The 115343-nt window shown below is 38.6% G+C and carries 113 protein-coding genes, 1 pseudogene and 7 riboswitches (1 of these 121 running past the window's edge); of the genes and pseudogenes, 80 read left to right on the forward strand and 34 right to left on the reverse strand.

Annotated features, from left to right (window positions below):
* Nucleotides 1-40 precede the first annotated feature (40 nt).
* Both gloA2 and LJC66_RS05660 read left to right on the forward strand, forming a co-directional pair.
* A complete protein-coding gene (gene gloA2 / locus LJC66_RS05655; protein ID WP_195695072.1) occupies nucleotides 41-439 on the forward strand; it encodes an SMU1112c/YaeR family gloxylase I-like metalloprotein in 399 nt (132 codons plus the stop codon).
* Nucleotides 440-444: 5 nt separating this feature from the next.
* Nucleotides 445-1311, forward strand: coding sequence for a gamma-glutamylcyclotransferase family protein (locus LJC66_RS05660; RefSeq protein WP_230932018.1), 867 nt, complete (start codon nucleotides 445-447; stop codon nucleotides 1309-1311).
* 267 nt (nucleotides 1312-1578) lie between these two features.
* On the opposite strand, the gene LJC66_RS05665 is transcribed toward LJC66_RS05660, so the two are convergent.
* Nucleotides 1579-2454 (reverse strand): aldose 1-epimerase family protein, encoded by an 876-nt coding sequence (locus tag LJC66_RS05665; RefSeq protein ID WP_230932019.1) that lies wholly within the window; start codon nucleotides 2452-2454, stop codon nucleotides 1579-1581.
* 141 nt (nucleotides 2455-2595) lie between these two features.
* Between LJC66_RS05665 and LJC66_RS05670 the strand changes: the two genes are divergently transcribed.
* On the forward strand, nucleotides 2596-3042 hold the full coding sequence (locus LJC66_RS05670) for a YndM family protein (protein ID WP_016763336.1): 447 nt from the start codon (nucleotides 2596-2598) through the stop codon (nucleotides 3040-3042).
* 36 nt (nucleotides 3043-3078) lie between these two features.
* On the opposite strand, the gene lepB is transcribed toward LJC66_RS05670, so the two are convergent.
* From lepB to LJC66_RS05685, 3 genes are all read right to left on the reverse strand, one after another.
* A complete protein-coding gene (lepB, locus tag LJC66_RS05675) occupies nucleotides 3079-3630 on the reverse strand; it encodes a signal peptidase I (protein WP_013055900.1) in 552 nt (183 codons plus the stop codon).
* Nucleotides 3631-3821: 191 nt separating this feature from the next.
* Nucleotides 3822-4157 (reverse strand): LapA family protein, encoded by a 336-nt coding sequence (locus tag LJC66_RS05680; protein ID WP_050688244.1) that lies wholly within the window; start codon nucleotides 4155-4157, stop codon nucleotides 3822-3824.
* A gap of 392 nt (nucleotides 4158-4549) precedes the next feature.
* Nucleotides 4550-4888 carry a YmaF family protein gene (locus tag LJC66_RS05685; protein WP_013055902.1) on the reverse strand — a complete coding sequence of 113 codons (339 nt, stop codon included), beginning with the start codon at nucleotides 4886-4888 and terminating at the stop codon, nucleotides 4550-4552.
* 252 nt (nucleotides 4889-5140) lie between these two features.
* Between LJC66_RS05685 and LJC66_RS05690 the strand changes: the two genes are divergently transcribed.
* A complete protein-coding gene (locus tag LJC66_RS05690) occupies nucleotides 5141-5548 on the forward strand; it encodes a DUF1259 domain-containing protein (protein WP_025749486.1) in 408 nt (135 codons plus the stop codon).
* A gap of 212 nt (nucleotides 5549-5760) precedes the next feature.
* Here the strand turns inward: LJC66_RS05690 and LJC66_RS05695 are convergent, their stop codons facing one another.
* The gene (locus LJC66_RS05695) at nucleotides 5761-6513 is read right to left on the reverse strand and encodes a M48 family metallopeptidase (protein ID WP_153254297.1); all 753 of its coding nucleotides are present in this window, start codon (nucleotides 6511-6513) and stop codon (nucleotides 5761-5763) included.
* A gap of 261 nt (nucleotides 6514-6774) precedes the next feature.
* Here LJC66_RS05695 and LJC66_RS05700 point away from each other — a divergent pair, with 261 nt between their 5' ends.
* The 5 genes and pseudogenes from LJC66_RS05700 (at nucleotide 6775) to LJC66_RS05720 (ending at nucleotide 12490) form a co-directional block, all read left to right on the forward strand.
* Nucleotides 6775-8019, forward strand: coding sequence for a methyl-accepting chemotaxis protein (locus LJC66_RS05700; RefSeq protein WP_230932020.1), 1245 nt, complete (start codon nucleotides 6775-6777; stop codon nucleotides 8017-8019).
* A gap of 206 nt (nucleotides 8020-8225) precedes the next feature.
* A pseudogene (locus LJC66_RS05705) lies at nucleotides 8226-8732 on the forward strand (GNAT family N-acetyltransferase).
* A 47-nt stretch (nucleotides 8733-8779) separates the two neighbouring features.
* Nucleotides 8780-9934, forward strand: a complete 1155-nt coding sequence (locus LJC66_RS05710; RefSeq protein ID WP_230932021.1) for an amidohydrolase — start codon at nucleotides 8780-8782, stop codon at nucleotides 9932-9934.
* 63 nt (nucleotides 9935-9997) lie between these two features.
* Nucleotides 9998-10099: riboswitch (SAM riboswitch) on the forward strand.
* A 68-nt stretch (nucleotides 10100-10167) separates the two neighbouring features.
* Nucleotides 10168-10410: a hypothetical protein gene (locus tag LJC66_RS05715; protein ID WP_045293042.1), complete on the forward strand. Its 243-nt coding sequence runs from the start codon at nucleotides 10168-10170 to the stop codon at nucleotides 10408-10410.
* Between the two features lie 466 nt (nucleotides 10411-10876).
* Nucleotides 10877-12490, forward strand: coding sequence for a M20/M25/M40 family metallo-hydrolase (locus tag LJC66_RS05720; RefSeq protein WP_230932022.1), 1614 nt, complete (start codon nucleotides 10877-10879; stop codon nucleotides 12488-12490).
* 18 nt (nucleotides 12491-12508) lie between these two features.
* Here the strand turns inward: LJC66_RS05720 and LJC66_RS05725 are convergent, their stop codons facing one another.
* A complete protein-coding gene (locus LJC66_RS05725; RefSeq protein WP_230932023.1) occupies nucleotides 12509-13306 on the reverse strand; it encodes a VOC family protein in 798 nt (265 codons plus the stop codon).
* Between the two features lie 147 nt (nucleotides 13307-13453).
* Nucleotides 13454-13861, reverse strand: coding sequence for a CotG/ExsB N-terminal domain-containing protein (locus tag LJC66_RS05730; protein ID WP_230932024.1), 408 nt, complete (start codon nucleotides 13859-13861; stop codon nucleotides 13454-13456).
* A 113-nt stretch (nucleotides 13862-13974) separates the two neighbouring features.
* Here LJC66_RS05730 and LJC66_RS05735 point away from each other — a divergent pair, with 113 nt between their 5' ends.
* Nucleotides 13975-14421 carry a GNAT family N-acetyltransferase gene (locus LJC66_RS05735; RefSeq protein ID WP_230932025.1) on the forward strand — a complete coding sequence of 149 codons (447 nt, stop codon included), beginning with the start codon at nucleotides 13975-13977 and terminating at the stop codon, nucleotides 14419-14421.
* A 273-nt stretch (nucleotides 14422-14694) separates the two neighbouring features.
* Here LJC66_RS05735 and LJC66_RS05740 read toward each other — a convergent pair whose 3' ends face one another.
* A complete protein-coding gene (locus LJC66_RS05740; RefSeq protein ID WP_050688235.1) occupies nucleotides 14695-15864 on the reverse strand; it encodes an MFS transporter in 1170 nt (389 codons plus the stop codon).
* A 174-nt stretch (nucleotides 15865-16038) separates the two neighbouring features.
* Between LJC66_RS05740 and LJC66_RS05745 the strand changes: the two genes are divergently transcribed.
* Complete coding sequence (locus tag LJC66_RS05745; protein WP_269067487.1) at nucleotides 16039-16233, forward strand: hypothetical protein; 195 nt, start codon at nucleotides 16039-16041, stop codon at nucleotides 16231-16233.
* A 31-nt stretch (nucleotides 16234-16264) separates the two neighbouring features.
* Here LJC66_RS05745 and LJC66_RS05750 read toward each other — a convergent pair whose 3' ends face one another.
* The 3 genes from LJC66_RS05750 to LJC66_RS05760 all read right to left on the reverse strand — a co-directional run bounded on the left by LJC66_RS05750 (nucleotide 16265) and on the right by LJC66_RS05760 (nucleotide 19452).
* On the reverse strand, nucleotides 16265-17566 hold the full coding sequence (locus LJC66_RS05750) for an NCS2 family permease (protein ID WP_013055916.1): 1302 nt from the start codon (nucleotides 17564-17566) through the stop codon (nucleotides 16265-16267).
* A 219-nt stretch (nucleotides 17567-17785) separates the two neighbouring features.
* Nucleotides 17786-18736: a sensor histidine kinase gene (locus LJC66_RS05755; protein WP_230932027.1), complete on the reverse strand. Its 951-nt coding sequence runs from the start codon at nucleotides 18734-18736 to the stop codon at nucleotides 17786-17788.
* A 17-nt stretch (nucleotides 18737-18753) separates the two neighbouring features.
* Nucleotides 18754-19452, reverse strand: a complete 699-nt coding sequence (locus LJC66_RS05760) for a LytR/AlgR family response regulator transcription factor (RefSeq protein ID WP_230932028.1) — start codon at nucleotides 19450-19452, stop codon at nucleotides 18754-18756.
* A gap of 175 nt (nucleotides 19453-19627) precedes the next feature.
* Between LJC66_RS05760 and LJC66_RS05765 the strand changes: the two genes are divergently transcribed.
* The 7 genes from LJC66_RS05765 (at nucleotide 19628) to msrA (ending at nucleotide 24735) form a co-directional block, all read left to right on the forward strand.
* Entirely contained in the window at nucleotides 19628-20365 is a 738-nt protein-coding gene (locus tag LJC66_RS05765; protein WP_230932029.1) for an ABC transporter ATP-binding protein, read from the forward strand.
* 1 nt (nucleotide 20366) lies between these two features.
* The gene (locus LJC66_RS05770) at nucleotides 20367-21533 is read left to right on the forward strand and encodes an ABC transporter permease (RefSeq protein WP_230932030.1); all 1167 of its coding nucleotides are present in this window, start codon (nucleotides 20367-20369) and stop codon (nucleotides 21531-21533) included.
* 115 nt (nucleotides 21534-21648) lie between these two features.
* Nucleotides 21649-21786 carry a hypothetical protein gene (locus LJC66_RS05775; protein ID WP_194273332.1) on the forward strand — a complete coding sequence of 46 codons (138 nt, stop codon included), beginning with the start codon at nucleotides 21649-21651 and terminating at the stop codon, nucleotides 21784-21786.
* Nucleotides 21787-21913: 127 nt separating this feature from the next.
* Nucleotides 21914-22357 (forward strand): hypothetical protein, encoded by a 444-nt coding sequence (locus LJC66_RS05780; RefSeq protein ID WP_230932031.1) that lies wholly within the window; start codon nucleotides 21914-21916, stop codon nucleotides 22355-22357.
* A 130-nt stretch (nucleotides 22358-22487) separates the two neighbouring features.
* Nucleotides 22488-22988, forward strand: coding sequence for a MerR family transcriptional regulator (locus tag LJC66_RS05785; protein WP_195780864.1), 501 nt, complete (start codon nucleotides 22488-22490; stop codon nucleotides 22986-22988).
* 202 nt (nucleotides 22989-23190) lie between these two features.
* A complete protein-coding gene (locus LJC66_RS05790) occupies nucleotides 23191-23619 on the forward strand; it encodes a MarR family winged helix-turn-helix transcriptional regulator (RefSeq protein WP_230932032.1) in 429 nt (142 codons plus the stop codon).
* A 153-nt stretch (nucleotides 23620-23772) separates the two neighbouring features.
* Nucleotides 23773-24735 (forward strand): peptide-methionine (S)-S-oxide reductase MsrA, encoded by a 963-nt coding sequence (gene msrA, locus LJC66_RS05795; protein WP_028414192.1) that lies wholly within the window; start codon nucleotides 23773-23775, stop codon nucleotides 24733-24735.
* 25 nt (nucleotides 24736-24760) lie between these two features.
* Here msrA and LJC66_RS05800 read toward each other — a convergent pair whose 3' ends face one another.
* The 3 genes from LJC66_RS05800 to LJC66_RS05810 are packed head-to-tail and all read right to left on the reverse strand — an operon-like array spanning nucleotide 24761 to nucleotide 28518.
* The gene (locus LJC66_RS05800) at nucleotides 24761-25885 is read right to left on the reverse strand and encodes a GerAB/ArcD/ProY family transporter (protein ID WP_230932033.1); all 1125 of its coding nucleotides are present in this window, start codon (nucleotides 25883-25885) and stop codon (nucleotides 24761-24763) included.
* Between the two features lie 12 nt (nucleotides 25886-25897).
* A complete protein-coding gene (locus tag LJC66_RS05805) occupies nucleotides 25898-26983 on the reverse strand; it encodes a Ger(x)C family spore germination protein (RefSeq protein WP_230932034.1) in 1086 nt (361 codons plus the stop codon).
* A gap of 14 nt (nucleotides 26984-26997) precedes the next feature.
* A complete protein-coding gene (locus LJC66_RS05810; RefSeq protein ID WP_230932035.1) occupies nucleotides 26998-28518 on the reverse strand; it encodes a spore germination protein in 1521 nt (506 codons plus the stop codon).
* A gap of 202 nt (nucleotides 28519-28720) precedes the next feature.
* On the opposite strand from LJC66_RS05810, the gene LJC66_RS05815 reads away from it, so the two are divergent.
* From LJC66_RS05815 to sigI, 5 genes are all read left to right on the forward strand, one after another.
* Nucleotides 28721-30376: an alkaline phosphatase gene (locus LJC66_RS05815; RefSeq protein ID WP_230932036.1), complete on the forward strand. Its 1656-nt coding sequence runs from the start codon at nucleotides 28721-28723 to the stop codon at nucleotides 30374-30376.
* 758 nt (nucleotides 30377-31134) lie between these two features.
* Nucleotides 31135-31878, forward strand: coding sequence for a LytR/AlgR family response regulator transcription factor (locus LJC66_RS05820; RefSeq protein ID WP_028407869.1), 744 nt, complete (start codon nucleotides 31135-31137; stop codon nucleotides 31876-31878).
* 159 nt (nucleotides 31879-32037) lie between these two features.
* Complete coding sequence (locus LJC66_RS05825; RefSeq protein WP_230932037.1) at nucleotides 32038-35061, forward strand: PAS domain S-box protein; 3024 nt, start codon at nucleotides 32038-32040, stop codon at nucleotides 35059-35061.
* 76 nt (nucleotides 35062-35137) lie between these two features.
* Nucleotides 35138-35233, forward strand: a riboswitch (yybP-ykoY riboswitch).
* Between the two features lie 95 nt (nucleotides 35234-35328).
* Nucleotides 35329-36144, forward strand: a complete 816-nt coding sequence (locus tag LJC66_RS05830; protein ID WP_230932038.1) for a TerC family protein — start codon at nucleotides 35329-35331, stop codon at nucleotides 36142-36144.
* 372 nt (nucleotides 36145-36516) lie between these two features.
* The gene (gene sigI / locus LJC66_RS05835; RefSeq protein WP_230932039.1) at nucleotides 36517-37227 is read left to right on the forward strand and encodes an RNA polymerase sigma factor SigI; all 711 of its coding nucleotides are present in this window, start codon (nucleotides 36517-36519) and stop codon (nucleotides 37225-37227) included.
* A gap of 51 nt (nucleotides 37228-37278) precedes the next feature.
* Here sigI and LJC66_RS05840 read toward each other — a convergent pair whose 3' ends face one another.
* The 3 genes from LJC66_RS05840 to phaQ all read right to left on the reverse strand — a co-directional run bounded on the left by LJC66_RS05840 (nucleotide 37279) and on the right by phaQ (nucleotide 38780).
* On the reverse strand, nucleotides 37279-37476 hold the full coding sequence (locus LJC66_RS05840) for an alpha/beta-type small acid-soluble spore protein (protein ID WP_013055933.1): 198 nt from the start codon (nucleotides 37474-37476) through the stop codon (nucleotides 37279-37281).
* 143 nt (nucleotides 37477-37619) lie between these two features.
* Nucleotides 37620-38132: a polyhydroxyalkanoic acid inclusion protein PhaP gene (gene phaP, locus LJC66_RS05845; protein ID WP_014461097.1), complete on the reverse strand. Its 513-nt coding sequence runs from the start codon at nucleotides 38130-38132 to the stop codon at nucleotides 37620-37622.
* 168 nt (nucleotides 38133-38300) lie between these two features.
* Nucleotides 38301-38780, reverse strand: a complete 480-nt coding sequence (phaQ, locus tag LJC66_RS05850; RefSeq protein ID WP_013082201.1) for a poly-beta-hydroxybutyrate-responsive repressor — start codon at nucleotides 38778-38780, stop codon at nucleotides 38301-38303.
* Between the two features lie 353 nt (nucleotides 38781-39133).
* Between phaQ and phaR the strand changes: the two genes are divergently transcribed.
* From phaR to LJC66_RS05880, 6 genes are all read left to right on the forward strand, one after another.
* Entirely contained in the window at nucleotides 39134-39733 is a 600-nt protein-coding gene (phaR, locus tag LJC66_RS05855; RefSeq protein ID WP_013055937.1) for a polyhydroxyalkanoic acid synthase subunit PhaR, read from the forward strand.
* Between the two features lie 81 nt (nucleotides 39734-39814).
* A complete protein-coding gene (gene phbB / locus LJC66_RS05860) occupies nucleotides 39815-40558 on the forward strand; it encodes an acetoacetyl-CoA reductase (RefSeq protein WP_014461095.1) in 744 nt (247 codons plus the stop codon).
* 76 nt (nucleotides 40559-40634) lie between these two features.
* Complete coding sequence (locus LJC66_RS05865) at nucleotides 40635-41723, forward strand: class III poly(R)-hydroxyalkanoic acid synthase subunit PhaC (protein ID WP_028407874.1); 1089 nt, start codon at nucleotides 40635-40637, stop codon at nucleotides 41721-41723.
* Nucleotides 41724-41991: 268 nt separating this feature from the next.
* Nucleotides 41992-43371 carry a TrkH family potassium uptake protein gene (locus LJC66_RS05870; protein WP_256656514.1) on the forward strand — a complete coding sequence of 460 codons (1380 nt, stop codon included), beginning with the start codon at nucleotides 41992-41994 and terminating at the stop codon, nucleotides 43369-43371.
* Nucleotides 43372-43656: 285 nt separating this feature from the next.
* Nucleotides 43657-43818: a hypothetical protein gene (locus LJC66_RS05875; RefSeq protein ID WP_013055942.1), complete on the forward strand. Its 162-nt coding sequence runs from the start codon at nucleotides 43657-43659 to the stop codon at nucleotides 43816-43818.
* A 2-nt stretch (nucleotides 43819-43820) separates the two neighbouring features.
* The gene (locus LJC66_RS05880) at nucleotides 43821-43994 is read left to right on the forward strand and encodes a thiamine pyrophosphate-dependent enzyme (RefSeq protein ID WP_013055943.1); all 174 of its coding nucleotides are present in this window, start codon (nucleotides 43821-43823) and stop codon (nucleotides 43992-43994) included.
* 26 nt (nucleotides 43995-44020) lie between these two features.
* Here the strand turns inward: LJC66_RS05880 and LJC66_RS05885 are convergent, their stop codons facing one another.
* Nucleotides 44021-45790 carry a B12-binding domain-containing radical SAM protein gene (locus LJC66_RS05885; RefSeq protein WP_230932040.1) on the reverse strand — a complete coding sequence of 590 codons (1770 nt, stop codon included), beginning with the start codon at nucleotides 45788-45790 and terminating at the stop codon, nucleotides 44021-44023.
* A gap of 193 nt (nucleotides 45791-45983) precedes the next feature.
* Between LJC66_RS05885 and LJC66_RS05890 the strand changes: the two genes are divergently transcribed.
* From LJC66_RS05890 to LJC66_RS05925, 8 genes are all read left to right on the forward strand, one after another.
* Entirely contained in the window at nucleotides 45984-46703 is a 720-nt protein-coding gene (locus LJC66_RS05890; RefSeq protein WP_014461089.1) for a FadR/GntR family transcriptional regulator, read from the forward strand.
* 138 nt (nucleotides 46704-46841) lie between these two features.
* Nucleotides 46842-48362, forward strand: coding sequence for a nicotinate phosphoribosyltransferase (locus tag LJC66_RS05895; RefSeq protein WP_050689440.1), 1521 nt, complete (start codon nucleotides 46842-46844; stop codon nucleotides 48360-48362).
* Nucleotides 48363-48397: 35 nt separating this feature from the next.
* Nucleotides 48398-49228, forward strand: a complete 831-nt coding sequence (nadE, locus tag LJC66_RS05900; RefSeq protein WP_013082209.1) for an ammonia-dependent NAD(+) synthetase — start codon at nucleotides 48398-48400, stop codon at nucleotides 49226-49228.
* A 282-nt stretch (nucleotides 49229-49510) separates the two neighbouring features.
* Nucleotides 49511-50230, forward strand: a complete 720-nt coding sequence (locus LJC66_RS05905; protein WP_195697105.1) for a (Fe-S)-binding protein — start codon at nucleotides 49511-49513, stop codon at nucleotides 50228-50230.
* A gap of 17 nt (nucleotides 50231-50247) precedes the next feature.
* Nucleotides 50248-51687 carry a LutB/LldF family L-lactate oxidation iron-sulfur protein gene (locus LJC66_RS05910; protein ID WP_230932041.1) on the forward strand — a complete coding sequence of 480 codons (1440 nt, stop codon included), beginning with the start codon at nucleotides 50248-50250 and terminating at the stop codon, nucleotides 51685-51687.
* Nucleotides 51665-52378, forward strand: coding sequence for a LutC/YkgG family protein (locus tag LJC66_RS05915; protein WP_195695054.1), 714 nt, complete (start codon nucleotides 51665-51667; stop codon nucleotides 52376-52378). The genes LJC66_RS05910 and LJC66_RS05915 overlap by 23 nt, the downstream gene beginning before the upstream one ends.
* 429 nt (nucleotides 52379-52807) lie before the next feature.
* Complete coding sequence (locus LJC66_RS05920) at nucleotides 52808-54964, forward strand: PAS domain S-box protein (RefSeq protein WP_230932042.1); 2157 nt, start codon at nucleotides 52808-52810, stop codon at nucleotides 54962-54964.
* A gap of 18 nt (nucleotides 54965-54982) precedes the next feature.
* Entirely contained in the window at nucleotides 54983-55486 is a 504-nt protein-coding gene (locus LJC66_RS05925) for a methylated-DNA--[protein]-cysteine S-methyltransferase (protein ID WP_116515939.1), read from the forward strand.
* On the opposite strand, the gene LJC66_RS05930 is transcribed toward LJC66_RS05925, so the two are convergent.
* The 4 genes from LJC66_RS05930 to LJC66_RS05945 form a co-directional block, all read right to left on the reverse strand.
* Nucleotides 55487-55651, reverse strand: a complete 165-nt coding sequence (locus LJC66_RS05930) for a hypothetical protein (RefSeq protein WP_165592283.1) — start codon at nucleotides 55649-55651, stop codon at nucleotides 55487-55489. It lies immediately after the preceding gene.
* 133 nt (nucleotides 55652-55784) lie between these two features.
* On the reverse strand, nucleotides 55785-56843 hold the full coding sequence (gene mtnA, locus LJC66_RS05935) for an S-methyl-5-thioribose-1-phosphate isomerase (protein ID WP_043979675.1): 1059 nt from the start codon (nucleotides 56841-56843) through the stop codon (nucleotides 55785-55787).
* A gap of 35 nt (nucleotides 56844-56878) precedes the next feature.
* A complete protein-coding gene (gene mtnK, locus LJC66_RS05940; RefSeq protein ID WP_195695051.1) occupies nucleotides 56879-58051 on the reverse strand; it encodes an S-methyl-5-thioribose kinase in 1173 nt (390 codons plus the stop codon).
* A gap of 135 nt (nucleotides 58052-58186) precedes the next feature.
* Nucleotides 58187-58337: riboswitch (SAM riboswitch) on the reverse strand.
* Nucleotides 58338-58428: 91 nt separating this feature from the next.
* The gene (locus LJC66_RS05945) at nucleotides 58429-59211 is read right to left on the reverse strand and encodes a carbon-nitrogen family hydrolase (protein WP_013055956.1); all 783 of its coding nucleotides are present in this window, start codon (nucleotides 59209-59211) and stop codon (nucleotides 58429-58431) included.
* 112 nt (nucleotides 59212-59323) lie between these two features.
* Here LJC66_RS05945 and LJC66_RS05950 point away from each other — a divergent pair, with 112 nt between their 5' ends.
* From LJC66_RS05950 to LJC66_RS05990, 9 genes are all read left to right on the forward strand, one after another.
* On the forward strand, nucleotides 59324-60496 hold the full coding sequence (locus LJC66_RS05950) for a pyridoxal phosphate-dependent aminotransferase (protein ID WP_195697104.1): 1173 nt from the start codon (nucleotides 59324-59326) through the stop codon (nucleotides 60494-60496).
* Between the two features lie 130 nt (nucleotides 60497-60626).
* Nucleotides 60627-60733, forward strand: a riboswitch (SAM riboswitch).
* 79 nt (nucleotides 60734-60812) lie between these two features.
* Nucleotides 60813-62057: a 2,3-diketo-5-methylthiopentyl-1-phosphate enolase gene (mtnW, locus tag LJC66_RS05955; RefSeq protein WP_230932043.1), complete on the forward strand. Its 1245-nt coding sequence runs from the start codon at nucleotides 60813-60815 to the stop codon at nucleotides 62055-62057.
* Nucleotides 62054-62719: a 2-hydroxy-3-keto-5-methylthiopentenyl-1-phosphate phosphatase gene (locus LJC66_RS05960; protein ID WP_230932044.1), complete on the forward strand. Its 666-nt coding sequence runs from the start codon at nucleotides 62054-62056 to the stop codon at nucleotides 62717-62719. The genes mtnW and LJC66_RS05960 overlap by 4 nt, the downstream gene beginning before the upstream one ends.
* Entirely contained in the window at nucleotides 62716-63354 is a 639-nt protein-coding gene (locus LJC66_RS05965) for a methylthioribulose 1-phosphate dehydratase (protein ID WP_028407891.1), read from the forward strand. Before LJC66_RS05960 ends, LJC66_RS05965 begins: the two co-directional genes overlap by 4 nt.
* A gap of 15 nt (nucleotides 63355-63369) precedes the next feature.
* Entirely contained in the window at nucleotides 63370-63885 is a 516-nt protein-coding gene (locus LJC66_RS05970) for a 1,2-dihydroxy-3-keto-5-methylthiopentene dioxygenase (protein ID WP_013082223.1), read from the forward strand.
* Between the two features lie 122 nt (nucleotides 63886-64007).
* Nucleotides 64008-65084, forward strand: a complete 1077-nt coding sequence (locus LJC66_RS05975; protein ID WP_230932045.1) for a sugar ABC transporter substrate-binding protein — start codon at nucleotides 64008-64010, stop codon at nucleotides 65082-65084.
* 16 nt (nucleotides 65085-65100) lie between these two features.
* Nucleotides 65101-66606 carry a sugar ABC transporter ATP-binding protein gene (locus LJC66_RS05980; RefSeq protein ID WP_230932046.1) on the forward strand — a complete coding sequence of 502 codons (1506 nt, stop codon included), beginning with the start codon at nucleotides 65101-65103 and terminating at the stop codon, nucleotides 66604-66606.
* The gene (locus LJC66_RS05985; protein WP_230932047.1) at nucleotides 66603-67637 is read left to right on the forward strand and encodes an ABC transporter permease; all 1035 of its coding nucleotides are present in this window, start codon (nucleotides 66603-66605) and stop codon (nucleotides 67635-67637) included. Before LJC66_RS05980 ends, LJC66_RS05985 begins: the two co-directional genes overlap by 4 nt.
* Nucleotides 67638-67723: 86 nt before the next feature.
* Nucleotides 67724-69064, forward strand: a complete 1341-nt coding sequence (locus LJC66_RS05990; protein WP_230932048.1) for a CoA-disulfide reductase — start codon at nucleotides 67724-67726, stop codon at nucleotides 69062-69064.
* A 121-nt stretch (nucleotides 69065-69185) separates the two neighbouring features.
* Here LJC66_RS05990 and LJC66_RS28010 read toward each other — a convergent pair whose 3' ends face one another.
* Nucleotides 69186-69344, reverse strand: coding sequence for a hypothetical protein (locus tag LJC66_RS28010; protein WP_230932049.1), 159 nt, complete (start codon nucleotides 69342-69344; stop codon nucleotides 69186-69188).
* Nucleotides 69345-69607: 263 nt separating this feature from the next.
* On the opposite strand from LJC66_RS28010, the gene LJC66_RS06000 reads away from it, so the two are divergent.
* Nucleotides 69608-69847 carry an aspartyl-phosphate phosphatase Spo0E family protein gene (locus LJC66_RS06000; RefSeq protein ID WP_013082228.1) on the forward strand — a complete coding sequence of 80 codons (240 nt, stop codon included), beginning with the start codon at nucleotides 69608-69610 and terminating at the stop codon, nucleotides 69845-69847.
* Between the two features lie 64 nt (nucleotides 69848-69911).
* Here the strand turns inward: LJC66_RS06000 and LJC66_RS06005 are convergent, their stop codons facing one another.
* The gene (locus tag LJC66_RS06005; protein WP_016763389.1) at nucleotides 69912-70643 is read right to left on the reverse strand and encodes a ZIP family metal transporter; all 732 of its coding nucleotides are present in this window, start codon (nucleotides 70641-70643) and stop codon (nucleotides 69912-69914) included.
* A 156-nt stretch (nucleotides 70644-70799) separates the two neighbouring features.
* Nucleotides 70800-71567: a DUF4931 domain-containing protein gene (locus LJC66_RS06010; protein WP_028414160.1), complete on the reverse strand. Its 768-nt coding sequence runs from the start codon at nucleotides 71565-71567 to the stop codon at nucleotides 70800-70802.
* A gap of 199 nt (nucleotides 71568-71766) precedes the next feature.
* On the opposite strand from LJC66_RS06010, the gene LJC66_RS06015 reads away from it, so the two are divergent.
* Both LJC66_RS06015 and LJC66_RS06020 read left to right on the forward strand, forming a co-directional pair.
* On the forward strand, nucleotides 71767-72237 hold the full coding sequence (locus tag LJC66_RS06015) for a MarR family winged helix-turn-helix transcriptional regulator (RefSeq protein ID WP_028407897.1): 471 nt from the start codon (nucleotides 71767-71769) through the stop codon (nucleotides 72235-72237).
* Nucleotides 72238-72407: 170 nt separating this feature from the next.
* Nucleotides 72408-74102: a M3 family oligoendopeptidase gene (locus LJC66_RS06020; protein ID WP_230932171.1), complete on the forward strand. Its 1695-nt coding sequence runs from the start codon at nucleotides 72408-72410 to the stop codon at nucleotides 74100-74102.
* A gap of 348 nt (nucleotides 74103-74450) precedes the next feature.
* Here the strand turns inward: LJC66_RS06020 and LJC66_RS06025 are convergent, their stop codons facing one another.
* Nucleotides 74451-76034, reverse strand: coding sequence for a PAS domain S-box protein (locus tag LJC66_RS06025; protein ID WP_230932050.1), 1584 nt, complete (start codon nucleotides 76032-76034; stop codon nucleotides 74451-74453).
* A 340-nt stretch (nucleotides 76035-76374) separates the two neighbouring features.
* Between LJC66_RS06025 and LJC66_RS06030 the strand changes: the two genes are divergently transcribed.
* Nucleotides 76375-76641 carry a hypothetical protein gene (locus LJC66_RS06030; protein ID WP_221780614.1) on the forward strand — a complete coding sequence of 89 codons (267 nt, stop codon included), beginning with the start codon at nucleotides 76375-76377 and terminating at the stop codon, nucleotides 76639-76641.
* A gap of 51 nt (nucleotides 76642-76692) precedes the next feature.
* On the opposite strand, the gene LJC66_RS06035 is transcribed toward LJC66_RS06030, so the two are convergent.
* A complete protein-coding gene (locus tag LJC66_RS06035) occupies nucleotides 76693-78807 on the reverse strand; it encodes an ATP-dependent Clp protease ATP-binding subunit (RefSeq protein WP_230932051.1) in 2115 nt (704 codons plus the stop codon).
* A gap of 418 nt (nucleotides 78808-79225) precedes the next feature.
* Here LJC66_RS06035 and nhaC point away from each other — a divergent pair, with 418 nt between their 5' ends.
* From nhaC to LJC66_RS06050, 3 genes are all read left to right on the forward strand, one after another.
* On the forward strand, nucleotides 79226-80608 hold the full coding sequence (gene nhaC / locus LJC66_RS06040) for a Na+/H+ antiporter NhaC (RefSeq protein ID WP_230932052.1): 1383 nt from the start codon (nucleotides 79226-79228) through the stop codon (nucleotides 80606-80608).
* Nucleotides 80609-80899: 291 nt separating this feature from the next.
* Complete coding sequence (locus LJC66_RS06045) at nucleotides 80900-81781, forward strand: alpha/beta hydrolase family protein (RefSeq protein WP_014461062.1); 882 nt, start codon at nucleotides 80900-80902, stop codon at nucleotides 81779-81781.
* 87 nt (nucleotides 81782-81868) lie between these two features.
* Entirely contained in the window at nucleotides 81869-81994 is a 126-nt protein-coding gene (locus LJC66_RS06050; protein WP_013082238.1) for a DUF6254 family protein, read from the forward strand.
* 65 nt (nucleotides 81995-82059) lie between these two features.
* Here LJC66_RS06050 and LJC66_RS06055 read toward each other — a convergent pair whose 3' ends face one another.
* On the reverse strand, nucleotides 82060-82779 hold the full coding sequence (locus tag LJC66_RS06055; RefSeq protein WP_013082239.1) for a 3-ketoacyl-ACP reductase: 720 nt from the start codon (nucleotides 82777-82779) through the stop codon (nucleotides 82060-82062).
* Nucleotides 82780-82986: 207 nt separating this feature from the next.
* Here LJC66_RS06055 and LJC66_RS06060 point away from each other — a divergent pair, with 207 nt between their 5' ends.
* From LJC66_RS06060 to LJC66_RS06100, 9 genes are all read left to right on the forward strand, one after another.
* Nucleotides 82987-84594: a spore germination protein gene (locus LJC66_RS06060; RefSeq protein ID WP_025749428.1), complete on the forward strand. Its 1608-nt coding sequence runs from the start codon at nucleotides 82987-82989 to the stop codon at nucleotides 84592-84594.
* Between the two features lie 24 nt (nucleotides 84595-84618).
* Nucleotides 84619-85818 (forward strand): Ger(x)C family spore germination protein, encoded by a 1200-nt coding sequence (locus LJC66_RS06065; protein WP_050689420.1) that lies wholly within the window; start codon nucleotides 84619-84621, stop codon nucleotides 85816-85818.
* An 11-nt stretch (nucleotides 85819-85829) separates the two neighbouring features.
* On the forward strand, nucleotides 85830-86066 hold the full coding sequence (locus LJC66_RS06070) for a hypothetical protein (RefSeq protein ID WP_230932053.1): 237 nt from the start codon (nucleotides 85830-85832) through the stop codon (nucleotides 86064-86066).
* A 26-nt stretch (nucleotides 86067-86092) separates the two neighbouring features.
* The gene (locus tag LJC66_RS06075; RefSeq protein ID WP_230932054.1) at nucleotides 86093-87214 is read left to right on the forward strand and encodes a GerAB/ArcD/ProY family transporter; all 1122 of its coding nucleotides are present in this window, start codon (nucleotides 86093-86095) and stop codon (nucleotides 87212-87214) included.
* Nucleotides 87215-87284: 70 nt separating this feature from the next.
* A riboswitch (PreQ1 riboswitch) is annotated at nucleotides 87285-87328 on the forward strand.
* A 230-nt stretch (nucleotides 87329-87558) separates the two neighbouring features.
* Nucleotides 87559-88224 carry a 7-cyano-7-deazaguanine synthase QueC gene (gene queC / locus LJC66_RS06080; protein WP_211110573.1) on the forward strand — a complete coding sequence of 222 codons (666 nt, stop codon included), beginning with the start codon at nucleotides 87559-87561 and terminating at the stop codon, nucleotides 88222-88224.
* Nucleotides 88224-88664 (forward strand): 6-carboxytetrahydropterin synthase QueD, encoded by a 441-nt coding sequence (gene queD / locus LJC66_RS06085; protein ID WP_195695037.1) that lies wholly within the window; start codon nucleotides 88224-88226, stop codon nucleotides 88662-88664. The genes queC and queD overlap by 1 nt, the downstream gene beginning before the upstream one ends.
* Nucleotides 88657-89388, forward strand: a complete 732-nt coding sequence (queE, locus tag LJC66_RS06090) for a 7-carboxy-7-deazaguanine synthase QueE (RefSeq protein WP_308201942.1) — start codon at nucleotides 88657-88659, stop codon at nucleotides 89386-89388. The genes queD and queE overlap by 8 nt, the downstream gene beginning before the upstream one ends.
* A 98-nt stretch (nucleotides 89389-89486) precedes the next feature.
* On the forward strand, nucleotides 89487-89984 hold the full coding sequence (gene queF / locus LJC66_RS06095) for a preQ(1) synthase (RefSeq protein ID WP_013055985.1): 498 nt from the start codon (nucleotides 89487-89489) through the stop codon (nucleotides 89982-89984).
* A 68-nt stretch (nucleotides 89985-90052) separates the two neighbouring features.
* The gene (locus LJC66_RS06100) at nucleotides 90053-90754 is read left to right on the forward strand and encodes an NAD(P)H-binding protein (protein WP_013055986.1); all 702 of its coding nucleotides are present in this window, start codon (nucleotides 90053-90055) and stop codon (nucleotides 90752-90754) included.
* Between the two features lie 33 nt (nucleotides 90755-90787).
* On the opposite strand, the gene LJC66_RS06105 is transcribed toward LJC66_RS06100, so the two are convergent.
* Nucleotides 90788-91015: a hypothetical protein gene (locus LJC66_RS06105; protein WP_029325093.1), complete on the reverse strand. Its 228-nt coding sequence runs from the start codon at nucleotides 91013-91015 to the stop codon at nucleotides 90788-90790.
* 316 nt (nucleotides 91016-91331) lie between these two features.
* The gene (locus LJC66_RS06110) at nucleotides 91332-91517 is read right to left on the reverse strand and encodes a YkvS family protein (protein WP_013055988.1); all 186 of its coding nucleotides are present in this window, start codon (nucleotides 91515-91517) and stop codon (nucleotides 91332-91334) included.
* A 320-nt stretch (nucleotides 91518-91837) separates the two neighbouring features.
* Between LJC66_RS06110 and LJC66_RS06115 the strand changes: the two genes are divergently transcribed.
* The 4 genes from LJC66_RS06115 (at nucleotide 91838) to LJC66_RS06130 (ending at nucleotide 94407) form a co-directional block, all read left to right on the forward strand.
* Nucleotides 91838-92683 (forward strand): patatin-like phospholipase family protein, encoded by an 846-nt coding sequence (locus LJC66_RS06115; protein ID WP_013055989.1) that lies wholly within the window; start codon nucleotides 91838-91840, stop codon nucleotides 92681-92683.
* A 17-nt stretch (nucleotides 92684-92700) separates the two neighbouring features.
* Nucleotides 92701-92895: a hypothetical protein gene (locus LJC66_RS06120; RefSeq protein WP_013055990.1), complete on the forward strand. Its 195-nt coding sequence runs from the start codon at nucleotides 92701-92703 to the stop codon at nucleotides 92893-92895.
* A gap of 147 nt (nucleotides 92896-93042) precedes the next feature.
* Nucleotides 93043-93369, forward strand: coding sequence for a hypothetical protein (locus LJC66_RS06125; RefSeq protein WP_013082248.1), 327 nt, complete (start codon nucleotides 93043-93045; stop codon nucleotides 93367-93369).
* A 312-nt stretch (nucleotides 93370-93681) separates the two neighbouring features.
* Nucleotides 93682-94407, forward strand: a complete 726-nt coding sequence (locus tag LJC66_RS06130; RefSeq protein WP_050689417.1) for a cell wall hydrolase — start codon at nucleotides 93682-93684, stop codon at nucleotides 94405-94407.
* Nucleotides 94408-94432: 25 nt separating this feature from the next.
* Here the strand turns inward: LJC66_RS06130 and LJC66_RS06135 are convergent, their stop codons facing one another.
* Nucleotides 94433-94792: a YueI family protein gene (locus LJC66_RS06135; RefSeq protein WP_013082250.1), complete on the reverse strand. Its 360-nt coding sequence runs from the start codon at nucleotides 94790-94792 to the stop codon at nucleotides 94433-94435.
* Nucleotides 94793-95467: 675 nt separating this feature from the next.
* Between LJC66_RS06135 and LJC66_RS06140 the strand changes: the two genes are divergently transcribed.
* From LJC66_RS06140 to LJC66_RS06160, 5 genes are all read left to right on the forward strand, one after another.
* Nucleotides 95468-95755, forward strand: a complete 288-nt coding sequence (locus LJC66_RS06140; RefSeq protein ID WP_230932055.1) for a hypothetical protein — start codon at nucleotides 95468-95470, stop codon at nucleotides 95753-95755.
* Nucleotides 95756-95985: 230 nt separating this feature from the next.
* Nucleotides 95986-97284 (forward strand): NCS2 family permease, encoded by a 1299-nt coding sequence (locus LJC66_RS06145; protein ID WP_230932056.1) that lies wholly within the window; start codon nucleotides 95986-95988, stop codon nucleotides 97282-97284.
* Nucleotides 97285-97458: 174 nt separating this feature from the next.
* Complete coding sequence (locus LJC66_RS06150) at nucleotides 97459-97833, forward strand: cbb3-type cytochrome c oxidase subunit I (RefSeq protein ID WP_230932057.1); 375 nt, start codon at nucleotides 97459-97461, stop codon at nucleotides 97831-97833.
* Between the two features lie 204 nt (nucleotides 97834-98037).
* Nucleotides 98038-98301, forward strand: coding sequence for a hypothetical protein (locus LJC66_RS06155; protein WP_013055998.1), 264 nt, complete (start codon nucleotides 98038-98040; stop codon nucleotides 98299-98301).
* 48 nt (nucleotides 98302-98349) lie between these two features.
* Nucleotides 98350-98556: a hypothetical protein gene (locus LJC66_RS06160; protein ID WP_050689414.1), complete on the forward strand. Its 207-nt coding sequence runs from the start codon at nucleotides 98350-98352 to the stop codon at nucleotides 98554-98556.
* A gap of 70 nt (nucleotides 98557-98626) precedes the next feature.
* Here the strand turns inward: LJC66_RS06160 and LJC66_RS06165 are convergent, their stop codons facing one another.
* The 3 genes from LJC66_RS06165 to LJC66_RS06175 all read right to left on the reverse strand — a co-directional run bounded on the left by LJC66_RS06165 (nucleotide 98627) and on the right by LJC66_RS06175 (nucleotide 105084).
* The gene (locus LJC66_RS06165) at nucleotides 98627-99424 is read right to left on the reverse strand and encodes an HAD family hydrolase (RefSeq protein WP_230932058.1); all 798 of its coding nucleotides are present in this window, start codon (nucleotides 99422-99424) and stop codon (nucleotides 98627-98629) included.
* Between the two features lie 377 nt (nucleotides 99425-99801).
* Nucleotides 99802-103245: a methionine synthase gene (metH, locus tag LJC66_RS06170; protein WP_230932059.1), complete on the reverse strand. Its 3444-nt coding sequence runs from the start codon at nucleotides 103243-103245 to the stop codon at nucleotides 99802-99804.
* Complete coding sequence (locus LJC66_RS06175) at nucleotides 103246-105084, reverse strand: bifunctional homocysteine S-methyltransferase/methylenetetrahydrofolate reductase (RefSeq protein ID WP_230932060.1); 1839 nt, start codon at nucleotides 105082-105084, stop codon at nucleotides 103246-103248.
* Nucleotides 105085-105191: 107 nt separating this feature from the next.
* A riboswitch (SAM riboswitch) is annotated at nucleotides 105192-105298 on the reverse strand.
* Nucleotides 105299-105642: 344 nt separating this feature from the next.
* Here LJC66_RS06175 and LJC66_RS06180 point away from each other — a divergent pair.
* The 9 genes from LJC66_RS06180 to ptsP all read left to right on the forward strand — a co-directional run.
* Complete coding sequence (locus tag LJC66_RS06180; protein WP_230932061.1) at nucleotides 105643-106677, forward strand: YkvI family membrane protein; 1035 nt, start codon at nucleotides 105643-105645, stop codon at nucleotides 106675-106677.
* A gap of 107 nt (nucleotides 106678-106784) precedes the next feature.
* A riboswitch (FMN riboswitch) is annotated at nucleotides 106785-106935 on the forward strand.
* Nucleotides 106936-107212: 277 nt separating this feature from the next.
* Nucleotides 107213-107872: a riboflavin synthase gene (gene ribE, locus LJC66_RS06185; RefSeq protein ID WP_013056005.1), complete on the forward strand. Its 660-nt coding sequence runs from the start codon at nucleotides 107213-107215 to the stop codon at nucleotides 107870-107872.
* Between the two features lie 16 nt (nucleotides 107873-107888).
* Nucleotides 107889-109082: a bifunctional 3,4-dihydroxy-2-butanone-4-phosphate synthase/GTP cyclohydrolase II gene (locus LJC66_RS06190; RefSeq protein WP_097824380.1), complete on the forward strand. Its 1194-nt coding sequence runs from the start codon at nucleotides 107889-107891 to the stop codon at nucleotides 109080-109082.
* A gap of 91 nt (nucleotides 109083-109173) precedes the next feature.
* Entirely contained in the window at nucleotides 109174-109644 is a 471-nt protein-coding gene (gene ribH / locus LJC66_RS06195) for a 6,7-dimethyl-8-ribityllumazine synthase (RefSeq protein ID WP_013056007.1), read from the forward strand.
* A 445-nt stretch (nucleotides 109645-110089) separates the two neighbouring features.
* Complete coding sequence (locus LJC66_RS06200) at nucleotides 110090-110962, forward strand: hypothetical protein (RefSeq protein ID WP_230932062.1); 873 nt, start codon at nucleotides 110090-110092, stop codon at nucleotides 110960-110962.
* Nucleotides 110963-111093: 131 nt separating this feature from the next.
* Complete coding sequence (glcT, locus tag LJC66_RS06205) at nucleotides 111094-111942, forward strand: glucose PTS transporter transcription antiterminator GlcT (RefSeq protein ID WP_013056009.1); 849 nt, start codon at nucleotides 111094-111096, stop codon at nucleotides 111940-111942.
* Between the two features lie 271 nt (nucleotides 111943-112213).
* Nucleotides 112214-114277, forward strand: a complete 2064-nt coding sequence (gene ptsG / locus LJC66_RS06210) for a glucose-specific PTS transporter subunit IIBC (RefSeq protein WP_230932063.1) — start codon at nucleotides 112214-112216, stop codon at nucleotides 114275-114277.
* An 18-nt stretch (nucleotides 114278-114295) separates the two neighbouring features.
* A complete protein-coding gene (locus tag LJC66_RS06215; RefSeq protein WP_013056011.1) occupies nucleotides 114296-114562 on the forward strand; it encodes a phosphocarrier protein HPr in 267 nt (88 codons plus the stop codon).
* Nucleotides 114562-115343, forward strand: partial view of a phosphoenolpyruvate--protein phosphotransferase gene (gene ptsP, locus LJC66_RS06220; RefSeq protein WP_045292764.1) — the start only. 940 nt of this gene lie beyond the right edge of the window; only the first 782 of its 1722 coding nucleotides appear in the window; the start codon lies at nucleotides 114562-114564; the stop codon falls past the right edge of the window. The genes LJC66_RS06215 and ptsP overlap by 1 nt, the downstream gene beginning before the upstream one ends.

The following is a 115343-nucleotide window of genomic DNA, read 5'->3' on the forward strand; positions in this document are numbered from 1 at the left end:
GTGTAGGATGATTAGAAAAGGGTTTTTATGGGAGAATGAAATGAATTTAAAACGAATGCACCACGTAGCCATTATAGGAAGTAATTATGAACGTTCAAAAGCTTTTTATGTAAATGTGTTAGGATGCAAGATTATAGAAGAAACATATAGAAAAGAAAGAGATTCATATAAGCTAGATTTAGAAGTAGCTCCTGGCTATCAAATTGAGTTGTTCTCGTTTCCAAATCCGCCACAGCGTCCTTCAAAACCTGAAGCGTGCGGCTTACGCCATTTAGCTTTTGCGGTTGAAAGCGTAGAGGATTCCAAGCGTGAACTAGAGCAGCAAGGGATTGATGTGGAACCTATTAGGGTAGATGAACTAACGGGAAAAAAATTCACTTTTTTTGCTGATCCGGACGGGTTGCCGCTAGAGCTTTATGAAGAGAAAGAGGGGGAATAAGGAGTATGTGCAATTATTTATTTGTATACGGAACGCTTCTTGAAGGAGAAGGTAATCACGGATTGCTGCATCATGCGCGCTCTATTGCCAAACAGGCAAAAACAAAAGGGAAATTATATGACACAAAGCACGGCTATCCTATGCTCGATATCGACAGTGAACATATTACGTACGGAGAAGTATATGAAGTGACCGATCAGCTTATGTGGAAGGCGCTTGATGAATTAGAAGGATACATTCATGAAGGTCATAAAGACAATGAATATGATAAAGTTGTGCAAACGGTTGAAACGGACCAAGGTGAATTTGAAGCCGTTGTGTATGTAGCAAGAGACCGTTCGCTGCTGCAGGAATTTATCCCGGGCGGAAACTGGCGCGTGTGGAAAGAAGGTCTATTAGAAGGCATGCTGTACTTTGCTTACGGTTCATGTATGGATAACGATCGTTTTATTAAGCACGGGGTGGATCAGCATTTCCAAGACTGTCTCGGCAGAGCTGCTTTTAAAGGCTATACGCTTCGATATAACCACGTTATTCATGACGGAGGACGTGCAGACATGGTTGAAGAAGGCGGAGTCGTTGAAGGCAAATTGTACCGCGTGCCCCCTGAAGCGATTACGTACCTTTACGGCAGAGAAGGCGTAGATAATAACGGCTATCGTCCTGCTATTATTTCTGTCGAGCATGAAGGTAAGATGGTGGATCATGTGCTTACTTTTTTTGTGTTAAATAAAGAAAAAGAAGTCGCACCTCCGGATCACTATTCGACTGAAATTATTCGAGGAGCAACAGGTGTACTCAGCGAAGAATACGTTCAGAAGCTAATAGAGCAAGTCCATGCGCTAAAAAATAGTGATGTTGTAAATAACTAATATAAAAAGAAGCAGGGACAAAAGTAGTTTAGTTGAAGAAAGCTCCGAACGAGTAATCGTTCGGAGCTTTTTATTGTTATGATGAACGCAGGTTTAATCTATTTAGCTGCTTCTAGCTGTTGATTGGAGGGCAAGGGAAAAACTCCAGCCGCCCGCCGAAAGCGAAGCCTTGCACGGAAATCAACAGCGGTGTAACAAGCAGTCCAGATCAGTGATCCCATTTGTTTGTCTTAAGATTGGATTGATTTTGTTATGTTATATGTTGCATCAGCTAAATGAAACAGAGAATTCTGTTTGAAATACACCGTCTTTTGATAAACGGTTGATGCCTAATTTTTCTTTGAAATTTCCGTTGTGATCATGCGTATCTGCAATTCCAAACCAAGGTTCGATGCAAAGAAAAGGAGCGATTGTGTGATTTTCTGCATCATACTTTGACCAAATACCGACATACGGGAAATCATTAAACTGAACGTTAATTTGATTTTCATTAACCGCAGATTTAATTGTAATTCCGTCAATATGGCTAAAAATTAGCGCATCATTTGCAAATAAATCTGCGCTTAGCGGCAGCTGGTGCAAATTTTTTGCAGCACCTTTTTCATGAATAAGAGCGTCTTTTAACACAAATTCCTTCGGTGTAGTTTCAGAAGGCTCTATTTCTAAAAAGTAATCAGAAATCTGCTCGTTTTCACGTAACGGAATACGAAAAGCAGGGTGGGCTCCAATTGAAAAATACATATCGCCTTTATCTTCATTCACTACTTTCCACTGAAACGTTAATCGGTTGTTTTCAAGACGATAGCTGATTTCAACTGCACATTCAAACGGATATACGTCTTTAAAGCGGCCGTTTGTAGCGAATTGCAGCCGTGCCGTTTCGTTTGTTTGTTGGATCACTCTAAAAGCAGAATCACGTAAAAAACCGTGCTGTGGCAAAGAATATATGCGCTGATCAACGGTATACTGATCATTTTTTAATCGGCCCACAATTGGAAACAACACGGGCGATACTCGTCCCCAATAAGCGGGGTCGCCGCTCCACATAAACTGCAGGTCTTTTTCTTTATGAAATACTTCTACAACTTCCGCTCCTTTTTCTTGAATGCTGACTTTCATTTGGTTATTTTCTAGTACAATCATTACAACATCTCCTAAATCATTCTTGTACGCTTGAGCAGTCTCAACCGTACTGGCTTTGCCTATATTATACCCTTCTTGGCAAAAAAGGTATTAATTTCCCTATTTTTGTTCAAATTAATATAGAAAAAGGAGGGTTCAAATATGAATCATGCAACATTATTGCTCATTAAATTTGCAGCGGCACTTATTGCGTTTGGTATAGGCCTTGATTTGTTTTTTGATGCAACCATCGGAGACATTATTTCTTTTAGCTTGCTAACGACAGTTGTGACATATTTAGTAGTGGATCGAATTGTACTGCCTCGAGTGGGCAATCGCGATGCCATTATTGTTGAATTTGTTCTAACCTATATGAGCGTATGGATTTTTGGCACATTGTTATTAGACAGCTACGTTCAAATTGCGTGGGGAAGCATTATTTCTGCAGCTATTATTACATTTGCCGAGGTTTTTGTTCACCGCTACTTATTCAACCATATTGAAACGAAACATACAGCGAGAACGCGTCCGGCTTTTAAGCGAAAACTAGCGTATGACACAGAATTTGCAGAAGAACAGCATGTAGAAAACAAGGAAAATCCAAAATGAAAAGAAAGCTCACTTTTGAGCTTTCTTTTTTATGTGTTAATGCATAAAAGTCATTTCCTTTAAAGGCCAGTATTTCATATTGACTTCTCCCATGATCGAAGAAATCGGAGTGAGGCCAAAATGCCTGCCATCTCGGCTAATGCGTCTGTTGTCACCTAGCACTAATACGTATCCATCCGGTATCGTGCCGTCTGGAGACAGTTCGTACGTGGAAAAATTTTCAGTGAATCGCTCGTAAGCGGGAACTTTGGATAAATATTTATGAAGATGCGGCTCTTTTTTGACTTTGTTATTTATATACAGAACATCATCTTTGTATTCGACCGTTTCTCCTGGTAAGCCCACGATACGCTTTACTAGAAAATCACTGCTGTAGGGAGCTTGCAAAACGACAATGTCAAAGCGCTCTAGCTTGCTGTGTTTGTTAATAATAATTCGATTGCCTTCGTGCAAAATAGGTTTCATAGAATCGCCTTTTACAGTGTAGGGCTGAAACCAATAGTGCTGAACGACAACAGAAAGCAAAACGGTGCCGAGGATGACGCTTGTGTATGTAAGAATTTCACGCTTTATTTTTTTATTGACCATAATGGATGAACACCTTCTTAACGGTAAGACTGTCAATTTAATTTTTTCATAGAGATATAACAGTGTTGATTGTACCATTCAGAACTAAAGTTTTCCATATCTATCTGTTTATGCGTATATGCCAAAAATATGCTGGGCGGAACAAAAAAATGAAAAGAGCCGCTATTCTCTAGAATAACGGCTCTTCTTTATTATAACTGAGCACGCTCAGTTCGAGTAGCTGGTTGATTTGGTTCTTCTTCCACAACAGGCTCAACAGGCTTATGCTGCTTGACTTCTTCTTCCAGCTCAGCAATTCGCTTGTTTTTCTGTTTCACTTGTCCTCTTAGTTGAACAATTTTCACAAAGCTCAATGAAGCAGCAACAACTCCTCCAAACACAGCCGTTGTTAAGATGATTAAAATAAGAGGCCATTTTTGTGAACCAAATACATAGTTAAATTGTACAGGATCGTTGTTAATTACAGCTAAAACAGCAATGATAAGAGCAAATATAAGTCCTAAAATAAAAAAGCTCTGTCCTTTCATAAGCTGCACTTCCTTTCTTTACATGGTCATTACAACTTTTATAGCGTAACCACTCATCTTAAGTGTTTGCTATCTTGCTTATAGGTATACGTATCCACATTTAAACAAAATCAAACATTTTCTTGATTATATATATCTTTCTTTCAAAACACAATATATCGATTGGTGTAGAAACTTTGACATGTCCAAAGACCTGGTATGTCGAACTTTTGGAATAAAGAGCTCGCATATCCTTTTTTGCTTAAGCAGAGGGAGAGACTGGCATTTAACTCATATATGCACAAAGAGACCTTTATCTATTAAAGGTCTCACTTTTAATAAAGGGGTATAAACACAAGATGAAAATCAGTTCAGAAGCTGAGACTTTGGCTTAATTGCATTAAACTATTTCATTATCTATCGCCCGGAGCAGGATGGTCTACACCTTTGACATGATGCCGATGCTGGTTGTCTTCGCTGGTATAAAAGTCATAATAGTGAACATGCATACCGTTGCCAATGGGAATAGCGGGACCAGAGTAGGCTTTGTAATGATGTGTATGTCCGTCTTCAAAAACAACATAGCCTTCTGTATAGTGAATGTGGCTTCCATCCTCGCTTTGAATTGGAGGAGACGTTACATCGAGGCACTGATGGACATGTCCTGACGCAACAGAAGTGTAGTCCACTGAGCCATGATTATGATGAGGAACAAACCCTGAAATAAAATCATCCTTGCCTATTTTTTTCATTTTACTTCCCCCTATAAATTCAATTAAAAAAAACTGCTTAAGTAAATTTTTTAAATGGCATCTAAATTTCTCTGTTTAGTTAAATTCAAAAATACATGCTATTGATATGAACAAAGAAAAATAAATATGACTTTCGATAATCAGGATTTATAAAATGGGTAGTTTTCCTGTGTGTTTGCCGTTTCTACTTGATAACTTTCACATATATTTATTAAGGTAGGACAAGTTATTACAAGAGAGGAAGTCAGCATAATGAGTTGGGAAAATAAAAAGAGTCTATGTCAGGAGTTTGCGAGAATTCTAGGTGGACAAGGCAGTTTAGATGAAAATGGCGTTTGTTTAGTACAAAAATTTCGGACGATTCGTTTTAAAATTTTAGGGCGTCCAACACGCTCTCCGTTAGTTACTCCTCAATTTTTTACTTTTGAAGATTTAGATAGCAAGGGAAGAGCGCTAAATCTAGGTGAAACCGTGCTTTTGCAAGAAGAGGTAAATCCATTATTAACGGAGCTTAGAAAAAGAGATATTAAGGTTACGGCCGTTCACAACCATTGGCTATTTGAAGAGCCGAGAGCAATGTATATGCATTTTGAATCTGTAGAACCACCGTTAGATTTTGCACGAAAAGTAAGAGAAGCGTTTAAAGTATTAAAAGGATAGAAAGCAGTTTTTTATAGAATCAGTTTATTCTTACTTACTGCTCTTAAAATTAGATTAATAAAACTTTAAACATGTATATTATATATTGGTTTATAAACTGCGCTTGAATGAACCTATCAGATTAACTAATTTTTGAGGAGTGAGATTATTCGGGTACTTCTATCCAAATAAAAAAAGCACGCGTTCGCCGCGTGCTTTTTTTATGTATAAACTTAAAATGCGTTTAGGGTGTTATCGCTTAACCACTGTTTGCGTTCAGCTGCATCTTCGAATAACTCATCTGCATTTGTAAATTGAGAAGCAATGACATATTCAATTGTTGCAAGAGGAGCTGTTAGCAAACGCCAGTTTAATACAATTGTATTATCTTGAGTCGTAGCGTATTCTTCACCTAACTCGTCCCACTTAACAGATTCAGGAGCATTGTCTGCTGCTTTTTTAACAGATTTCAAAGCTTCTTGGAATTTTTCACCTGCGCGGCCTTGGTACCATTCTGTTAATAGTTGTCCAATACCTTCATTTGTTTGCTGCTCGTTCCAGCTTTCAGGTACTGTAGCAATAAATTTTGCACGGAATGTCATTTCAGCCTTTGCTACATCTCCACGAACGATGTTTAAGCGGTATTGACGTCCTAGGTAAGGGAATTTGTCTCCTTCTTCAAAAGAACCAGTTTTAGCTGCAGAAGCTGCTGCTTTAGGAGCCTCTTTTTTAGCTGTTTCTTTTTTTACTGCTTCTTTCTTTGGAGCAGCTGGCTTTTCCTCAGCTGTCTGTGAACCGTTTAGTTGTTTTAAAATCCATGTTGCTTTGCGTGCGATGATTGAACGCACATTGTTTTCATTAAGACCTCTCGGGATAATAACTTTTACCCCTTCTTTGTCACAAATTTGCACCGTGATATCGGTTCTATTTGGAACGACTTCAATTTTGTAGTCAATTGTTTGATTGCCTGTTTGATACGTATACATAAAATTTTTCGTACTCCTTTCTACAAATCTTCATTTTATAAGCAAAGGTAGAGTTTGGTCAAATGAAAGAATAATCAGACAGTTATCAACTGCTGTTGCAGCGCCTTGCAGAATGATATGTATTCCAATGTTTAGTGGAAAAGCGCCAATAATAATTGTTTCAATTCTTCTTTAGTTTTTACAAAAAAATATAAAAATATGCCGATACTACTAATATAGATTAGACATTCTATGTCTTTAGATTGTATAGGGGATGAAAAAATGAAAAAAGTTTTTCAAAGTTTACGCATGAAAATGCTATGTATGATTGCAGCCATGGTGGCCATAACATCTACTGTAATTGAAGTAACAAATTATTATCTTATTGTGAAACAAGAGCAAGCAGCTTCGATTACGCTAGTGATTACATTTCTGTTTGTTTCTTTTACAACTACCGTGTTCTATTTTATCATACGTCGCTACATAATTGCGGTTGAAAATTTGTCAAAAACAATGAAAGGGATTTCAAACGGCGATTTATCTGTAGATGTTGTTCCTTTGAAAGGGAAAAATGAGATTAGTACACTCATATCTTCATTTAATGAAATGATGACTCACATGAGAATGCTGCGTCAGAAAATAAGTAAAACAAAAAGCACGGTCAGTCATTCCTCAGAGCAATTGCTTGCAAGCATGGAGGAAACAAAAACAGCTGTAACAGAAGTTACGATGTCTATTCAAGAGATTGCTGCGGGTTCTGATAAGCAGTTGTCAAGTGTGGTTGAAACCGAGCAAGCTATGGTGGATATGGCCAAGCTACTTCAGAAAATGACTGATCATTCTTCAAAGGTACAACAATCGATGAACAGAGCCTCTGAACATGCTTCTACGGGAAATGTTGCGGTGAAAGAGGTGACGAATCAAATGAATAAAATCTATGAAACAGTTAAGATATCCACCAGTGAAGTAAAGGGGCTCGAAGATCGTTCCGCAGAGATTGGCCGCATTATTAATACGATTACAAGAATTGCTGAACAAACAAATCTTCTTGCACTTAATGCTGCTATTGAAGCTGCAAGGGCTGGAGAACATGGAAAAGGTTTTGCTGTAGTAGCGGGGGAAGTACGTAAGCTAGCGGAAGAATCTAAAACGTCCGCTATACAAATCAGTCATCTGTTAAAAGAAATTGAAGCGCAGGCAAAGCAGGCTTATCAAAACATGGAAGTCAATACAGAAGAAGTCACGCTTGGCATTGCCACTGTCGAAGATGTAACGCAACAGTTTTCCACAATTATTGAAGATGTCTTTGCCGCTCAAGGACAAATGAACAAAATGACAAAGGCAACAGGAGAGATTGATGGGTATTCATTTAAGGTAATGGAGTCTGTCATGGCCCTTTCGGAGATCGCTAAACAAGCAGCTGCTTACGCTGAAGAAGTAGCTGCGGCTTCACAGGAGGAGTTAGCATCTATAGAAGAACTTGTGGTGTTGGCCGCTAATTTAAAATCTACGGTAAGTGAGTCCTGAAGTCTATCTTGATATGTACGTAATACGCGCAGTTTTCTGCGTGTATTTGTTTTATTTATACCCTTTATAGAAAACGATAAATAGAATTGACACGTTATAAAAGCAGTTGTATAGTGAGTACGCAAGGCGGCAGTCTGTCTTTTTTAATTCTTAGTAAACTTATAAGTTAAATAAAATATTTAAGCACTACATAAGGAGACGAAGAGATGAAAAATGAATTCCGTTTGGCAACAAATGACGACGCAGATAACTTATTGAACTTAACTCTACAAGCATATAAGCCTATTCGAGAGCTAGGCATTCCTTTCTTAGCAGCTACTGCTGATCTTGCCCTCGTTAAGAAAAATATTTCTCAAAACCTTTGCTATGTATATGAAGAAGATAAAAGAATCGCTGCAACTGTGTCGATACGAATGCCTTGGGGAGAACATCCAGGTCCGTTTGCTGTTCCGCACCTTTGATGGTTTGCAGTAGACCCGTCGTTTGCCAGGAAAGGCGTTGGTTCTAAGCTGCTGTATCTAGTAGAGGAAGAGGTAATAAAAAATACGTTTAAATCACCAGGTGTGTCTTTAGGAACAGCAAAAGAACATCCTTGGTTAGTTGAGATGTATGAACGAAAAGGATATGTTCAAGCTAAAGAAAAGCACCTTGCAGAAGGTTATACGACCGTATTTCTTTATAAAAAATTCAATGAGGTACACTCTTTGTCGTAAAAGATAGAGAAGTGATCTAAATTAAGAAATGTGAAAGAGTGATAAAGATGACAGATCAATTACTACTAAATGAGCTAATAGACATACGCCGTGAGCTGCACCGGTTTCCAGAGCTTTCAATGAAAGAATATGAAACAACTAAACGTATTAAAAAGTGGTTAAAGCACTATGATATTTCTACAGCGGATGCATTCCAATTAGACGTAGGAGCAGTAGCAGAAATTGTGGGAGGAAAGCCGGGACCTACTATCGCTATTCGAGCTGATATTGATGCGCTGCCAATTGAAGAAAAGACCAATCTGCCATTTGCTTCTGAAGTGAACGGTGTTATGCACGCATGCGGCCATGATTTTCACACGGCTTCTATAATCGGAGCAGCTATCCTTCTTAAAGAGCGTCAGCAGGAGCTTTGCGGTACGGTTCGATTTATCTTTCAGCCAGCCGAAGAAACGGCTTCTGGGGCAAAAATGCTAGTGGAAAAAGGTGTGCTTGAAGGAGTGGAAGCGATATTTGGGATGCATAACAAACCGGATCTTCCTGTAGGGACCATAGGTATCAAACCGGGACCTTTAATGGCAAGCGTTGATCGTTTTGAAATTGACGTCAAAGGAGTAGGAGGTCACGCGGGCATCCCTGAAAAAACAGTAGATCCGATTGCTGCTGCTGGTCAAATTGTTACTAGTTTACAAACCATTGTCAGCCGTAATCTCAGCCCCTTTCAAAATGTTGTTGTCAGCATAACTCAAATCCACGGAGGGAGCTCGTGGAACGTCATTCCTGACAAAGTAACGCTTGAAGGAACGGTGCGTACCTTTCAAGAAGAAGCGAGAGAAAAAATACCGGCTCTTATGAAACGAACTGCTGAAGGGATTGGCGCAGCTTTCGGGGCTTCAGTAGACGTTAAATGGTATCCATATCTTCCTGTAGTCAACAATGATGATACGCTGGAAAAAATGGCTATTAAAGCGGCAGAAGATCTTAGTTATCAAGTCGTAGAAGCTGAACAATCGCCTGGAGGAGAAGATTTTGCCGTATATCAGCAGCATGTACCAGGATTTTTTGTATGGATGGGTACAGCTGGAGAATATGAATGGCACCATCCTTCTTTTTCATTAAATGAAGAGGCATTACTTGTAGCAGCTTCTTATTTTGCTAATCTAAGCTTTCATTTTTTGAATTCATTCCATTACCAAAAAAATTAAAATATTTTTATTTTTCTATTTACGCGGATGAAATTGTTTGATAAAATAAATTTTAAATTAAAAAAGTTATCACGAGTGGACGAGAGATCTGGCTCTTTGACTCCACAGCAACCTACGAATGTAAGGTGCTCCTACCAGCAAAGCATGTGCTTTGGGTGATAAAACGGGTGAAAAACTCATTTTGCATCAAAGCAAAATGAGTTTTTTTTATTTTTCTAAAAGGAGAGGGTTTTATGAGTCATACAGCAGTTGCAGCACATACAGGAGAGAAAGCATTAAAGGAAGCCGTGAAATTATTAGGAAAGCATTATGAAGTAGCTTATCGTGAATTAGAAACATTTTACGAAATTGTGGTCGAAAACCAAGTTCGTACATATGCTGTAGGCATAGATATTAAAGATGTACAAAAAGCAAATGAACTAGAAATTTATTCATCATGCTGTTCCAAGCTTGAGCGAGTAGGCTGTCTGTTATAGAAGTCTGCTCGCGCCTCTATTTTTTAAGTATTTTTAAATAGAAAGCATGTTTTTTGACAACCGAAGAATCTGGTGGGTATAATCATTACTCACTAGGTTTCAAAATTAATCATAAATTGTCGAAATTTTTACACAAATTAAAGGTTACATTCGAAATGAATTGTGGTATGTTATAAAACAAGAATATTTTATGAAAGGAGCATTGAAATGGAAATGTCTCTTGAACACGGAAACGATGCAGGAAGCGAACAGCTTATTGATCGTATCCTAGACTTTTTAGAAGATGACCAAAAGTAAAAAAAGAGTGTGCGGTGCTATCCCTAGCCGCGCACTCTTTTTTTATCATGTGCGTAAAGGCAGCGCCATACTATGATACATAGGGATAGAATGAAAGGGTCTCTGTCAAAGGGATTGACGAATGGTTTTGTTTGATAGAAAATTTAGAAAAAGGAAAGAGATGAAGGGTATGTCGAACAAAACATCTTTGTATCAAACAAAAGAACAGTTAAAAAAACTTGTAAGCGAATTGGTTTCTATACCTAGCGTGACAGGAACGATGGCAGAAGTGGAAATGGCTGAATCGATAGCGTCGTATTTATTGAAGCTGCCTTACTTTCAAAAAAACGAGCAGGTCGAGCTTCATTCAACAGGAGACGGGCGATCGATTGTCACAGCTTTTGTTCAAGGGAAAAATACGAATAAAACAGTTGTACTCGTAAGTCATTACGATGTAGTGGATGTACAAGATTATGGACAGTGGAAAAAAGATGCTTTTCACGCTCATACATTAACGAGTACTTTTTATAACCATATGGAACAAGTTCCAGCACACGTACAAAAGGATATGATAAAAGGAGACTGGCTTTTTGGCCGAGGAACGATGGACATGAAAGCAGGCATTGCCCTGCATATCAGTATGGTTGAACGAGCATGCAACGGAGAGTTTGACGGAAACATCCTGCTGCTGTCGGTGCCGGATGAAGAAGTAAATTCGCTTGGGATGAGAAAAGCAGTGCCTGTTCTTTTAGAACTTGCCCGCAAACATCAGCTGGATTTTTCTCTCATGCTAAATGCAGAACCAGTGTTCAGCCGCTATCCCGGAGATCAAACGAACTATGTGTACTCAGGATCGATTGGGAAGATCATGCCAAGCTTTTTGTGTTATGGAAAAGAAACTCATGTAGGGGAACCGCTAGCTGGGTTAAATGCTAATTTACTAGCTTCTTATTTAACAAAAGAAATAGAATTAAACGTTGATTTTTGCGAAAAAGTAAGAGATGAAACGAGTCCACCTCCTACGGTGCTGATACAAAAAGATTTAAAAGAAGAGTATTCAGTTCAAGTTCCGCACTCTGCCGTTGTATTATTTAATTTATTTATGTTAAACCGCTCTCTTAAAGAAGTAACAGATCTGCTGTTGAAATCGGCTGACAAAGCGGCTTTGAATGTGAAAAAACATTATAATAAAGCCGCTAGGCAGTACGCTGCGGGAATGGAGGGTTCATCTCTTGACGTGAACGTATGGACGTATGAAGAACTTTATACTCATGCAGTCAAACAGCACGGTGAAAAATATGTGCAAGAAATGGAAGCGGCACTTTTGGAACAAGAGGATGATGATAGAAATAAAACCATTAACTTAGTAAACTCTTTAGCTGGTTTATGTAAAGAAGCAGCTCCGATGATGGTCTTATTTTTTACGCCGCCTTTTTATCCGGCCGTTTGTTCACATGATGATCCCTTTGTACAAGAGATTTTGTCAAACGTACAGGCAACTGCCAAAGAGCAATTCCAAGTGGAGCTAGTTGAACAAAGTTATTTTGGCGGAATTTCGGATTTAAGCTATGCCAGCCTGCAGCATCCGCTTCATACATTTAACACGTTAGTAGCCAATATGCCGCTATGGAATAAAGGGTATCATATCCCGCTAGAAGAGCTAGAGGAGCTGAAGATGCCGGTGCTGAACATTGGACCGCTGGGAAGAGATGCGCATCAATGGACCGAAAGATTAGACGTTCAGTATTCCTTTGAAATTTTGCCTCATTTCATTTATCAAGCTATAAAAGAAGCGCAGAAATAAACATCCGCCTGCGGATCTTTATTTGTTGAATTTAAACGAAGCTCCTTGTACGGTAATTTGTTGCGATGTTAGAGCGTGATCCAATTCAACCAAAAATGGACGCTCTCCAACTTTTTTTAATGTATCATGGACAACACCTTGTGTTCCGCTGCAAAAAATAAGGTTTCCTCCATTGACATATAGTTTTTGACAACGTGCATCAAGTAAAGAGTCTTTGTAGCTTTCGCCAGACTGAACGCCCAGCAGTTTCGTCCACTTGCTGATGGATTCTTCGAGGTTATGTACAGCACAGTAAATATTTTTTAGCTGCAGCTGACCAGCTTGGTGGGAAGAAAGATCCGCTAGCTTTGGCTTGCGTTTTTCTTCTGGTTCACCCCATTCAATAAAAAAAGGAAGAGGCAGGGAATCGTGGTCAGCTTCAATAAAACACATTTTCCATTGAAGTCTTTCTCCATCATTGGTTTGACGAGAACCCGCTACAGGGCCTTTTACACTGTAGCCCTTGTCTTTCAGATTGGTTATGAGCAAATCTATATCATCTGTACGAAGGGCAAATCGCCCAAAATGACCAAACGGCGTATGTTCGTTAACAAGCTGCTGAATAAGGTCATTATCTGTAACAGTTTGAGCGAACGCGATGTCTCTAAGCCCAAGCCATTCAATATAGCTGAGGTTAAAATAAGCCAATGTGTTAAAAGTGCCCCATTTTTCATGGATGCCGCCTTTAATGACATTTATCCCGTATTCGTTTAGTTCTTTCTGAGCTTTAATAGGATCAGGTGAAAAATGAACAAGATGATCAAAAGATAAGTGCATGGATAGGCCTCCTCTTAAGAGAGATTCTTTCCCATTATTATACGTTGTTTTCTTTTTTAAGAAGAGTAAAACGAATGATTATGTAAAATAAAAATCTTAAAAAAAGCAAGCCGCGTATAGTTTAAACTCGACTTGCTTTAGATTTATTTAGCGGCGACAGCCATGCCCTTTAAAGCAGCAGCCAAATGATTTATTAAACCATGGGTATGAGCAGCAAGGTGAACCGCAGCGACAGCGGCGACGGCTAGAACGGCGAGTAGAACGGCGAGTAGAACGACGAGTAGTGCGGCGAGTAGTGCGGCGAGTAGAACGGCGAGTAGAACGGCGAGTAGAACGGCGAGTAGTGCGACGAGTAGTGCGGCGAGTAGTGCGGCGAGTAGAACGACGAGTAGTGCGGCGAGTAGTGCGGCGAGTAGAACGGCGAGTAGTGCGACGAGTAGAACGACGACGAGAGCGTCTGTGAAGAGCAGTTGGCTCTTGGTACATAAACGTTTCAAGCTCAGTAGAAGCAATCGCTTCTGTTGCTTCTCTAATTCTTTCAGCAGTGATATGCATATAAACACCTCCTGGCTAATTCGGTACATAATACAATATGTACAAGGAAGGCGTTTGGATATAGTGAAAACATGGAATTTGTCTAAATTTGTGAAAGAAATGGAGTGGTTTTCATGCTTCAAATCCTCGAACATCAAAGAGTGGATATCGCTCTTCAAATAGTAGCTGTACAAATAGAAGCTTATCAAGAAGAAGCAAGGCTCATTGGTTTTTCAGATATTCCTCAGCTTACAGAAAGCAAAGAAGATATTATGAACAGCAAGGAAGTGTTTATCGGAGAAATGATTGAAGGTAAGCTAGCTGGCGTGCTGTCGTTTGAAATAGAGAATGAGCGATTAACGATTTGCCGCCTCGTTGTGCGTCCTCGTTACTTTCGAAAAGGAGTCGGAAGCCGTCTTTTAACACATGTACTTCAAATATATTCAAAATGTGAATGCATCGTGTCGACAGCCGAGCGAAATACACCTGCGATTAAGCTGTACAAAGCGCATCAGTTTTTAATTATAAAACGTACTGCAGCTGCTGATAATCTTGTGTTAGTAACGATGAAAAGAGATTGAGACATCGTTAAATTAATCCAAAGACCAACAAATTAGCGACATAAGGTAGGAGTTGGCTGTTGATTTTCGTGCAAGACTTCGCTTTTCGCGTGCGGCCGCTGAGCCTCCTCGTCGCTTCCGCTCCTATTCCGCTTCTCCGCCTCGCTGTCCAATCAACGCATCTAGCATACTCATAATAATAAAAAATCCGAACGCGTTGGATTCTCCGGATTCTCCAGCAAGAATCCAACGCGTTCGGATCTTCTTTCAACTAAAATAATGTTGTCCCAGCCTCTACGATGAGAGTGTTTGCTCAGAATAATCTAGAGCTGTATGGCGCTGAATCAGCAGTAAAGCAGCTAAAGTGACAACTGCCCCAATAATAAAAGGCAGCGTCATATTGAGTTTAAAGGCAAATGCACCAAGCAGAGGGCCAAAAATACGCCCTAAGCTATCCATTGAGGCGGTTAACCCCGAAGCAGAGCCATATCCTACTTTGGTTCTCATCGTAATTAATGAGAGGACACAAGGACGAATAAGGGCATTACCTGCTGTAAATATGCACAAAAATAAGGTAGCATTAACGGCGCTAGAAGATAATAAAATAGACGTAAACCCTATTGCTGAAACCAATAAGCCAATAGCCATCAGCTTTTTTTCATTTCCTTTTTTAAATCGCTGCAGCACACCGCCTTGAATCAGCGCTTGAGTTAAACCGCTCGCCATAAACATCCATCCGATTGTCGTAGGAGTAGCATTGATTTTCGCTATTTGAAAAAATTGAAAAGTAGCTTCTAAACCAGCGAGCGTAAAAGTCGCTAAAAATGAAAGAACATATAAATACTTCATAGCTCCTTGAAAATCTGACGTGAAGTCATGCCACCTCGATGTCTGTACTTTATCAGCAGATTCTTTTCGTAAAGATTCTTTTAACGTAAAGAATGAGAACGCTGTCATAATCAGTGATAAGATACCAGAGATAACGAAGGGAACAAACAAGCCGAAAGATGAAAGGACACCGCCTAATGCCGGTCCAAAAATAAAGCCTAAGCCAATCGACATTCCTAACAGTCCCATTGCTTTCGTGCGGTTTTCTTCATCTGTACTATCAGAAGCATATGCAAAAGCACAAGGAATAACCGCTCCGGCAAACAAACCTCCGATGATGCGTGACGTATACATTAGAGTCAGAGAGTTTTCTGCCACCGAAAAAAGAAAAAAGCTTGCACTAAAGCCAAGTAAGCCCCAAAGTAAGATGGGACGGCGGCCTTTTATATCGGAAAGCTTCCCCCAAAAAGGTGCGGTAATAAAAGATGCGATCGAATAGCTAGCCATTAGTACTCCTAAATTGACCGTGCTTGCACCCGTGGCACGAATAACTTCAGGTACGATGGGGATGATCACTCCGAAGCCGACAAATACCATAAAAATAACAAACATTAATGTTCCAAGCTGTTTGTTCATATGCAATTAAGCCCCTTTCTCTGTAGAACATGCCGTGAGTTTAGTATACCAAATACAAAGAAGTTTTTTACGTATATTTGGTAAAAAACGTTTTATTTACAAATGGATAACTATGTTAATATTTACCTGTTGTGCTGAGGATGATACAATTAAAAGAAAAGGGACGTGAAGCGATTGCCAATATGGATTGTATTTGCTGGGATCATAGGCGGTCTTTTAGGATTTGGGGCGCTAGTGGACTATATAGCTAAAAAGAGAAGTATCGAGCTAGATCCAGAAGAAGGAATAAAGAATGCTTCTGATGCAAAACAAATCTATGTGGAAAATTATCTTTATCAAACAAAAGAAAATAACAATCACTTTCAATAAAAAAAGCTTGGAGATTTCTCTCCAAGCTTTTTTAATGCGGTAAAAAGATGAGCTGATAGAGAAATAAAACAGCAAAGACATACACAAGTGGATGAACTTGTTTGCCTTTTCCTTTTACCAGCTTCATTAACGGATAAGAAATGAAGCCAAGCGCAATTCCTGTTGCAATACTTGATGTAAGAGGCATCGCTAGAACAACTAAAAAGGCAGGGAACGCTTCATCAAAGTCATTCCAATTAATTTTAGCTACAGCACCCATCATCAAGCTTCCGACAATAATTAATGCAGGGGAAGTAATAGCTGCTACGCCAGAAACCGAGCTTACAACCGGACTAAAGAACGCTGCAACAATAAATAGAATGGCTACCGTCACGCCCGTTAGACCTGTGCGTCCGCCTGCTGCTACACCAGATGAAGATTCAACGTAAGCCGTTGTTGGGCTTGTACCAAATAAAGCTCCAATCGTTGTACCAAATGAGTCAGCAAGCAATGCTTGACGCACGCGAGGCATCTTATTACCTTTCATAAGACCGGCCTGTTGAGCTACGCCTACCATTGTACCTGTTGTATCAAAAATCGTCACAAGTAAGAAAGAAAAAACAACTGTGTACAAATCATGATGAATAACATCTCCAAAAGCAGCAAAAGGATTTGAAATCATTAAGCCGTCTGGAAGGTGAGGGGAAGCAAACAAACCTTTATCAAATGAAAGCTGTCCTCTAAAGAAAGCAATTAATCCGGTAATAATCATACCGAAGAATAAAGCGCCGTTTACATTTAGCGTATATAAAATGATTGTAATCGCAAGTCCGATCAGTGTTAAAACTACTTTTTCAGACTGCAAATCACCAAGTCCAATTAAATTTGACTTATTTGCAACAATAATACCGGCTGAACGAAGCCCGATAAAAGCAATAAATAAACCGATACCAGCACTAATCGCGTGCTTTAAATTGTTTGGAATAGCTTCAATTAATTTTTCACGAAACGATGTTAACGATAGGATGATAAAGATAATACCCGCTACGAATACAGCTGAAAAAGCAGTAGCATAGTCGATGCTTCCATTTGAACCAACAACTAAAGCAGCAAAGTACGCGTTCATTCCCATACCGGGAGCAATCGCGATTGGATAGTTAGCTGCAAGAGCCATCCATAGCGTAGCTACGACTGCTGAAATAATAGTAGCTGTAAATACTTGATCAAAAGGAACGCCGGCGCTGGACAAAATAACTGGGTTCACAATGACGATATAAATCATGGTTAAAAACGTTGTAATACCAGCTAAAATCTCCGTTTTAGCATCCGTGTTATATTCTTTTAACTTAAACATAAGTAACCTCCAAAAATAACGAACATTAAAAGCAACATGATATATAATATTCGTTTTTTACTTGAAATGCAATAGATTTGCATATAAAAAATCAAAAACTGAAAAAGTGACGATAAAAGAGCTAAAACAAGTGTGAAATATTTCTTTTTTTCGGTGCTTTTTATAGTGTGTGCGTATAGAAGAGGCTCATACGAAAAAAAGCCGCTTGGGCTGCAGCGGCTATGTTGCTTGTTTTGAGGCAACGACTATTGGAAATTTTATTTTAATGGAAAGAGTTAAATCGTGATACGTATATTCCAAGCGTCCGTGGTAGTTGGAAACAAGTTCAGAAATGATCCACGTGCCAAGGCCTTCGTGGCGTTCTTTCTTTTCTGTAACATGAAAAGAAGTAAACAAGTGATCTTGACGTTCTCGTGATAAAGGAGCAGTAGAATTGCTGACTTCTAAAATGTAAATGCCGCTTCGAATCATACTCGAAACGGTTATCTCTTTTTTCTCAGAAGAATGAGCGGCTTCTAAAGCATTATGCAGTAAATTCATGATGAGATTCATTTGGTCCAGGTGCTTTAAAGGCAGCTGTGATAACGGTGAATCTAATTGAACATTCAGATGTATTCCCCACGTATGTGCTTGATTCTTGCTTTGATGTACAACAGAAGCAACGTGCGAATGTTCACCTTGAATATATGAATGGGTATCATTCAAAGCTTCAACGTAATCTTGAATATACTCTTGTGCCTGCTGTCTTTGGTTTGTTTCTAGAAGATAGGACACGGCACTGACATGTTTAATAAAATCATGTCTTTCAGCTCTTAACGCTTGAAAAAGCTCATTGTTTTTTTGAATTTCACGTGAAGCACTGCTTTCCCGGTTGGTTACAAATATGTATTGTTGATAAGACGAAAACATGTCGGTCATGTAACCAATCATTGCGATAACGGTTAAGCTAACACTAAAAGGTGAAGATAGGCTAAATAAAAGCAGGAAAAAAGACGTCAGTACGATTGCTTTTTTTATAGTTAGTAAAGGAGCCGTTTGGTATTTCTTTCTCCATATAAAAAATGAACCCATTATAAAAGAACTAAGTAGGAGATGTAAACTAACAGGCAGGTCTTTAAAAAAGAGGAGCACGAACACGGTTAGTAAAACTAGTGTGTAAAATAGTTTCATTTTAGATAGTCCCTCCTTTAAAAGTATTCTTTTTGCAAGATGTCTAAATTTGTTTTCGTGATTAAAGCTGTTTTTTCGGTGCCTTGAAACATCACCGAGTAGGAGTGCTTAGTATACAGGGAGAAATTTTGAATATAGGAAATGTTGATAATAAAAGCTCGATGCGACCTTAGAAAATGACTCGCTGTTAATTCTTTTTCAATTTCGTTTAATGATTGATAGGTACTAAATTCTCCATTTGTCGTTATGATTGTGGTAGAGCGACCCGTTCGCTCTGCAAATATAATATCTTGTTTGTTCAGCACTTGCATTTCGGTTTTTTGTTTTAAAATAAGCTTATCTCTTGTGTCAGTTGATTGTTTTTTTTGATGAAAACGCTGAATGCCTTTTAACAGACGCTCTTTAGAATAAGGCTTCATAATATAGTCTAAAACGTTGAGTTCAAATGCATGAACGGCAAAGCCGCTGTGCCCAGTGACAAAGATGACTTGAATATCAAGTGCGTAAGCATTGATAAAGTCTGCAAGCTCATAACCTGATAGCTTTGGCATTTCAATATCTGTAATTAATAAATCAATTTCATTTTTTTTAATTTCGTTATAAGCTTCCTCCGCGCTGCTAGTCGAAAAAAGTATGTCTATATCATCTTCTCTTTCTAAAGAAATCCTCAATTTCTCTAAATCATATGAATGATCGTCCACTAATCCTACCTTCATAAATAAAAACCCTCTTTGTTTCATTCTATTGGATATTACCACACTATTTTACCATGATTTACAAGATAGAAAGGACGTTTCGCGACATAAAAAACCCTCTTTATGACAAGATGGAAGATGCTGTATAAAAAATAAGCTAAGATATAGTCAATCACAGTAAAAGGGGAGAGCGGATATGATTGAAATCAAAGGTGTGACGAAATATTTTAAAGAGAAAAAGCAAATAATTGCAGCTGTTCAAGATATTCATGTAACCATCGCACAAGGAGAAATTATAGGGCTATTAGGTGAAAATGGAGCGGGGAAAACAACTCTTTTACGTATGCTATCGACTGTACTTGAACCATCGGAAGGTAATATGTTCATTCATGGAATTAACATTCATAAACAGCCTGATAAAATCAAACAAAGAATTGGCGTGCTATTTGGCGGTGAAACAGGTTTATACGACCGTTTGACAGCTCGTGAAAACTTAGCTTATTTTGCAAAGTTTTATGGAATGAGCAAACATGAAACGAAAACAAGGATTGAGGAACTGGCCAAACGTTTCGGAATGAAAGACTACTTGGATCGCCGCGTCGGAGGCTTTTCAAAAGGAATGCGTCAAAAAGTAGCCATTGCACGCACTATTCTTCATAACCCGGACGTTATCCTATTTGATGAGCCGACTACAGGATTAGATATTACATCAGCAAACATGTTTCGTGAGCTTATTAAAAGTCTGCAAAGAGAAGGAAAAACGATTATTTTTTCCAGTCACATTATGGAAGAAGTGGAGATGCTGTGTCAGTCTATCATCATGATTCATAAAGGGAAAATGATTTACCAAGGAACAAACGAACAGCTGTATAAAGAAGAAGAAAGCAGAGACTTAAACTACATCTTTATGTCGCGTATCGTGAGGGGGGCTTAATATGATTTGGCACATTTATAAAAAAGAGTTAATTGATTGTTTGCGAGATCGCAAAACGATTATCTTTAGCGTGTTGATTCCGATTTTGTTAAATGTAGGGATGCTGTTTTTTGTAGATAGAATGATGTCTAGTAATCAACCTGATGGTATGTCCATAGCTGTTGAGAAAGGCTCAGATACAAGTGTAGTGCAATGGTTAAAGGAAGATAGAAACCTTCAAGTTGTGGAAAGCGAAGATCCACTTCACACAGTAGAAAAAGGCAAAGCATCAGTAGCTTTAAAAGTTGATAAGAAATTTTCTGATAAAATTCTCCATATGCAATCGCCGGACGTAATGATTTATACAAGTCCAGATAGCGTAGAATCTTCACGTACAACAGAGTACGTTACAGCTATATTAAATAAACAGAGGGACGGTATTATAAAAGAACGTTTAACACAATTAAATATTAATGATCAAACGATTCAGCCCTTCTATGTCAAGGAACAAAGCCTTTCAAATAAAGATAATAGTTCATTAATTATGGTGGCAATTTATGCTCCTATGATTATTGCTATAGGAGTGTTAGGAGGTATTGTACCTTCCGCTAATGATATTTTCGCAGGAGAAAAAGAGCGAAAAACGATGGAAGCTCTACTCATGGCTCCTATTAAAAGACTACATTTACTAATAGGGAAGTGGTTCACTATTTCTACATTCGGGGTCTTAAGCGGAGTGCTTTCTACTATTTCATTTGTGCTTTTTGTACGCTACTTTACCGTGACGTTAAATGAGGCCTTGAACCTAAATAATCATCTCATTGCTTTTAGCGCTTCATTACTAGTGGCTATCACTTTGTTTGCCTTATTAGCAGGGCTGATTCTTTGTATCTTTAGTCTCTTAGCAAGTTCTGTTAAAGAAGCGCAAAGCTATACATCGCAAATTGTTACAGTAGCGATACTGCCATGCTTTTTACTGATGGGAAAATCCGTAAACGAGCTGCAGTCCAATGTCTTTTTAATTCCTATTTATAACGTATTTGCACTCATGAAACAGCTTCTTTACGGCGTCTATGACATGCAGAGTCTTGCCTATACAATAGGCAGCTTGTCGGTTTGCATAATTGTTTTATTTACGATTGGTTATACGCTGTTTACCAAAAGCCGCTGGGTGCTTGGTAAAGGGTAAAAGACTGGGACAAAAGTATTTTAGTTGAAGGAAAATCCGAACGAGTAATCGTTCGGATTTTTTCATTGGAATGGTGAGCGTAGGTTTTATGTATGTAGTTAGCTGCTTCTAGCTGTTGATTGGAGGGAAAGACGGAGCCTCCTGCGGGAAAAGCGGAACAGGTGAGACCCCGCAGGAGCGGAAGCGACGAGGAGGCTCACCGGCCGCCCGCGGAAAGCGAAGTCTTGCACGGAAATCAACAGCGGCGTTATAAGCTCTTCATAATAGCTCATTTACCTCATTTGTTTGTCTTAGATTGAATTAATTTCGCTATGTCTCAACTTTTTTTGTAGGGAAAGAGCAATCGAAAGAGAATGTAGAAAGAAAGGAGAGTGAAACAGTTGCATCCTATTATAGTAGAAGAAATTCCTCATTCGATAAAAAAGTATGTAAAGCAAATCGAAAAAGTGACGTTTCCAAAGCAAGGATGTACATCGGATGTTGGGATCCTTCATACCGCTAAAGGGAGATATGTTTTAAAGCGGGCAAAAAGGGAAAAGTACAGAAAATGGTTATATAAGGAATATTATGTATTAAAAAATATACAGGCACTGGCGGACTTTCAAAGCCCGAGTGCTTACAAATTTGTTCAAACAGCTGTTATTGGCTGGAGCGGAGGAACCTGCGGAGATGCCCGTATGATATGGCCCTTGCTGTTCGCTTTGAAGGCGGAATTTTTACCGGTAAAGAGCGCGCTGCTTTTTTTAAGGGATACGGCAAGCAGATTTCACAGCACGAATTTTGTTATTTTGCAGAAGGATTGTACGAGTTTTTCTAAGCAATAATGACATCATTTTCTTCATTTGTTGAACGTCCACTTTCTTTGACGAATTCATACTAGTTTTGTCACGTATGAAGGGATTTAAAAATTTCTCTCGAAATGGCTAGTAAATGAAAAAAATGGAGGGATGGAACATGACGATGAAAACGGTAGATGTGGCAAAGTCGCTGGGAATACATCCAAGTACGGTATTAAAGTGGGTCAAAATGGCGGATATCGAGCTAGAGAGAAATGAATCGGGACACTGTGAGTTTACAGAAGAAAATATTGAAGCACTTAGAAACTTTCAAAAAAACCGCAATCGTCAAGCCGTCGTCAAAGTGGTAGAAAAAGTAGTAGAAAAAGAGGAAGTCGTTATATCTGATGAACGTGCGCAAGACATGCAAAAGCAGCTTGATCAGCTTTTTTTAAGGCTGATTGAAAATGAAAAGCGTACAGAAGAAAAAGCGGGAGAAGTAGTGACCTTTCAAATTTTAGAGCATCGTTCAGAAATCGATCGATTAAATAAAGTTATTACGAAATTAGAAAATCGAGTAGTGGAACTTGAAAGTCAGTTAAAAAGTGAAGATAGCTTAAAAGCCAAAAAGCCTGTTCCGAGATGGAGAAGCTTTTTAACCGGTATTTTTAGCTACTAGCGGCGATTTACCATAACGGTAAATTGCTTTTTTTATGGAATTTTATGAAAAATACATCAATTCGTACAGGTTTGTGGAAAAAAATCTCAATAATAGTTGACGAAACGCTTAGTAATTTGATAAAACTAATTAAGTTAAGAAAGTGAAATACTTTCGTAAATACATATTCGTTATCATGTGATAGCGATAAGGAGAGTGACAAGTGAAAAAAAGAGAAGAGCTCGTTCAAGAAATGGAGACGCTGTTTCGCTTTGTGTTCAGACAGCTTCGCCAAGAAATTAATGAAGTATACAATTCAGAGCTATCAACAAATGAATTTATGGTGCTTCGTATGCTGGTTGATTCAGGCAGACAGCGATCAACTGATTTATCCAAGTATCTTCAAGTGTCAGCAAGCCACATTACGGCGGTAACCGACTTGCTTTTATCAAAAGGCTATATTGCACGCAAACGGTCTGAAAACGATCGGCGTATTATTGATATCGAACTGACCAAGGAAGGACAGGATATTTTTAATGCTATTCAAGAGAAGAAACAAGCCTATTTCCTTGAGCGTTTTGAGCACTTTACAGATAAAGAAATTGAAACGATGAATCAGCTGTTTCACAAAATTAAAGGTGATCAAAAATAAAGCGCTTTAAATACGGAAGAATAATCAGTGAATATGAGCTTCACTGATTATTTTTTTGTTTTAAAACGCAAAGAGTATAAAAGGCAAGTTAGTTGGTGAGAACATAAAATCAGCGTATAATAATAGAAAGAACACATGAAGGAGGTCATCTTTTTGACAGAACAATATGAAGTAGCAACTTTTGCGGGCGGCTGTTTTTGGTGTATGGTGAAGCCTTTTGATGAACAGCCAGGCATTATAAAAGTTGTATCTGGCTATACAGGCGGTCACAAAGAGAACCCGACGTACAAAGAAGTATGCTCAGAAACAACGGGCCACTATGAAGCGGTCCAAATTACATTTGACCCAGAAGTTTTTCCATATGAAAAGCTTTTGGAACTATACTGGCCGCAAATTGATCCAACGGATGCAGGCGGACAATTTGCGGATCGAGGCGACTCGTATCGAACAGCTATCTTTTACCACAATGAACACCAAAAGGAACTAGCCGAAGAATCGAAGCAGCAATTAGAAGCAAGCGGTCGTTTTTCTGAGCCGATTGCTACCCAAATTCTACCGGCAAAACCGTTTTATGAAGCCGAAGAATACCATCAAGGTTATTATAAGAAAAATAAATTCCGCTATGCTATGTATCGACGCGGATCTGGACGTGATCGTTTTATTAAAGAAAACTGGAAAGACTTTGGACGCGACGAGCAGCTGAAAACGACATTAACGCCCATTCAGTATGAAGTGACTCAAAACGATGCAACGGAACCTCCGTTTCGCAATGAATTTTGGGATCATACAGAAGATGGTATTTATGTAGATATCGTATCAGGAGAGCCGTTGTTTAGTTCAACTGATAAGTATGATGCCGGATGTGGATGGCCGTCTTTCACAAAAGCGATTAATAAAGATGAAGTAAAAGAAAACATGGACGTTAGTCATAATATGGTTCGTACAGAAGTAAGAAGCAAAACGGCTAACTCTCATTTAGGTCATTTATTTGATGATGGTCCGCAAGATGCAGGCGGCTTGCGTTACTGCATCAACTCAGCAGCTCTTCGCTTTGTTCCAAAGGAAGATTTAGAAAAAGAAGGATACGGGGAATACGCTGTTTTATTTAATAAATAAAATAATATGAAAAAAAGAGCGTGATTCAACTTAAAGTTGGCTCACGCTCTTCTTTTTGTGCTTTCTTTTGTTTTATTTTAGCTCGAATGAGGCTATAGAGAAAAAGGAAGGGAATGTAGCCATAAATAAAGTAAAAGCCGGTCATGGATAATCGTGTATTAAGCTGATCGATGGTTTCCCGATCATCAAAGAAAATAGAGAAACCAAGAAGGGCAATAAGAACTAATATGAGAAAAATCGTAGGCGGCTTATTAAATGTTTTACTAAATCCACGAATTGTACACCATACGCTGACAGCAATAGTAGGAAGAACGACTAAAAGCCACAGAGAAATTAAAATATATTCAAAACGCTGTAAAAATGGAATTTCAATAATTTTGGCCATCGTTAAAGTTGGCCATATGGTACGAGCTAACTGTCCTTGACTAAAGTAGGCAAATGAGACTAATGCTGTGCACAAGTATAAAAAAGTGCTGAACAAAATGCCATATTGCCCCCACTTCTGACTAGTAGAGCCATTTTTTATAAAAGGATAGAAAAAAAGCACGGATTCAAATCCTAAATTCTCAAAAGTCATCATTTTAGTTGAAATTAAAAATTCCCATATCGTGTGGTCAAATAAAGGAAATAAATTATTAAGGTGCCCATATTTTAATGGGTAAATCAATGCAAATATGAGCGGCAAGGGGAGCATAACCCCAAAAAAAGCAATCCCAGTGATCACACGAAACCCACCGGAAACTGTATAGTAAATAATGGGCAAGTAAACAAGTGATACAACCCATGTTTCCAGCTGTGGAAACATCCATATTTGTAAAATCTCTACGTACGTTCGATAAATGGTTAACGCAAAAATAAAATAATAAGCCGATGCCGCAAGAGTTAAAGCTCCTCCAAGGTATTTTCCAAAATATAACCGGTGAATATCAATAATATCGCTGTTTTCGCGGGTTAAGATATTAAAGATCATCGCTAATAAAATACAGACGCTGATCGCAGCAAGAAAGATAGATATCCACGCTTCATATCCAGCACCTTTAATAACATAACGCTGAAATCCTAGTATTCCAACGCCAATCTGAGTAGAGTGAACTAAGAAAAAAAGAAAAGAAGGGGAAACTTGATTTTCTTCTTTAATTGTATTGTGCATCTTTTCTTCCTCCTAGTTGCTAATACCGGTTTGAATAAGATGAACGCGAGCTTTTACTTCAATATTCATATCCGGATATTGCGCTTTGAATTTTTCACTGTTAAACCCTCGCGTTTTACTTCGAACATAATCTGTAAAACAAATGGGGTCGATTTTGTGCCGCTGAAGCTTCTTAATAAAGGCATCCCCGTCTTTTTCAATCTCTTTTTGAAGCGTTTTTTCAACCATTTTAATACGAGCCGGGTCTGTTAAATCTATCCATCCAGGAAATTCTTTTACAAGGCCGTCAACAGTTAAGTGCGCGACAATACTTGGATGCTGATGATTTCCTTTAATTTCATACTTTGTTTTGGTGCGCAAGTTTTGCAGTATAATTTCGCCTTTACGGTCACTTTCTTTAATTTTTACTGAGTAGCGGCCGTGCTTTGTTCCGCTCGTTAGCAGCTTGAATAAAAATGTTTCTTTCATTCCGATGGTTGTAACGACTTTTTGTTCTTTAAAAAGCGCCAGTCCCTTTAATTTAATGGCATCTTTTTGCTGTGCTAAAACAGGAAGATAAGGGTCGCGGTCGTCGCTAAAAAAACTGAATAAAAAAATTTGTAAATTGGTGTTAGGCAAGTTTTCTGTTCGGATATTTTGTTCAATCAAATTAGAAATAAACTGATAGTCTTTAATTTTCTTTTTCGTAACGGAGCTCAATAATTCATGTGCGTTGCCATCTGCAATGCTTAATTTAATATTACGTCCAAGGTCTGGATTTCTAGCAATTGTATTTACTAATTCATTCACGCCATGTGTTGCAAATTCTTTTCCCATGACGATGCTCCTCAGCTGCCCAAAAGCCACCGGAAGAGATGATTTATTGTTTAAGCGAAGTGGAATATCAAACGATGAATTAGCAGTAGCCGCAATAATACTTGGTTCTTCCGTTGGTCCATATTTATAGATAGGGTATAAAATCGTTCCTCTGACTTTATTGCTTTGAGGAATATAATCATATCCTATGGAGTTGACTACTTGAATTTCGTCAATCGTTTCACGGTCTGCACAGCTTGTTAAGAAAGTAAGGCAAGTGCATAAAATAAGTATTCTCTTCATGACGTTTCCCCGCTTTACTCGTTATCTAAATTACTTTTTCTTTTAGTCTTATTCGCTTTATTAGGGTTATAGCGGAAGCGTTCTAAAGGACGCAAGTAGCTTGGCCGCTTAGCCGTATGACTATAGGGCAATCGCAGAAAGGTATCCCTATACTCTGTTGGACGAAACGGAAAAAGCGGAACAAGATAAGGCATGCCCAAAGATTTTAAACGAAGCAAATGAACCAGTAAGAAACAAAAACCAAAGGTGATGCCGACTAAACCGAACGCAGTGGCAAACAAAATAAACGGAAAACGTAGCAGTCGGATGGTATTAGACATTTTAAAAATTGGCGTTGTAAAAGAAGCTAAAGCTGTCAGTGAAACAATAATAAGCAAAATATTGCTTGTTAACGCCGCTTCGACTGTTGCTTGCCCAATAACAATCCCGCCTACGATTCCCAGTGTTTGACCTACTTTTGTTGGAAGTCTGGCCCCGGCCTCACGAAGCAGTTCAATGGTGATTTCTAAAAAAAGTACTTCGATGACGGGTGGAAAAGGAACGTTGGTCCTTGAAAAGATAATAGGACCCAGCAGGTCTTTTGGAAGCATCTCATAATGATACGTAACAATGGCTACATAAAGAGGCGTAGCAAAAATAGAGAAAAAGACGCCTAAAATACGAATAACTCGGAAAAACGATCCTAGAACCCATGGTAAATAGTAGTCTTCAGGTGAAATAAAGAAGTCAAGCAGCGTTGACGGCCCTGTAACTGCGTAGGGTGAACCGCTTGAAAAGAAGGCAGCTTGCCCGTTTAACAGACTAAACAAGACTCGATCAATCCGCTCTGTTGTTAAAAAAAGCGGAAACGCTGTAGAAGAATTATCGGAAATTAATTGATCAAGCATTGTACTATCAAAAATGACGTCGAAATCTATATCTTCAAGGCGCTGGGTCATAGTGTCCACGTGCTGAGGGTTCGTTACGCCTTCTAAGTAAACAAGCACCACGCGCGTTTTCGATTTATTTCCTACGGTGAGTTCTTTAAAAATAAGGTTTTCGGAAATGACCGTTTTTCTCATTAAGTAGAGATTGACATCTAAATCCTCTACAAAACCAATTTTAGGACCAACAACGCTGAACTCATTTTCCGTTTCATTTTCTTTTCGAAACCCTGTATCAAAACTTTGAACTTTAATAAGCGCTACTAGCTTATCGTCTTTATGCAATTGAAACATCACATAGCCGCGCAGCAGTTTTTCTAAAATTTCTTTTGTATCTTTTGTAACAGAAATATCTTCAATCGGCAGAACATTTTCGACTTCATATACGCTGCTTAAGGTGAAGTCTAGTTTTTGAAAAGGCTCAAGTATTTTATCTTCAACACTCTGCATATTTACGAGCTGCTTAAAATAAGTGATGATGTATTTGCGATGCTGCGAACCAATGGCTAATGTTGTGAAATCACTTGATTTTTTAAATTGTTTAATCAGTTCGTCCAATGATTTTTTGGGCTGATCGTCTGCATTCTTTTTTTTAAATAAATGTTTAAACATAACCGTGCCCCTCGCATGACTTTCTATTACTGGTAGTTTGTTCATGTACTTCCTTTTTATTCGACTATTTTTTCTCAAGAAGAAAGGAAGAATATAAAGACAAACTTTACACTCTTTTACAATGGATAAACAGTGGGTTTACGTTTAAATGATAACTTTAGAAATGTCAAAGATAATTACATAAAGGAGCGGGTACATTGATATGAAGAAAAAATTAGCAGGTATTACACTGGCAGGAGCAGTAGCATTGGCCTCGTTTGGTGTAGGAAACTCTCTTATTCAAACGGAAGCAAAAGTGGAGCATAAGTCAGCTAAGAAACCTCAAAATGTCATTATGATGGTAATGGACGGCACGAGTTCAAATGCTACTACACTCGCAAGATGGTACAAAGGAAAACCGTTACATATGGATCAGCTGGTGGCCGGGGGAGTACGTGCGTATTCGGCAGAATCTGCTATTACAGATTCCGCTCCGGCAGCTACTGCTTTAGCAACAGGAAATAAATCAAATTCAGGTTATGTAGGTGTGCTTCCTTCAGTAGTGAACACACCTGGGGTTAAATCCGTAGAAAAAGAAAATCAATTTCGTCCCGTAGCAAACGTTCTAGAAGGAGCAAAGCTTTCAGGGCGCGCGACAGGAATTGTGGCTACTTCTGAAATCCAGCACGCCACACCAGCTGGTTTTTCAGCCCACAACTATAGCCGTGATGATTTTCAAACGCTAGCGGAGCAGCAAGTGTATCAAAACATGGATGTAGTACTTGGAGGAGGTAAGCAATCTCTTCTTCCAGGAGCAGAAGAAAAAAGCCGGAAAGACGGTGAAAACTTAGTCAATGTATTGAATAAAAGAGGATATGACTTTGTAGAAAATAAAAAGGAATTAGAGCAGTCACGCGCCAAAAAAATCTGGGGGAGCTTCGCTGACCGAGACTTGGCGTATGATATGGACCGCCCACAGACAAAAGCAGAACAGCCGAAGTTGTCCGAGATGACAAATAAAGCAATAACAACACTATCAAAAGATAAAGACGGGTTTTTCTTATTTGTTGAAGGAAGCAAAACGGATTGGGCAGCTCATGCGAATGATCCAGTAGGAATGATTAGCGATGTACTAGCGTTTGATGAAGCAGTGGGCAAAGCAGTAGAGTTCGCTAAAAAAGATGGAAATACGATGGTTATTGCGATTGCCGATCACGGAAACAGCGGCCTTTCAATTGGTAATGCAAATACAACAAAAGGATATGATACCACACCTGTTTCTGCGTATATTGATCCATTAAAAAAAGCAAAAATGACGTTAGAAGGTGCTACGTCTAAATTAAAAGAAGATTTATCAAACAAAGAAGAAGTAGCTGCTTTGTATGGGTTATCAAATCTAACTTCAGAGGAAAAAGCGCAGCTGACTAAAGCAAGAGATAAAAAAGAAATCAGTGCTACACTATCCAAGTTATTAGCCAACCGAGCAAACCTTGGATTCACAACGGGCGGCCATACGGGTGAGGATGTATTTCTGTATTCGTACGGCGTAAATCGACCAACGGGGCACTTTGATAATACGGATATTGCCAAACATATGGCTAAATCAATGAATATTAACTTAAATGAGTTAACGAATAAATTATTTATTGAAGCAAATAAAGCTTTTAAAGGCTCAAAGGTAGCGGTTGACTCAAAAGACAAAAACAACCCTGTGCTGGTTGTTACAAACGATAAGCGAACGGTGCGTTTTCCAGTAAATAAAAATATTGCTATTGTAAACGGAAAAGAAATTCAAATGGACAGCGTGGTGGTACAAGATAAAAAGAATCGCTTTTTTGTACCGAAACAAGCACAGCAAATCGTCACAAAAAACAAATAAAAATTTTATTAAAAACGGGCTGAAAGTGAATCTTTCAGTCCATTTTTTTACAAGAAGCAAAGGGAGGGTGCATCTATTCTATATTAAGTAAATGAACAGGGTACTTTGCTTTATTGATATAAGGGTCTATAGACTTATAAAAATGGTAATTTTAATAGTCTTAATGCATGTTATTTACTGGGTGTGGTGATATAATAGTCATAGTTCAAAATGTAACTAGTCCAGAATACATATGTAAGTTGGTCGCTTTGTATGCTAAAATTTTTATAGTAAATCCAATAAAATAAATACCTACACTTTTTGGATAAATTTCGTGAATAAATAGACTATACATATTGCGAATGTAATTAATTACCTTTATTGAAAAGTAAAAAAACGAATAAAAGTATGGGTGAAAGAGCGTAGAACATGTTTTAATAGTAAGAGAAAACAAAATGATTGAAAAAAGCGTGTCGCCTTTATTGAAAATGTTAAATAAAGATTTTGGCATGCTGATTTACAGATTATAAAAAGGGTATTAAATCATTGTTAGGAAAATAAATGATAATAGATAAACGGTTTTTATGTCTTCTTCTAGAAAACCTACAATTATTGCAATATTCCCCATGAACAATCGTTGTGCGTTCCATTAACGATTAGCGTCCGTGTAGATCATTCATCTCAACATAAAAACACTATAACTATGTGTAGACATGCATAAAACAGAATGGGCAATAGTTCGTACTATACTTTAACATTGTATCCTAGGGGGAGTCAGGATGAACAAAATTAACTTAATTATTGCCGATGATAACGAAGATTCGGTTGAAATTTTAGATTATTTTATAGAACAGCTTCCGGAATTTGAAGTGATTAGCACCTGCAAAGACGGAGAGCAGCTTGTACAGGAAGTGATGGCTAAGAGTCCAGACCTTTTGCTCGTAGACATTAATATGCCTACGATTAACGGTGTAGATGCCATAAAAAAGTGCCTGCGCATTAAGCCGAATTTAAACTTCATTTTTATCACCGGTTATGATGAATTTGCTGTGAAGGCATTTGAGTTGTCAGCACTGGATTACATTGTAAAACCGATTGAAAAAACCAGACTTTATATGGCGTTAGAGCGCGCAAAAAACTCCATTGGAATTGATAAAAATCAGTCAAAAAAGCCAGGTGAGCAATTAAAAAGACTGCCTGTAAAATTTAATGGTTCTACTTATTACATTCCAATTGATCAAATTATTTTTATCGAGAAATCCGGAAAAAAATGCTTGATTTATACTCAATCACGTGTCTATGAGACATATGAAAATATTAGTGATATCTATATGTATTTGAACCCTTCTGTATTTAGTCAAACACACCGGTCTTATATCGTGAATTTACAGAAAGTTTCGCACATCACACCAAAAAACGAAACATATCTTGTTTATTTCTTAGAAATTGATGAATATGCTCATATCTCAAAATTAAAAATCCAAGACGTTCAAAAACAGCTGCATCAGTTAATGACGAATTAAAAGATGCTGCTGCTTCTAAAATAGCTATGTTGATGAAAGGACGAAGCTTATGTAAGTTTCGTCTATTTCATGTGTCTGCTTTCGGAATAAATGATCGTAATATAGTTCTTATGAGAAGAGTTAGATAGAAGACGTAACGTTGAATTGAAAGGAAAGAAAATGATTTCAATTACTGGTCACTATAATGAATTTACCGTATTTCTTGCTGTCATTGTAGGGATTCTTGCCTCTTATACAGCACTTGATATTATGAGCAAAATGATGAAAAAGAAGCGGAACAATTATTTGTGGCTCACACTGTCAGCAACTTCAATGGGGCTTGGAGTGGGGGCGATGCACTATATTGCGATGCTTGCTTATTATGTTCCTGTTAGCTTTCATTTTGATGCTGTACTTTCTGTCCTTGCTTTACTAATAGCGATTAGCGGATCATTAGTTGCGTTTTGGACATTCTGGAAATGGCACACGTCGGTATGGTCAGGGCTTATTTTAGGAAGCAGCATTCTAGGTACGCATTATATTGCAATGACAGCAATCGAAACAGAAGCACACATTCATTATGCCGTGCTATCTGTTTTGCTTTCCATCATCATCGCTCTGGTCGTTGCATTTTATGCGATGCACTTGTTTTTTCGTTCGAAAAGCGTGAAAGCTAATCCGTTTCTTAAACTTGTTAGCTCTATTTTGCTGGGTATTGGAATTTCAGCTATGCATTTCATCAGTATGTATGGAATGAAGCTGCATATTGCACATTCAGTTGCTAGAAGGTGGGGCCAGTGGCTGCCGTATCAAGCGCCATTTTCCAATATTATTGCAAGCATCACAATTACGCTACTCATTGTCTTCCTGCTCGTTGCTGCTTTTAAGCGTCAGGAAGAAGTGAGGGAAAGTCAATTAAAAGAAGAGTATTATCAATCTCTTTTTAACTACAACCCTAACATTGTGTGTGCAGTTGATTTGTACGGCAATATTCAAACGATTAATCCAAAAGGAATCGAGCTAACAGGATACACGTTGAATAAAATGGAGACAATCCCGTTTCCTTCTATGTTCAGAGAAGCTGAAAAAGCTGAAGAATATATGTGGAAATCCCTGAGCGGAGACTCTGTATATTATGAGGCAACGCTGATTCGAAAAGATAATCAGCCTGTATACGTTGAAGTAACGCAAATGCCCATTATTGTTCATGATCAAATTAAAGGCAGTTACGTCATCGCCAAAGATGTGACAGATCGAAAAATGGCTCAACAGCAGCTTTTGGATTTGCAAAAAGATTTAAAACGCACGCTTTCACAGCAAGATGGTACTATTTTTAAATTTGTGAAGAACAGTAAAGGATATGTCTATACGATGTGCGAAGGCAAAATGATTCGTGAAATGGGATATGAGGAAACAGATGTTGTCGGAAAAACATCTGATGAATTTTTACCTGAATCCTACGCAAGAGATAATAAGAGTTATTATGATAAAGCATGGGCGGGAGAGAAAGTGTCGTATGAAATACTTTTGAACGACTTTGCTTACTATACGAAGTTAACGCCTCATATCTACAAAGGAGAAGTACAAGAAGTTATTGGTTCTATAGTAGATATTACTGATCTTCACGAAGCAAGAGAAAAGCTGGCTAAAAGTGAAAGCATGTATCGATCCGTTCTTTCTACAATGTCAGAAGGGGTGGTGTTTCATGACCTTGAAGGTAACTTAATTGCTGCCAATGCATACGCTGCTAAGATTCTAAACGTGCCTTATGACCAAATGTTATCGGTTAACCCGTTTGGTTTAGACTGGGAAATTATTCATCCTGATGGCACAGCTTTTGCACTCGAAGATATTCCATCTGTCCGCTGTCTTCATACAAAAGAGCCTGTGCGAAATACAGTCATGGGCATTTATTTAAATGAGAAAAAGTTGACTTGGCTTTCGGTGAATGCTGAACCTCTTCAAGAAAGCAAATACTATAAAGGCGTAGTTGTCACATTTTATGATATTACAAAGCAGCAGGAACAAGAACAAGACCTGCTTCATTCCAATCAGCAAATGATTATAGCCAAAGAAGAAGCTGAAAAAGCAAATCAAGCTAAGTCAGAATTTTTATCAAAGGTAAGTCATGAACTTCGAACGCCTTTGAACAGTATTTTAGGTTATGCACAAATATTGGAAGAGCAAGGGGAAAAAGATTTAACAGAAAAACAATTGAATCGTATACGAAAAATTTTAAAAGCAGGTAATCATCTTCTTTATTTAATAAATGAAACGCTTGATTTATCGAAGATTGAATCAGGTCACTTAGCGATTAACCTTGAACCAGTGTCGGTAAAAGAAGCAATTGAAGACGCACTTAAAATTATGAAACCATTAGCAAAAGATAAGCATAGTATATTTTATACTCGCTTTCACGCATACCAAGAAGTCTTTGTTGAAGTAGATGAACTTCGGTTTCAGCAGATCTTATTAAATCTGCTTACAAACGCCATTAAATATTCGCCCGCTTATCGCGATATCACTATCTATACTGAGATCACTCAGCATCACGTCACCATATTGATTAAAGATAGGGGCTTTGGAATTCCAGCTTCAGAATTAAATCGGATTTTTGAACCTTTCTACCGTGTAAATAGACTAGAAAAAGACGGAACAGGAATTGGGTTGGCGCTTGTAAAGCAGCTTGTTGTATTAATGAATGGTACGTGCGGAGTGCGAAGTGAAGAAGGAAAAGGCAGTACATTTTGGGTTCGTTTTCCCTTAGTACATTCACCTGTTCCTAAACAATTATCTGATGAAGGAGAAGCCGAGCCGTTTTTGGGTTTTTCCATGCCGATTTCAATTGTGTATATTGAGGATAACGATACAAATATTGAGCTTATGCAATCGATTCTTTCTCCATATAAAAACGTTGAGCTCCTAGTTGCCAAAACAGGAGAAAACGGCATCGGGCTGATCAGGTCCATTTTACCAGATATGATCTTAATTGATATTGATCTGCCTGATATGAATGGTTTTGAGGTATGCACACAGCTTCAGCTGGAAAAAGAGTTGAAGCATATTCCGCGAGTCGCCTTGAGTGCAAGCGCGATGCAAAGCGATATCGATCAAGCTTTTTTAGTCGGTTTTAGTGAATACGTAACAAAGCCTATTCATATTGTAACGTTTTTGAATGTATTAAAACGCTTAACAAAAGCTTAACAAAAGTTTAGAAGGCTTTTAATTGACTTATTAGTGGACCTTTTGTAAAATAAAAACAACTTAATACATTTACTTCTTAAGGAGTAAAGGGGAGTAGCGTCAGGGAAACCTGAAACAAAGTCGTCATTACATGGAGCATTCCATCGGCTTTGTTGGCATAATGATTATGCTTAGCAAGACCTTTGCCATATTTGGCAAAGGTCTTTTTGTGTTTTATTCCGGTAATGAGAATAAATAAACTTATACAAGAAACGAGAGGGGATTTTTATGGATGCATCGCTTTTGTTAGAGTATGGATGGGTATTGCTAGTGCTGGTTGCATTAGAAGGGATTTTGGCGGCGGATAATGCTCTTGTGATGGCTATTATGGTCAAACATTTACCAGAAGAAAAACGCAAGAAGGCATTATTTTACGGACTAGCCGGTGCCTTTATTTTTAGATTTGGTTCGTTGTTCTTAATTTCATTTTTAGTCGACGTATGGCAGCTTCAAGCTATAGGAGCCATTTACTTATTGTTCATTTCCATTAATCATATTGTGAAGCGATATGTAAAAAAAGATGATCATGAAAAAGTGAAAGAAGCAGACGGGAAAAAGGGCTCAAGTTTCTGGATGACGGTTTTAAAAGTAGAAATAGCAGACATTGCTTTTGCCGTTGATTCAATTTTGGCCGCTGTGGCTCTCGCCGTTACGTTGCCAACAACAAATCTTCCTCAAATTGGCGGACTCGATGGCGGACAATTCTTGGTGATCTTCGCCGGAGGAATTATGGGATTAATTATTATGCGTTTTGCTGCAACTTGGTTCGTCAAACTATTAAATACGCGCCCGGGGCTAGAAACGGCAGCTTTTGCTATCGTAGGCTGGGTAGGGGTTAAGCTAGCAGTTTACACTCTTGCTCATCCGGAGTTAGGTATTATTAGTGAACACTTTCCTGAATCAAAAGTATGGAAAATTACGTTTTGGGTTGTGTTACTTGGCATAGCAGCTTCAGGCTGGTTTCTATCTAAAAACAAAGAACAAACTGATCTTGAAGGCTCAGAGAAAGAAAAAGATTCATTAAAGAAAATTGAAAATCAATAATACAAAAAAACGCGCCTTCAATGTCAATTGAAGGCGCGTTTTCTATATTGAGATAAAATACCTAGTTTAGATTGTTTAGATAAAGGGTAAAAGAACTAACTGCTGTTTAATTATTTTATATCCGAATGTTTTGCTTTTTCGTTCATATTCTGTAGAGAACAGAAGCAGCCATGAGTAATTCAGTTCAATGAAGTTTATTTCAGTTTATAAACATATATTTCAAATGTATGTTAATTGGTAAAATTGAGCTATTATGGGTTATAATAAAGGGAAATTAAAAGGAGCATAGCGCTTCTCAACCCTGTTTGTCATCAAAAGAATGGATATTAACATGGTATAAAGCAACTGAGTATAGTAAAAGAGGTGAAGCCAATGCTCACAAAAGTTCAAACGCCTCCATCGCTTGAAACGCTTGTACTGACGATTCAGCAAGGGGATAAACAATTACATAACGAAATGATTCAACAATATAAACCGTTTATTGCTAAAGTTGTTTCAGCTGTATGTAAACGTTATATAAGTGAAGCTGACGATGAATTTAGCATTGGTCTGATTGCATTTAATGAAGCCATTGAAAACTACACAATCCAAAAAGGACGATCTCTTCTTGCATTTGCGGAACTTATTATTAAAAGAAGAGTCATCGACTATATTCGAAAAGAAAAGAGAAATCAAACGCTGCTCTATAGCCGAATTGAAAATGAAGGTTTTATTCAAGGTAAGGTAGAGAGGGATATATCGCTTTCTAACTATAAAAAGCAAAGTGAAACTTCATGTATTCAAGAGGAAATGACTTATTTTTGTCAAGCGTTAAAATTGTTTAAATTAACTCTTGAAGACATTATCAACACGTCTCCTAAACATAAGGATGCAAGGGGAAATGCAGTCGAAGTTGCATCATTTATCGTCAATGAAAAAGAATTAAAAGATAAGCTGTTTTTAAAGCGGCAGCTTCCTATTCGCTTGATTGAAAAACATGTCAAAGTGAGCCGGAAAACAATTGAAAGAAACCGTAAATATATTATCGCGATGGTTATTATATTAGCGGGGGACTACGTGTATTTAAAAGATTATATTATGTAAGAAAAAGGCACACGCAGGTGCCTTTTTTTAGCCATGTTATGAAGTTATGTTTTATTTTTGTGTGCTGCCGCTTAAGTGAGCTTGAGCTTGTTGCACCAAGCGTTTTGTGATTTCTCCGCCTACTGAACCGTTGCTGCGTGCAGCAGTGTCAGAACCTAGAGTTACCCCAAATTCTTGAGCGATTTCATATTTATATTGATCTAAAAATTGTTCTACGCCTGGTGTTAATAGTTTATTTGTTCTAGCCATGATTAGTCATCTCCTTTTTTAGTGGTACAGCAGTTCACTGCTGTATCTGTATTATTTGTTGTTTCCTATTTTGCATACTGGTAATGGTTTGCAAGAAAGTATAAAAAAGCCCAGCTTTCAAAGAAGCTGGGCTTTTTTATATATTATTTTACAACTGCATATTGCTCAAGAGACTGAGCAAATGACTTTTGAAGAGATTTTACTTGTTCTACGTATGCATCAGATACGTGTTGGAATTCTTGGCGCGTTTTCTTTTGCTCTTCTACTAATTGTGTTACTACTTGATGATATTGTTCTTGAGCTTGCTTTACTAAAGAATAGCTTGATTTGCTTTGGTTAAGAGAAAGCTCTTGTAATTTATTTAATGCTTCATGCGTGCGGTTTGTCCATTCTTCATAAGAATCGGCAACAGCGTTTCCAGCTGTTTTACGTAAGTTTTCAACTGTTTTTTGTTGAAGATCTTCTAATTCAGCTTTCCATTGTTTGTCTGTTGCTTGAAGTTGTTCAACTGCTTTTGTTACAAATTCTTGCTGTTGCTCAAGTGCTTTTAACGTCCATTGCTCAATTTGTTTGTTTCCGTCTGCAATGTTTTGTAACCCCTTTGTCCATTGTTCCCACATTGCATCAATTACTGTATCATACTTTACTGTTGACATAATCAAATTCCTCCTTGAATAATTTGGTCTGGCGAACAGTTATCGTAATGAACAAAACGTTAAAGAAGAAATTCGTAGTTGTGTGATAAACCTAACATTCCGCGCTCGCTGGTTGACCGTGAAATTTAACATTATATTAGGAAACGCAGATGTACTGCGTGAATCCCTTTAATCGTTTTCTTCCTCTTTTGATTCTTTTGACTTTTTAGAAGAAGAAGAGCTAAAAGGGAACAACATGTCGGTATACATGTGAAAAAATGAATCTAACATGTTTTGATACTGTTCAAGTGAATTAGCCCACATGCTTAAATATTGTTCGCCGGCATCTGTTAATGAATAAATCCGGCGTGCAGGTCCTTCAGCTGACGTATCCCATTGCGATGTAATCAAGTTGTCTTTTTCAAGCTGTCTCAGCGTGCGATAGACATTTCCCTGATCAACTGATGTGAATCCAAAGCTCATTAGTTGCTGAATGAGCTTGTAACCATGTAGATTCCAACCTCTCAAACTTAAAAGAAGAAAAGGAACCATCAAGTTTTTTGGTGCACCGCTAATCGATTTTTCTAAGTTGTTTGAATTAGAGGTGTTATCTTTTTCACTTGATCCCAAGGTAATCACCCCTTCGAAAAAAGAGAATTTGTTTTCCATATGTGTAATTTACACCTAGATGAAAAAATTGTCAACACTTTAAAACAGGTCTTTCAAATACAGGAAAAAAGAACGATTTTTTGGATTTCGACAAAAAGCGTCAAAAAAATTCAAAAATAAACAAAGATTTAGAATTGTTTATTTTGGAAAACGTATTTATAATAGTACATGTAGGTAATTTTTATAACATTTATAATTTGTTGGTAAGTGAATTGTGAAAAGATTTACATTATCCAATAAATAAACGCAAAATTGGTTGCGTTTACTTAGAGCTTCTAATATGTCGCTTGTCACATTAAGTGTCCATATTGAAAGCCATCACTTTTAACGTACACAAGAAAGGAGATGGAGTTTTGGAACAGCAAAAAGTATTTGATCCGTTTCAAGCATGGAAAGACGTATATGACAAAACCGAATCTTACTGGGGTAAAGTTATTGGGGACAATATGAATCGTGAAGAATTTTCCCAGCTCATGGGAAATGTGCTAAATATGAACCTTCAATATCAACAAGCAGTAAATGAAGTAACGGGGCGCTATCTGCACCAAGTAAATGTACCCACAAAAGAAGATGTAGCAAACGTTGCGTCATTAGTTATCAATGTGGAAGAAAAAGTAGAATTATTAGAAGAGCAATTTGACGATCGTTTTGATGAACTAGAAGCACAGCAAGAAAGTGCATCTGCTTTGAAAAAAGACGTCACTAAGCTGAAATCTGATGTCAAATCGTTAGACAAAAAACTCGACAAAGTTTTGTCTCTTCTTGAAGGGCAGCAAAAAACACAAGACGAGTTAAAAGAAACTATTCAAAAACAAATTAAAACTCAAGGTGAGCAGCTTCAGGCTCAGCTTTTAGAAAAACAAGAAAAATTAGCTGAAAAGCCAAAGGCAGAAGCTAAATCTGAAGCAAAACCGTCAAACGCTCAAAAAACTGAGCAGCCGGCTCGCAAGTAAGGTATAGGGGATTTTATAACAACATCAACTGCTGTATTTACAGTAAAAATCATCGCTGAAGAAGCAAGGGGGAAATTTTTCATGACAACATTACAAGGTAAAGTAGCAATCGTAACAGGCGGATCTAAAGGTATCGGGGCAGCAATTACACGTGAGCTTGCTTCTAATGGAGTAAAAGTAGCAGTAAACTATAACAGCAGTAAAGAATCTGCAGAAGCAATTGTCAAAGAAATTAAAGACAACGGCGGAGAAGCTATTGCGGTTCAAGCTGACGTGTCTTATGTAGATCAAGCAAAACACCTAATCGAAGAAACAAAAGCTGCGTTTGGTCAATTAGACATTCTAGTAAACAATGCTGGAATTACGCGCGACCGTTCATTCAAGAAGTTAGGTGAAGAAGATTGGAAAAAAGTAATTGATGTAAACTTACATAGCGTATACAACACAACATCAGCTGCGCTAACGCACCTTTTAGAATCTGAAGGCGGTCGTGTTATCAATATTTCATCAATTATTGGTCAAGCGGGCGGATTTGGTCAAACAAACTACTCAGCTGCTAAAGCAGGTATGCTAGGATTCACTAAATCATTAGCTCTTGAATTAGCTAAGTCAGGCGTAACAGTTAATGCAATTTGCCCAGGATTTATTGAAACGGAAATGGTAATGGCAATGCCAGAAGAAGTTCGTGCAAAAGTTGTAGCAAAAATCCCAACTCGTCGCTTAGGCCACGCTGAAGAAATTGCACGCGGAGTGGTTTACTTAGCAAAAGACGGCGCGTACATTACAGGACAACAGTTAAACATTAACGGCGGCTTATACATGTAATAGATGCTGGCCCTGACTTTTGTCGGGGCTGTGCTTGTTAACTAACTACTAATGAAATGAAAGGGTGTGTATATTCGTGGCAATTCCTTACGTGCAAGAGTGGGAAAAATTAATCAAATCAATGCCAAGTGAATATAAAAGTTCTGCAAGACGTTTTAAGCGTGCATATGAAATTATGACAACAGAAGCGGAACCGGAAGTTGGATTAACACCAAAAGAGGTTATTTGGAAAAAGAATAAAGCGAAATTATACCGCTATACGCCAGTAAAAGATAACCTGCATAAAACACCAATTTTACTCGTATATGCACTGATCAATAAACCGTATATTTTAGATTTAACGCCTGGAAACAGCCTTGTTGAATACTTATTAAACCGCGGTTTTGACGTGTATTTACTTGACTGGGGAACTCCTGGGCTTGAAGACAGCAATATGAAGCTAGATGATTATATTGTGGATTATATTCCAAAAGCGGCGAAAAAGGTGCTCCGCACTTCTAAATCTCCTGAGTTGTCTGTTCTTGGTTACTGCATGGGCGGAACCATGACATCTATTTTTGCTGCATTAAATGAAGACTTGCCGATTAAAAACTTAATTTTTATGACAAGTCCATTTGATTTCTCGGATACAGGTTTATACGGGGCATTCCTAGACGATCGCTACTTTAATTTAGATAAAGCAGTAGATACATTTGGAAATATCCCTCCAGAGATGATTGACTTTGGAAACAAGATGTTAAAGCCAATCACGAATTTCTACGGTCCATATGTAACATTGGTGGACCGTTCGGAAAATCAGCGTTTTGTTGAAAGCTGGAAGCTCATGCAAAAGTGGGTGGCTGACGGCATCCCATTTGCTGGTGAAGCTTATCGTCAGTGGATTCGTGACTTCTATCAACAAAACAAATTAATCAATGGTGAACTTGAAGTTCGCGGACGCAAAGTAGATTTGAAAAATATTAAAGCTAATATTTTAAACATTGCTGCTAGCCGTGATCATATTGCGATGCCGCATCAAGTGGCAGCTTTAATGGACGCTGTTTCAAGTGAAGATAAAGAGTATAAATTGTTGCAAACAGGTCACGTATCTGTTGTATTTGGTCCAAAAGCAGTGAAGGAAACATATCCTTCAATCGGCGATTGGCTAGAAAAACGCTCTAAATAAAATAAAGACGAGGCTGGGACAAAAGTATTTTAGCCTAAGTGAAAAACGAACCACTGATATTAGTGGTTCGTTTTTTTGTGTAAGCAGACAATATTGAGTGATGATTCTTTATGCGGGCTGTCGGGATTTATGATATCTAATGACAAGTGAGGTGACTTCTTTTATACTAATGTAGTCACCTTCTTAAACATGGGATTTTTTACATGGATATTGCGATCCGTGTAACAATGAGTATGCTTTGGGAAGAAAGAAGAAAACTATTAGTATTATAACAAAAAAGGAATGTCAGATTATGCCGCAACCATGGAAACGACGAGTAAGGCAGATGTCTTCAGCTCAAATTATTGTTACATTTTACATAGTGGCTGTTACGCTTGGATTTCTATTACTTAGTATTCCAGAAGCTTTAAAGCCGGGAGTGAAGTTAGCATTTATTGATCGCTTATTTATTGCCGTCAGTGCGGTAAGTGTAACAGGGCTGACACCTGTCTCTACTCCGGATACATTTAGTACGACGGGCTATTTTTTGCTCGCTTTTATTTTTCAAATCGGTGGTATTGGTGTAATGACACTCAGTACATTTATTTGGATGATTTTGGGTAAAAAAATCGGTTTAAAGGAACGTCAGCTCATTATGACAGACCATAACCAATCCCGCTTATCAGGATTAGTTGACTTGATGAGAAATATTTTATTTATTATTTTTGCCATTGAACTAGTTGGCGCCATTGTTTTGGGATTACATTTTCTCCGTTATTATTCGAGCTGGACAGATGCGTTTCTGCATGGTTTCTTTGCTTCTGTCAGCGCTACAACAAATGCTGGCTTCGATATTACAGGATCTTCATTTATTCCGTATGCCCATGATTATTTTGTACAAGTGGTAACCGTTATTTTAATTACGCTTGGAGCGATTGGATTCCCTGTATTAATTGAAATTAAGCACTATTTTTTAACATTTAAAGATAAGCGTAAATTTCAGTTTTCGCTATTTACGAAGCTAACGACTATTATGTTTTTTCTGCTGTTAGCAGGGGGGACAATCTTGATTCTTGTGCTAGAGCATTCAGGATTTTTAGCAGATAAGTCTTGGGATGAATCGTTTTTTTATGCGTTTTTCCAATCCGCTGCTACAAGGAGCGGAGGAGTGGCGACCATGAATATTAATGAGTTTTCGCTTCCTACGTTAATTATGATGAGCGCGATGATGTTTATCGGGGCTTCACCGAGCTCAGTAGGGGGAGGAATTCGTACGACGACGTTTGCATTAAATATTCTTTTCCTGTTTTATTACGTAAGAGGAAATAAGACGATTAAAATTTTTCGCCGCGAAATTCATGAAGATGACATTATTAAATCAGTAGCTGTATCGATGTTAGCGGTAATCATTTGCTCGATTTCTCTTCTTATTTTAAGTATTACAGAACATTTTTCTCTCATTGAGCTTATTTTTGAAGTGTGTTCAGCTTTTGGGACAACAGGTTTATCAATGGGAATTACAGGAGGGCTTTCTGATATCGGTAAATGCGTTATTATGATTTTAATGTTTATTGGCCGAATCGGCATGTTTTCATTTATTTTAATGCTTCGCCGTCCAACGTCTGGACCGGATTATCACTATCCGAAAGAACGTATTATTATTGGATAAAAGAGGCTGAGGTAAAAATATGTTAATTGAAGAAGGATCCGAACGAGCTTAATTCTTAATCAAGCTCGTTCGGATCTTTTTATGATGGTAAAACATAGGTCTCATATGTTTAGCTGCTTCCAGCTGTTCAGATGAACTCATTTATCCCATTTGTTTGTCTTTAGATTAAAGTGATTTCGTTATGTTTCAACAGCTTTTTTACAGCTTTTTCTGCTTATATTACGCATCAGAAAGTGCATTCTAAGAAAAGGAAGTTCAATGGACTTCCAAGCATAGGAGGGATATATGATGGCAAAGCGTAAAGTAGGGTACAAATCAGCACTGACTAACAATAATACACCAAAAGAGAGCCTTTCAGATGCAGAATTTGCGGCTGAATATGCTGGCGGCGAGGAGCCGGCTAAAGGCGCGAATCGTAATTCGAAAAAAGGAAAGCAAGGTAAATAACGATGAGCAAACATAAACAAAATAATAAGCATATCGCAAGCACTGAAGCGAAGCAAAAACAGTTACTGCAAGAAGAGTTCGGAGCGGAAATGGGCGATCCTAACGCAGCTAAAATATATGAATCTTTAGGAAAGACAAAGTCTGATAAAGAGCAAAAAAAGAAAAAAGAATGTTAAAGAAAAAACCTCGGATATCCGAGGTTTTAGCTTACAACTGGAAGGCCAAATGCCTCTACAGGTGCTGAATAAAGTTTTGTATCATTTGCTTTTTGATCATAATAAGCAAGAAGAACAGATGGTTGTTCATTTATTTTTCCCGTTTGTTTATAATACATATAGTCAAATGGCAGAATCTCTAAAACAGTGTGCTTGTATAATTCTTTTTCAGCGAGCTGCTCAGCTTCAAAAGCCTGTCCCATAATAGAAGGGTTAGCAAGCATTTGCTGATAGTAATGAGAGCGGATTTGTTTTTCTACTTTATCGTCCCACCAAGGTTTACGAGGCTTATGCTTTTGGTTTTGTAAATAATCAATTTTCATAAACCCTTCAATCATTTCTTCATTTGAAAAATTCTCTGTTTCAATATACTGTCTAAGGCGTCTGAATAAATCTTCAAGCTGATGGCCGATTCGAACCCAGCCCATTTCATCCCAATAAGTCCCGAAGTTTTGGAAGAAATCAAAAGGTGTATCATAGCAGTGCTCTACTAAAAACTCTATTGTTTCATCCATTCGATGGTCATTCCAAAACTTTTCTAAAATATCTTCTACATGTTTAATACGTACGACATCTGAAAATGGCAAGACGTTATTGCTTAAAATTTCATAAGGCGACTGATCCATGTATTGATAATTATAGCGAGGCGCACTTAAGCGTAAGCCGGTGCCGCGAAGCATTTTCAAAAAGCCTAGCTGAAGCTCTTCAGGGCGAAGTGCAAATACATCATTAAACGTATTTTTAAATGAGTTATAATCTTCGTCTGGCAGTCCCGCGATTAAGTCTAAATGCTGGTCGATCTTTCCGCCTTCTTTTACCATTGTTACGGTACGCGTTAACTTTTTAAAGTTTTGTTTGCGTTTGACTAGTTCATTGACAGCATCATTTGTAGATTGAACGCCAATTTCAAAACGGAATAATCCTTTTGGCGCATGATCGTTTAAGAACTGAATAACTTCTGGGCGCATAATATCGGCAGTAATTTCAAATTGAAATACGGTGTCTTCACGGTGTTCATCAATTAAAAATTGGAACATTTCCATGGCGTAGCTGCGGCTGATGTTGAACGTGCGGTCTACGAACTTAATCGTGCGCGCTCCGTTATCCATCAAATAGCGAATATCCTCTTTTACCTTTTCTCTATCGAAATAACGAACGCCTACTTCAATAGAAGAGAGACAGAACTGACAGCTAAACGGACAGCCGCGGCTCGTTTCAATATACACAACGCGTTTTGAAAGTTCTTGGCGGTCTTCTTCAAAACGGAAAGGAGAAGGCATTTCGCGCAGGTCAATTTTATTGCGCTGCGGGTTTACAACTGGTTTTCCTTCTTTTCGGAAAGCCACGCCGCTTACGTTTTCAAATTGACGCTCTCCGTGAAGTTCGTCCAACAGCTGCTTGAATGTTTCTTCTCCTTCACCGATCGCGATAAAGTCAGCTTCAGGAATACGCTCTAGCCAGTGAGTTACATCATAGGTTACTTCTGGTCCACCGAATATAATGATGAGCTCGGGATTGATCTTTTTAAGCATTTGTGCCACTTTAATCGTTTCTTCAATATTCCAAATGTAACAGCTGAAACCAATAATATCTGGGTTGCGTTTATATAAATCCGTGACAATGTTCATAGCAGGATCTTTAATCGTATATTCGGCCATATCCACTTTATAGTCAGGCTCTGCATAGGCTTTTAAACATCGAAGGGCTAAAGAAGTATGGATATACTTCGCATTCAATGTACTGACAACAATGTTCATTCAAAAAGCTCCTTTTAACTCGTAATATGAAATCAATTTACTATTTTAGCACATTTGAGAAATAAAGTATAAATACCTTGGCACTTTTGTTGTGGAGGGGAAAGGATTTCGGTAAAATGTAACAGAAACGTAAAAGAAGAAAGAGTCTCGGTTAATGTAAACCTTGGTGAACGAAAAAAATGAGGTGGAAAACGTGGAATATAAGCGAATTAAGCCAAAAAAAATATACGAAGAAGTAGCTGAAACGCTTCTTGAGAATATAAAAGAAGGTAGCTTAAAGCCTGGTGACCGTTTGGATTCAGTGCAGCAGCTCGCAGAAAACTTTCAGGTAGGGCGCTCAGCTATTCGTGAAGCTCTTAGCGCTTTGCGAGCGATGGGGCTGCTGGAGATGAAGCAAGGAGAAGGCACATTTGTACGCGAATTTAACTCTGATATGCTGTCTTTGCCTGTAACTAGCGCTGTATTAATGAATAAAAATGATATTGAACATTTGCTTGAAGTGAGAAAAGTATTAGAAATTGGGGCTGTTCGTGCTGCAGCTCAAAAGCGGACGGATGCGGACCTCAACCAGCTGTCCGATAGCCTGGAACAAATGAAAGGAGCGTTTGGCAATGAAGAGCTAGGAGAGAAAGCAGATTTTGCTTTTCATTTAGCTATTGCCAAAGCCTCGCAAAACCCTCTTTTAGTGAAGCTTATGAATAACGTATCAGAAATGATGATTGAAACAATGAAAGAGACAAGACGCATCTGGCTTTATGCAGAAGAAAAAACGGCTGAACGGATTTATAAAGAGCATCAGCAAATTTATGAAGCTATTCTTTCTCAGCATGCAGAAGACGCTCAGCATTTTATGATGAGTCATCTTGATAATGTTGAACACGTATTAATGAAATACATACCGGAAGAAAAATAATGCCATTTCAGGTAGAAAAGTGTGCACCAAATAACAGAAAAACTAAAATTCAAGCACCTTCCGATAATTTATGCTTGCTCTATTGTGAAAAGATTTACATAATAGAAACTAGGATTGTCAAATGGAGGGTTACAAAGTATGAAAAAGCAATATAGTGATGATAGTTTAGCTTTGCATACAGATCTATACGAACTGAATATGGCGCATACGTATTTTAAAGACCACATTCATAAACGTCGTTCTGTATTTGAAGCTTACTTTCGTCGTATGCCGTTTGAAAGCGGTTATGCGGTGTTTGCCGGCCTAGAAAGAGTAATTGATTTTATTGCTAATTTCAGATTTAGCGAAACGGATTTAGATTATTTATATGAAGAATTGCATTATGAAGCGGAGTTTATCGACTATTTAAAGCAAGTTCGATTTAGCGGTAATATTCGTTCGGTCGTAGAAGGCGAAATGATTTTTGCTAATGAACCGATGCTACAAATTGACGCTCCTTTAGCAGAAGCGCAGCTTATTGAAACGCCGCTTTTAAATATTTTAAATTTCCATCCGCTGATTGCGACAAAAGCATCGCGTATTCGCTTGGCGGCGGGAGAAGATAATTTATACGAGCATACGGGTACAAATCAACTTATGGAATTTGGCTCAAGAAGAGCACATGAGCTGGACGCTGCTTTTTACGGAGCAAGAGCTGCTTATATCGGAGGCTTTGACGCAACGAGTAATGTCAGAGCGGGAAAAGTATTTGGAATCCCCGTGTCCGGCACTCACGCTCATGCGCTTGTTCAAGTCTATCGTGATGAGTACAGCGCGTTTAAAAAGTATGCGGAATCACACCGTAACTGTATCTTTTTAGTAGACACATATAATACGTTAAAATCAGGTATTCCCAATGCTATTAAAGTAGCAAAAGAAATGGGGGATCGCATTAATTTTATCGGTATTCGGTTAGACAGTGGAAGACTTCCATATCTTTCTCAAGAAGCAAGAAAGATGCTTGATGAAGCTGGCTATCATGATGTGAAAATTTTTGCTTCGAATGACCTTGATGAGTACAGCATTCTAGACTTGAAGGCGCAAGGTGCCAAAATTGATGGATGGGGAGTTGGAACAAAACTCATGACGTCCTTTGATCAGCCTGCGCTAGGAGCGGTGTACAAGCTGGTTTCGATTGAAGATGATCATGGAAACATGGTGGATACAATTAAGCTGTCAGAAAATCCAGAGAAAATTTCAACTCCTGGTCTAAAAGAAGTATACCGAATTGTAAATCAAGTGAACCACAAATGGGAAGGCGATTATATTACGATGCAAGACGAAGTGCCGAACGAAGAGCAGCACTTAAAAATGTTTCATCCGATTCATACACACGTCAGCAAGTTTGTCACGAACTTTAACGCACGTAAAATTCACCAGCCAATCTTTTCACAGGGAAAGCTTGTGTATGAACAGCCTACAATTGAAGAAATGAGAGCCTACTGCTTACAAAACTTAAAGCATCTATGGGATGACTACAAGGTCATTACAAAATCGAACGAAGATGTATTCCGTCCTACAGAGTATCCAGTAGACTTGAGTACAAACTGCTGGGATAACAAAATGCAAAATATTGAAGAGACTAGAAGCAAGTTACTATCTGATACCGTACTTGTGTAGATTCCGTCAGCTAGTAATGAGAGGAGAGTTTTTTTATGAAAGAGCTACAAAAGCAAATTATTGAAGAAATGCACGTCCAAAAAGAAATTAATCCCGTGGAAGAAATTCGCCGCAGCGTTGATTTTCTGAAATCCTACATGAACAAATATCCTTTTTTACGTTCGTTTGTACTAGGTATTTCCGGCGGCCAAGATTCTACGTTAACGGGAAAGCTGGCGCAGCTAGCGGTTAATGAGTTGAACGAAGAAGCGGGAGAAGAGCGCTATCAGTTTATTGCTGTTCGTCTTCCATACGGTGTGCAGGCAGATGAAGCAGACTGTCAAGATGCACTTGCTTTTATTCAACCAACAAAATCTATTTCTATTAACGTAAAACCAGCAGTAGATGCGATGCTTTCTGCTGTTGAAGAAGCGGCAGATGATAAAGTTTCCGACTTCAACAAAGGAAATGTAAAAGCACGTGAACGAATGATTGCGCAATATACGGTAGCGGGCATGTACAGTGGAGTCGTACTCGGAACGGATCACTCTGCTGAAGCTGTTACAGGATTTTATACAAAATTCGGTGACGGAGGAGCTGACTTAGTACCTATCTTCCGTCTGAACAAGCGACAAGGAAAACAAATGCTAAAAGAATTAGGCTGTCCCGAGCATCTATATATGAAAAAACCAACGGCTGATTTGGAAGAAGATCGTCCACAGCTTCCGGATGAAGAAGCGCTTGGCGTAACGTATGAGCAAATCGACGATTATTTAGAAGGCAAAGATGTAGGTGAACATGCAAGTAACGTCATTGAAGGTCACTTTTTAAAGACGCAGCATAAACGCCAATTGCCAATCACAGTATTTGATGATTTTTGGAAATAAATAAGTAAGAAGCTAAGACAAAAGTAGTTTAGTTAAAGGAAGATCCGACCGGTGAAGATTCTTGATAGAGAATCTTCACCGGTCGGATTTTTTAATGTTATGGCAAACGTAGGTTTCACGTATCTCAATTTCTTATTTTTTATGAAAAAAAGATAGCAAACAAAGAAAGGTATTTTTGAAAAACTAGTGAAATTAGAAAAACATAGGAGTATAATAGCATTAAGTCATCTGATGACCTGTTAACTAAAAGAAGTAAAATGATCAGCTTGGAGGGAGCAAATGATGAAAGTATCTTTATTTGCCACATGTTTGATTGATATGTTTCAAACAAATGTAGGAAAAGCGACGGTAGAATTGTTAGAACGATTAGGATGCGAAGTGGATTTTCCAAAGAGTCAAGTTTGCTGCGGCCAGCCTGCATATAACAGCGGTTACGTAAAAGAATCAAAAGAAGCAATGAAAAACATGATAAAAGCGTTTCAGCATGCAGAGTACGTTGTATCTCCGTCTGGATCGTGTGTGACAATGTTCAAAGAGTATCCTCATCTTTTTGAAGGTGATGCTGCATGGCATGAACCTGCCGTGAAGCTTGCTGATAAAACGTATGAGCTAACAGATTTTATTGTAAACGTTTTAAAAGTGGAAGATGTAGGAGCCAGCTTAAATGGGAAAGCCACTTATCATTCTTCCTGTCATATGACGCGTTTGCTAAACGTAAAAAAAGAACCTTTTACACTATTAAACAATGTAAAGGGTCTTGAAATGGAAAACCTTGAAAACAGTCATAACTGCTGCGGATTCGGCGGGACGTTTTCGGTTAAAATGGGGCAAATCTCTGAACAAATGGTAGATGAAAAAGTAGGCTGTATAGCTAAGACAAACGCGGATTATTTAATTGGAGCTGACTGCGGCTGTCTTATGAATATTGGAGGAAGAATTGAACGAAAAGGACAGCCTGTAAAAGTGATGCATATCGCTGAAGTGTTAAATAGCAGAATGTAAAGAAAGGAGAATACCGAATGTCTATGAAAATAGGAAACGAACAGTTTAAAAAACGCGTCGATGATGGAGTCAATAATGCGTTTATGCGCTTTGCGGTTTCAGGTGCTCAAGAGCGCTTAAGAAGCCGTAGACTAGATGCCGCAGAAGAGTTAGGAAACTGGGAAGAATGGAGAGCGCTTGGCGAAGAAATTCGTCAGCATACGCTTGAAAATTTAGATTACTATTTAGAACAGCTGACTGATAATGTAGCAAAACGCGGAGGCCACGTTTTTTTCGCTCAAACAGCTGAAGAAGCGAATGAGTACATGAAAAATGTAGCGAAGCAAAAACAGGCAAAGAAAGTGGTTAAATCCAAGTCAATGGTTACAGAAGAAATTCATATGAACGCTGCTTTAGAAGAACTAGGCTGTGAAGTTATTGAAACGGACTTAGGAGAATATATCCTGCAAGTAGATGATCACGATCCGCCTTCTCATATCGTAGCTCCTGCGCTTCATAAAAATAAAGAACAAATTAGAGATGTATTTCAGGAAAAGCTTTCTTATAAAAAGACAGAAAAACCTGAAGAACTAGCTCTTCATGCCCGGGAAATGCTGAGAAAAGAATTCTTATCAGCAGATATTGGCATCACGGGATGTAATTTTGCGATTGCAGAATCTGGATCTATTTCACTTGTTACGAATGAAGGAAATGCAAGGCTAACAACAGCACTTCCTAAAACGCAAATTACGGTTATGGGAATGGAACGAATTGTGCCAACATTTGAAGAATTTGAAGTGTTGGTAAGCCTGTTAACTAGAAGTGCAGTAGGTCAGCGGCTTACAAGTTACGTAACAGCGCTTACAGGGCCTAGACTTCCAGGGGAAGTAGACGGACCGGAAGAATTTCACCTAGTGATTGTGGATAACGGACGATCTGCGATTTTAGGAACTGAGTTTCAATCTGTTTTACAGTGTATTCGCTGTGCGGCATGTGTGAATGTATGTCCCGTGTATCGCCATATTGGAGGACATTCATATGGATCTATTTATTCAGGTCCTATTGGAGCTGTATTATCTCCTTTGCTTGGAGGCTATGAAGACTACAAAGAGCTTCCATATGCCTCAACGCTATGTGCAGCCTGTACAGATGCCTGTCCGGTCAAAATTCCGCTGCATGAGCTATTGCACAAGCACCGTCAGCGAATTGTCGAGAAAGAAGGAAAAGCACCTATTTCGGAAAAGCTGGCGATGAAAGCATTTGGCTTGGGAGCAGCTTCTTCTTCTCTATATACAGTGGGCGCTAAAGTAGCACCGGCAGCCCTTACTCCTTTTATGTCAGGGAGCAGTATTTCCAAAGGACCTGGTCCATTAAAAGCGTGGACGGAAAGCAGAGAGTTTCCAGCCCCTACAAAAGAGCGCTTACGAGATTGGTTTGATAAAAGGAGTGATGGTGATGAACGGAAGCATTCAAAATAGAGACAGTTTTTTAGACAACATTGCTGCTAATCTTAAGCGAAGCAGGAGAACAGGCGGTGTAGTGAAGCCACAATGGAAGCATGCTCCTCAGCATGAGGTCTACCGCAACTATTCGCCGGATCAATTAAAGAAAGAGCTTGAAAACCATTGCGAACGTATTCATACTCGCTATGTAGAAACCTCATCACAACACTTGCCAGATGCCCTTGAGGAAGCCGTAGCGAACTATGGAAATGGTCTTGTCTGCACGTGGAATGATCCCAGGTTTTCCGAATATGGATTGAATCCGCTGATGGAGAAATGGGAAACAAACCGTAACCTTCACGTATGGAATTCGGTAAAAGGCGATGAGAATGTTAAACTAGCTGAACAAGCAAACGTCGGCATCACGTTCAGTGATTTGACGCTGGCAGAATCTGGAACAGTTGTTTTGTTTAGCAGTGCTGAAAAAGGACGAGCGGTAAGCTTGCTGCCCGCCACTTATATTGCAATCATACCTCAAAGCTCAATTGTTCCTCGCATGACACAAGCCGCTGAAATGATTCATGAAAAAGTAGAGCGAGGAGAAACGATTGCTTCTTGCATTAACTTTATTACGGGACCGAGCAATTCAGCTGATATTGAAATGAATTTAGTCGTTGGCGTGCATGGACCTATTCAAGCAACTTATATTGTAGTGAATGATCGATGAGGCTGGGACAAACGTATTTTAGCCGAAGTGAAAAACGAACCGTGAATCAACATGTTTGATTCACGGTTCGTTTTCTTTGTTATGTTGAGCATAGGTTTTAGCTGTTTCATTCCTTCTAGCAGTGGATTGGAGGGCAAGGCAAAGACTCCTGCGGAAAGCGAAGTCTTGCACGGAAACCAACTGTGGTGTCACAAGCGGTTCAGCTAGCTCATGCATCTCATTTATTCGTCTTTAGATTGGATTCATTTTGTTATGTCTCAGCCTCTTTTATTCATGCTCCATTTCTAAATAGCGGGATAATGTGAAGAAATGTCGCATTTTGAATAAACGTGCCTAATTTTAAAAAGGTAAAAAGCAAATCTTGTAGAATATTAAGTCTATAGATAAAAGGTGGGGAAATGGGAAGTGCAAAAGAAAGGAGCAATGAGCATGTCACCACATAGAGAATTAACATCTGAAGCTGCGCAAAAGCAGCAAGATGAATTACAGCAGCTACGAGCTATTTTTAATGACGTATTAGATGCCATTGTCGTATTTGATGAGTATTTTCAAGTTATAAATGCAAATGAATCAGCCTGCGGGCTGTTTGAAAAAACAAAGGATGAGCTATTAACGTATCAAATGAAAGATTTTCTGATGTATTTTCCGTATGACATGATTGAAGCGTATTATCCAGCACTTTTAGAAGAAAGCTATTTCAAATATGAAGGCGCGATGACGCTTCGAAGCGGCATGATGAAGCATGTTGAATTTACTTCACACAAACATAGTCACATGTCGGGCATTATTGTGTGTACATTTCGAGATATTACGCAGCACAAAATGATGGAAAATGAACGGTTTATTAGCCATCATATGTTTATGGATGTATTTAATGAAGCGGTAGACGGAATTGTCATTTTTGATCGAACGGGTCAGCTTATCGACGCGAACCCTTCATTTTGCGAACGATTAAATTATACAAGAGCACAGCTTCTAACCAAAACATTAGAAGAGCTTGTAGAACCTACTTATCATTATAAGGTGAAAAAATTATGGAGAACTCTGCATCAAGAAGGAAAGACAAGCGGTGAGCTACCGATCAGGCTCGAAAATGGAGACGTTACTTTTTTTGAATTTACCACAACGGCTAATATATACAGTCAATACTATATGTCCATTATGAGAGACGTGACGGAAAAACGGCTGATGGAGCAGCAGCTGTTGAGAAGCGAAAAAAATTTCAGGGCTATTTTTGAAAATGCGATTGAAGCGATCTTGATTTGGAGAGACGATGGTGAAATCTTGAACGCTAATCTTGCTTCTTCGCGTACATTTGAGCTGCCGTTAAACAAATTAATTGGAAGCAATTTGTATACATTTATCGATACAAAAAGCTTTAGTGCGTTAAAGGTGCTCCAAACGTTTCAAACAAAAGGAGAAATTCGCAATCAGCTTCCTTTTTACATGCCAAATGGAGAAATCAAACAGTTGGAATTCACAGGGAAAAAAGGCATTATAGAAGGAGACCATTTAACCATTTTTCGAAACATCAGTGAACGTACAAAAATCGAACAGGAGCTTCGAAATAACGAAGAGAAATTCAGACAGATTTTTAATGGTTCGATCGATGGGTTAGTTTTATGGGACGGCAAGCGAAATATTATTGATGTGAATTCTTCTCTTTGTGATATTCTAGAACTCAGCAAAGAGGAGATTTGTGCACACTCCATGGAGGATTTTATTTCTTCAGCGAATTTAGATGCGGTCATTGAGCATAAAGAAACAATTGAGCAAAAAGGGGAAGCTGAAGGAGAGATTACGTACGTTACGGGGAACGAAAAAGTTAAAAATATTGAATTTTCCACGAAAAAAGATATCTTGCCAGGTCTATATATGACGCTTTTAAGAGACGTAACGGAACGAAATCAAATGCAAGAGCAGATTCGAAAATCGGATACGCTTCAAGTAGTCGGCCAGTTAGCAGCTGGGATTGCGCATGAAATCCGCAACCCAATGACAGCTTTAAAAGGGTTTGTGCAGCTGTTAGAAAGCAGCATTCAAGAAGACCACTCTCTTTATTTTGATATTATTAAATCCGAATTAAAAAGAATTGAAACCATTATTACAGAGTTTCTAGTACTGGCTAAGCCACAGGCCGTAAAGTTTGAAAAGAAAAATCTAGCTGCGGTTGTGAAAGAAACGATTGATTTATTAAATGCTCAAGCGCTTTTAGAAAATATTCAGTTTGAACTAAGTGTGTCCCCTCAGCTGCCAATGGTATACTGCGAGCCGAACCAAATTAAGCAAGTACTAATAAATGTCATTAAAAATGCAATTGAAGTCACGTCAAACGGAGGAAGAATTATTGTTGAAGTTTACTCTACAGAGCCGCACTACGTGACGGTCTCCATTCGAGATCAAGGGGACGGAATGCCCGAAGAGCGCATCAAGCGCTTAGGAGAACCATTTTATACGACAAAAGAAAAAGGAACGGGACTCGGTTTGATGGTCTCATATAAAATTATCGAAGAACATAAAGGGCGAATTGAAGTGGAAAGCAAAATAGGAGAAGGCACAGCTTTTCATGTTATTCTTCCAGCTTAATTAGAAAGGATAAAAAATATGTACTACGGAGAAATGAATTTATTTTCTGATTTGAAAATTTATATTGTAGCCTCGGAAAAAGGGGTTCAACATATTTGGTTTGATAGCGATGATCACAACGAGCAGCTTAAAAAACTTGTCCATGACGAGAATTATCATCATGTGAAAGAAGCAAAGCGACAGCTGCAGGATTATGCTGAAGGGCGCACGTTAACATTTGATTTGCCTTTGGATATAAAAGGAACAGACTTCCAAAAAGAAGTGTGGTTAACGCTTAAAGGTATACCTTATGGACAAACGTGGTCTTATAGTGATGTAGCAGAGTCTGTTAATCGCTCTAAAGCCGTAAGGGCTGTGGGACAAGCGAATCGTCGAAATCCACTGCCTATTATTTTACCTTGTCACCGTGTGATTGGAAAAAATGGAGCTTTAACAGGTTATGCAGGTTCCCAAACTCATATAAAAGAGAAACTATTAATGCTTGAAAGAAATGTAGCAAAAGGCGCTCTGGAGTTAAAATAACTATTCACCGTCCAATTTCCAGCCTTCTCCTTGCACAAAAACACCGTCAATTTGCTGAGGAGAAGGAAGGGAATTTAGTTCTTCATCTTTGGATAAATCGAATAGCTGATAGTGCTGCTTACGATTCAGCGCTTTGTTTTTATCCGTGTTTTGCTCTGAACTCATATTTACTCCCCCTTATTCAAAAAGAATCCCCTATAATATATGTAGAAAAAGAAGAGAGTACTGTTACAATTGTGTTACAAATGCAGGTGAAAACCAGTGCTCAACAAAAAAAGCCGCATAGCAGCGGCTTTTTTTATTGAGCGGATTGCAGCAAAACTTTTTGAATGGATTCCAAAGATGGAGAATGGATAATTCCATGCTCTGTAATAATGGCCGTAATCAGTTCGCTTGGCGTCACATCAAAAGCTGGATTGTATACAGAGATTCCGTCTGGAGCAATTTGCGTATCTCCAATGTGTGTTACTTCTTTAGGTGAACGTTCTTCAATAGGGATGCTGCTGCCGTCTTGAATCGATAAATCAAACGTGGACTGCGGCGCTGCTACGTAAAATGGAATACCGAATGCTTTCGCTAAAAGAGCAAGTCCATATGTTCCAATTTTGTTAGCCGTATCGCCATTTGCTGCAATGCGGTCAGCACCTACAATAATCCCATTAATTCCTTTTGTTTTAATGGTATGAGCGGCCATATTATCCGTAATCAGCGTAACGTCCACTCCCGACTGCTGAAGTTCCCATGCTGTTAAGCGAGAACCTTGAAGAACGGGTCTTGTTTCACAGGCAAATACTTCAAGCGGAATATCGCGCTGCTTAGACAAGTGAAAAGGTGCTAAGGCTGTTCCATAATAAGCTGTAGCAATTGAACCAGCATTACATATTGTCATGATTTTATCTTTCTTTTTAAATAAAGAAAGAGCATGATCTCCAATTCGGTAGCACGTTTCTTCATCTTCTACTTGAATTTGAATAGCTTCATGAACAACTTTTGTTTTAGCTTCATTAACGGACGAAGCGGACTCAGCGCTTTTCGCTACGCGTTCCAATGCCCAAAATAAATTGACGGCAGTAGGGCGTGAACTAGCTAAATACTGTTGATCAAGAGCTAGCTTTTTGTTAAATTCCTTGACTGAATCTGTGTCATAGCTAAGCGCAGAAAGAGCAAGACCAAAAGCCGCCGTAATGCCAATTGCAGGGGCTCCGCGTACTTTCAAGGTAGTGATAGCATCCCATACGTCTTTAATGGTTTGCAGCTTAATATATTCAACTTTGCCAGGAAGCTGCTGCTGATCTAATAAAGTAATATATGATTCATTCCATTCCACTGAGCGCGGAAGTGATAGTGTATTTGTCATGCTGATACCGATCCTTTCATTGTGTACATTATTCGTTATCGAAGTAAATGTTCAAATTCATTTGGTGAAACGTCTTGTTGGTGCAGAAGCAAATAGCGTCCAATTTTTAACGCAGTACGTTTAGTGTTAATTTTTCTTTCCTCTGAAGAAATTTCGTCTAAGTCCGCCACGTGAGCTAAGCCAATTGTACGTCGAATGATTTCACATCCTGCATATCCAACAGCATCTTGCCACGTTTGCGTTAGAATTTCATGTAATAAGCGCTCATCTTTAGCGAAAGGTTCAGTGTTTTCAGAATGCCAAAGCACAGTAAATGTATCTTTAAATACGTTCCATGTGTTCGTAATGTGTGCAAATAACGGTTCGCGATTTGTTTCTCGAGAAAGAGCATTTAAAAACAAATTCGCAACAAATTGTCCTAAATCGAATCCAAACGGACCGTAAAAAGCAAACTCTGGATCAATCACTTTCGTTTCTTGACTGCTAGCAAAGATGCTGCCCGTATGTAAATCACCGTGGATTAGCGTTTGCGCATTTGTTAAAAATTTATATTTTAATTTTGCTGCTTGTAGCTTTACATCACTATCATTCCACAATTCTTCTACATCAGGACGCAACGCTTTTTCGAATTCATTTGTATCAATATCAAAAAAAGGATCTGTAAAAACTAAATCTTCCGTAATATTGCATAAGTCTGGGTTGCTGTACTTAACAACTTCTTCTTTTTTATCCTGAGGCTTTAAGGCGAAATCAGACGTTTTGAACGCAATATGTCCTAAAAAAGAACCGATATGCTGTGAGAGCAGAGGATAACTTTCACCTTGAATAAGTCCGGCGCGAGAAATCGTTAAATGAGACAGGTCTTCCATGACCGTAACAGCAAGCGTTTCATCGTGGTAATAAACAGCGGGCACAAGTTCTGGCGTAAATGCACCAAATTGCTTGAGCGCATTGCTTTCAATTGTGGCACGGTTCAAGGATAGAGGCCAGCTTTCGCCTACAACTTTTGCATAGGGAAGCGCTTGTTTGACGATAATGGATTTATTCGTTTGATCATTTATGATGTGAAAGACGAGATTTAAGTTGCCGTCACCAATTTCACGGGCAGTCAGTGCTTCTGTGGCATCAAAAAGACCTAGCTTTTTCACAAGTTTGATTGCTGAAATTTCTGTTAAAGGCTGATACTTCTCTGTTTTTGTTGTTGACATCGGAATCCCTCCATAGTTTATTAAACTGATTTGTTTACTAAGTTAATAGGTTTAAGAGTATATGGAGGCTTTTATAATTTTAGAAAATATAAAAGCCTCTTTCGTTGGAAAGAGGCTTGATTGTAGTGTTCAAACCTCTTATCTGCCAGAAAGAATTACTTTCTGTTGGAATTAGCACCGTGCCTTTGTAAAACATGTTTTACGGGTGTGATCCATCTTAGGATGGAATGACGGTCGGTTGCTGGGCTTCACAGGGCCAAATCCCTCAGCCAACTCTTGATAAGAGTACGATTACTTATTCAATTTTGATTTGTTTGAATATTTTATGATATCTGGTGAAAATCGTATCATGCAAAAAAACGGCTGTCAATACATAATTAATAAAATTCTGTACGGCGATCTGTAAAGACAGGAATTTGTTTGCGAATTTCTTTTACAAGTTCCAGGTTAACGTCAGCACTTAAAAGTTCTTCGCTATCGCCAGCTTCAGCGATTATTTCTCCCCACGGATCGATGACTAAGGAATGTCCGGCAAATGTGTTATTAGGATCTTGGCCTACACGATTACATGCGATTACGTAGCATTGATTTTCGATTGCACGGCTAATAAGCAGTGCTTTCCAGTGGGCAAGTCTTGGAGCCGGCCACTGAGCGACAACAAACAAGACTTCTGCTCCGCTGCTAGTATGAACCCGAATCCATTCTGGAAAACGAATATCGTAACAAATAACTCCTGCGCATAAAGACTGTTCAAGTGTAAAAAGATTTTTTGCTGTTCCTGCTTCTAAATACAGGTGTTCATCCATTAATTTAAATAAGTGCAGCTTACTGTATTGTGATACTTCACGACCTTTTCGGTCAAAAATATACATCGTATTCGTGACGCCTTGCTCTGTTTTTTTCGCGATCGAACCTGCCACGATATTTACTTCGTTCGTTTTAGCAAACTGAGAGATTAATTGCTTGGCTTGCTGCCCTTCATCATCTGCAATTTCGTCTAGCCGCGTCAAATCATAAGCTGTATCCCATAGCTCAGGAAGCACAAGGATATCAGGGTTTTCTTTCAGGGCTTCCGTCATTTTTTGTTCGATATATTTTCGGTTTTTAGTTGGGTTTCCAAACGCAATATCAAGCTGCAAACACGTAATTTTTACACTCACTTTATCATCCGTCCTTTTTTTAGTAGTTGAAAAAAATGACTTTACAAGTTGAGTATTACAATATATTATTTGTGACTAGAATTTCAAGAATTTTTTGAGAAGGTGTGCGATGATGAAACAATTTGAGCAATCGGAACTATTAAAAAGTTTACCAAAACAATTTTTTGCATCACTTGTAGGCAAGGTAGGAAAAGTAATGGCCCAAGGGCACGACGTTATTAACTTAGGGCAGGGAAATCCTGATCAGCCTACTCCTTCACATATTGTAGAAACACTGCAAAAAGCAAGTGCTAATCCTATGCATCATAAATATTCTCCATTTCGGGGGCACCAGTTTTTAAAAGAGGCCGTTGCGACTTTTTATAAACGAGAATATGGCGTTGATGTGGATCCTGAAAAAGAAGTAGCTATTTTATTTGGCGGAAAGGGTGGACTTGTTGAAATCCCGCAGTGCTTATTAAACCCTGGAGATACGGTGCTGGTTCCGGATCCTGGGTATCCTGATTACTGGTCTGGAGTAGAGCTTGCAAAAGCAAAGATGGAAGTGATGCCGCTCACGGCTGAAAATCATTTTCTACCCGTATACGAAGAGGTAAGTGAACGTGCTAAAGAACAGGCAAAGCTCATGTTTTTAAACTATCCCAATAATCCTACCGGTGCAGTGGCAACGGCAGAATTTTTTGAAGACACCGTGGCGTTTGCTGCCAAGCACGATATTTGTGTGGTACACGACTTTGCCTACGGAGCAATTGGATTTGATGGTAAAAAGCCAATCAGCTTTTTACAGACTCCTGGTGCAAAAGAGACGGGAATTGAAATTTATACTCTTTCTAAAACGTATAACATGGCGGGATGGCGAGTTGGATTTGCTGTAGGAAATGAAAGTGTTGTAGAAGCTATTAATCTTCTTCAAGATCATATGTATGTCAGCCTCTTTGGGGCGGTTCAAGAGGCAGCCGCCGCAGCTCTGTTGGAGTCTCAACAATGTGTAAATGATTTAGTTAAGCGCTATGAATCTAGACGCAATACCTTTATTCAAGGGCTTCGAGAAATTGGTTGGGATGTTACATCTCCAGCGGGCTCCTTTTTTGCATGGCTAAAAGTTCCTGAAGGATATACTTCTGAACAGTTTTCAGATTTACTTCTTGAAAAAGCTCACGTTGTAGTGGCGCCTGGAGTAGGCTTTGGAACATATGGTGAAGGCTATGTGCGCGTAGGACTGCTGACGGATGAAGAGCGCATGAGAGAAGCTGTATCTCGAATAAAAAAATTAGATTTATTTTAAAAACGCATTGACAATCCTTTTTGAGTTGGCTTAATATGTAAGAAGTTAACGAGATTAATAACCGATAAATCCTAGCGGTATTTTTTATTTAGTATATAATCTATGAATTTAATTTAAATAAATAGCAACTTTCTTATTAAGAGTAGGTGGAGGGACTAGCCCGATGAAGCCCGGCAACCGACTTAACGCATGTTAAGCACGGTGCTAATTCTTGCAGCAGCAGCTGAGAGATAAGAAGAGCAACGAAAGCCTCTTCTTAATCACAGAAGAGGTTTTTTTATTAACGATATTAAACAGCAAGGGAGTTTTTAGCATAATGAGTGAAATCGTTGCAAGCTACTTACTACACGATAATAAAGGAAATTTTCATAAAAAAGCGGAAGGAATTGCTTTAGGACTAACCGTCGGCTCATGGACAGATCTGCCGCTTTTAGATCAACAGCAGCTTCAAAAGCATAAAGGGCGCGTCGTTTCCGTAACTGAGCTTCAAGATTGCGAACGTGTAAACGGATATTTAGGCGGAGAAATTAAGCAGGCAATTGTCAAAATTGCGTATCCAACTGCCAACTTTTCAAAAGATTTACCGGCTATTCTAGTTACGGTTTTCGGAAAACTATCACTTGATGGAAAAGTGAAATTATTAGACTTGGATTTTCCTGATGAATTATTAGCTCAATTCCCAGGCCCGCGCTTTGGAATAGAAGGTATCCGAGAGAAACTAAGCGTTTATGACCGTCCGCTTGTGATGAGTATTTTTAAAGGCGTGATTGGAAGAGATATGACGTACTTAACAACTCAGCTGCGTGAGCAAGCGCTTGGCGGAGTGGATTTGGTTAAAGACGACGAGATTTTGTTTGATAGTGAACGAACACCTTTTGAAGCTCGCGTTACAGAAGGGAAAAAAGTACTGAATGAAGTATACGAAAAAACGGGACACCGCACGCTGTATGCTGTTAATTTAACGGGTCGAACGTTTGAATTAAAAGAAAAAGCGAGAAAAGCAGCTGAGCTAGGAGCCGATGCTCTTTTATTCAATGTATTTGCTTACGGGTTAGACGTACTGCAGGCACTTCGAGAAGACGATGAAATTAACTTGCCGATTATGGCACACCCAGCTGTTAGCGGAGCGCTTACGCCATCAGAGTTTTACGGTTTTTCAAATTCATTACTGCTTGGAAAGCTATTGCGTTTAGCCGGAGCGGATTTCTCTCTGTTTCCATCACCATACGGAAGCGTAGCGCTTTCTCTTGAAGATACGACAGGCATTGCCTACGAATTAACGCGTCCTGTATACAAATATAAGCAGTCTTTCCCGGTTCCTTCAGCAGGAATTCATCCTGGAATGGTACCGCAGCTTGTGAAGGACTTTGGAATCGACAGCATTATTAATGCAGGAGGCGGAGTTCACGGTCATCCAGACGGAGCTATCGGAGGAGGAAAAGCATTCCGTACGGCGATAGATGCAGTACTCTCTCATCAAACATTAGCCGAAAAAGCTGAAGAATCAAAAGAGTTGCAAAAAGCTTTGCAACTATGGGGAACAGTAGAGGTGAAAGCATGACATCGTTAAAAATCTTTTGTGACTTTGATGGAACAATTACAAATAGCGATAACATTATTGCTATTATGAAACAATTTGCTCCTCCGGAGTGGGAAAGTATTAAAGACGACGTGTTGGCACAGCGTGTCTCCATTCAAGAAGGAGTAGGGCAAATGTTTGCCTTGCTCCCCGTGGAATTAAAAGAAGATATTATTTCTTATATTTTAGAGACGTCTGCTATTCGAGATGGATTTGATGATTTTATTGCCTATACAAAAGAGCACCATATTCCGCTTTATATTGTAAGCGGAGGAATTGACTTTTTTGTAAAACCACTTTTGGGAAATCGAGTTGCAGAGGAAATGCTCTACTGCAACGGATCTGATTTTTCCGGTGAGCATATTTCCATTACGTGGCCTCATACATGTGATAAACAGTGTACAAATGACTGCGGCTGCTGTAAGCCAACGATTATTCGCCATCTTTCAGATGAAAGAGATCATACGGTTGTTATTGGCGATTCCATTACGGATTTGCAGGCTGCCAAATTAGCTGATACGGTCATTGCACGTGACTTTTTAATCAAAAAATGTGAAGAGCTATCTCTACCGTATCGTCCTTTTTCTACTTTTTATGATGTGATTCGCCATTTACAAGAATTAACAGAAGAGGTGAAAGCATGAGTATTATGGCTCAGCAGCGATTACACGAGCTTGCGGATATAAAAGATGAGCTGGCAGAGCGCGATTGGTTCTTTGGTACAAGCGGAAACTTAGCAATTAAAGTGGACCAAAACCCGACAACTTTCTTTGTATCAGCAAGTGGAAAAGACAAACGAAAACGTACAAATGAAGATTTTTTATTAGTTGATCAATACGGAAAGCCTGCAGAAGACACGCATTTAAAGCCTTCTGCTGAAACGCTTCTGCACGTTAAGATTTACAATTTAACGAATGCTGGGTGCAGCCTTCATGTACATACAATCGACAACAACGTGATCTCTGAACTGTACGGAGATGAAGGCGTTATTTCATTCAAAGGTCAAGAAATTATTAAGGCGCTAGGTATTTGGGAAGAAGATGCGGAAATTACTGTTCCGATTATTCCGAATTACGCAGATATTCCGACACTAGCAGAAGAGTTTTCTCATCATATAAAAGGCGATCAAGGCGCGATTTTGATTCGTAACCACGGGATTACGGTATGGGGGAAAAATGCATTTGAAACAAAAAAAGCGCTAGAAGCCTATGAATTTCTATTTAGCTACCACGTCAAATTACTGTCACTTAAAGGCATTAAGCCAAAGGTGCATTTATAAAAGGAGGAAACAACAATGGCGCACATTCGCTTACATGTAAACAATAAAAGAATTGAAACTCAAGAGGAAGTATCAGCTTTTCTGGCAAACAATGAAGTTATTTATGAAAACTGGGACATTACAAAACTTCCAGAAAATCTTCGTGAAAAATATGATTTAACTGATGAAGAAAAAACAGAAATTTTAAACGCTTTTGGTGAGGATATTAAAGATATTTCTGAACGCCGCGGCTATAAAGCTCAAGATGTTATCTCGTTATCGGAATCTACACCAAATATTGATGAATTGTTAAAAAACTTTCAGCGCAAGCATATTCACACAGATGACGAAGTTCGCTTTATTGTAAGCGGTCATGGAATCTTTGTTATCCAAGGAAAAGACGGCGAATTTTTTGATGTTGAATTAGAGCCGGGCGATTTAATTTCAGTACCAGAAAATATTCTTCATTACTTTACACTAATGGAAGATCGTAAAGTAGTCGCTGTCCGAATTTTCGTGACAACTGAAGGATGGGTACCTATTTACGCATAACAATTACTTGTAAAGCATAGGTCATCATCACCCCGCTTTTACATCTAAAAGCGGGGTATTCTTTGGATTATTATAAAACTAACTATTTTTATATGAATAATAAGTTTAATGGGAGGAACATCATGAAAAAGAGTGAAAAAATGCTGTGGCCACTTACTTTGCTCGTGCTTCTAGTCTTTGCGCTGGCTGCCTGCACGAAAGAACAGCCAAGTCTAAACGAGAAAGCACAGGCAGCTCCAGCGCAGCAAGCGGCTTCTGCTAAACCTGTACAGCAAGAAGGAAAAAAGGTTACGAAAGATACAAAAATTGCGCTTATTTCTGAATTTACGTCAGGCACTCACGCTGCTCAGTACATAACAGGTGTGACAAAAGCGGCTAAAAAAGCAGGGGTACAGCTATCCGTTTCTGATTCAAACAATGATCAATCCAAAATGGCTGCTTATTTAGACACGGCTATTAACCAAAATGTTGACGGTATTATGATTGACCACGGCCGGGCTGAAACTCTTGAACCTGGCGTGAAACGTGCGATTGCAAAAGGAATTCCCGTTATTGCAACAGACGTAGAATTAAAAGTAGAAGGCGTTACAACAATTGACCAAGACGATTATATGCTTGCGCTGCAGGGTCTAAAACAAATGATGCAGGACATTAATGGAAAAGGAAACATTGTATATGCGTTTGTTGGAGGCTTTGCGCCGATGGAAAAGCGCGACAGTATTTATAAAATTATGATGAATCGCTACCCAGATGTAAAACAAATTGCTACGTTTGGAAGCGCAACGGACAACACCTCATTAGACACACAAAATAAGATGGCAGCTGTGTTGAAGCAGTATCCAAATAAAGGAGACATTGCGGCCGTTTGGGCACCTTGGGACGAATTTGCAAAAGGAGTAACAAGAGCGATTAAAGAAGCGGGACGAGACGAGATTAAAGTGTACGGAGTAGACTTATCTGATGAAGATCTGCAAATGATGCAGGCAAAAAACAGTCCGTGGAAAGCGTCAGCTGCTGTAAACCCAGCTTCAGTAGGAGAAAAGCAGGTTGATTTGCTTCTTAAAAAGATTTCTGGTCAAGAGATCCCTCGTTATTATTCCTTTGATCCGGTTTTAGTCAAACAAACAGATTTGCCTAATCAAACGATTAATATGGATCAGCTTAGTCAGTACGTAAAAGAATGGGGCAATAAAGAATAGAAATGGAGGGACAGATATGACGAACGAGCTTTCAATGAAGAACATTACAAAAAACTTTGGTTCTTTTCAAGCGCTGAACAAAGTTGATTTTACTGTTCAAAAAGGGGAAATCCATGCTTTATTGGGAGCCAATGGTGCCGGTAAAAGTACGCTGATGAAAATATTGTGCGGAGCTTACGATGAGTACGAAGGAAAAATATTCAAAAACGGAGAAGAGATCTCCATTTCTTCTCCTAAAGAAGCTAAGCGCCACGGCATCGGTATTGTACATCAAGAAGTAGATGTAGCGCTGATTCCTTCGCTGTCAGTAGCTGAAAACATTGTGTTAGACGTGCAGACTTCTAATAAAAGTAAGACATTTGTAAACTGGAAATCTATTTATAAGAAAGCGGAAGAAGCTCTTTCTTTACTTGGCTCTTCTCTATCCGTTAAAAAAAATGTCGTTGACCTAACTCTATCAGAAAAACAGCAGGTGCTTATTGCACGTGCAATTGTACAGAATGTTGATTATTTAATTTTGGATGAACCAACGGCACCTCTTAGTGTGGAAGAGACGAAACAATTGTTTTCTGTGATGAGAGAGCTGAAGAAAAGCGGAGTAGGCATTATTTACATTTCACATCGCCTTCAAGAAGTGGTGGATATTTGCGACCGTTTAACCGTTTTAAAAGACGGACGCTATGTAGCTACAAAAGAAACTTCACATACATCGATTGAAGACGTGATTACGCTCATGTTAGGAACGTCTTCTGTAAAACAGTGGGTCAAAAAATCAGTAGAAATTGGAAACGAACTTTTACATGTAGAAGCATTATCTCTTCCAGGGCGCCTTTCTACTATCTCTTTTCATGTAAAAGAAGGAGAAGTAGTCGGTATTGCAGGGCTTGTCGGAGCGGGGAAAACGGAGCTTTGCCGCAGTCTATTTGGTTTAGAGCAATATGTGAGCGGCAGCGTTCGGTTAAAAGGCAAGAAATTAAAGTTGAATAAGCAGCCGTATTATTATATTGCACAAGGTCTTTCTCTTGTTCCTGAAGAACGAAGAAAAGAAGGAATTTTTGTTCATGAATCGATTGCCGATAACTTAGTTTTGCCAAGTCTGTCCCGCTTTACAAATTATTCATTTCTAAAGCGAGGAAAGATCAAAGAAAAAGCGCAGAAAACGACTGGGCAAGTTGGCGTAAAGTCTCATTCTATCGAGCAGTCAGTTGGAACGTTAAGCGGTGGAAATCAGCAGAAAGTAGCAATCGGAAAATGGCTTGTTACGGACTCTAGCGTGCTGTTGTTTGATGAACCAACTAAAGGGGTCGATGTGGGCTCCAAACGAGAAATATTCGACTTAATTACAAATCTTGTGTCACAGCAAAAAGGCGTTGTTTATGCAACCTGTGAATTCGAGGAGCTGCTAGGGGTAGCGGATCGAATTTATGTTATGTACAACGGGAAAATCGTGAAAGAATTATCCAAAGAAGAAGCAACTAGTGAAAAATTATTTTATTATACAGCAGGAGGAGTAAAAGGATGAGTGCGGAGTATGTAACAGAACCTGTAGCGAAACCAAAGAGAAAAATAAGCGTTTTCGACTTTTTTTATAAATATGGGACAGTCTTAATGATTTTTGTTATTATGATTATTTTCTCCATTGCCACACCTAACTTTTTAACAGGAGAAAACATTAGTGATATCCTGCGCTCTATTTCCATTGTTACCTTAATAGCGCTTGGTGTAACGATATCGTTAACCGTCAACGGACTCGATTTATCTGTAGGGTCTACGGCTGGGTTAGCCACTATTTTATCAGCCTCTATGCTTGTTTTACACAGACAAGAAATTGCAGTCGCTATCATTGTTCCGATTATTGCATCGCTTCTTATCGGGTTAATAAATGCTTTTTTAGTAGTGAAAGTAAAGATTCCTGATATTTTAGCCACTCTTTCCATGATGTTCATCGTACAGGGGATTTTATTAACGTATACAAAAGGCTCAGCTATTTATACCAATATGCCTTTACCAAGCGGAGACAGAGCTCCGGGAATTTTTATTCCATCTTTCCTTGCACTGGGGCAAGGTCACTTACTAGGTATTCCTGTTCCTGTTATCATTATGCTGCTGACTGTGCTGCTTGTTCATATCATTTTTTCCTATACGAAGTTTGGGCGTTTTTTCTACGTAACAGGAGGGAACATAGAAGCAGCAAGACTTTCGGGCGTACCGGTTAATCGTTACCGTATGTATGCCTATATGTTTTCAGGTTTGCTTGCTGGAATTGGAGGAGTCGTTTTAGCTGCCCGTATTGGAGTAGGAGAAGTAAACGCGGGTTCACCATTTTTAATGGATGCCGTAGCTGCTACATACATTGGCTTTTCCGTATTTGGAGCAGGGAAACCGAATGTATTCGGGACGCTGATTGGCTCTATTTTAATTGGTGTGCTGTTAAATGGGTTAACGATGCTAAATGTTCCGTATTATATGCAAGACATTATTAAAGGAGCTGTATTAGCAGGAGCCTTGGCTTTAACATATTACCGCTCGAAACAAACATCTACGGCTGTGTAAACAGCCGTTTTTTTTCGTTTGAAATCGGGAAGAATAAGGAAAAACAATAGTATAGCTTATTATTTATGTAGAAAGAGGGAGTATAGATGAAACGTGTCGTCATTATAGGAGGAGTAGCCGCCGGAATGAGCGCAGCTTCACAGCTTCGCCGGATGAAAGAAAAAGAAGAAGTGGAAATCCTTGTGTTTGAAAAAGGTGGAGATATCTCTTACAGCGCATGTGGCATGCCTTATTATCTGTCAGGAGTTGTAAAAGAAAAAGACGATTTGATTGCTCGGACGAAACAAGAATTTGAAGAGCGAAACATCTCCGTCCATCTTTTCCAAGAAGTTAAAGAAGTAAATCATACAAAAAAATACATAGTAGTGCAAGATGTAAAGACGTCAACGGAAAAAGAGATAACATATGATGAACTCATCATTGCAACTGGAACAACGGCTGTTAAACCCAATTTTATGAGGGATCACATGCCGAATGTATGCACATTAAAGTCATTAGAAGACAGCGAAAGAATCTATACATATCTACAGGCTCACTCCGTAGAGAAAGTCACCATTATCGGCGGAGGATATGTCGGAATGGAAGTAGCTGAAGCAATGAAGGCTTTGGGAAAAGAAGTACGGGTTATTGAACAGGGAAAGCAGATTCTATCTATTTTAGATCAAGAAATGGCAGAGCATTTACAAAAGCAGCTAGATGACGATATTTTATTTCATTTCGAAGAAGAAGTGGAAGCATTGCTGCATTCAGATGGTTCCGTCACTCACGTTCAAACAAACCGTCAAACGTATCAAACAGATTTAGTGATTGTAAATGTAGGAGTTCATCCGAATACGCAATTCTTAGAAAGAAACGGACTAAGGATGCTTGAAAATGGAGCTATTTTAGTAAATGAGAAGTTGGAAACCAACGTGCCACATATCTACGCAGCAGGAGATTGTGCAACGAGCCATCACCGCGTATTAAAAAAAGATGTTCATATTGCTCTTGGAACCATTGCCAATAAGCAGGGAAGGGTTCTTGGTTACCGATTAGGGGGAGAAAGTCGAGAATTTCCCGGTGTTATAGGTACAAGTATTGTCAAAGTGATGGACTATGAAATCGGAAAAACCGGCATTTCAGAAAGAGAAGCAAGAGAAAATTCTCTTTTATATAAAGCCATCACGGCCGAGGCTCCGAGTCATGCTTCTTACTATCCAGGAGCTGAAAAGATTGTGATAAAACTTGTTTATCATCCTGAAACAAAAGAGATTTTGGGGGTTCAAATGATTGGGAAAGAAGGAGTATCAAAACGAATCGATGTATTTGCGACAGCTATTACTTGCCGCCTCACAACAGATGAAATAACCATGCTAGATCTTTCGTACGCTCCTCCTTTTGCTACGGTATGGGATGCTGTACAAATTGCTGCTCAGAAAGCTGAATAAAAAAGAGGCTGGGACAAAAGTAGTTGAGTCCAAGTAAAAAACGAACCATTCATCAACCTGTTTGATGAGTGGTTCGTTTTTTTTTGTGATGGTGCACATCGTTTTATTTGTTTCGTTCCTTCTAGCAGTTGATTGGAGGGCAAGGCGAAGGCTCCTGAGGGAAAAGCGGAACAGGTGAGACCCCGCAGGAGCGCAAGCGACGAGGAGGCTCAGCGGCCGCCCGCGGAAAGCGAAGCCTTGCACGGAAATCAATTGCGGTGTCATAAGCAGTCCAGCTCATGTATCTCATTTGTTCGTCTTTCGATTAGATTTATTTCGTTATGTTTCAATCTTTTTTCGATTCGACAAGCAGCATCTTTTGTCGAAAAACAAGTTGTAAAAAAAAGATAAATGGTATTCCTATAGTAATGTAAGCGTTTGTAAATTCCGACAAAATAATTTTTTTGCAAAAAAAATGTCTATTATTGCGACTCTATTTACATATTTAGTAGAATTTGTAATAATGCGTTATAAGCTAATTTCTTTGTCATAGGAGAGGATTTTGTGTTTGGAGTGAGAAATAGAACGAAATCAGAGAGATTATTAGTAGAAATCGTCCAAAAAAGACAAAAGATGGTGCAGCTCGGAGAAGAAAAAGGTTTGACTAATGAAGAAACCGTTACCTGTAGTCAAGAGCTTGATCAGCTCTTACTCGTTTATCAAAAGCAGCGTTTAAAAGAAGAGGAAGAAAAGACATCGTTTGCCACACTGATTAGCCGCTTTTTATCTTTTTCAAAGCTGTAATGCAGGACAAGCATTCGGGATCGGGCAGTAAAACAATTATGCTGCCCGTGGCCTCTCTTCACCTTTAAAAAATGTTAATTAAAAAGATCATAAACAAAATACCAAAAATAAACGAATAAGTAGCAAATCTTTCGTTTCCATCGCCGTGACTTTCCGGAATCAACTCTTTATAAATAATAAAAAGCATGGCTCCAGCAGCAAAAGCTAATCCATATGAAACGAGAGAATCAACAAAATTAGTTAAATAAAACCCGAGTAAAGATGTTACAATCTCAACGGAGCCTGTAAGGGTAGCAATTAAAAATGCTTTTATTTTACTGATATTTTGCTGAGCTAAAAATAGCGCGACCAACAGTCCTTCAGGTGCATTTTGAAGACCGATTGCAAGGGCGATTAAGTTCCCTGTATTTTCAACATTTGAAGCGTAGCTAACACCAACAGACAATCCTTCAGGAAGGTTGTGCAAAGTAATAGCGGAAACAATTAAAAGTGCTTTTTCATCAAATTGAATGCCGGTTTTAGAATGCTCAAGGTCAATGTGAGGAATATTCTGCTCCAAGAGTGTTAATGTTACAACTCCAAGCAGTAAGCCAATTGCTAAGGAAAAAAATCCGCCGCTTTGAAGAGATTCTGGAATCAAGCTCATAGTAGAAGCAGCTGTCATAATACCTGCAGTGAGCGCAAGAAGTATATCTTTCCAGCGATGAGTGAGTTCTTGATTCAAAAACAGAATAGGCAAAGCGCCTACTCCAGTCGATAGCGCAGAAAGAATGCTTCCAATTAGTACCTCAGTCATAAACCGTCTCCTTTTCCGTATTCTTCTTTTTATCCTCAATTCACATCGTTCTTTTAGTGTATGTTTTTTTGTTTTCTATGAGCATGACTATTTTAAAAATGAATAGCTTTATGCAATAACCTTACAAAAAAGTTGAACCAGTGAAGGTTCAACTTTTTAGGTAAAGTACAGCTCCTGAACTTGGTTAGCAATGTGCTCAAGCTTATTGGAAACTTGAGGAATGCCATATCCTACATACAAAGGAGATGTGGCAAAGCGAGGAATGATTTTCGCCGCAATTTTGCCGTTTTTAAGGTTATAAAAAAATAAGTTATAGCTCGTGCAGCTACGATGAAAATGATTTAATAAATAGTGAGCAGCCGTTTGAAGATAATCTGCAAATGTGTGCAGCTCTTTGTCAAGCTGATCCGTTATCACGTTAAATTCAAAAAAGCCCATTCTAGGTTTTACAGATAAATTAAATGTGACATGTTCATTTTTTGCAATTGTGACTCCTTCAAACTGCTCTAGCTTAACATTTTCATTGACATCCATCTCATTTAAACCAATAATTTGCATATGAGGATGCCGTAACGACCCCCCAGACATAGGTCCATGGTTTTTGAAGAAAAGAACAGAAGCATATTCACCGCTGTTCATCATCGATATCCATCGTTCAGTAGCAAAGCTCAGCAAGGTGTACAGATGTTCTTTTGGATAAATAGACAGTTCTGAAGAACACTCATCGGTCTCAATAATAACCGTCTGATAAGCATCTTGCAGAACGGGAAATTTATTTTTTAGCCAAATGATAGGTCCTTGTTTTTCAATAATGCCAGTAAGAGATTCTACGTCGCAAAAGGGACAGGGGTTTTGCCGGTTAACGATTGTTTCAGGCTTTTGTGAACCAATCGCGGAATTAAATAATAAATGGGTTGGTTTCATAATCATTCACCTTTTTATGTAATGGTCATATGTTTATTGTATTAAAAGCATATGTATAAATCCACTTATATACATTTTTTATCAAAAAAATTGTACAAGCGGAGAGAATAACCGATGAAATAAGTCTGCTTTGATTGACTTTGAAGGGAAATTTTAGTATTATCTTGATATCAAGATAATATTAAAGGAACTGATTAAAATGACGAATGATGTAACTAGAGAAGAGTTAGACCAATCTCTTAAATTATTTATTGTACTATCTCGTGCCAATCGTTCAATTAATGATCATGTGCATAAATTTATTCAACAGCATGGAATGAATCCAACCGAATTTGCTGTCCTAGAGTTATTGTATCACAAAGGTCAACAGCCTCTGCAGCAAATTGGCGGAAAAATTTTACTCGCAAGCGGCAGTATTACGTATGTAGTAGACAAGCTTGAGAAAAAAGGCTTCTTAGAGCGCGTTGCTTGTCCGAACGATCGCCGTGTAACCTACGCAGCGATCACTCAGCAAGGCAAGGAAATGATTGAAAGTATGTTTCCGAGTCATGAAAAAAGAATTCATGATATTTTATCCGTCCTGTCTAGCGAAGAAAAGGAAGTTGCTATTTCGATGCTTAAGAAACTGGGGCACTATGCAGATGAATTTTTACCGGAATCGACTAATTAATTAAAGAAAGCTCGTTTGTTTCTGTTAAACAAACGAGTTTTTTCTATGACTTCTTTCATAACCCATCGACATAAAAAATAAAAAGTGACAAAAAATTGAAATTAACAGGAATACAGCTGGATAAAAACGAATTAGGTTACATACAGACAATAGAGGAAGGGGTACAAATGATGAAATTTGAGAATTATACATATACGCGACCTGATATGAATGAAATTGAAAAGCAGTTTGAAAAGGCCATTACACACTTTACGGAAGCAGCGTCAGTCAGTCAGCAAAACGAGGCAATTCGTCTAGCAAATGATGCGTATTCCCAGTACAGCACAATGGGGAACATCTGCTATATTCGTCATTCTATCGACACAGCGAATGAATTTTATAAAGAAGAACAAGACTATTTTGACGAAACACAGCCGCTTTTAGAAGGATATGTAGAGAAATTTTACAAAGCGTTAATCTCTTCGCCTTTTAAAGAGAAACTAGAAGAAAAGTGGGGCAAGCAGCTGTTTTCTCTTGCTGAAATGCAGTTAAAAACGTTCTCTCCTGAAATAGTAAAAGAGCTGCAGGAAGAAAATAAGCTATCGTCTCAATATACGAAACTAGTGGCGTCAGCTAAAATTTTATTTGAAGGAGAAGAAAGAACGTTAGCTCAGCTCGATCCGTTTATGGAGTCACCTGATCGAGAAATGAGAAAAAAAGCAGCAGAAGCGAAGTTTCAATTTTTTACCGATCATGAAGAGGAATTTGATGATATTTACGACAAACTTGTAAAAGTGCGGACCAAGCTTGCTGAAAAATTAGGCTATAAAAATTTCGTAGAAGTGGGCTATGCTCGTATGTCTAGAATAGGCTACGATGCTGAAATGGTTGCCGCTTTTCGCAAACAAGTAAAAGAGTATATTGTTCCCCTTACTGAAAAACTAAAAAAGCGTCAGCAGGAAAGAATTCAAGTAGAGAGCTTAACTTATTATGATGAACCGTTTCAGTTTGAAACAGGAAACGCAGTGCCAAAAGGTGATGAAAAGTGGATTATTGAAAATGGACGGATTATGTATAAGGAGCTTTCTAAAGAGACGGACGAATTTTTTTCCTTTATGCTTGAAAATAATTTGATGGATTTAGTCGCTAAAAAGGGCAAAGCAGGCGGAGGCTACTGTACGTTTATTGAAGAATACAAAGCGCCGTTTATTTTTTCGAATTTTAATGGAACATCAGGCGATATTGATGTGTTAACGCATGAAGCAGGGCATGCTTTTCAAGTGTATTCCAGCCGAGATATGGAAACCAATGAGTATCACTGGCCTACGCATGAAGGAGCTGAAATTCATTCGATGAGCATGGAGTATTTTACATGGCCTTGGATGGAGTTGTTCTTTAAAGAAGACAAAGATAAATACCAGTTTTCTCATTTAAGCTCAGGATTAACTTTCTTGCCTTACGGAGTAGCGGTAGACGAATTTCAGCATGCTGTATACGAACGCCCTGAGATGACGCCTTCGGAACGAAAACAAACGTGGCGAGAAATTGAAAAGAAATATATGCCTTCTAAAAACTATGACGGCCATCATTATCTAGAAAGCGGGGGCTTCTGGCAGCGCCAGCTTCATATTTACACGTCTCCGTTTTATTATATTGATTACACGCTCGCTCAAATTTGTGCATTTCAATTTTGGAAAAAAGATCGAGAAAACCAGGAACAAGCATGGCAAGATTACGTTCATTTGTGTAAGCTTGGCGGAAGTAAGCCGTTTTTAGAATTAGTAGAGGAAGCGAATTTGATCTCTCCATTCGAAGAGGGCTGCGTGCAGTCTGTAGTAGATGAAATTGAAAACTATTTAAATAGTATTGACGATAAAAAGCTATAAAAAAAGAGATTGAGACACAACAAAATCAATCCAATCTAAAGACGAACAAATGGGATAAACAACCTAGTATGAATCGCTTGTTGCACCGCCGTTGATTTCCGTGCAAGGCTTCGCTTTCCGCGGGCGGGCGGTGAGCCTCCTCAGCGCTTATGCTCCTGCGGGGTCTCACCTATTCCGCTTTTCCCGCAGGAGTCTTCGCCTTGCCCTTCAATCAACAGCTAGAAGCGCCTAGATTAAATCTACGTTCACCCTCATAATAAAAAATCCGAATGAGTTTGATTCTTAATCAAGAAACAAACTCGTTCGGATCTTTCTTCAGCTAACATACTTTTGTTCCAGCCTCTTTTTTTAATGATTAATTTCTTGTTCCCATAAAGGAATCGTAAGGGTAACGCTGGTTCCTTTGCCAACAGTGCTTTTAATCTCAAATGTTCCTTTATGCTGATACAAAATGTTTTTAATCACAACAAGTCCAAGACCGGTACCTGAGGGCTTCGTGGTAAAAAAGGGCTTTTGAATGTGCGTAAGCAAATGTGAAGGAATGCCGACTCCTGTATCTTTAATGAAAATAGTAAGATCTTTAGTATGCTGAGTAACGTTTAAATGAATTTCTCCTCCGCTAGGCATAGCTTCGAGCGCATTTTTTAACAAATTAATAAGTACTTGCTTAATTTGATTTGCATCACAGCAGATGTATGTATGCGGGGCTTCCACCTGCGTTTTAACTACGACATTTTTTAATACACATTCTGATTCATACAGAAGAATAACGTCATTTAAAATAGTAGAGAATGCGTGCTTTTTCATAACCGTGTCATGAGGTTTAGCGAGCAATAAAAATTCTCCAACGATTGAGTTAATACGATTCAGTTCACTAAGCATGATGGTTGTATAAGAATGATAGCGGCTGCTGTCTTCATGAATAAGCTGAATAAACCCATTCAGAGAAGTAAGCGGATTTCGAATTTCATGAGCGATTCCCGCTGCCATTTCGCCGGCTAGAGATAACTTATCGGTTTGACGAAGAAATTTTTCTGTTTCCTTTTCTTCGGTAAGATCGCGTGAAATACCAAAAAGCGCAACGACCTGTTTATCACGATTAAAAATAGGTGAAACAGTACTTTCTACATCAATTATTTTTCCGTCTTTTCGCTTGTCCTGGGTTTCAAAGGCTACTAGCTTTTCTCCTTTTTTAACCCTTTCTAATCGGCTTTCAGCGTCGCCTTTTAAGCCGGCAGGAATAAATGGAATGGCTTTTCCGACAATTTCTTCCGCTTTCCATCCGTATATTTGCTCAAAAGCATCATTTACTTTAATCACTTTACCGTCTAGACTGAACACGGCAATGGCGTCGCGATTGTATGTAAAAAAAGATTGTAAATACTCTTGAGCTGAATACAGTTCATCTTCGGTTTTGTTCATTTTGACCGTCGTAATAGCAATCAGTTTTTTAGAGAAATGAGCACAGTACAACAAAATAATCATTGTGATCAGCGTAAACAAAATGAAATAAACGATATCTAATTTCACGAAAGTCACAGATGTAAAAAGAGTGTTGCTTACATAAAAGTACAAAACAATCATCATGGACATTAATGTAGAAATTACAATAGCGACATAGCTATAATAAATAAAGCTAACAATAATTCCAAGAAACAAAAATAAATAATTAATAACGGCAGGTTCAATAGATGTCATGTACGCAATATAGGCATAATAGCATATAAAAAAAGAATACATAATGATAGCAGGATGAAAACGAAAGTAGTACATAGCCGTCACTACCAATAATAAAATTCCTCCGCTTATAAAAACAATCATATGAGGATCAGCTGCAATAAAGTAGTATAACACAATGTGGACAAAATATAGCAGCCAAAAAATAAGTAAAAGAATAAAATTCCGTTTTTTTATGAGGTTGTGTGATTCCATAAAAAATCCCTTTCTTAAATGGTGAATAATTTTATAGGAGAATAACTTTATAGTCAGCTAGTCGCACGATATAGTGATATATCACTCATATTAGCATAGTTACAACTGTGTGAATAGCTGAATTGAGCACTTAGACCAAGGAAGATAGATCTAGAATACAGCTAGTCATAAACTATTAAGGAAATATGAGGGGAATATGAACGAAATGAAGGGGATGTAAAGCTTTTGTGATAACCTTGTAAAAATGAACTTTTTTCTAATTGGATAGGCTATACTGCCAGTAGAGCCATATGAATGGTGACTACATAGAGGCTCAGATGATTCGAAGGGAGACGGTAAAATGAACAAAAGTTTATTAGTCAAGTTATTTGGATCACTTCTAGCAATTATGTTAATCACAGCATGCAACTCACAAACGGATGAAAAAGATGCCACAGAACAGCAAACAGAACAGTCGGGTGATACTCAAGCGGAGGATACAACTACAGATGATTCACAGGAAACAATGAAGCAAGACGAAGCAGATGATTCATCTGGGGATGAAGCAGCTGATGATCAAGAAGAATCAACGGATAGTGCTGATGAAAAAACAGACGAAAGTAAATAAACGTAAGTATTTCTATAAAAAAAAGCGACTCAAGTAGAGTCGCTTTTTCTATTAGTTTTGTACGGTGATTTCGCTTGCTTCATTTAACGTTACGTTCACTGTAGATACGTCTCCGTCATCTAACAGTAAATCTGTAATTCGATCTTCAAGCTGTTCTTGAATTGCTCGGCGGAGCGGTCTAGCACCGAATGCAGGGTGATAGCCAAGTTCAGCCAGTTTTTCTTTTACCTCATCCGCTACGCTCAGCGTGATGTTTTGTTCTTGTAACGTTTCTTTTAATTCAGCAAGCATAAGGTCAACGATTTTAATCAAGTTATCTTTTTCAAGGTGATTAAACTCAATGATTGTATCAAATCGATTTAAAAACTCTGGTTTGAAATAAGATGAAAGTGAATCTAAAACGGATGCCTGTTTAAGAGCGTCATTTTCTGCGTCAAACCCAACCGTAATTTTCTTTTCACCTACACCAGCGTTACTTGTCATAATGATAACTGTGTCTTTAAAGCTTACTGTGCGACCTTGACTATCTGTTAGACGTCCGTCTTCTAGAATTTGCAGAAACATATGCTGAACGTCTGGATGAGCTTTTTCAATTTCGTCTAGTAAGATGATGGAATAAGGGTTACGGCGTACTTTCTCTGTTAATTGTCCTGCCTCTTCGTGACCTACGTAGCCAGGAGGTGAACCGATTAATTTAGACACCGCGTGTTTTTCCATATATTCACTCATATCTAGACGAACCATAGCATCTTTTGAGCCGAATAGTTCTTCAGCTAATGTTTTGGTTAACTCTGTTTTACCGACACCTGTTGGGCCGACAAATAAGAATGAACCAATTGGGCGATGCTTCGCTTTCAATCCAGCGCGAGAACGTCGAATCGCTTTTGCTACTTTTTCTACAGCTTCCTGCTGTCCGATTACTTTTTGAGCTAAGTGCTCCGCTAAATGTTTCATTTTTGCTGATTCATTTTCTTGAAGTTTACCAACAGGGATACCCGTTTTCTTTTCAATAATTGCTTGAATGTCAGCAATATCCACATTCATTTTTTGCTGTTCTTCGTTCAATTGTTTTTCAAGAGCAGCTTCTTCATCCCGCAGTTTTGCCGCTACTTCATATTTTTCATTCTTTAACGCCTGCTCTTTTTCTTTTGTAATTTCTTTTAAGCGAGCGGCCGCATCGTCTTTATTTGTAATGCCTGCCTGTAAGTTCATTTTTGAACCTGCTTCATCTAGCAAGTCAATTGCTTTATCAGGCAAGAAGCGATCTTGAATGTAGCGGTGTGATAAATTTACACAAGCGCGGATCGCTTCATCTGTATAGCTAACGCCGTGATAATCTTCATATTTACTTTGGATTCCTTTTAGAATTTCAACGGCTTCTTCTACAGACGGTTCGTGAACCATAACCGGCTGGAAGCGTCGTTCAAGAGCCGCATCTTTTTCAATGGAACGGTACTCTTTTAAAGTTGTAGCTCCGACTACTTGAAGTTCGCCTCGTGCAAGAGCTGGTTTTAAAATATTGCTTGCGTCCATTGAACCTTCCGCTGAACCAGCTCCTACAAGAAGGTGAATTTCATCGATAAATAAAATCACGTTTTTTCGCTGTTGAAGCTCAGAAATTAACTGCTTCATGCGCTCTTCAAATTGACCTCGCACGCCGGTATTAGCTACGAGAGATGCTACATCTAACAGATATACATCTTTATTTAGCAGCTTGGCAGGAACTTTTCCTTCCGCAATTTTTAAAGCTAACCCTTCAACAACAGCTGTTTTACCAACACCAGGTTCTCCGATTAGCACCGGGTTGTTTTTGTTTCTTCTATTTAAAATTTCAATGACGCGCTCTACTTCTTCTTCGCGGCCAATAACAGGGTCAATCAATCCCGTTTTCGCAATTTGAGTTAAGTTTCGACCAAATTGATCTAAAAAGCCGCCGCCGCCATTTCCTTGCTGTGGCTGCTCCGGTGCAGCTTGTTCGTGCGCCATTTGCTTGAATAAATCATCGATGTTCATAAAGCCGCCACCTCCAAAACCAGATGGGATTTTATGTTCTTTCATAAGTGCTTGATAACATGTATGACATAAACGATATTGAGATTTTTGATTATTTGTTTGTACATTTAATTGAATAGATGCTTCACGTTTATTACAGTTTTGACAAATCATTTAATTAGCCTCCCTAAATGATTTTAATCGAAGATCAGCAGGTGTTTGACCTTTCTTGACCTTTCGTAATTTCATTATACTTTGACCTTTTTTGACTTTCAAGTCTTTTGCTTAAAAAATTTTGAGGGAAGTTCCTCGCTTATGTACAAAAGGTAGTACATTAAAAAAAGATGTGTTTTATGTGTACCCGTTCTATACATGTAAAAACATAAGAGGCATTTTGTACAATGATCTGCTTGGAGAGGGAATTAATATTAATAAGAAGAAAAGTGGGAAAATGAGTGCAGAGCTTACCGTTGGATAAAATAAGTTATTGACAGCAAGAAGGATAAAAATTATACTCAAGAAGGTTTGCACTTAACTGCGTAAAAGCATAAAAGCGTTTAAGTGAAAAAGAAAGATAGAAAGGGAATACCTTATGAAAAAAGAAATTTCATTTATACAATCAATAGCGGTGGTTCTGGTGCTATTAGCTATTATTTTTGTTTCATTATTTACGTTAAAGCTGCCGCCTCATATTCCGCTGATATTTGGTGTAGCATTTATTAGTGTGATTGGCTTTTTGTTAAAATATAAGTGGACAGAAATGGAGAAAGGGATTTTAGACGGTGTTAGACTGGGCATTAAGCCTATCCTTATTTTAATGCTGATCGGGATGCTTATTGCGATTTGGATGGTAGGAGGAACGATACCGACGATTTTATCCTACGGTTTCCACTGGATTTCACCGCAGTACTTTTTAATTAGTGCTTTGGTTATTACCGTATTAGTTTCAACATTCACGGGAAGTTCATTAACAACCGTCAGTACGGTAGGGGTCGCTTTATTTGGCGTAGGAACTGCTATTGGTGTACACCCAGGGCTAGCAGCGGGGATGATTGTTTCAGGAGCTGTGTTTGGAGATAAGATGTCTCCCTTGTCTGATACAACAAATTTTGCTTCTGGTATCGTTGGAGTGCCGCTTCCTAAACATATTCAGCACATTACGTGGACGACGGTTCCAAGTATTGTTATTACAGCAATCATTGCACTGGTAATCGGAATCAACGGAAATCAGGAAAGCGTCAATTACGGGGAAATTCAAGGAATTCAAGACGCATTAAAACATACGTTTAATTTACACGTGTTAACGTTGCTTTCTCCACTTTTAGTTCTTATTTTTTCGATGAGAAGAGTCGATGTACTGCCAACGTTAGTTTTAGGTATTGTAACGGCCATCATTACAGGAATGATCACACAGCATGAATTTACGCTGAGTCAATTGCTAGGCGTTCTTCAAAGCGGGCCGGCAGTAGAGTCAGGAAATAAAGTAGTGGATGCGATCGTGAATAAAGGGGGACTGCAGTCCATGATGTTTTCTATTTCCCTTATCATGATTGCCTTGTCGCTAGGTGGCTTGATGAGAGCCGTTGGAATTATTGATGCTTTGTTAGAAGGATTAGCAAAACAAATTCGCCGCAGCGGAGACGTTATTTTTGCTACGCTTCTATCTTCAATTGGAGTGAACGTTATTACAGGAGAACAGTATTTATCGATTCTCTTACCTGGACAGACGTTTAAGCCGCTGTATGAAAAGTGGAATTTAGATCCAAAAAACTTATCACGAACGCTTGAAGACGGCGGAACGGTTATTAATGCTATTATTCCGTGGGGTGTCAGCGGCGCTTTTATTTCAACTGCATTAAATATTCCAGCGGCTGATTATGTTCCATTTACATTCTTTAGCATTTTATGTCCTATTTTTTCAATTATTTTAGCATATACAGGCATTGGCATTGCCAAGAAAAAAGCTCAGTCTTAACTGGGCTTTTTTTTTTGAAAAAGGACAGGTAAAAAACGACAAAAAAAGTATCATTCCACTTTTCAAATCTATAATTTAATAATACAATTTACTATACGTCTTTCTTGTTAATGTATTTGTATGAATTCTTATTTCTTTACAGATGAAGAAATTTGGGTTTTGCGGTATGATAAATAAGCTGTATTGGCGATGGGATGAATGCCCTTTTTAGCAAACATTTAAGAAGGGTAAAGCGAAATGAAAACACTCATTATAAAAGAGAAAAGATATTTATTGAGGAGAGGGTTTCTGTTGAAAAAATGGGGCATCATTGCATTAATCACTGTAGCTGTGCTCGGTGTGACAGCGGTTTTTAACCGAGCTGAAAGTGATGATGTAAATAAAGAAAAATTGAATTTATTATCGCCTTATTCAAATAAAGTAGATGTATATAGCATTACGTATCCTAGTGATAATTTAAAGATAAAAGGGTTTTTAGTACAGCCTAAAGACATTGCAGACAAACATTATCCGCTTTTAGTATATAATCGCGGAGGAAATCGCGAACATGGCATGATTCGCGCAAAAACACTTCAGTATTTGTCATACTGGGCAAGTAAAGGCTACGTCGTTGTTGCGACTCAATACAGGGGAAATGGCGGAAGTGAAGGAACAGAGACGTACGGCGGTAAAGATATTGACGACGTATTAAATCTTATTAAATGGGGAGAACAGCTTCCTTATGTAAATCACCAGCAAAAGGTAGCGCTAGGATATTCACGCGGCGGCATGATGACGTATTTAACGATGAAAAACGGCGTTAAATTTGATGCAGTTGTCGTACAATCAGGTATTACCGATATGTTTCAATTTTATGATCAAAGAGGGCCTGAAATGAAACAAGTGCTGCGGACAATTGTAGGAGATCCGGCACAATATCCAGAGAGGTATAAAAGTCGTTCTGTTGTCTATTGGAGCGATAAAGTAAATTCACCTCTTTTAATTTTACAGGGTGATCATGATCGTAAAGTTCACCACACTCAGGCTGAAAAGCTTGTGAAACAACTAGATGAGCAGGGAAAAGAATACAAATATGTACTGTACAAAAACGGAGACCATCCGCTAACTGCATATTATGATCAATATAACGCGGAAATTGATAAATGGTTTAAAATACATTTAGCTAAGCAGTAAAGAAATTGGAAGCAGTTTTGATGAATGGAAAAGAGCAGCTTGTTTTATCCTACTACATGTAAGCATATAAAAAGGGGATGAAGCAAAATGACTCAGTCTAAAAGTCAAAAAGAGCGTCAGTGGAATGTACGAAAACAATCACAAAACCCATCGCATGGAAAAGTAAAATCTTTTGAAGAACTATCAGAAGAAATCACGCCTAAACGTAAATAAGGTAACCATCATATAAAGAAAGACACAAAAAAGGAGAGCTGACGCTCTCCTTTTTCTATGTTTGTTTATGGATTTGTGGACCACATGCCCGCAGATTTGATAAAAATACGCGGATGCAGTTTTAATTGTGCTACCATAATTTCTGCTAGGTCTTCAGGCTGCATCACTTTATCAGGATTGCCATCCGTTAAGTTTTCTTTATATGCTAATTCCGTTGCTACTGTACTTGGTGTTAGCGCTGTTACACGAATATTGTGTTTGCGCACTTCTAGCGCTAGAGATTCAGTTAAGCCGAGCACGCCAAATTTTGAAGCGCTGTAAGCACTTGTAACGGGAGCGCCTTTTTGACCAGCAGTGGATGAAATATTGATGATGTCTCCACCGTTTTTTTCGATTAATTGAGGTAGAACGGCGCGCGTTACGTAGTAAACGCCCATTAAATTCACATCAATGATTTGTTTCCACTCAGCTGGGTCTAGCTCTAAAAAGCTTCCGAATTTACCGATTCCTGCGTTGTTGATCAAGATATCCGTTGCCCCTAATTTTGTATGTAGATGCTCAACTGCTGCGTTTACTTCTTCCATAGAAGAAACATCTGCTGTTGCATAAGCAACTTGTACATCAAATGCTTCTAGTTCAGAAGCAACAGCCTTTAAATCTGCCTCTGTACGAGCAATTAAACCGATATTTACGCCTTCTTTTGCTAATTCAATCGCAGTTGAACGACCGATGCCTTTTCCTGCTCCTGTAATAAGAGCTACTTTGCCTTTAAGTGATTGTGCCATGTATAGACTCCTTTCAATGTTCCGCATAAACATTCTTCATAATAACAAAGAATTATCCATTACTATCCTATAGAAATGCACAAATGATGTCAAAAATAAAGATTATTAAAATGGCTTCAAGTATAAATTTCCTTTTCATACAAAAACTATAGAGACTAAAAAGAAGAAATTCCGTTTCTTTTCGTTCAATGTAGTGGAGGATGAACAATGCGTATAAAAAAACTATCTGAGTTAACGAATAAATCCAAACAGCGGAAAGAAAAAGCTGATGAATCGAAGGACTCTAAGGACACTAAGGATACTAGTGCTTCTTCTACACAGGAAGAGCAGAAATTATCGGAGAGGGTGGGAGATAATTTATCCCGCATGAAAAAAGCACTGGGACAGAGCACGGATTTAGTTGTGCGAGAGTTTCGAATTTCGATTGAAGAAAAATTTACTTTAGGTGTTGCTTACATCGACGGATTAGTAAATAAAGACGAAGTTGAACACTATGCGCTGGACTCCATTATGCACTATCACGATGAACATTTAACACATGATGATGGCATCGTTAATATGTACGAATTGATTAAAAGCTATAGTTTGGCAGCGGGTGAAATCATGGAAGCAAAGACACTGGATGATGCTCTTCTTCATGTGTTATCAGGAGACACCGTACTGTTTTTAGAAGGGTATCAAACGTGTATTGTGGCAAGTACAAGAGGGTGGAGAGACAGGGCTGTTTCTGAACCACAGTCTCAAACCGTTGTAAGAGGGCCTCGAGACAGTTTTACAGAAACACTGCGAACGAATACCGCATTGATTCGGCGCCGAATAAAATCTCCAAAACTTTGGATTGAATCACAGCAAATAGGAGAGTTTACAAAAACGGATATTGCGCTCGTTTATATAGACGGCATTGCGGATGAACAGGTCATTCAAGAGGTAAAGGAGCGTCTTTCTAAAATTGATATAGACGGTATCTTGGAGAGCGGATATATCGAAGAGTTGATTCAAGATGAAGATTATACACCTTTTCCTACTATGCATAACACGGAGCGTCCAGACTCCGTGGCAGCAGGTCTTTTAGAGGGGCGAATAGCCATTTTAGTAGACGGTACACCTTTTGTATTAATGGTTCCTGCCCTATTTATTCAATTTTTTCAAGCGGCCGAAGATTATTACCAGCGCGCAGATATTAGTACATTGATTCGCTTAATGCGCTACATGGCATTTTTCTTAGCTCTTTTAACACCTTCTGCTTATATTGCTTTAACTACTTTTCATCAAGAGATGCTTCCTTTTGCTTTGTTAATTAGTATTGCAGCTCAAAGGGAAGGTGTTCCTTTTCCAGCTATTATTGAAGCGTTTATTATGGAAATCACGTTTGAAATTTTGCGAGAAGCAGGAGTCCGATTGCCTCGAGCAGTAGGTTCAGCGATTTCGATTGTGGGAGCACTCGTTTTAGGAGAAGCCGCCGTACAAGCGGGATTAGTTTCACCTGCAATGGTTATCGTTGTATCCATCACCGCTATTAGTAACTTTGTGTCACCTGTGTATGATATGGCTATTGCAGTAAGGATGCTGCGCTTTATTTTAATGGTGTTAGCAGCTACTTTTGGCTTGTTCGGTATTATCCTGGGGTTAATTTTAATGATTCTACATTTATGCAGCTTAAGGTCATTTGGAGTCCCTTATATGACACCTATGGCTCCATTTGTGAAGCGTGATCAAAAGGATGTTCTGATTAGACGTTCGATCAAAAAAATGAAAACAAGGCCAAAGCTTATTAACGAGAAGAATATTTCACGTCAAAAGACGCAAAAAAACTAAACTGTGTAAAGGTGGCCGTTTACTATGAAAGCATTTCTAATGTTATGTATCTGTTCAGTGCTATTAAGCGGCTGCTGGAGCAGTCGAGAGTTGAATGAACTAGCCATTACGGTTGCTGTCGGAATTGATAAAGCAGAAGATGGCATCATTGTTACAGTTCAGCTGATTAACCCTGGTGATATTCAGGCCAAAACCCCTACAAACGGGCCTTCTGTTACCACATTTTCTATTAAGGCTTCGTCTGTAATGGAAGGGTTAAGAAAAATAACAACAAAATCTCCGCGGAAAATTTATCTTTCTCATTTACGAATGCTTGTCATTAGCGAAAGCATGGCGGAAGACGGTATCGCTGAAGTGCTTGATTTCTTTGCTCGGGATCATGAAGTGCGTACCGATTATTTTGTTGTTATTGCTAAAAACACGAAAGCAGCGAGCGTGCTGAACGTATTAACAACAATCGAAAAAATACCAGCTAACCACATGTTTGCTTCATTAGACGTATCACAGCGTATTTGGGCACCAACTAGAGGAGTAAAGTTAAATGAACTGATTAGTAATTTAACCAGCGAAGGAAAGCAGGCGGTGTTATCAGGAGTATTGTTAAAAGGCAATGTGAAAAATGCAGGCGATATGTCTAGTATTTCTCGCACCAATCTTTCCACCCTGCTAAATTTCAAAGGGTTAGGTGTCTTTCAAAATGATAAGCTTATCGGCTGGTTCAATGAAGACGAAAGTAAAGGATATAACTATATTACAGGAAATGTAAAAAGTACGTTAATTGTTATTCCATGCGAAAAAAAAGAAAAACAGCATGATATCATCGGAGTAGAAATGCTTCGAACGAATGTCAAGGTGACAGCTACTATGAAAAATCATAAACCTCATATTCACGTTGATTTAAAAGGAGAAGCGAACGTGGCTGATGTAGAGTGTCAAGTGAATTTACAGGACCCAGCTGTAATCAATATGCTCGAACGAAAAACAGCAGCTGACGTAAAAGAAAAAATGAATGATGCAGTAGAAAAAGCTCAAAAAACCTATAAAAGCGATATCTTTGGTTTCGGCGAAGCGTTTTACAGACAAGATGTAAAGAAATGGTACAAAATGAAAAGAGACTGGAACAGAATTTACGCAGAGGATTTAACCGTCGATTTAGATGCAAAAGTTCAAATCCGTCGCTTAGGCACGTTAAATAACTCATATATGAAGCAAATGAAGCATTAAGGAGAAAGAAAATGGAGGGATTTATCGCCTTACTTGTACTGCTTGCTTATTTGACTAAAAAAACAATGATCAACTTCCGAAAGGAAAAGTATTATCGTGAAATAGTCGTCTACCTTTGTCTTATAGGTTTGGGTCTATTCTTTTGGGGATCGATTACACTCCGTAAAGAAGTTCCTACGCCTCTGTACTTTTTAGAGGCAGTAATTAAGCCTCTTACTAGAACCATTCATCATTTGTTATTCACGTGAGCAAGCATGTAGGAGAGAAGGTGTGTATGATGCAAATAAAGGAATTTATTAGTCCAAAACAATTTCTTTTTTTAATTTATGTTTTTTGTATCGGAAGCGCCATCTTGGCAGTTCCGGCTACGTTATTAGAGACGAATAGACAAAATGCGTGGTTTTGCGGTGTGCTTGCTATTGGCTTTGCACTTTTAATCGTTGCGGTGCTTTTATGGCTGATTCAGCGTTACCCTCAACAAACGTTCATTCAAATAGCTAAACAAGCGCTAGGTCCTTATGCCGGAACGTGTATTTCTCTTATTTACATTTTCTTTATGTTCATTCAATCTACGTTTTCGCTTCGAGACATCAGTACATTTATGACCACTCAAATTGTCCCTGAAACGCTGCCTACGTGGATTCATGCCCTTGTTCTTTTAGCTGTTATATACGGAGGGTATCTAGGTATTGAAGTGGTAGCGAGAACCGCGGAAATCTTTTTGCCGTGGATTGTGGTCCCCTTTTTATTGTTAATTGTTTTAAATGTTCCTCAGATGAAAATTGATCGTCTTTACCCTTTGTTTGAATTCCGCATGGCTGATTTAGTGTTAGGGACCACGTATTTCTTAGGAAATCCGTTTATGGAATTGATTTTTGTGCTAATGATTACGCCTCATATAAAAGATGGCAAAAAGGTAAAAAGAATGTTTGTTATCGGCACTGTCGCATCGGGTTTGACGATTACGATTGCAGTTGCGGCTTGTATATTAGCTCTTGGTGCGAATATTGCGTCGATGCACAGCTACCCAGTTTATTTATTAGGAAAAATGATTTCGTTAGGTGCAACGATTCAGCATGTTGAAGTATTAGTAGCTATTATTTGGATGTTATCTATCTTTTTCAAAGTTGTTATTGTGTTCTATGCTATTCAGTTAAGTATCGTCCAATTGTGTAATTTACGGGTGCGCAATTTTTTAAGCTTTCCTTTAGGTCTAATTATTACAGGCGTGGCGTATTACATTATTCCTAATACAGCGTACTTCAATTATTTTGAAAAATATTACTGGCCGTTTTATTTATTTGTACTAAGCGTCTGTTTTCCGTTGTTGTTTATTGCGCTTTCTTATATAAAGAAACATAAGGCAGCTAAAGGCGATAGAAGCCAACAAACATAGCATTATTTATAAGCATGTGGTATAATACGATGACAATTCAAGAAGAAACGCCGTACACGTTTGTATACGTACGGGAGAGGTTCGAAAACTCCCTCTATAAAAAACTAAGATCATCGTTGATGACAAAAGACACGGTTTTAGCGTGTCTTCTTTCACGTGCTTTTCTATCAACACGTCTTTGTGACGTGTATGCTGGCGAGGACGTGTATCTTAGTTGCTTTTTAGGGAGATTGCTGGAAAAGAGCAGTCTCTTTTTTGTGTTATAAAATTAGTCACAAAGGGAACGAACGGTTCAATAAAGTTTCTTCTTCTTTTGATTTCAATCAAAAAGGAGACGAACAGTAATGATGAAAAATGAAAAAGCGATTGTTGTATTTAGCGGAGGTCAAGATAGCACAACATGTCTATTTTGGGCTTTGAAAAACTTTAAAGAAGTAGAAACGGTTACTTTTCAATACGGTCAGCGTCATAGCCAAGAGATAGAGGTAGCAAAAGCTATCGCAGCTGATTTAGGTGTGAAGCATACCGTACTAGATATGTCACTTTTAAATCAATTAGCACCAAATGCCTTAACGCGAGATGATATTGAGATCGAGCAAAAAGAAGGAGAGTTGCCTACAACGTTTGTGGACGGCCGCAATCTGTTATTTTTATCATTTGCATCCGTGCTGGCTAAAAACAGCGGAGGCCGTCATATCGTAACAGGCGTTTGTGAAACTGATTTTTCGGGATATCCAGACTGTCGAGACGTATTTGTGAAATCGTTAAACGTCACGCTTAATTTATCAATGGACTTTGAGTTTGTGATTCACACGCCGCTTATGTGGATTGATAAAGCAGAAACGTGGGCGTTAGCGGATGAGCTAGGAGCGCTTGAATATGTGCGTGAAAAAACATTAACGTGCTACAACGGTATTGTTGCTGACGGATGCGGCGAATGTCCTGCATGTCAATTGCGAAAACGCGGGTTAGATCAATACCTGCAAACAAAAGAAGGAGGAGAGAAATAATGTTGCAACAAATGTATCCTCAAGTATTTCATAACTATGAATATGAACTGAACAAAGATATGCAGTTTGCTGCGGCACATTTTGTTCCTCACACAGAAGCAGGTAAATGCCGTCAAGTCCATGGACATACGTATTTTGTAAATCTAACTGTTGCCGGAGATACATTAGACGAAGCGGGCTTTTTAGTAAACTTTGCGCTATTGAAAAAAATTGTTTCTGGTCAATTTGATCATACATTATTGAACGATCATTCTATCTTTAACGAAGAAAATCCAAATGATTTTCCTACAACTGAAGTTGTTGCTCGTAAAATTTATGAGTTGGTTCAAGAATATCTAGACACACTACCAAATAAGCCTTCTTGCGTACAAGTATTCGTGCGGGAAACGCCGACAAGTTACGTAGTTTACCGCCCAAAGAAGGTGAAAAAACGTGGCTAATACAATTCCAGTACTTGAAATATTCGGACCAACGATTCAAGGGGAAGGAATGGTTGTAGGACGTAAGACGATGTTTGTTCGTACCGCAGGCTGTGATTATTCCTGCAGCTGGTGTGATTCAGCTTTTACGTGGGATGGATCAGCTAAAAACGATATTCGTCAGCTAACAGCAGAACAAATTTGGACGGAGCTAAAAGAAATTGGAGGCGAGTGCTTTGATCACGTCACCATTTCTGGAGGGAACCCTGCGCTTATCAAGGCGATTGGTTCACTTGTAGAGCTTTTGCACAGTCAAGGGGTAAAAGCAGCTCTTGAAACACAGGGAAGCCGTTATCAGGATTGGTTCCTAAAGATCGATGATTTAACGATTTCCCCTAAGCCTCCAAGTTCATTAATGAAAACAAATTTCCCCGTATTGGACGATATTATAGAGACATTAATAAAGGAAAAACGCATGGCACATATAAGCATAAAAGTCGTTGTATTTAATGATGAGGACTTTGAGTATGCAGCGTCTGTTCATGAACGTTATCCTGAGGTTCCATTTTTTGTTCAGGTAGGCAACGAGGACTTAACGACAATCGATAATGCGTCGTTAACACAAGAATTGCTTAAAAAGTATGAGTGGTTAATCGATAAGGCAGTGGCAGCTAAAAACATGAACGATGTAAGAGTTCTGCCGCAGGTTCACGCCCTTGTTTGGGGAAATAAACGAGGCGTGTAAGCGCATAGCAAAAAATTTACAAAGAAAAATAAAAACAGATATATACAAAATAAAAAAACGCTGTTAGAATGACAATCGTAGAAAGAGAGGAAATGCAAATGAGCGGTCGAAAAGATGAAGAATTAGAAGGTGTATCACTCCTTGGAAATCAAGGAACAAATTATTTGTTTGAATATTCACCAGAGATTCTAGAAGCATTTGATAACAAACATCCAAATCGTGATTATTTTGTGAAATTCAACTGTCCGGAATTTACGAGCTTATGTCCAAAAACAGGTCAGCCGGATTTCGCAACCATTTATATTAGCTACATTCCAGATGAAAAAATGGTAGAAAGCAAGTCGTTAAAGCTTTATTTGTTCAGCTTCCGTAACCATGGAGATTTCCATGAAGACTGTATGAATATTATTATGAATGACTTAATTAAACTGATGAATCCAAGATATATTGAAGTATGGGGAAAATTCACACCACGCGGCGGGATTTCAATTGATCCATATACAAACTATGGCCGTCCCGGTACGAAGTATGAAGAAATGGCTAATTATCGCCTGATGAATCATGATTTATACCCAGAAACAATTGATAATCGTTAATTCGAACAAACAGGTTGTGTATGCAACCTGTTTTCCATTGCAAAAACAACAGGTGAGAAGGTGAAAGAATGTCACAGAGATCAGCATTAGTATTAGGTGCAAGCGGACTTGTTGGTCAAGAACTTTTAAAAATGTTATTAAGCAACAGCTTATATAACCATGTGACAGTGTTTGTTCGAAAAAAGCTACCAATCGAACACACAAAGCTACGTCAGCTTGAAATTGATTTTTCAGAGCTTGATAAGCACGAAGAATGCTTTGCAGTTGATGATGTATATTGCTGTTTAGGCACGACAATGAAAAAAGCAAAAACAAAAGCGAAATTCATTAAAGTGGACTACGAATTTCCTTTAAAAGCGGCTAAATGTGCAGAAAAATATCGCTGCAAAAACTTTTTAACGATTACAGCAATTGGTGCTGATCTTCGTTCGCCATTCTTTTACAGTAAAGTAAAGGGGCAAGTAGAAGAAGATATCGCAAGCTTATATATCCGTTCTACTCACTTTTTCCGCCCATCGTTATTATTAGGCAAGCGCCAAGAGTTTCGCCTATTTGAAAAAATTGGGGGATACACGTTAAAGTCGTGTTCATTTTGCCTTGTAGGAAAGTGGAGAAAGTATCGTCCAATTAAAGCGTATAACGTAGCCAAATCGATGATGAAAGCTGCTCTTGAAGATAAATGTGGCGTTCATGTACATGAAAGTCAAGACATTTATACAGGTGAATGCTATTATTCGTTTACCAACGGCAAGCGAGTATTATCAAAATAAAGAAAAGCCTCTTCATAAGAAGGGGCTTTTTTTCTATCTTCCGTCACCATCCGCATCTCCACCGCTATCTCCATCGCCATCATGATCGTGGTTAGAAGCAGATTCACTCCAGCTTGTGTAGGAGTTAGAATCTTCCTCGGCATAATTCATGGGTTCAACGGATGTTTTTTTATTTGAAGTTTGTTTGCGTTTAAAAACGAACTGCACGATGAAAAAAAGAATGACAATAAGAGCAACGATAAACAATACAGTATCAAACATGCTAGTAATTCCTTTCGGTAAGAAGATAGTAGTAGCTTGTTCTTATTGTCACACGAAAATAAGCCCCTTTCAAGAAAAAATGGGGCCTGTTTTTGTTTCTTTAAGGAAACTTTTTTTATCTCAGCCATATATTATTGTATAAAGAAACATTTTAGAAAAGAGGGAGTACAGTGAAAAAAAGTTCGAAGGATGTTAAGGTGCAACAGTATATTTACCTCATGTATAAGCTGGGGATTATTACAGAAGAACAAAAGAATCAATTCTTTCAAAACCAATAAAAAAGCAACCGCTTTTGCTTTCCGGCTGCTTTTTTCCTTTACATAGCTGGATTAATGATGGTGTAGTTTTTGTGGTTGACAACAGTTCGCTGTTCTAAGTCTAAATCACGGTAGTTTGTCATGTAAGTCAAATCTACAATCACGGAGTTTTCATTTACTTTTTCGACAATGCCCTGTAAGCCATTTTTAAATTCTATCAAGTTTCCTACCTCTGCTATTTTCATGATTTATCGCTCCTTTGTTTTAAATTAGTTCATTATAATTTTTTGAATAATTTTAATTTTAAAAATAGTAAAACTAGTTAGCGTTTTCTTTTTTACAATTTTGCCTTAAAACTGGGAATTAGTAAAGAGTTTTTTGAAAAAATATAAAATAAAATTGAAAAAATAAGTAAAATGTGCTGAGAAATAAAAGGAATTGGTAGCTTTGAATTGGTAGCTTTAATGAAAGAGAGAAGCAGGACAGTTCCATCTTTGTGTATCTTTCGTTATAATAAACGAGGTATAATCTTGTCATAAATTATAAGAATTAGAAGGTGTAGAAATTGAAAGATACTGGACTCGTGCTCGAAGGAGGCGGTATGAGAGGCCTTTATACAACTGGAGTTTTAGATTACTTTATGGAAAGAAATCTGTACCTTCCGTATGTAATTGGCGTTTCAGCCGGCGCTTGTCATGCCACTTCTTATTTATCTAGACAAATAGGAAGAAGTCGCAAAGCTAATTTAGATTTTTTAGAAGATCCTCGCTACTTGTCGTGGAAAAATTATTTTAAAACAAAAGAGATATTTGGAATGGATTTCGTTTTTGATGAAATTCCTAATCAGCTTCTTCCATTTGACTTTGAGGCATTTGCTGAGCGTACAGAGAAGCTTGTAGTAGGAGCAACGGACTGTGTGACCGGAGAACCCGTTTATTTTGATGAGTATGACCGGGACATTCTGACAGCGGTTCGCGCTTCTAGTTCCCTTCCATTTTTAGCACCTGTCGTTACATATAAAGGAAAAGAGCTGTTAGACGGAGGAATCAGTGATCCGATTCCAATCAAAAAAGCAGTGCAGGATGGATATAGAAAAAATATTGTTGTGCTAACGCGAAACGAAGGATATCGAAAAAAGAAATCAAATATGCTTTGGTTATTGAAGCGCAAATATCGTCATTATGATGGGTTGACTCGTGCGCTTGAGAACCGCTATAAATTGTATAATGAAACATTGTCATATATTGAAGAACAGGAAAGACAGGGGAATATCTTTGTGATTCGTCCGCAAACCCCTCTTGTAGTAGGGCGAATTGAGAAGAATCGTGAGCGTCTCGACGCTCTTTACAACCAAGGATATAAAGAAGCTGAAGCTCAATTTGCATCTCTGCAAAATTGGCTGAACAGTTAAAAGCGAGGTGAGACTGAATGGATGAACAAACAGCCATAAACATGTTGAATGAGTTAAGTGAAGGAAAAGTAACCGAAATTAAAGTTAAAAAAGAAGACTTTCTTGCTTTTCGTCCTTTTTTAGTAAATCGCCCTGATTTCAAACATTTTCGTGGAATAGCTGGACGCGGTGGGGATTTTACCTATACGTATCTAGAAATTCCTAGGAGCTAAACGAAATGATGGCATTATTTGATTATGCCTTATATAATGGATGTATGAGCCTGTACAGTAGAGAATATACTGTTACAAGTGCTTGTGCGTTTATTTAGTAACGTACGGTAAGAGCGAATAAACGTGTTTAGTTATAGGAGGGATATTATGGATGAGTTTCGAAAAAGTACAGCACCTTTTTATTTTGCAGATCATATATGGAAAGATAAAAATGGAATGACGACTTATGGGATGCTGTTAACGAACCGGCCCGAAGATGACGGGGACTATGACCTCCATTCGTTATTAGAAGAAGCATATGTAGATCATAAAAAAATTCTAATTACTACTGTTTACGACAACAGTGAACAGCAGTTGACCGGATACGTGATACATTTATCAGATGATCAAGACGTCTTTACGTTTATGGATGATACGGGTGCTAAGCTAGTGATTGATTTCTATGATGTTGTAGAAATTGAGATCGAAGATTAAAAAGAGCTGAATGTTGATTACAACATTCAGCTCTTTTGTGTAAAAGTAGATGAATTTAAATGTTTATCATAAGAATTATAAGGGAAAAACAAATGAAGAAATTTCTGATTAAACTGAAATGAACCGGGAAAATATACCTGAATTTCAGAAAAATTACCGTTATTATGACAAAAAACAAGGTACAATGTCATAATTGTGTTCCGAACGTAATTTTGTTCATCAAACTTAAAGAAATGTAATTGAATCGTTCGGTGAAACCCCTATATAGCTATGATAGAGTAATACCATACGAAATTTCAGGAGGTATTACCTATGAAACATAGTTATATGAAATCAATGGTAGTAGCTTGTTTAGCTACTCTTTCATTTATAGGTTTTAATGCAACAGCTACGGCTGCAACTAATTATAAAGTAGTCAAAGGCGATAGTCTTTGGAAGTTAGGTAAAAGATATAGTGTAACAATTGACGATATTAAAAAATTAAACAATCGTCAAGGAGATATGATTTATATTGGTGAAACATTAGCGATTCCGAGTAAGACAAAAGTGCTGGCTGCTGAAACAACGGAACCTTCAACGGCAGCACCGGCTAATACAGCCAAGTCAGAACCAAAACCGGAACCGAAACCAGAAGCGAAACCGACGGAACAGCAAACACCTGCAGTTTCGATTTCAGCAAGTGAAAAAGATTTATTAGCACGCTTAGTAGAAGCTGAAGCAAAAGGCGAATCATATGAAGGAAAAGTAGGGGTAGCAACAGTGGTGTTAAACCGTGTAGATTCTCCGAAGTTTCCAGATACGGTAACAGGAGTTATTAAACAAGTTGTCGGAAAAGCATACGCTTTTTCACCGGTCCAAAACGGATCAATTAACAAACCTGCTTCAGAAGATTCGAAAAAAGCAGTAGAGCAAGCATTGACTAGAAAAGATCGTTTAGACGATTCCATTTACTTTTATAATCCAAAAACAGCTACCGATAACTGGATTCGTTCACGTGCTGTAATTAAAACAATTGATCATCATGTATTTGCTAAATAAAAAAGAGCCGTTCTGGCTCTTTTTTTTAGTCTAAAAAAATATCTCGTTCCAAACTGCCTTCAGAACCCGTTAAAACCAGACCAATATCGGTATCAGCTTCTAAGTTCTGAACGATAGTAAAAGGCACTTTATGTTGGTTAGCCGCTTGAATATAGGGGGAGAGGTATGAATAAGACAAGGAGCCATTTAAAAACAAATGACCGTCTTTCACTTTTTTTAAAAGAGGCTTTATTTTTGCTGCATCCTTTTTCATGACTTGCCCTTTTTTTAGCGCAAGTTCAATATTTTCACGTAGAGCAGTTAAGAAATATCTTCTTTCGTCTCTTTTTGTTTCCTTTGCTCCGTACATTCCTCGTTCTAAGTATTCTTCTAGTTGATCAGACATTGCGTCACTTCCTTTCGTTATAAACTATAAACGATTATGGCTATAAGTAAAAGGGACAGGAAAAAAGGAAAATCGCTGTGCTATATCACCTGTTTTTTTGCTGAGTACAAAGAAAAACAAAAAATGTGTTGAAATTTAGCCTGAAATATTGTTTAATGTAAATAGATAGAAAATCATATCGGTTTTTTATTAAAGGTTTGTAAGCGATTACAGATATACATACATAGCAGCGTTTGGGGAGACGCTCCTATGATTTTATGTTCAAAGCGCATTGTATAAAAAGGGGATTATATAGCTTTAGGGCATATACGGTCAAGCAAAGGGTCAGATAAATTAATAAAAAATCGCTATGGATTTTCATAAGAAGAACGGTCAACATTTTTGTTGAGCGTTCTTTTTATGCGTTCACATTATGTTTATTTCTCATTGCAGCAGCTGCTGAAAATTATAAAGGTGCATTCCTCGTTTTATCTCTCTTATTTTACATAAGTTACATGTAGTATGTTTCAAAGCCTTAAAAAATATATGTTTGTACGCTTGTTTAATCCTAATGAGGTAGTAGAAAAGGAATATTTTTTAAGAAATCACAAAAAAAGAGGCGATTGCCTATGCAAGAAGTAGGTGAATAACATATGTAATAAAGAGAATGAAATATAATTTGAGGAGGCATGTATCATGCAAGAATTTGATATTAATGACTTAAGAAGACCATTCGGTGGTTTTGGAGGCTTTGGTCGTCCAGGATTCGGTTTCGGTCGCCCAGGTTTTGGTTTCGGTCGTCCTGGTTTTGGCTTCGGCCGTCCGGGGTTCGGCTTTGGCTTTGGTCGCCCTTGGGGTTGGGGCTTTGGAGCTCCATTTCTTGGAGGATTAGTTCTTGGAAGTGCACTAGGAGGTCCAGGTTATTACGGTTATCCAGCACCATATTATCCGCCGTACCCACCATATTATCCTTATTATTATTAAAATAGTGAGCGCTGATAAAGCGCTCTTTTATTATGTCCAATCCAAGGTATATATAGAATGAATGCAAGACGTTACGTTTAGAAAATGATAACAGTTTTAAATAAGGAATGAACGCTTAAGCTAAAGGAGACAAGTTTTCCTTGCAACAATTGTTGATTTTGCTATAATAACTTCGGTGGCATTTTTGGTCACTGGGTGGGCGAGGGATAGATGAAAAGAAGGAAATTAGATTGAACGCATTATTTGAAAAGTTGTTTCGTTTAAACGACCATCAAACAACTGTCGGAAAAGAAAGCTTAGCTGGGGTCATTTCATTTCTTTCCATCGTGTATATTATTGCTGTTAATTCAACCATTTTGTCTGATGCCGGTATTCCGCTTGAAGCAGGAATATTCGCAACAGTAGCTTCGGCTTTTGTAGGCTGTGTTATTATGGCTTTTTGGGCAAATGCGCCTCTTATTCTGGTGCCAGGTATGGGGATTAATGCATTGTTTACGTATACGATGGTTCAATCAATGGGGTTATCTTGGCAAGAAGGGTTATTGGCAGTAGTGATATCCGGCTTTCTTTTTATAGCATTAGCTTTTTCACGACTGTCTGCCAAAATTGTCTCTTCGATTCCGCATTCGCTAAAAGAAGCGATAACAGTCGGTGTTGGCTTATTTTTAACATTTATCGGTTTGCAAAAAGGGAAGCTTGTAGTTTCAAGCGAAAACACTTTTGTAGCACTTGGAGACTTGTCAGATCCGTTTGTGATCAGTACGCTGTTGACGTTAATTATCACAATCGTACTGTTTATCCGAAATGTGAAAGGTAACTTTTTGTTAAGCATGATTGCTGGATCAGTCCTTGCCTTCTTACTTGGTGTAAGAAGCGGTGCAGAAAAAGGACAGTCCGCTGGGAGCGTGAACGACTTCTTTAGCAGCTTTGGCACATTGTCGTTTGGAGCTATTGGAGACGTTGCGTTTTGGGCAGCTGTCTTTTCATTAACAATGGTATTGATTTTTGAAAATATCGGTTTGCTGCATGGTCAGCTAGGTATGATAAATCAAGATAGCAAATTTCCGCGGGCCTTTCAAGCAACAGCCGCCTCAGCTTTGCTAAGCGGCGTGTTTGGAACAAGTCCAACGGTGTCTTCTGTAGAAGGAGCATCTGGTATTGCAGCAGGAGGGCGAACGGGTTTAACATCGCTGATTACAGGAGTTTTATTTTTAAGTTCACTTCTGTTTATTCCATTTATCAAGCTGGTTCCAGATAGTGCTATTGCACCTATTCTCATTGTTATTGGAGCGTTGATGATTCAAAATATCAAAAACATCAATTTACAGGACTTAACAGAAGGTTTCCCTGCATTTTTAATTATTGCGCTTATTCCTCTTACGTACAGCATTGCTGATGGAATTGCATTTGGGTTCATTGCGTATCCACTGCTTAAATTATTCCTTGGTAAAATGCGTGAAGTATCGATGTTTATGTATGTAAGCGCGCTGTTGTTTTTCTTGAATTTTGTGCTGCATTATATTGCTTAAAATAGACAGCTGAGTACTTTTGCTCAGCTGTTTTTTGTGTTTGCGGTAAAGAATCCTCTTTTTAGATATCATACTCCGTATTTCGTGTCCTTTGGCTAATCTGCCGCTTCTAAAATGACGTTTCCTGCGTAAAGTAGTACAGAAGTCGGAGGGGGATATAAGGGGGAGAAAACGTTGGGAATTAAATTAATTAAAATATCAGCCGTTTATTTTGGAATTGGCATCGTATTGGGTTATTATATGTCAATTGTTCACAACTACGCTTTGACACCTGTTCACGTGCACATCAATTTATTAGGATGGACGTCGCTTACGTTAGCGGGAATTATTTATTATTTGTTTCCTACGTTTAGCGAAAGTAAATTAGCCAAACTGCACGTATGGTTGCATAATATAGGATTACCGGTCATGATGATTGGTTTATTTTTCATGATCGTACTAGAAAACCCAGCTTTTACACCCGTATTGGCAGCAGGAGCAACACTTACGGCTATTGGCGTTTTAATTTTCGTATATCACATCCTTAAAAATTTGAAATCTGAACGATAAACGAAGAAGGTCGGTGACGATGGCTGCTAATTTCAAAAGGAAAAAGAACCAGCTATAGCGAATATACATGTAAACAAGGTGAAAGTGTGATTTACATAAAGGTGTGCTAGGCATCTTTATAAGGAGGGGTAAGCTGCAGGGATTTCTAGCTCTTATAAAAGCCAATAAAAGGGCTGATTATAAGTTTCTTGCGGCGGAGATACTATGGGAGAACATCAACAATTAGTGCGTGTTAGGGAGCTAGCAAATGAAATTATTCGACTTCGTCTTCAAGACCGTACAACTTATGACGAATTAGAGTTGCAAAATAATGTAGAGTTGTTGTCTCGTTCTGTGGTTGACTTAGTAAACATTATGTTAGCCGAAGATGTGGATTCTTCTACGTCTTTAAAAGCTACAGCTTCTAAAATGAAAATGGTGTATAATAACATGCATCAAGCTGAGAAAAAAGATTATTTGCATTTCTAATTGCTAGGCTCCTTTTCGCCACAAACGAAATGGAGGTGTACGAGGCAGATGCTATCGTCACTAACGACTTCTGAAGCTATTGTAGCATCCGTTCTTGCACTGATTGTCATTGCCGTTTCCATTATCTTTTTTGCCACTCTTATTATGGTTGTTGTTCGACGAGAAAGAATCAGCAGCTTGGTTAATCACGGAGAGCATGCAGATGGGAAGCAAAAAAGCTTAGGTGAATTTTTTCGTTCTTTACGAAAAAAATAACTACCGTTTTCTTATTAAGTTTTCTTATTAAATAGATAAAAGCGGTCAATTTAAACGTTGACCGCTTTTTTTAGGTTGTTTGCTTATTTTTTTCTAAAACAATACGCGCTGCTTCACTAACAGATGACACAACAGCAGAGGCGTGGCGCTGAACGGCTTCAGGAGCTGTAGCCATAGCGAAACTGTTCGGCGTTAATTGAAACATAGGAATATCATTAAATGAATCCCCCACACATGCAATTTCCTCTGGTTTTAGCTGAAGATGATTTAATAAAATTTCAATGGCATTTCCTTTGCTGATATGCTTAGGCATAATATCCAAACACTGCTTGGCAGAAATATATGTATCAATATAATCACCAAACTCTTCGTTCACTTCTTTTTGCAGAGCTACCATTTCATCGTGATCTCCAAGGACCGTGATTTTAGATGGAGAAAGAGCGTGACCAAATGAATCCGTCATTTCAATTTGTTCTTGGATAGGGAAAAACATGTGATTTTCAATTGCTTCAATAATTTCATTTCGCTGCTCTACATAATTCGTGTCGTTTGAACAGACAAGCGTAATACGGTTAGGATCTATCGTTTTTTTATAAAGTTGAACTGCTAAATCATCTTCAAACACTTTTCCATGAAGTTCTTGATTTTCTTTGGTCCACACAAATCCTCCGTTTTGGCTTATGCGATGAAAAGTATTATTAATATCAGTAGAAATTTTTAAAATTTCCGTATCCATTCGTCCCGAAGCAATACAAACCTCTACTCCTTGGCGCTGAAGTTCACTAAGTGCGTCTGCATTATGCTGTTCTACGTATTTTTCTTCGTGTAAAAGAGTGCCATCTAAGTCGCTTACAAATAATTTGATCATTTCTTGAAAATTCCTTTCCCCGAAAAATTTGCTGTGATAAGAGCGTTACAAATTTATTACATTCCTTATTCTATCAGTGTTTCCCAAGAAACTCATAAAAAAAGCTCAAACCGGCTGTGAATTCAAAGAGATTAAGACATAACTACATCAATTCTTTCCGCAGGAGTCTTCGCTTTGCCCTTCAAACAGCTAGAAACAGCTACATGAAATCCAGTTCACGATCACAATGAAAAAAATCCGAACGCAGTTGATTCTCAATTAAGAATCTGAATTTACCGTTCGGATCTTTCTTCAGCTACAATCCATTTGTCGCAGCCTTTTTTTCAGGTTTGTTCACTGTAAAAAACAGCCGCTGTCTAAAAGACCGCGGCCATATTTTACAATACGTTAAAATATTTCGCTTCAGGATGTGCAAAAACAAGGGCTGTAACAGAAGCTTCTGGTTCCATCATGAAACCGTCTGTTAACTGAATGCCGATGTCTTCAGGTTTAAGTAATTTAAACAGTTTTGCTTGGTCTTCAAGGTCTGGACATGCAGGATATCCGAATGAAAAACGCTGACCTTGGTATTTGGCTGAAAAACGCTCCGCCATTGTAAAGTCAGGCGAATCAGGGAATCCCCAGCGGTCACGAATTTGCTGATGAACACGTTCTGCTAATCCTTCAGCCAGTTCAAGCGCAAGAGCTTGGAACACGTGACTCTTTAAAAATTCGCCGTTTTCTTTGAATTTCGCCGCGCGTTCGCGAATGCCTGTTCCTGCTGTTACAGAGAAGAAACATACATAGTCCATCTCTTTTTCTTTAGGCTTTGCAAAATCAGATAAGCACAGGAACTGTCCTTTTGCTTGTCGAGGGAAGGTAAAGCGTTCAATTTCTGTTTTCTCATCAGCAGGATCATAAATAATTAAATCATTTCCGTCTGCTTGAGCAGGGAAGAACTGATAAATAACCGCTGGCTTAATTAAGTTTTCTTTTAGGGCCAGTTCGAGCAGGTCATCAACGGTTTCTTTTAATTGAACAGCACGCTCGTCTTTTTCAGCAAGCAGCTTATTCACTTTTCCTTTTAGTCCTAAGTGATGGCCTAAAAGCATCTGCCAGTTAATATACGGAAGAACCTGTGCCAAATCGTAGTGTTTGACAACGTGCCGCTTTAAATCAGCCGGTACAAAAACAGGAGCGTCCGTTGAAATGGCGGATCTTTCTAAAACAGCCGTAGCTGCTTGAGTGGTTTGAGGCTGGCGTTCTCGAACCGTTACTTTCTTTTCTTGCCGCGTTTTTAAATCTGCTAAAAGCTGAATAACTTCTTCTTTATTCTGCAGCTTATTTGCTAACGCTAATCCGTCCATCGCATCTTTGGCGTAGAGGACCGCACCTTCATATTCCGGGGCAATTTTAAAGTCAGTAAATTTACGGGAAAGAGCAGCCCCTCCTACCATAATTGGAACATCAATGCTTGATTGTGTTAAATCTTGTGCAGTTAAAACCATTTGCTGAGCTGACTTTACTAGAAGACCTGACAGGCCAATGATGTCTGGCTTTTCGTCTTTTACTGCTTCAATCAGCTGCTGCGGCGTTACTTTAATCCCTAAATCAATTACTTTAAAACCATTGTTGCTTAAAATGATGTCTACTAAGTTTTTACCGATATCGTGCACGTCGCCTTTAACCGTCGCAAGAATCACTTTGCCTTTTCCAGAATCATTTTCAGTTGCTTCCATATGAGGTTCTAAAAAGGCAACGGATGCTTTCATCACTTCCGCACTTTGAAGCACTTCTGCTACAATCAGCTGGTTGTCATTAAACAAACGTCCAACTTCCGCCATCCCCTTCATAAGCGGTCCGTTAATAATATCTAAAGGATCATCATATTGAGCTAAAGCCTGTTCTAAATCAGGAAGCAATCCTTCTTTTGTACCTTCGACAATATACATTGCCAATCGTTCTTCGAGTGTTAGCGTAGAAATTTCTACTTTTGCTTCTTTCTTTTTATCACGATAAAAGTCGGTAAACGTGCTTAACGTTTCATCAGTTGTGTTAAATAATAACGCATTAGCAAGCTCAATTTCAGCTTCTGGAATAGAAGCATAGCGCTCTAATTTTTCTGTATTAACAATGGCATAATCCAGTCCAGCCTGCGTACAGTGATAAAGGTAAACCGCATTTAGTACTTCACGTCCGACTGGAGGAAGACCGAATGACACGTTACTTACGCCGAGAATGGTCAGGCAATCAGGCAGGGCTTCTTTAATCATTTTAATTCCCTTAACTGTTTCTTCAGCAGAACCAATATATTGTTCATCACCAGTCCCTACAGGAAACACAAGAGGGTCAAAAATAATATCTTTTGGATTAAATCCATGTTTTTCAACAAGCAAATCATGTGAGCGTTTAGCAATCTCTACTTTTCGTTCTGCAGTAACGGCCATGCCCGTTTCATCGATTGTACCAACAACCAGAGCTGCACCGAATTTTTTTACTAGCGGTAAGATTGCATCAAAACGCTCTTCACCATCTTCTAAGTTAATGGAGTTAATAATGACCTTACCTTGTGAGTATGTTAAAGCTTTTTCAATAACTTTCTCGTCCGTTGAATCGATTACAAGAGGAACCTTCACTTTTTTTACAACTTCTTGAATAAACTCCTCCATGTCTTCCATTTCTTCACGGTCTGGATCTGCTAAGCAAATATCAATAACGTGAGCACCATTTTTAACTTGAGCACGCGCAATTTCAGATGCTTCTTCAATTTTTCCTTCTGCAATCAGACGCTTGAACTTGCGAGAACCGATTACATTCGTACGTTCTCCCACAAAAAGAGGGCGCATAGAATCGTCATATACAAGTGGTTCAATACCGGTTACAGCATGGTTATGCTCGGAGCGATCAAGCGAACGAGGCGCAACCTCTTTTACCGCTTCAGCCAGTGCTTTAATATGAGCCGGCGTTGTACCGCAGCATCCGCCTACAAAGTTCAGCCAGCCTTTATCAGCAAACCCTTTAATTTTTTGAGCAAGCAGCTCAGGGGATTCATGATAATTGCCTTCTTCATCCGGAAGTCCAGCGTTTGGATAACAGCTAACTGCTGAAGTGGCTAGGTCTGAAAGAGAGCGAATATGATCCGTCATAAATTCAGGGCCTGTCGCGCAGTTAAGTCCGACTGAAAGAGGCTTCATGTGTTCCAGTGATAAGTAAAAAGATTCGATATCTTGACCAGCGAGAGTTGTTCCCATCGGCTCAATTGTTCCTGAAATCATAATAGGAACTTCGGTTTTTAGTTTTTCAAACGCTGCTGTAATGCCTAGAAACGCGGCTTTTACGTTCAGCATGTCTTGACAGGTTTCGACTAAAAGTAAGTCAACGCCGCCGTCTAACAAACCCCGAGCTTGCTCTTCGTACGTTTCGACTAGCTCAGGGAATGTAATACCGCCGGTAACAGAGAGTGTTTTAGTCGTAGGACCGATAGCTCCAGCTACGAACCTAGGCCATTCGGGATTTGAATATTTATCGCGGGCTGCACAAGCAAGCTTCACAGCTTCGATATTCAATTCATACGCCAAGTGACCTAAATCGTATTCATCAAGTACGGTAGATGTTGAGCCAAACGTATTGGTTTCAATGATGTCAGCACCTGCTGCAAAGTACTCTTCATGAATGCGCTGAATCACATGAGGCGCTGTTCGAGTCAAATATTCGTTGCAGCCTTCATATTCTTCGCCGCCAAAATCTTCAGCGGTTAAATCAGCATCTTGAATCATCGTTCCCATTGCTCCATCGATGACGAGTATTCGCTTCTTTAGTTGTTGTTCGATAAGTGAGCTCATTTATATCTTCCTTTCTGATGTAACAAGTTGCTTGTCATGAATATAGCGTGTTAGAATTTCGGTCATTTCATAGCGCATAAACGGCGTAATTAAGTAAATACCGTCAAAAAGCTCATATGCTGTATCAATTAAGTTTTTTGCAATCGCAAGACCTTCGACTTCACCGCGAATTCGGTCATTTCCCGTTGCGTCCATGCGTTCTAGAATATCTTCTGATAATTTAATTCCAGGTACTTCATGGTGAATAAATCGAGCGTTTCTCGCGCTTGTTAACGGCATGATCCCGATGTATACCGGTGTTGTTAAATGTTTGGTTGCTTCATATACCTCTTCAATTTGCTTAGTTGAATAGAGAGGCTGAGTAATGAAATAGTGAGCCCCGCAGTCGATTTTCTTTTCCAAACGCTGAACAGCTCGGTCTAAGTGACGCACGTTTGGGTTAAAGGCAGCTGCGATGGAAAAATTGGTTTTTTGACCAAGTGGTTTACCCGAATAAGATAGTCCTTCATTAAATTGAGCGATTAAACTAATCAAGTCAAATGAAGATAAATCGTAGACCGAAGTGGCGCCAGGGAAATCGCCAACTTTTGACGGATCACCGGTAATTGCAAGAACTTGATTCATTCCTAGCGTATGAAGTCCCATTAAATGAGATTGAAGTCCAATTAAATTTCGATCGCGACAGGTAATATGAATAAGCGGTCGTGCTTTTGTTTCTTGCTGCATCAGTGTTGCCATTGCCAAGTTGCTGATGCGAGGTGAGGCAAGAGAATTATCAGCTAATGTAATAGCATCTACGCCGACTTTATCGAGTGCTTTTGCGCCTTCTAAAAATTTCGTCGGACCCAGCTGTTTAGGCGGATCTAGCTCGACGATAACCGAGCGGCGCTTCTTCACAATTTCATGCATATGAGGTTTATCCTGCTGCTCACGCTCTTGAACCGTAACGGCTGGTCTCATTTTAACGACTTTACTTGTAATCGGAGGCAGGTCTTTTAAGGCAGATGACATTGCGCGTACGTGAGCTGGTGTTGTACCGCAGCATCCTCCAATTAAGCGAACCCCTTGTTCGCGGAATAAACGTGCGCTTTCTACAAAGTAGTCTTCATTCGTTTCATACTCCAGCTTTCCTTCCACATACGCAGGAAGGCTGGCGTTAGGGTAAGCAGATAAGAAAGCACGATCAGGAAGCGGTACTTCTTCAAGAGACTGAATCATATGGTAAGGACCTAAACGGCAGTTTAGCCCGAGAACATCTGCTCCTAAGTCTTCTAATTCTTTTAATGCATCTGCTAAAGGACGCCCATCTTGCAGTACGCCAATATCATGCAGGGAAACGTGGGTAATAATAGGCTTATCCGTTTCTTTTCTTGCCAGTGTAAGAACGGTTTTTAATTCTTCGAAATCATAGTATGTTTCAAACAAAAGGCCATCCACGCCTTCATTTAAAAGCCAAAACATTTGTTCACGAATGCTTCGTTTAACTTCTTCTAAACTAATAGCGTTTTTTTGGAAAGAACGAATTCCACCGAGTGTACCAACCACGTAAGCCTGATCTTTTGCAGCTTGTTTCGCTAATTTTACACCAGCAACATTGATGTCTTTGACTGAATCTTCTAATCCATAACGGGCAAGTTTTTGATAATTAGCAGCGTACGTATTTGTTTGAATAACGTTTGCACCAGCTTCTACATAGGCTCTGTGAATACGAGAAACCTCTTCTGGTTTGGTGATGTTTAGTTCTTCAAAACAGCTGTCAATACCGTGTGAGTAAAGGAGGGTACCAGTGGCACCATCCCCAATTAAAATTTTAGACTTTAAATCTTCAAGTAACCCCATGTCAAAACCTCCTTAAATTGTTCCGCTTCTATTTCACGAGTGATTCGTTTTATGCAATATGCCGATAAAATAGAAAAAGTCTTCTTAAGAAGAAGACTTTTTTCGCCTTCTTATCTTCCAAGCAATAAATTGCTTGCTGGATTTAGCACCATGTCTCTAACGACTGGTTGCTGAGGTTTCAAAGGGCCAGTCCCTCCACCTCTCATGATAAGAATCAATTGTATATAATTGAAACATATTTTTTTAAATAGAAAGAATACTTATTTAATAATTTATCTGATTTTTAGAAATTATACAACAGTAAATTGTGAATTTCCAGCAAATATTGAGGAAAATTTAAAAGCTAAAGGGAAAATATCCGTATATTTTGTTTGAAAATGACTATTATGTTAGGGGTTAAGGAGTTTATTGTGAGAAATACAAAAAGAAAATAAAAAAGAAAAAATAAACGAAAAGGCACAAGCGCCGGGATATGCGTAGATTTACACGTAAAAAGGCTCGTCTTTTTTTAACCGTTTCTACATATAGTGAACTATGAAGGGTAGAAGGGTGATGGGCATGAAAAGGTGGAAACTCACGCTGCAGGTTGCTGCTACGTATGTAGGCACCGTTGTAGGAGCCGGTTTTGCAACAGGCAAGGAAATCGTTCAATTTTTTACACAGTACGGGGAACTTGGAATGGTTGGAATTTTGGTCAGCGGCTTGTTTTTTATTTGGCTAGGTTCGAAAATGATGCTGCTTTCGCACGCAATAGGGGCTTCTTCTTATCAGCAGCTTAATACATATTTATTTGGTGATGTGCTTGGAAAAGCGGTAAACGGTGTAATGATTGTCATTTTATTTGGAGTAACTTCAGTCATGCTAGCGAGTACGGGAGCAATAGGAAAAGAACAGTTCGGGCTGTGGCCTCCTGTTGGGATGATTTTTACAATTGTTTTAACTTATATATTTATCGCAAGAGGAATTAACGGTATTTTAATGGTTAATTCTCTTGTTGTGCCGATGATGCTTTCATTTGCTTTTATCATCTTTGTGCCAAATATCAGCTATTTCTCACTGATTCAAACGAAGCCGGATTTAATGCTCGTCACGCAGTGGAAGTGGGCGGTTAGTCCCTTTTTATATATTTCCCTAAATCTAGCTTTGGCTCAGGCCGTTTTGGTTCCATTAGGAAGCTCCGTGAAAGATAGGAGCGTGATTAAAAAAGGGGCCGTAATAGGAGGATGTGTACTTACGTTTATGCTTGTTTCTACTCATCTTGCCCTTTCCAATTTGCCTTATTCATTTCAACTTGATATTCCGATGAGTGCCGTTGTTAAAAATATCTCAGCGTGGGTGAATGTTTTATTTACGGTAGTTGTGTTAGGGGAGATTTTTACTACATTGATTGGAAATGTATTTGGAATCGCTAAGCAGCTTCAGTCATTTCTTCCCCTGAATGACAAACAAGCTTTTGCGTTTATTATCTTGGCTTGCTTTATTATTGGGCAATTCGGATATGCCCAGCTTCTTGAGTTTTTGTATCCGATATTTGGCTATATTGGACTAGCTTTTGTATGGATGCTATGTATTAAAAAAGAAAAAATAAGCTAAAAGCTGGATTTTAAAGAATAGATGTGAAAAAACGAAGTTAAATGATGTGACAAGTCGATTTTACTTTGCTATAATGTAAAACAAATGAGACTCTAGCAGTCGAATATATTATCCTTCGGGGTCGGGTGTAAGTCCCAACCGGCGGTGATAAAGCGTATGCTTTTAAGCCCGTGACCCGTTTTCATATGATGTATGTTAGCGGTGGATCTAGTTAAAATCTAGAGCCGACAGTAAAAGTCTGGATGGGAGAAGGATCAGGAAGCACAGTTGTTTTTTTGTGTTGAATTAATAAGGGACACGCTTGCTTTTTTAAAGCTACCCTTGTTTTTGTACACAAAATATAACTGTTTATTTCGTATACAATTAGCGGAATTTTGCATAGATAAAACTGATTCAGCTCAGCCGACCCCTTGGACATTTGTTCAAGGGGCTTTTTTATTTTCAGTGGTTGGGGGAAAGATAAATATGAAAAAAAAGCAGCTGCTATTTCAAAACGGTATAAGAAGTTGGAATAGCGCCAAAGCAGGTGAAGAAAATGTTCACAGGTATCATTGAAGAAATTGGAAAAATAAAACGTATTCAAAAGGCCACAGAAGCAATTGTTCTTACGATTGATGCGAAGACCGTGTTAGAAGATGTGAACTTAGGGGACAGTATTTCAGTTAACGGCGTGTGTTTAACCGTAACGGCTTACTCTCAAAATGAATTTACGGTCGATGTCATGCCGGAGACGATTAAAGCAAGTACCCTTCAGCTTCTAACCGTTGGATCACGTGTTAACTTAGAGAGGGCGATGGCTGCAAATGGCCGGTTTGGAGGGCATTTCGTTAGCGGACACGTTGATGGAATTGGAACCATTGTCAGCAAAACACGCAAAGGAAATGCCTTTTATTATGAAATTCAAGTCGATCCTGAACTTCGTGAATTTATGATGTTAAAAGGATCTGTTTCCGTAGACGGAACAAGTCTTACTATTTTTGATGTCAGCAACCAATCATTTACTATTTCTCTTATTCCTCATACGGTGCTTCACACGGTCGTTGGAGACAAACAGCGAGGAGACAAAGTGAATATCGAATGCGATATGTTAGCTAAATATATGCATCAGATGATGACAAATAAGTCAACCCCTGGGGCCTCGAATCGTTCAGGTAACATGAAGGATTTATTGCAGCAGCATGGTTTTACAAATTAACAGTGAGGTGAAAGAGATGTTTCATAAAGTAGAAGAAGCCATTGAAGAGTTAAAAAAGGGAAAAGTGGTTATTGTATGCGATGATGAAGATCGAGAAAACGAAGGAGATTTTATTGCATTAGCCGAAAAAACGACGCCTGAGGTTATTAACTTTATGGCTACTCATGGAAGAGGATTAATTTGTACACCTGTTAATGAAGAAATTGCACATAAATTGAATCTTCACCCGATGGTAGCGAACAATACGGATGTACATGGAACAGCATTTACAGTAAGTATTGATCATATTTCAAGTACAACAGGTATCAGTGCATACGAACGCTCTGCTACCGTTATGGCTCTTGTGAATGAAGCGACGGTAGCAAGTGATTTTCAACGCCCAGGACATATTTTCCCATTGATTGCAAAAGACGGGGGCGTTCTCCAGCGTGCAGGTCATACAGAGGCTGCTGTTGATTTAGCAGTATTAGCAGGAGGAAAGCCTGCGGGTGTTATTTGTGAAATTATGAATGAAGATGGAACAATGGCACGCGTACCGGATTTAACAAAAATTGCAGAGCAATTTGATTTAAAAATGATCACAATAAAAGATTTGATTGCCTACCGCCGCAAACATGACCAGCTTATTAGCCGTGAAGTAGAAGTGAGCTTACCTACTGCATTTGGTGAGTTTAAAGCTGTAGGATATACAAATAAACTTGATAATAAAGAACATGTGGCTCTTATCAAAGGCGATATTGATCATAATAGCCCCGTTCTCGTTCGCGTTCACTCTGAGTGTTTGACTGGAGATGTGTTTGGTTCTGAACGCTGCGACTGCGGTCCTCAGCTTCACGCAGCTCTTACGCAAATTGAAGAAGAAGGACGCGGCATTCTGCTGTATATGCGTCAAGAGGGCAGAGGGATTGGCTTATTAAATAAGCTAAGAGCATATAAGCTGCAGGAAGAAGGATACGATACGGTAGAAGCGAATGAAAAACTCGGGTTTGCGGCAGATTTACGAGAGTATGGAATCGGTGCTCAAATCTTAAAAGACCTTGGAGTCAAACAAATGAAGCTTTTAACGAATAACCCTCGTAAAATTACCGGGCTAAAAGGCTACGACCTTGAAGTGGTCGAGCGAGTGCCTCTTCAAATGCCGGCAGTGGATGCTAATAAAAAATACTTAGATACAAAAGCTAAAAAATTAGGTCATTTATTACATTTATAATTTTACACTTTTTTTCGTTATAACAAGTGAAGCTAATTCATGAAAAGAAATGTAAATAACTATATATTAATACTAGCAGGAGGAACAAAAGATGAATCATTTATATGAAGGAAATTTAGTAGGCACAGGATTAAAAATTGGAATCGTGGTAGGGCGTTTTAATGAATTTATTACAGGCCGTTTACTTAGTGGAGCAGAAGATGCGCTCAAACGTCACGGCGTAGCTGATGAAGACGTAGACGTGGCTTGGGTGCCGGGCGCTTATGAAATCCCATTAATCGCCAAAAAATTAGCTGAATCTAAAAAATATGATGCAGTGATTACGCTAGGAACCGTTATTCGAGGAGCTACTCCACACTTTGATTTTGTATGTAATGAAGTAGCAAAAGGCGTTGCATCTCAAAGCTTACAAACAGGCGTGCCAATTATCTTTGGTGTATTAACGACTGAAACAATTGAGCAAGCAATTGAACGTGCAGGAACAAAAGCAGGAAATAAAGGATGGGAAGCTGCAGCATCAGCTATCGAAATGGCTAACCTTTCAAAAATGATTGAAGGATAATAGATACGATTTCAGTTTTTATAAGCTGAAGAGTTAAAAGAGGCTGAAACAAAAGTATGTTAGTTGAAGGAAGATCCGAACGATTCATCGTTCGGATCTTTTCATTAGTAGAGTGAACGTAGGTTTCATTTATATGGTGGCTTCTAACTGTAGATTAAAGTCTAAGGCAAAGACTCCTGCGGGAAAAGCGGAAGAAGTGTGACCCCGCAGAAGAAGCGTAAACGACGAGGAGGCTCAGCGGCCGCCTGCGGAAAGCCAAGTCTTGCACGGAACTCAACTGCCGTGTAAAAAGCGATTCATACTATCTCATGTATCCCGTTTGTTCGCCTTTAGATTGGATTGATGTAGTTATGTCTCAAGCTCTTTTGAATAGAAGCTAGCTATGTATAATTTGGCTAAAACGTCTTACTCTAAGTAATAATTAGGTCGTAAAAGGGAGACGTCTATGCCTCATTATACTGCTTTTTTTGCATTGATTATTATCAGCACAGCCGTTTTGCTTACAGTATTCATACGTAAAAAAGATAAAAAGCTAGTCGTTTTGCTTTTTTTTATCATTGGAATGGCTTATGTACTAGAATATGTTGTATTTGTGTTGTTTGAAAGTTACGATTACGATCCTGATTTTATGACTAATGAATACTTTGATAATTTGTTCGGGTCCTTAACTTCTCAAGCGTTTGCTTTTCCAATCATGGCTATGGTGGTAGCTGCTTATCAATTAAAATTTCGCTATATTTTAATTATTTCAGCTATGTTTATGGGGATTGAAGAATTATTTTTACACTGGGATATTTATACACATCACTGGTGGAAAACAGTCTATACAGGCGCTTTAATGACTATAGGCTTTAGCATTTCAAAGATTTGGTATGTATGGCTAACAGAACGCTATATGACATTTGTGCATTACGCTACATTTTTTCTCGGGATGCTCGCCATTACTTCTACTATTATGTTTATGCTGTTAGCATGTTTTCATAATAATTGGTTTTATACAGGATGGTTTGCGTCGGCTACTCATGATTCCGTAAATGCAACGATGATTTACGTTTGTGTTGTTACGATTCTCCTCGTTTGGAGTGTAGCCAAAGAATTTTTTGTTGGAGCTGCAATGATTATAGCGGGGCTGCGTATAGTAGATATTTTACTGATTCACTATGGGGTTTTGCTGGTATCTATTACCACTTCACTTGTTCTTTTTACGCTTCTACAAGCGGGTGCATTCATTCTGAGCGTTATGCTTCAAAACTTTATTATGAAAAATTGTTATGGGACGAGCAAAAAAGACGTTGCGTTTCCAGCGAAGAACTACTAAGATAATACGTAACTCAAATAGTTTAGTTCAATAATATTTGAAACAAAGAAAAATGAATTGACGGTTATGCGTATTATTTGTAAGATAGGAAAGCAAATAATAGAAAGCCGAAACAGGGGAGTGAAGGATTCGTGAAAGAGTCCTTTTTTGTAGAAAAGGTACTTAATAATAATGTATTAATTGCTAAACACCTTACCTATGATGAAGTTGTGCTAATTGGGAAAGGAATAGGGTTCAATAAGAAAAAAGGCGATGAAATCGATGCAAAAGCCGTGGAGAAAATGTTTTTGTTAAAGAGTGAAGAAGAGCAAGAACAGTACAAGCAGCTTTTAGCGCAAGTGGATGAAGACGTGATTGAAATGATGAATGATATTGTAACGCACATTCAAAAGCGTGTTAACATTCCTTTGAATGAGCATATACACATTTCATTGACGGATCATATCGCGTTTGCGATAAAACGTTTTCAGCAGGGAATGGGGCTTAAAAATCCATTTTTACTTGAAACAAAAGCTTTATATCCAGAGGAATATACGATTGCGTCTGAAGTGGTAGAAATTATTAGTCGCAAAATAGGCGTGCAGCTTCCAGTAGGAGAGATTGGTTTTATTGCGCTTCATATCCACAGTGCGCTGACTGAAAAAAACCTGCTTGAAGTGAATCAAGACTCGCAGCTTATTCAAACGATTATTAATGTGATTGAAGAATCGCTTCATCTGCAGGTAGACAAAGAATCTGTGCACTATATGAGGTTGATTCGTCATTTGCATTTTGCGATTGATCGAGTAAAAACAGGAGAAAAAATAGAAGAGCCAAAAAAAATTGCTTTGCTATTGAAAGAAGAATATCCCCTGTGTTACAATGTGTCTTGGAAAGTGATAAAAGTAATGCAGCAAGCGTTACATTTACCTGTGTATGAAGCAGAAGCCGTTTACTTAACGATGCATCTGCAGCGACTTATAACAAAAACGGATTTATAAAATCATTTCAATACGTGTTACTGATACGATCAGGCATGAGTGAGAAATGAAGCGATGTGTAATTGGATGAGTGTATCCATTTATCGTTTCTTTTTCCTCATGCCTTTTTTTGTTATAAGAAAGCGCAATCATTTAAAGCTTAGGCTTCAGGACACCAGGAGATGTAATGAATTTTCTAGTTAAAGAAAACGTTTTATGAAAGCGCGTTAATGATTCACGTATCAAATAAATAGCTTGTTGCACACTAAGTATATAAAAGGGGGTAAACGCCATGTTCAAAAAGCTTTTTGGCGTCTTACAAAAAGTTGGTAAAGCACTTATGCTACCGGTTGCGATTTTACCGGCAGCAGGTATTTTATTAGGCTTCGGTACAGCGTTTCAAAATGAAACATTATTAGACTTATTACCAGCCTTAAATGCAGATTGGTTCCAGCTCATTGCTCACGTAATGGCTAATGCCGGCGACATTATTTTTGGTAATTTACCGCTATTGTTTGCCGTTGGGGTAGCCGTTGGATTAGCTGGCGGTGATGGAGTAGCAGGAATTGCGGCCATTGTTGGTTATTTAATTATGAACGTAACAATGGGTACAGTAAAAGGGTTAGATACATTAGACGCAGTAGAATTTAGCAAGTTATTGAAGGAAAGCCCAGCATATGCAAGTGTACTAGGTATTCATACACTGCAAACGGGAGTATTCGGTGGTATTATCATCGGGGTACTTGCAGCTTCAATGTATAATCGATTCTTTAATATTGATTTACCAGCATATTTAGGTTTCTTTGCTGGAAAACGTTTTGTTCCAATTGTAACTGGAGTTTCAGCTATTATCGTAGGGTTAGTTATGGTAGTAGTATGGCCAGTAATTCAAAGTGGTCTGAACACTTTCTCAACAAATATGATTGATTCAAACTTAACCTTATCAGCATTTATCTTTGGGTTAATTGAACGTTCATTAATTCCATTTGGGCTACATCATATTTTCTATTCACCTTTCTGGTTTGAATTTGGGCAATATGTAGATAAAGCAGGTAATGTGGTTCATGGGGATCAACGTATTTTCTTTGCACAATTAAAAGATGGCGTGCCTTTAACAGCAGGAACATTCCAAGTTGGTAAATTCCCGTTCATGATGTTCGGATTACCAGCAGCAGCTCTTGCAATTTATCACGAAGCTCGTCCTGAAAACAAAAAATATGTAGCTGGTATCATGGGTTCAGCTGCTTTAACATCTTTCTTAACGGGTATTACAGAGCCGCTTGAGTTCTCATTCTTATTCGTAGCGCCAATACTATTTGCAATCCACGCAGTATTTGCTGGTTTGTCGTTTATGGTTATGCAATTATTAAATGTTAAAATCGGTATGACGTTCTCCGGGGGAGTCATTGACTACATTCTATTCGGGGTTCTACAAAACCGTACAGCATGGTGGCTAGTTATTCCAGTAGGTTTAGTTCTAGCAGTTATCTACTACTTCGGTTTCCGCTTTGCAATCCGTAAATTTAACTTAAAAACACCGGGACGCGAAGATAAAGAAGAAGGTGCAGATGATGAGAAAGTAGAAGCAGCAGAGCTTCCAACAAATGTTTTAGCTGCACTTGGCGGTAGAGAAAATATTACACATTTAGATGCTTGTATTACGCGTTTACGTGTTTCAGTAGATGATGTGGGTCACGTTGATAAAGACCGCTTGAAAAAACTTGGAGCAGCTGGTGTTCTTGAAGTTGGTAACAATATTCAAGCTATTTTCGGTCCGAAATCTGACACGTTAAAAGGTCAAATTCAAGACATTATGAATGGCAAAACGCCGGTTGTCACAAAAGAAGAGACAAAAACAATTGAAAAACCTGTTGCAACATCTGAAGTAGGAAGCGATAATGGTAATGATATTGTTTCACCGATTGAGGGAGAATTGGTACCTTTATCGGAAGTACCAGATCAGGTATTTTCACAAAAACTAATGGGTGACGGTTTTGCAATTATTCCGAAAACAGGCACAGTAGTTGCACCAGTGGACGGAAAAATAGTAAACTTATTCCCGACGAAACATGCTTTAGGTATTGAATCAACGACTGGACGTGAAATTTTAATTCACGTTGGTATTGATACAGTTAATTTAAAAGGCGAAGGTTTTGAAGCTTTAGTTGCCCAAGGCGATGAAGTGAAAAAAGGACAGCCTCTATTGAAAATTGATTTAGACTTTGTAAAAGAAAATGCGCCATCGACGATTACGCCGATCATTTTCACGAATTTACAAGCTGATGAAAAAATTGATATCTTAAAGCAGGGCCAAGTTTCTCAACAAGAAGCAAATATTATTAACATTTCAAAGTAAAAAGGAGATTGATTTAACATGGCACAAAAAACATTTACAGTAACAGCAGACTCAGGAATTCACGCACGTCCAGCAACAACTTTAGTACAAGCAGCAAGCAAATTTGATTCTGATATCAACTTAGAATTCAACGGTAAAACTGTAAACTTAAAATCAATCATGGGCGTTATGTCTTTAGGTATTCAAAAAGGCGCTACAATCACTATCTCTGCAGAAGGTTCTGACGAAGCAGATGCACTTGCTGCTCTTGAAGATACAATGAGCAAAGAAGGATTAGGCGAATAATGACAAAGGAAATTCAAGGCATTGCCGCTTCTAGCGGCATTGCTATTGCTAAAGCATTTCGTCTAGAAAATCCAGAATTAACCGTTGAAAAAAAATCAGTAACTGAAGTTGAAGCAGAAGTAGCACGTCTAGAAGCTGCGCTAGAAAAGTCAAAATCAGAACTTGAAATTATTAGAGAGCACGCTCGTAAAGAACTTGGAGATGACAAAGCAGAAATCTTTGAAGCTCACTTATTAGTTCTAAGCGATCCTGAACTTATTAATCCAATTAAAGATAAAATTACAAATGAAAATGTAAACGCTGAACATGCACTTGATGAAGTAGCGGCAATGTTTATTAATATGTTTGAGTCAATGGACAATGAATATATGAAAGAACGTGCTGCTGATATCCGTGACGTAACAAAACGTGTATTAGCTCATCTTTTAGGTGTAAACGTTTCAAATCCAAGCTTAATTTCAGAAGAAGTTGTCATTATCGCAGAAGATTTAACGCCGTCTGATACAGCACAGTTAAATCGTAAGTTCGTAAAAGGATTTACAACAGATATTGGCGGACGTACTTCTCACTCAGCAATTATGGCGCGTTCAATGGAGATTCCAGCTGTTGTAGGTACAAAAACAGTTATGGAAGACATTCAAAACGGCGTATTAGTAATTGTTGATGGTTTAGATGGCGAAGTTATCGTTGATCCAAGCGAAGAAACAGTAAAAGCTTACGAGAAAAAAGCCGCTGAGTATGCAGAACAAAAAGCTGAGTGGGCTAAGCTTGTAAATGAAAA

Source organism: Priestia sp. TSO9 (genome assembly GCF_021029645.1).
Taxonomy (GTDB): Bacteria; Bacillota; Bacilli; order Bacillales; family Bacillaceae_H; genus Priestia; species Priestia megaterium_E.

What these genes read in the sequence shown, in the direction of transcription:
- LJC66_RS05905 (WP_195697105.1), top strand. Translation starts at nt 49,511, where the DNA reads ATGAAAGTATCTTTATTTGCCACATGTTTGATTGATATGTTTCAAACA.
- LJC66_RS05925 (WP_116515939.1), top strand. Translation starts at nt 54,983, where the DNA reads ATGTACTACGGAGAAATGAATTTATTTTCTGATTTGAAAATTTATATT.
- LJC66_RS06110 (WP_013055988.1), bottom strand. Translation starts at nt 91,517, where the DNA reads ATGAAAATAGCAGAGGTAGGAAACTTGATAGAATTTAAAAATGGCTTA.
- phaQ (WP_013082201.1), bottom strand. Translation starts at nt 38,780, where the DNA reads ATGGAAAACAAATTCTCTTTTTTCGAAGGGGTGATTACCTTGGGATCA.
- LJC66_RS06065 (WP_050689420.1), top strand. Translation starts at nt 84,619, where the DNA reads ATGAAAGCATTTCTAATGTTATGTATCTGTTCAGTGCTATTAAGCGGC.
- LJC66_RS05660 (WP_230932018.1), top strand. Translation starts at nt 445, where the DNA reads ATGTGCAATTATTTATTTGTATACGGAACGCTTCTTGAAGGAGAAGGT.
- LJC66_RS06005 (WP_016763389.1), bottom strand. Translation starts at nt 70,643, where the DNA reads ATGACTGAGGTACTAATTGGAAGCATTCTTTCTGCGCTATCGACTGGA.
- LJC66_RS06020 (WP_230932171.1), top strand. Translation starts at nt 72,408, where the DNA reads ATGAAATTTGAGAATTATACATATACGCGACCTGATATGAATGAAATT.
- LJC66_RS06060 (WP_025749428.1), top strand. Translation starts at nt 82,987, where the DNA reads ATGCGTATAAAAAAACTATCTGAGTTAACGAATAAATCCAAACAGCGG.
- LJC66_RS06160 (WP_050689414.1), top strand. Translation starts at nt 98,350, where the DNA reads ATGCTATCGTCACTAACGACTTCTGAAGCTATTGTAGCATCCGTTCTT.
- mtnA (WP_043979675.1), bottom strand. Translation starts at nt 56,843, where the DNA reads ATGACAAATACACTATCACTTCCGCGCTCAGTGGAATGGAATGAATCA.
- queD (WP_195695037.1), top strand. Translation starts at nt 88,224, where the DNA reads ATGTTGCAACAAATGTATCCTCAAGTATTTCATAACTATGAATATGAA.
- phbB (WP_014461095.1), top strand. Translation starts at nt 39,815, where the DNA reads ATGACAACATTACAAGGTAAAGTAGCAATCGTAACAGGCGGATCTAAA.
- LJC66_RS05910 (WP_230932041.1), top strand. Translation starts at nt 50,248, where the DNA reads ATGTCTATGAAAATAGGAAACGAACAGTTTAAAAAACGCGTCGATGAT.
- LJC66_RS06030 (WP_221780614.1), top strand. Translation starts at nt 76,375, where the DNA reads ATGAACAAAAGTTTATTAGTCAAGTTATTTGGATCACTTCTAGCAATT.
- LJC66_RS05980 (WP_230932046.1), top strand. Translation starts at nt 65,101, where the DNA reads ATGACGAACGAGCTTTCAATGAAGAACATTACAAAAAACTTTGGTTCT.
- LJC66_RS05735 (WP_230932025.1), top strand. Translation starts at nt 13,975, where the DNA reads ATGCTTCAAATCCTCGAACATCAAAGAGTGGATATCGCTCTTCAAATA.
- LJC66_RS28010 (WP_230932049.1), bottom strand. Translation starts at nt 69,344, where the DNA reads ATGAGCTGGACTGCTTATGACACCGCAATTGATTTCCGTGCAAGGCTT.
- mtnK (WP_195695051.1), bottom strand. Translation starts at nt 58,051, where the DNA reads ATGTCAACAACAAAAACAGAGAAGTATCAGCCTTTAACAGAAATTTCA.
- LJC66_RS06155 (WP_013055998.1), top strand. Translation starts at nt 98,038, where the DNA reads ATGGGAGAACATCAACAATTAGTGCGTGTTAGGGAGCTAGCAAATGAA.
- LJC66_RS05700 (WP_230932020.1), top strand. Translation starts at nt 6,775, where the DNA reads ATGAAAAAAGTTTTTCAAAGTTTACGCATGAAAATGCTATGTATGATT.
- LJC66_RS05750 (WP_013055916.1), bottom strand. Translation starts at nt 17,566, where the DNA reads ATGTTTAAGTTAAAAGAATATAACACGGATGCTAAAACGGAGATTTTA.
- queF (WP_013055985.1), top strand. Translation starts at nt 89,487, where the DNA reads ATGAGCGGTCGAAAAGATGAAGAATTAGAAGGTGTATCACTCCTTGGA.
- LJC66_RS05825 (WP_230932037.1), top strand. Translation starts at nt 32,038, where the DNA reads ATGATTTCAATTACTGGTCACTATAATGAATTTACCGTATTTCTTGCT.
- ribE (WP_013056005.1), top strand. Translation starts at nt 107,213, where the DNA reads ATGTTCACAGGTATCATTGAAGAAATTGGAAAAATAAAACGTATTCAA.
- LJC66_RS05690 (WP_025749486.1), top strand. Translation starts at nt 5,141, where the DNA reads ATGAGTTGGGAAAATAAAAAGAGTCTATGTCAGGAGTTTGCGAGAATT.
- LJC66_RS05755 (WP_230932027.1), bottom strand. Translation starts at nt 18,736, where the DNA reads ATGAAACTATTTTACACACTAGTTTTACTAACCGTGTTCGTGCTCCTC.
- LJC66_RS06140 (WP_230932055.1), top strand. Translation starts at nt 95,468, where the DNA reads ATGCAAGAATTTGATATTAATGACTTAAGAAGACCATTCGGTGGTTTT.
- LJC66_RS05685 (WP_013055902.1), bottom strand. Translation starts at nt 4,888, where the DNA reads ATGAAAAAAATAGGCAAGGATGATTTTATTTCAGGGTTTGTTCCTCAT.
- LJC66_RS05800 (WP_230932033.1), bottom strand. Translation starts at nt 25,885, where the DNA reads ATGCACAATACAATTAAAGAAGAAAATCAAGTTTCCCCTTCTTTTCTT.
- LJC66_RS05965 (WP_028407891.1), top strand. Translation starts at nt 62,716, where the DNA reads ATGAGTATTATGGCTCAGCAGCGATTACACGAGCTTGCGGATATAAAA.
- phaP (WP_014461097.1), bottom strand. Translation starts at nt 38,132, where the DNA reads ATGTCAACAGTAAAGTATGATACAGTAATTGATGCAATGTGGGAACAA.
- nhaC (WP_230932052.1), top strand. Translation starts at nt 79,226, where the DNA reads ATGAAAAAAGAAATTTCATTTATACAATCAATAGCGGTGGTTCTGGTG.
- LJC66_RS05785 (WP_195780864.1), top strand. Translation starts at nt 22,488, where the DNA reads ATGACGATGAAAACGGTAGATGTGGCAAAGTCGCTGGGAATACATCCA.
- LJC66_RS06130 (WP_050689417.1), top strand. Translation starts at nt 93,682, where the DNA reads ATGAAACATAGTTATATGAAATCAATGGTAGTAGCTTGTTTAGCTACT.
- LJC66_RS05695 (WP_153254297.1), bottom strand. Translation starts at nt 6,513, where the DNA reads ATGTATACGTATCAAACAGGCAATCAAACAATTGACTACAAAATTGAA.
- sigI (WP_230932039.1), top strand. Translation starts at nt 36,517, where the DNA reads ATGCTCACAAAAGTTCAAACGCCTCCATCGCTTGAAACGCTTGTACTG.
- LJC66_RS05950 (WP_195697104.1), top strand. Translation starts at nt 59,324, where the DNA reads ATGAAACAATTTGAGCAATCGGAACTATTAAAAAGTTTACCAAAACAA.
- LJC66_RS05820 (WP_028407869.1), top strand. Translation starts at nt 31,135, where the DNA reads ATGAACAAAATTAACTTAATTATTGCCGATGATAACGAAGATTCGGTT.
- lepB (WP_013055900.1), bottom strand. Translation starts at nt 3,630, where the DNA reads ATGGTCAATAAAAAAATAAAGCGTGAAATTCTTACATACACAAGCGTC.
- gloA2 (WP_195695072.1), top strand. Translation starts at nt 41, where the DNA reads ATGAATTTAAAACGAATGCACCACGTAGCCATTATAGGAAGTAATTAT.
- LJC66_RS05985 (WP_230932047.1), top strand. Translation starts at nt 66,603, where the DNA reads ATGAGTGCGGAGTATGTAACAGAACCTGTAGCGAAACCAAAGAGAAAA.
- LJC66_RS06035 (WP_230932051.1), bottom strand. Translation starts at nt 78,807, where the DNA reads ATGATTTGTCAAAACTGTAATAAACGTGAAGCATCTATTCAATTAAAT.
- LJC66_RS06015 (WP_028407897.1), top strand. Translation starts at nt 71,767, where the DNA reads ATGACGAATGATGTAACTAGAGAAGAGTTAGACCAATCTCTTAAATTA.
- LJC66_RS05885 (WP_230932040.1), bottom strand. Translation starts at nt 45,790, where the DNA reads ATGAACATTGTTGTCAGTACATTGAATGCGAAGTATATCCATACTTCT.
- LJC66_RS05830 (WP_230932038.1), top strand. Translation starts at nt 35,329, where the DNA reads ATGGATGCATCGCTTTTGTTAGAGTATGGATGGGTATTGCTAGTGCTG.
- LJC66_RS05715 (WP_045293042.1), top strand. Translation starts at nt 10,168, where the DNA reads ATGAGTCATACAGCAGTTGCAGCACATACAGGAGAGAAAGCATTAAAG.
- LJC66_RS05725 (WP_230932023.1), bottom strand. Translation starts at nt 13,306, where the DNA reads ATGCACTTATCTTTTGATCATCTTGTTCATTTTTCACCTGATCCTATT.
- LJC66_RS05960 (WP_230932044.1), top strand. Translation starts at nt 62,054, where the DNA reads ATGACATCGTTAAAAATCTTTTGTGACTTTGATGGAACAATTACAAAT.
- LJC66_RS05930 (WP_165592283.1), bottom strand. Translation starts at nt 55,651, where the DNA reads ATGAGTTCAGAGCAAAACACGGATAAAAACAAAGCGCTGAATCGTAAG.
- LJC66_RS05760 (WP_230932028.1), bottom strand. Translation starts at nt 19,452, where the DNA reads ATGAAGGTAGGATTAGTGGACGATCATTCATATGATTTAGAGAAATTG.
- LJC66_RS06180 (WP_230932061.1), top strand. Translation starts at nt 105,643, where the DNA reads ATGAAAAGGTGGAAACTCACGCTGCAGGTTGCTGCTACGTATGTAGGC.
- LJC66_RS05710 (WP_230932021.1), top strand. Translation starts at nt 8,780, where the DNA reads ATGACAGATCAATTACTACTAAATGAGCTAATAGACATACGCCGTGAG.
- LJC66_RS05805 (WP_230932034.1), bottom strand. Translation starts at nt 26,983, where the DNA reads ATGAAGAGAATACTTATTTTATGCACTTGCCTTACTTTCTTAACAAGC.
- LJC66_RS06165 (WP_230932058.1), bottom strand. Translation starts at nt 99,424, where the DNA reads ATGATCAAATTATTTGTAAGCGACTTAGATGGCACTCTTTTACACGAA.
- LJC66_RS05990 (WP_230932048.1), top strand. Translation starts at nt 67,724, where the DNA reads ATGAAACGTGTCGTCATTATAGGAGGAGTAGCCGCCGGAATGAGCGCA.
- metH (WP_230932059.1), bottom strand. Translation starts at nt 103,245, where the DNA reads ATGAGCTCACTTATCGAACAACAACTAAAGAAGCGAATACTCGTCATC.
- LJC66_RS06135 (WP_013082250.1), bottom strand. Translation starts at nt 94,792, where the DNA reads ATGTCTGATCAACTAGAAGAATACTTAGAACGAGGAATGTACGGAGCA.
- LJC66_RS05810 (WP_230932035.1), bottom strand. Translation starts at nt 28,518, where the DNA reads ATGTTTAAACATTTATTTAAAAAAAAGAATGCAGACGATCAGCCCAAA.
- LJC66_RS06200 (WP_230932062.1), top strand. Translation starts at nt 110,090, where the DNA reads ATGCCTCATTATACTGCTTTTTTTGCATTGATTATTATCAGCACAGCC.
- mtnW (WP_230932043.1), top strand. Translation starts at nt 60,813, where the DNA reads ATGAGTGAAATCGTTGCAAGCTACTTACTACACGATAATAAAGGAAAT.
- ptsG (WP_230932063.1), top strand. Translation starts at nt 112,214, where the DNA reads ATGTTCAAAAAGCTTTTTGGCGTCTTACAAAAAGTTGGTAAAGCACTT.
- LJC66_RS06050 (WP_013082238.1), top strand. Translation starts at nt 81,869, where the DNA reads ATGACTCAGTCTAAAAGTCAAAAAGAGCGTCAGTGGAATGTACGAAAA.
- LJC66_RS05740 (WP_050688235.1), bottom strand. Translation starts at nt 15,864, where the DNA reads ATGAACAAACAGCTTGGAACATTAATGTTTGTTATTTTTATGGTATTT.
- LJC66_RS05720 (WP_230932022.1), top strand. Translation starts at nt 10,877, where the DNA reads ATGTCGAACAAAACATCTTTGTATCAAACAAAAGAACAGTTAAAAAAA.
- LJC66_RS05770 (WP_230932030.1), top strand. Translation starts at nt 20,367, where the DNA reads ATGATTTGGCACATTTATAAAAAAGAGTTAATTGATTGTTTGCGAGAT.
- ribH (WP_013056007.1), top strand. Translation starts at nt 109,174, where the DNA reads ATGAATCATTTATATGAAGGAAATTTAGTAGGCACAGGATTAAAAATT.
- LJC66_RS06190 (WP_097824380.1), top strand. Translation starts at nt 107,889, where the DNA reads ATGTTTCATAAAGTAGAAGAAGCCATTGAAGAGTTAAAAAAGGGAAAA.
- LJC66_RS05880 (WP_013055943.1), top strand. Translation starts at nt 43,821, where the DNA reads ATGAGCAAACATAAACAAAATAATAAGCATATCGCAAGCACTGAAGCG.
- LJC66_RS05920 (WP_230932042.1), top strand. Translation starts at nt 52,808, where the DNA reads ATGTCACCACATAGAGAATTAACATCTGAAGCTGCGCAAAAGCAGCAA.
- LJC66_RS05840 (WP_013055933.1), bottom strand. Translation starts at nt 37,476, where the DNA reads ATGGCTAGAACAAATAAACTATTAACACCAGGCGTAGAACAATTTTTA.
- LJC66_RS05975 (WP_230932045.1), top strand. Translation starts at nt 64,008, where the DNA reads ATGAAAAAGAGTGAAAAAATGCTGTGGCCACTTACTTTGCTCGTGCTT.
- queC (WP_211110573.1), top strand. Translation starts at nt 87,559, where the DNA reads ATGATGAAAAATGAAAAAGCGATTGTTGTATTTAGCGGAGGTCAAGAT.
- LJC66_RS06070 (WP_230932053.1), top strand. Translation starts at nt 85,830, where the DNA reads ATGGAGGGATTTATCGCCTTACTTGTACTGCTTGCTTATTTGACTAAA.
- LJC66_RS05730 (WP_230932024.1), bottom strand. Translation starts at nt 13,861, where the DNA reads ATGCATATCACTGCTGAAAGAATTAGAGAAGCAACAGAAGCGATTGCT.
- LJC66_RS06215 (WP_013056011.1), top strand. Translation starts at nt 114,296, where the DNA reads ATGGCACAAAAAACATTTACAGTAACAGCAGACTCAGGAATTCACGCA.
- LJC66_RS06025 (WP_230932050.1), bottom strand. Translation starts at nt 76,034, where the DNA reads ATGGAATCACACAACCTCATAAAAAAACGGAATTTTATTCTTTTACTT.
- LJC66_RS06055 (WP_013082239.1), bottom strand. Translation starts at nt 82,779, where the DNA reads ATGGCACAATCACTTAAAGGCAAAGTAGCTCTTATTACAGGAGCAGGA.
- LJC66_RS05895 (WP_050689440.1), top strand. Translation starts at nt 46,842, where the DNA reads ATGAAAAAGCAATATAGTGATGATAGTTTAGCTTTGCATACAGATCTA.
- LJC66_RS06175 (WP_230932060.1), bottom strand. Translation starts at nt 105,084, where the DNA reads ATGGGGTTACTTGAAGATTTAAAGTCTAAAATTTTAATTGGGGATGGT.
- LJC66_RS05875 (WP_013055942.1), top strand. Translation starts at nt 43,657, where the DNA reads ATGATGGCAAAGCGTAAAGTAGGGTACAAATCAGCACTGACTAACAAT.
- LJC66_RS05680 (WP_050688244.1), bottom strand. Translation starts at nt 4,157, where the DNA reads ATGAAAGGACAGAGCTTTTTTATTTTAGGACTTATATTTGCTCTTATC.
- LJC66_RS05665 (WP_230932019.1), bottom strand. Translation starts at nt 2,454, where the DNA reads ATGATTGTACTAGAAAATAACCAAATGAAAGTCAGCATTCAAGAAAAA.
- LJC66_RS05970 (WP_013082223.1), top strand. Translation starts at nt 63,370, where the DNA reads ATGGCGCACATTCGCTTACATGTAAACAATAAAAGAATTGAAACTCAA.
- nadE (WP_013082209.1), top strand. Translation starts at nt 48,398, where the DNA reads ATGAAAGAGCTACAAAAGCAAATTATTGAAGAAATGCACGTCCAAAAA.
- LJC66_RS05765 (WP_230932029.1), top strand. Translation starts at nt 19,628, where the DNA reads ATGATTGAAATCAAAGGTGTGACGAAATATTTTAAAGAGAAAAAGCAA.
- LJC66_RS06075 (WP_230932054.1), top strand. Translation starts at nt 86,093, where the DNA reads ATGATGCAAATAAAGGAATTTATTAGTCCAAAACAATTTCTTTTTTTA.
- LJC66_RS05915 (WP_195695054.1), top strand. Translation starts at nt 51,665, where the DNA reads ATGAACGGAAGCATTCAAAATAGAGACAGTTTTTTAGACAACATTGCT.
- LJC66_RS05815 (WP_230932036.1), top strand. Translation starts at nt 28,721, where the DNA reads ATGAAGAAAAAATTAGCAGGTATTACACTGGCAGGAGCAGTAGCATTG.
- LJC66_RS06010 (WP_028414160.1), bottom strand. Translation starts at nt 71,567, where the DNA reads ATGAAACCAACCCATTTATTATTTAATTCCGCGATTGGTTCACAAAAG.
- LJC66_RS06120 (WP_013055990.1), top strand. Translation starts at nt 92,701, where the DNA reads ATGGATGAACAAACAGCCATAAACATGTTGAATGAGTTAAGTGAAGGA.
- LJC66_RS05670 (WP_016763336.1), top strand. Translation starts at nt 2,596, where the DNA reads ATGAATCATGCAACATTATTGCTCATTAAATTTGCAGCGGCACTTATT.
- LJC66_RS06125 (WP_013082248.1), top strand. Translation starts at nt 93,043, where the DNA reads ATGGATGAGTTTCGAAAAAGTACAGCACCTTTTTATTTTGCAGATCAT.
- LJC66_RS06105 (WP_029325093.1), bottom strand. Translation starts at nt 91,015, where the DNA reads ATGTTTGATACTGTATTGTTTATCGTTGCTCTTATTGTCATTCTTTTT.
- LJC66_RS06100 (WP_013055986.1), top strand. Translation starts at nt 90,053, where the DNA reads ATGTCACAGAGATCAGCATTAGTATTAGGTGCAAGCGGACTTGTTGGT.